Raw genomic sequence first — 113,038 nt, 5'->3', positions numbered from 1 at the left:
TGGAAAGCGCGATTCCCCCAATCTTCTCCACCACCTGATGCATGGTCTCGCGGATGGCGGCCAGCCGTTCGCGGGCCGAGGCCGTCATTTCCACGCTGTTGTCCACCGCTTCGGCCGTGCTACGCATGTTGCTGACCGCGCGGCTGGTCTCAGCGAGAATGCTGGAGATGGTACCGGAGATTTCCAGGGTCGCCTGGCCGGTGCGTTCGGCAAGCTTGCGTACCTCGTCGGCCACCACTGCGAAGCCACGTCCCTGCTCGCCGGCCCGGGCTGCCTCGATGGCGGCATTCAGTGCCAGCAGGTTGGTCTGGTCGGCGATGTCATGGATGACGTTAGTGATGGTAGTGATCTCCTGCGAGCGCTTCTCCAGCGACAGCAAGAGGTCGGCCAAGTCGTTGACCGCGCTGCGGGTGTCCTGCATACCGGTGCTGATGCCTTCCATCTCGCGGGCGCTCTCCTCAGAGGCCTGACCGGTGGCGCGCACCAGCGTGTCTGTTTCCCGGGCGGCATCGGCAATGTGCGACACGCTGACGGTCACCTGCTCAATGGCAGCGGCATTGGACGACGAGATGTCAGCGAGGCGATGCGAGTCTTCGGCCAACCTTTCCACCGAACCGCTCACTTCGATCACCCCAGCGGCCAGGCGCACCGCCTCCTCACGCAGCTCTCGGAACATGCCGTTGAGCCGGGCCACGAACTGGTTGAAGGCTTCTGCGGTCTGTGCCACTTCATCCTCTCCGGTCACATCGATGCGCCGCGTCAGGTCACCCTCCCCCTGGGAGATCTCACGCATGGCATCACGCACCTGGAACAGGCCGCGCAGCAGGCGCTGCAAGTAGCCCGCGGCGAAAGCCACGGCCAGCAGGGTGACCACCAGCAAGGAGCCCCCCATGGCAACCATCAGGCGCATCAGGGGCGCGTCAATGACATTGCGGTCCACCACCAGCCCCAACATCCAGTCGGTGCCCGCCACCGGCACCACGCGCAGCAGCTGGCTGCGGCCGTCGACATCCATCGGCTCCAGCTGACCCGCCTGCGCCAATGCGGCAATGCGCGTGGCATCCAGCCCGGCCACCTGGGCGCTGATATCGGACAGGGCCAGGCCGTCCTTGGGATGCGCGATGATCTTGCCTTCCCTGTCGATCAGGAAGGCATACCCCTCACCCGGCAAGGACACCGCCAGCACCGACTTCACCAGCTGCCCGATGACGATGTCGCCTCCCACTACCTTGTCCTGCCCGGAAACCGCATGCGCGATCGTGATCACCAACTCACCGATGTTGCTGCTGGCCGGTTTGTACGGCGCCGTGACAATGGTCTGTCCGGATGCCTTGGCCATCTTGAACCAGGTACGGGAAGCGGGATCGTACTCCGGACTGGGCTTCTGTTTGCCGGGGATGGAGTAGACCATGCCCTTGGTGGTGCCATCACCCACGAAGAGCTGTGTGTAACCGCCCGCTTCGGCCAACTGTTGCAGGTAATACGTCGGGTCCGGCTCGCCTGCATGCAGCAGGGCTGCTTCCATTACCTTCTTGCGAGAGTTCAGCCACTCGCCAATGAAGCGCTGCTGGCTTGCGGCGGCCTGGTCGATCTGGCTCGATACATCTTCGTAGAGTTTGTTCCGCAGTTGCCAGACGGCCACCGCAGCGATGGCTGCCGTGGCCAGCACCATGGCCAGCGCCATCAGCAGGACGATACGGGTACGGATCGATTTCACGATTGATACGCGTGTTTGGGAAAGCCCGGATGGTAATTACTTTGCAGCCAAATTTGAATATGCCAGCCGTATTTGCAAGCAAACTCGACAATCCATGACGCCCCTGCCATGAAAAACGCCACCCGAGGGTGGCGTTTTGCACAACGATCCAGTCCGGAATCAGATCATGCCCTTGGACTTCAGGAGCTCGAACATGGTCTTGCCGATCTCGGCCGGGCTGCGGGTGTAGGCAATGCCCGCCCGCTCGAACGCCTTGAACTTTTCTTCAGCCGTTCCCTTGCCGCCGGAGATGATGGCGCCGGCGTGGCCCATGCGCTTGCCCTTGGGAGCGGTCACGCCCGCGATGTAGCCTACGACAGGCTTGGTGACGTACGCCTTGGCAAACTCGGCCGCTTCCTCTTCAGCGGTACCGCCGATTTCACCGATCATCACGATGGCGTCGGTGTCCGGATCGTCCTGGAACAGTTTCAGGGCGTCGATGTGGCTGGTACCCGGGATCGGGTCGCCGCCGATACCGATGCAGGTGGATTGGCCCAGGCCCAGTGCGGTGGTTTGCGCCACGGCTTCGTAGGTCAGGGTGCCGGAGCGGGACACGATGCCGATGCGGCCCGGATTGTGGATGTGCCACGGCATGATGCCGATCTTGCACTCACCAGGGGTAATGATACCCGGGCAGTTCGGGCCGATCAGGCGGATACCGGCCTCGTCCACAGCCTTCTTCACGTACAGCATGTCGAGGGTGGGCACACCCTCGGTAATGCACACGATCAGCTTCACACCGCTGTCCACGGCTTCCAGGATCGAGTCTTTGGCAAAGGCTGCCGGTACGTAGATGACCGAGGCGTCTGCCTGGGTTTCACGCACGGCGTCCTTCATGGTGTTGAACACCGGCAGGCCCAGGTGGGTGCTGCCACCCTTGCCCGGGGTGACGCCGCCGACGACCTTGGTGCCCACCTTCAACGCCTGTTCGGCGTGGAAGGTACCGTTCTTGCCGGTGAAGCCCTGCACCAGCACTTTCGTGTCTTTGTTGACCAATACGCTCATTTTGTATTCCTTCGCTCAGTGCGGTGTTCAGGCAGCGGCCTTGACGGCAGCAACGATCTTCTCGGCTGCATCGTTCAGACCTTGTGCGGAAACCAGCTTCAGGCCGGACTCGTCCAGCAGCTTGGCGCCCAGTTCGGCGTTGTTGCCTTCCAGGCGCACCACGACCGGAACAGTCACATTGACTTCCTTCACTGCAGCGATGATGGCTTCGGCAATCATGTCGCAACGGACGATCCCGCCGAAAATGTTGATCAGCACGCCCTGCACCGAGGTGTCGGCCAGGATCAGCTTGAAGGCTTCGATCACGCGCTCCTTGGTGGCTCCGCCGCCCACGTCCAGGAAGTTGGCCGGCTGACCGCCCTTGAGCTTGATGATGTCCATGGTGGCCATGGCCAGACCGGCGCCGTTTACCATGCAACCGATGTTGCCTTCCAGGGCCACGTAGTTCAGGTCGAATTCGGAGGCCTTCACCTCGCGCTCGTTCTCCTGGCTCTTGTCGCGCTGAGCCAGCAGTTCGGGATGACGGTAGAGGGCGTTGGAGTCGAGGTTGATTTTCGCATCCACGCACGCCAGATCGCCGTTCTCGCGGATGGCCAGCGGGTTCACTTCGAACAGGGCGAAGTCGTTGGAAACGAAGGCTTCATATGCACCCAGCATCAGCTTGGTGAAGGCACCCACCTGGTTGCCGGTCAGACCCAGTGCGAAGGCGACATCACGTGCCTGATAGGGCTGCATACCCACCAGCGGGTTCACTTCGACCTTGATGATCTTCTCGGGGGTCTCTTCCGCAACCTTCTCGATCTCTACCCCACCCTCGGTGGACGCCATGAACACCACGCGCTGGGTGCCGCGGTCCACCACGGCGCCCAGATAGAGCTCACGCTGTACCGGATACATGTCCTCGCACACGAGCACGCTGTTGACCGGCTGGCCGTTGGCGTCGGTCTGGTAGGTCACGAGGTTGGTGCCGATCAGCGTCTTGGCTACCTCGGCGGCTTCCTCGCGACTCTTTACCACCTTCACGCCGCCGGCCTTGCCGCGGCCGCCCGCATGGACCTGGGCCTTGACGACGGCAAACTTGCCGCCCAGCTTGTCGTAGGCCGCTGCGGCTTCTTCCGGCGTGGTGGCCAGAATGCCCTGTTGCACCGGCAGGCCGTATTTGGCCAGCAGCTCTTTCGCTTGGTATTCGTGCAGGTTCATCTATGGTTTCCTTTTGTGGGACAACAGACTGCCAGTGACGACAATCCTTGAGGGTCGGCCGCTGCCCGGTTCGGCCAACGTTTTTTTATCTGGAAGGTACGGGCATGGCTGACACGCCCGGGCAGGTTGCCCGGCCCGGGCGGATTCTCAGCCGTGCAGCGCGCGCTTGTCGGCGGCCAGTGCAGCTTCGTGGGTGACTTCGCTCAGCGTCGGATGCGCATGCACGATGCGGGCGATATCCTCGCTGGACGCCTTGAACTCCATGGCCACCACCGCCTCACTAATCAGCTCGGAGACCATCGGGCCGATCATGTGCACCCCGAGGATGCGGTCAGTCTTGGCGCAAGCCAGGAGCTTGACCATGCCTTGTGCCTGACCCAGGCCCAAGGCGCGGCCATTGGCGGCAAAGCTGGAAGTCCCCTTCTTGTACTCTACCCCTTCGGCCTTAAGCTGCTCTTCGGTCTTGCCCACCCAGGCAATCTCCGGACTGGTATAGATCACCCAGGGGATAGTGGCAAAGTCGACATGCGGCTTTTGGCCGGCGAGGCGCTCGGCTACAGCCACGCCCTCTTCGGAGGCCTTGTGTGCCAGCATCGGGCCACGCACCACGTCGCCGATTGCCCAGACGTTGGGCAGGTTGGTTCGGCAGTGATCGTCGACAACGACGAAGCCACGCTCGTCCAGCGCCAGCCCCACCGCCTCGGCACCCAGCCCCTGCGTGTTGGGGATGCGGCCGATGGAAACGATCAGCTTGTCGAATTCTGTCGTGGTGGCCTCGCCGTTGAGCTCATAGCTGACGGAAACGCTGTCGGCACCGGTCTTGACCTCGCCGATCTTCACACCCAGCTTGATGTCGAGCCCGGTGTCCTTGGTCAGGGTCTTGAAGGCTTCCTTGGCGATCTGCTGGTCTGCTGCTGCGAGGAAGGTGGGCATGGCCTCGAGCACGGTCACTTCCGCGCCCAGACGCTTCCACACCGACCCCATCTCCAGACCGATCACCCCTGCGCCGATGATGCCCAGACGTTTGGGCACGGCGGTGAGCGCCAGGGCGCCAGCGTTGTCGAGCACCAGCTGGTTGTCAGTGGGCAGGCCGGGCAGCTGGCGCGGATTGGAGCCGGTGGCCACGATCACATGCGTGGCTTCCAGGGTATCCACCACGGCGCCATCGTTACTGACCTCGATCACCCACTTGTCACCCTGGCGGCCCTTGAGCGCGCCCAGACCATGAATGTTCGCCACCTTGTTCTTCTTGAACAGGAAAGCGATCCCGCCGGCGTTCTTGGCGATAATGCCGTTCTTGCGCTCCAGCATCTTGGCCACGTCCATCTGCGCCCCTTCGACGCTGATGCCGTGCTTGGCAAAGTCGTGCTGGACGGCGTGGAAGTTCTCGGACGACTGCAGCAGGGCCTTGGAGGGGATGCACCCCACGTTCAGGCAGGTACCCCCCAGCGAGGGCTGGCCTTCGGGATTCTTGAAGGCGTCAATGCATGCCGTGGCGAAACCCAGCTGGGCCGCACGGATGGCGGCCACATAACCGCCGGGGCCGCCACCGATCACTACCACATCGAATTGTTGGCTCATGGAAATTCCTCAGGCGTGGCCGCTCTTGAGCAGCAGCACGCCAAAACCGAACATGAACAGCGCCAGGATGATCTTGCCCACCCGCACGTACAGGCCTTCGGCCAACCCCCTCTCGCGCTTCTTCCAGCTCAGGAACAGCAGCGCAAAGGCAGCCAGAATGGCCGCGAGCCCGTAAAGCGTATTGGACATTTCACTTCCTGTCGTAAGCAATGGCGGGAACGGAATGACCGTTCCCGCAAGTAAGAATTAAAGGTCGAGGATCAGGCGGGCCGGATCTTCCAGCAGGTCCTTGATCGTCACCAACGTCAGTACGGCTTCGCGGCCATCGATGATGCGGTGGTCGTAGGACAGCGCCAGATACATCATCGGACGCACTACCACCTGACCGTTTTCGACCACGGCACGGTCCTTGGTGGCATGCATGCCCAGGATGGCCGACTGCGGCGGGTTGATGATCGGAGTGGACATCATCGAGCCGAAGGTACCGCCATTGGTGATGGAGAAGGTGCCCCCGGAGAGGTCCTCGAGCGCCAGCTTGCCATCACGCGCCTTCACAGCGAAGTCGGCGATCTGCTTCTCGATCTCGGCGATGGACATCTGGTCTGCATTGCGCAGGATGGGCACAACCAGGCCACGCGGGCTGCCCACGGCGATGCCGATGTCGTAGTAGCCGTGATAGATGATGTCGTTGCCGTCCACCGAGGCGTTCACGATCGGGAACTTCTTCAGGGCCGCGACCGCAGCCTTCACGAAGAAGGACATGAAGCCCAGCTTCACGCCATGTTCCTTCTCGAACTTTTCCTTGTACTTGGCACGCAGGTCCATCACCGGCTTCATGTTGACTTCGTTGAAGGTGGTGAGGATGGCGTTCTGCTGCTGGCTCATCAGCAGACGTTCCGCCACGCGCTGGCGCAGACGGCTCATCGGCACCCGCTGTTCCGGGCGGTCACCAGTGATGGCGCCCACGTTCACGGCAGCCGGGGTGCTGGCCAGTGCAGTACCGCCTTGCACGACGGGCGCAGCGGCGACCGGGCCAGCCTGCTTGGGAGCGCTGGCGGGCTTGCTGGTAGCGTTCTGCACGTCTTCCTTGAGCACGCGTCCGTCGCGGCCGGTGCCCGGCACTTCATTGAGGTTGACGCCTGTCTCGGCAGCCAGCTTGGCGGCAGCCGGCATGGCCATGACCTGCGGATTGCCGGCCTGGGCAGCCACTTCCGCGGCAGCCTGGGCCGGGGTGTCGGCCGGGGTGGCGCCTGCGGCATCAGCGGGGCTGGCCTCGGCATTACTACCCTTGGCACCGGCCTTGGCTTCGGTATCAATCTGGGCGATCAGCTGGCCGGAGGTCACGGTGGTGCCGTCCTGTTCGATGATCTTCACCAGTACGCCTGCCTGCGGGGCCGGCAGTTCCAGCACCACCTTGTCGGTTTCCAGATCGATCAGGTTCTCGTCGCGCTCGACGTATTCGCCTTCCTTCTTGTGCCACGCCATCAGCGTGGCTTCCGATACCGATTCCGGCAGCTGGGGGACTTTGACTTCAATCAACATGTTCGTCTCCGGTTGCGGGGCGCGGTTCCGCCGCCCCGTCGTTGGTCAGGGCACTGGGTTATTTGGATACCGACATGGCTTCTTCGAGGAAAGCCTTGAGCTGGGCCACGTGCTTGCTCATATAGCCGACAGCCGGCGAGGCGGACGACGGGCGGCCGGCGAACAGCAGGGTTTGCTTGGCGTTGAGCAGGCCTTCCAGGCGATGGCGGATCTGGTACCAGGCGCCCTGGTTGCGCGGCTCTTCCTGCACCCACATCACTTCCTTCGCGTTCGGGAAGCGCGCCAGCTCAGCAGCCACCTGCTCGGTCGGGAACGGATAGAGCTGCTCCACGCGCACGATGGCGATGTCTTCTTCCAGCGCGCGTTCCTTGCGTGCATTGAACAGGTCGTAGTACACCTGCCCTGCGCACAGTACCACACGCTTCACCCTCTTCGGATCGGTGCTGCCGCTGTCGCCGATCACCGGGCGGAAGCTGCCGGAGGTGAACATCTCGATCGGGCTCATCGCGTCCTTGTAGCGCAAGAGACGCTTGGAAAGGAAGATGACCAGCGGCTTGCGGTAGGGGCGCAGCACCTGGCGGCGCAGCACGTGGAACATTTGGGCTGCCTCGGACGGCATCACGATCTGCATGTTGTGTTCGGCGCACAGTTGCAGCCAGCGCTCCAGGCGGGCCGAGGAGTGTTCCGGACCCTGCCCATCATACCCGTGCGGCAGGATGCAGGTGAGACCGCACAGCCGACCCCACTTGGTCTCGCCGGAGGAGATGAACTGGTCGATGGCGACCTGGGCACCGTTGGCGAAGTCACCGAACTGGGCTTCCCAGATCACGAGCTGGTCGGGGGCCGAGCAGGCATAGCCGTATTCGTAGGCCAGCACCGCTTCCTCATTGAGGATCGAGTCGATCACGAGGAAGTCGCCCTGGTTTTCCGAGAGATTGCGCAGCGGCACATAGGCACCTTGGTCCCAGCGCTCGCGGTTCTGGTCGTGCACCACCGCATGACGATGCGAGAAGGTGCCGCGGCCCGAATCTTCACCAGAAATGCGCACGCCAAAACCATTGGTCACCAGCGAGGCATACGCCAGCGTTTCGGCCATCCCCCAGTCGGCGTTCTGCTCGCCGGCAGCCATGGCGCGACGGGCATTCATCACCTTTTCCACCGTCGGGTGCAGCTTGAAGCCTTCGGGCACAGAGGTGAACTTCTCAGTCAGGCGCTGGATGTCTGCCTGTGGCAGGCAGGTTTCGGTCGGGTGCGCCCAATGGGTGCCCATGTACTGCGACCAGTCCAGTGCGTGCTCACGCCGATAGTTGGTAAGCACGGTCTGCTCGACATGCTCGCCCTTGTCCAGCGCATCGCGGTAGGCACGAATCAGACTGTCCGCCTCTTCGGCCTTGAGAATGCCTTCGCCCACCAGACGCTCGGCATACATGGCGCGCACACCCGCATGCTTGGCGATTTTCTTGTACATCATCGGCTGGGTAAGGAAGGGATCGTCGCCTTCGTTGTGGCCGAGCTTGCGATAGCAGACGAGGTCGATGACCACATCCTTCTTGAACTGCATGCGGTATTCGAGCGCAGCCTGCATCACATAGCAGACTGCCTCCGGATCATCGCCGTTCACGTGGAAGATGGGCGCTTCCACCATCTTGGCCACATCGGTGCAGTACAGCGTGGAGCGCATGTCGCGCGTATCCGAGGTGGTGAAGCCCACTTGGTTGTTGATCACGATGTGGATGGTACCGCCGGTACCGTAACCCCGCGTCTGCGACAGGTTGAAGGTGCCTTGGTTGACGCCCAGACCGGCAAAGGCGGAGTCGCCATGTAACAGGACCGGGATCACCGTCTTGCGTTCGGCATCCTTGCGGCGCTGCTGACGGGCGCGCACGGAACCTTCGACCACGGGGTTGACGATCTCAAGGTGCGACGGGTTGAAGGCGAGCGACACGTGCATCGGGCCATGCGGCGTCGGAATGTCGCTGGAGAAGCCCATGTGGTACTTCACGTCGCCCGAGGCCAGCTCCATGGTGGGCTTGCCTTCGAACTCGGCGAAGAGGTCTCGCGGCTGCTTACCCAGCGTATTGACCAGCACGTTGAGGCGGCCACGGTGGGCCATGCCAATGATCAGTTCTTCCACGCCGTGCGAGGTGGCGTTCTGGATCAGGTGGTCGAGCGCGGCGATGGTGCTCTCCCCGCCCTCCAGGGAGAAGCGCTTCTGACCCACGTACTTGGTGTGCAGGTAGCGTTCGAGCGTTTCAGCTGCGGTGATCTGCTTGAGGATGCGCTTCTTTTTCTCGGCGTCGTAGCGCGGGGTAGAGAGATCGCCCTCGAAGCGCTGCTGGATCCAGTGCTTCTCGTCCGAACTGGTAATGTGCATGTACTCGAGGCCGATGTTGCCGCAGTACGTCTGCTTCAGGCGGGCCAGGATGTCGGAGAGCGGCAGCTTCTGCGGACCGACCAGCGAGCCAACATAGAACTGCACCGCCATGTCGGCGTCGGACAAACCGTGGGACGCCGGATCGAGCTCGGCCATCGTGGCCTGATCCATGCGCTTGAGTGGGTCCAGATTGGCTTGGCGCGAGCCGAGCACGCGGTAGGCGGAAACCAGCTTGAGCACGCCTACCTGCTTCTGCATGGATTCCCACTCGGCTACGGTGCTGACGCGCTGACCGGTCAGCGGCTTCTTGGCCAGCTGGACGAAGGACTCCTGGATGGGCTGGTGCGGTACGTCGCGCTCGGCCGCACCCGGTGCCTGGGCGAGCTTGTCGAAATAGTCGCGCCACTCGACCGGCACGGCATTGGGATCAGCGAGGTACTGCTCGTACAGCTCCTCGATGAACGGTGCATTCCCACCGAACAGGTAGGAATGGCTGTACATGGCTTGCATCATTGTTCGACCCTTTGTTGTCTGCTGGTGCAGCGTTACTAAAGCGTTGCGGCAATGAACCCGGCTTTCCATTGCCGCACCTCTCTGGCACGACTGTCTTACTGTCTTCTGTATCCCGCCTGGGCGGGCAAAAGGTTGGCCGAAGCACGCTTCGGCCAACCTTGTCCTACCCGATCAGCGCTTGTCGACCGGTACGTAATCGCGGCGACCTGCACCGGTGTACAGCTGGCGCGGACGGCCGATCTTCTGCTGCGGATCGGAGATCATCTCGTTCCAGTGACTGATCCAGCCCACGGTGCGTGCCAGTGCGAAAATCACGGTGAACATCGACACCGGGATGCCCAGCGCGGAGAGCACGATGCCCGAGTAGAAGTCCACGTTCGGGTACAGCTTGCGCTCCACGAAGTACGGGTCTTCCAGGGCGATTTTCTCTAGGCGCATGGCCAGCTTGAACTTCGGATCGTCCTGCAGGCCCAGCTCGCTGAGCACATCATGGCAGGTGCGGCGCATGATGCTGGCGCGCGGGTCCATGTTCTTGTACACGCGGTGGCCAAAGCCCATCAGGCGGTAACGCTTGTCCTTCACGCCTTGAATGAACTCCTCGATGTTGGACTCGTCACCGATCTCGTCCAGCATCTTCAGCACGGCCTCGTTGGCGCCACCGTGCGCCGGGCCCCACAGGCATGCGATGCCTGCGGCGATACACGCGAACGGGTTTGCACCCGAAGAGCCGGCCAGGCGAACCGTCGAAGTCGAAGCGTTCTGCTCGTGATCGGCATGCAGGATGAGGATGCGGTCCAGCGCCTGCACCAGAACCGGGTTCGGCTCATAGTTCTCGCACGGGGTGGCGAACATCATGTGCATGAAGTTGGCGGTGTACGAGAGGTCGTTGCGCGGATACATGAATGGCGCGCCGATCGAGTAGCGGTAGCACATGGCCGCGATCGTCGGGATCTTGGAGATCAGGCGATACATCGCCACCTTGCGGTGCTCGGGATTGGAGATGTCGAGGCTGTCCTGATAGAACGCCGACAGTGCGCCCACCACCCCTACCATCATCGCCATCGGGTGCGAGTCGCGGCGGAAGCCCTTGAAGAAGCTGGTCAGCTGCTCGTGCACCATGGTGTGGTGCATGATGGTGTGCTGGAACTGTTTCTTTTCTTCCGGCGTTGGCAGCTCACCGTACATCAGGATGTAGCAAGTCTCGAGGTAGTCCGACTCCTCGGCCAGCTGTTCGATCGGATAGCCGCGGTAGTAGAGCTGGCCCTGGTCACCGTCGATGAAGGTGATCTTGGATTCGCAGCTGGCGGTTGCCAGAAAGCCCGGGTCGAAGGTGAACATGCCGGTCTTGGAAAACGCACGGATGTCCACGACATCCGGACCCAGGGTGCCACCAAGCACCGGCAGGTCCAGGGTGTCCTTGCCCTCGTTGTAAGTGAGTGTCACTTTGCGGTTGGTTTCCACAGCAATACTCCCAGTCTGGTTTGTGGTCGTTGTAGTCGTTGTGTGTTGTTGTGTTGCAGACGTTTCCGTCAGATTGCCCGCAGGATGCCGACGATTTCCATCTGGGCGGCGTCGTCGAGGTCGGCCTTGCCGTTGACGATATCCAGAAAGTCGTTGTCGGGCAGATCCAGCAGTTCCCGATACGCAGCAAGCTGCGCCGGAGACAGCGCATCGAACCGCTGGGCCAGAAAGCGTTCCAGCACCAGGTCCAGTTCGAGCAGCCCCCGGCGCGAGCGCCAGCGGATCCGTTTCAATTCAACCGGATCGATCGGGGTCATACCGCACGCCGGACAAGGAGGTCCTTGATCTTGCCGATGGCGCGCGTCGGGTTCAGACCTTTCGGACACACGTCCACGCAGTTCATGATGGTGTGGCACCGGAACAAGCGGTACGGGTCCTCAAGGTTGTCCAGACGTTCATTGGTGGCTTCGTCGCGGGTATCGGCGATGAAGCGGTAGGCCGCAAGCAGGCCGGCCGGGCCAACGAACTTGTCCGGATTCCACCAGAACGACGGGCACGACGTCGAACAGCAGGCACACAGGATACACTCGTACAGACCGTCGAGCTCCTTGCGGTCTTCGGGCGACTGCAGGCGCTCGCGCTCGGGCGGCGGCGTATCGTTGACCACGTACGGCTTGATCGAGTGGTACTGCTTGAAGAACTGGGTCATGTCCACGATCAGGTCGCGGATCACCGGCAGGCCCGGCAAGGGGCGCAGCGTGATCGGCTCGGCCAGATCGGCAATGTTGGTGATGCAGGCCAGGCCGTTCTTGCCGTTGATGTTCATCGCATCGGAACCGCAGATGCCTTCGCGGCAGGAACGACGGAACGCCAGGGTGTCGTCCTGGGCCTTGAGCTTGACGATGACATCGAGCAGCTTCACGTCATTCGGGCCGACTTCGATCTCATAGTCCTGCATGTAGGGCTTGGCATCGGTCTCGGGGTTGTACCGGTAGACCGAGAAACGAACTTTTCGCATAGGTTTTGTCTCCGGGCCGCGATCAGAAGGTACGTTCTTTCGGCGGGATGTAGTCCACCGACAGCGGCTTGGTGTGCACCGGCTTGTACGTCAGCTGGCGGGTTTCCCCATAGTAGAGCGTGTGCTTCATCCAGTTGTCGTCGTCACGGTGCTGGTAATCGTCATGGGCGTGGGCACCGCGCGATTCCTTGCGTGCCTCGGCGGAGATCAGCGTGGCCACGGCCACCTCGATCAGGTTGTCCAGTTCCAGCGCCTCCACCCGTGCGGTGTTGAAGACCTTGGACTTGTCCTTGATCTGGGTACGCTTCACTCGTTCTGCAACCTGCTTGATCTCTTCCACACCCTGCTGGAGGTTGGCCGAATTGCGGAACACGCCGGCCCGCGACTGGACGGTGCGCTGCATCGCCGCACGCACTTCCGGCACTTCCTCGCCACCGGTCTGACCATCCAGACGCGCCACACGGGCCAGCGAACGGTCGGCGGCATCGGCCGGCAACTCTTTCCAGGTCGGCATCTCGTTCTTGATGAACTGGATCATGTGGTCGCCGGCCGACTTGCCGAACACCACCAGGTCCAGCAGCGAGTTGGTCCCCAGACGGTTGGCACCGTGCACCGAGGCACATGCGCACTCGCCTGCGGCATAGAAGCCATTCACGCGGCTTTCCGGTTCATCGCCCTTGGGTACCACCACCTCGCCACGGTAGTTGGTAGGAATACCACCCATCATGTAATGGCAGGTCGGGATGACCGGAATCGGATCCTTGATCGGGTCCACGCCGGCAAACTTCATGGCGATCTCGCGGATGCCCGGCAGGCGCTGCTTGATGATGTCCGGACCCAGGTGGTCCAGCTTGAGCAGCACGTAATCCTTGTTCGGACCACAGCCACGGCCTTCGAGCACTTCCAGCTCCATGGAACGGGACACGAAGTCGCGAGGAGCAAGGTCCTTCAGGTTGGGCGCATAACGCTCCATGAAGCGCTCGCCATTGGAGTTCAGCAGGATGCCACCCTCGCCGCGTACGCCTTCGGTGATGAGCACGCCCGCGCCCGCCACGCCTGTGGGATGGAACTGCCAGAACTCCATGTCTTCCAGCGGAATGCCAGCACGCACGCACATGCCCAGACCGTCACCGGTGTTGATGAAGGCGTTGGTGGAAGCGGCATAGATGCGGCCTGCACCACCCGTAGCAAACAGGACTGCCTTAGCATGCAGGATGAAGATTTCGCCGGTTTCCATTTCCAGCGCGGTCACGCCCACCACATCGCCTTCACTGTCGCGGATGAGGTCCAGCGCCATCCACTCGACGAAGAACTGGGTGTTGGCACGCACGTTGCGCTGGTACAGGGTGTGCAGCATGGCGTGACCAGTACGGTCGGCCGCGGCACAGGCGCGCTGCACGGGGGTTTTGCCATTGTTCTGGGTATGGCCACCGAAAGGGCGCTGGTAGATCTTGCCGTTTTCCAGCCGGTCGAACGGCATGCCGAAGTGTTCAAGCTCGATCACGGCCTCGGGCGCCTTGCGGCACATGAATTCGATCGCATCCTGGTCGCCCAGCCAGTCCGACCCCTTCACGGTGTCGTACATATGCCATTCCCAGCGGTCTTCCTGAACGTTACCCAGCGAGGCGGAGATGCCACCCTGTGCTGCCACGGTATGCGAGCGAGTAGGGAAAACCTTGGACAGGACAGCGGTGTTCAGACCCGCTTCGGAAAGTTGCAGGGCGGCACGCAGACCAGCGCCACCGCCGCCAACGATTACAGCATCAAAACGACGAACGGGTACGCTCATTACAGCCCCCAAACAACCTTGATTGAATAGAAGAAACAGCCGGTCAGCCAGAGGATGGTCAGCACATGCATCGTCAGGCGAATACCCGCCGGCTTGATGTAGTCCATCCACACGTCACGCATGCCCACCCAGGCATGCAGTACGACGCCAAGATAGGTGATGACCGTCAGGATGCGCACCCAGCCTTGACTGAACAGCGCCTTCCACGATTCGTAGCCCGACGGCAGGGCCAGTACAAACAGCACCAGCGCCACCGCGTATACCAGCATCAGCACGGCGGTGATGCGCTGCATGATCCAGTCGCGCACCCCATAATGGGCCCCGACAACAATGCGATTTACCATACCAGCACCCCCAGAACGGCAGTCAGGACCAGACTGACGACGAGGACGGCCTTGGCAGTGGCGCGCGCAGTCTGCAGTTCCAGACCTTTATGGATGTCAAGGAAAAGGAAACGGATACCGGCACAGAGGTGATGCAGGAGCGCCCACAACAGACCAATCAGCACCAGCTTCATCAGCGGATGGCCAACCATGGCACGGTAGCGTTCGAAGTCTTCCGCCGAGCTCAGCGAGCCTTGCAGCAGATAGATGAGGAGGGGAAGGGAAAGGAACAGCGCCACACCGCTGACCCGGTGCAAAATCGAAACGATGCCCGGTACGGGCAGTCTGATTTTGGCCAGATCCAGGTGCTTGGGTCGTTGCTTCTGCATATGGCTTCCTTGGAATGCGTTTGACCAAGTCGTTGTAACCCGGCTTCCCGCACTGGGAAGCCACCTGGGCCGCACCACGCCTTTTTGACAAGCGTGTATGGGCCCGCCTGCTGCCATCTCGCCCATGCTGCAGGCGCAATATGACTGGAAGATTTTAACAAAACCTGCCGCCCCTGGCTGCGCTGATTCCCGAAAGCGCCGTTTCAGGCTACGCGACCATGATCTGGAACATAAGCCATCGTGCGCGTCAGGCAGTAACGCTGGCGCCACTCCACCGGCTCACCCTGCAGCGAGGCGGTCAGACGGGTGATGGACAATACCGGCACCCCTTCTGCCACCCCCAGCAGCACGCCTTCCTCTCGCGGCAGCGGCACCGCGCGCAACTGCTCCTGCACGAGAACGGGGCGGACCGCGTAATGCCGGTGAAGTGCGTTGTAGACGCTCCCGCCGGACTGCCGCACCAGCTTGGCATCCAGGCCCTCGATGCGTTCGGCCGGCAAATAGGCGTCATCAACAGCCAGCGCTTCGGCCTGCAGCCGCCACAGCTGGCGCACCCGTACCAGTGCGGCCCCGCGCTTCAATCCCAGGGCTTCGGCCAACTCGTCAGGCGCGTTGACGCGTGAGCACCCGAGGAGTTCGGCCGCCGGCAGTTCCAGTCGGCTGCGAAACAGGCCGGCAGGGACCATGCCCGGCCCGGCCCAGTCACCCATCACATCGGCCACGAAGGTGCCCTTGCCCTGCTGACGGTACAGCATGCCTTCGGTCACCATCTCGGTGAGCGCCTTGCGCACCGTGCCTTGGCTTACACCCAGCTCCTCGGCCAGCTCCCACTCGCTGGGCAGCATCTCGTTGGGCTGCCATGCGCCCTCGCCAATTCGCTGCGAAAGCAGCGTCTTGATCTGAGTGTATAAAGGCTGTCGTCGCAGCTGGGAGCGGATCATGTTGACGTTTTATCACTAATCGCCCATGGGCGTAAACCCAAGTCTTATATAAGACACAAAACAATTTTTCCCTGAAGTCCATGATGCATCGCAACAGCCCGCACAAGGCTTTGGGGGCGTGCTACACTCTTCAGGTACCTTTCAAAAAGGAAACCCTGCGTTTCCGATGGTCCGTTTCTACCCAAGGAGAAGCCTGAACATGAAAGCCCCCGTACGCGTTGCTGTCACCGGAGCCGCCGGCCAGATCGGTTACAGCCTGCTGTTCCGCATTGCCAGTGGTGAAATGCTGGGCAAAGACCAGCCCGTGATCCTGCAGCTTCTGGATCTGCCGCAGGCCCAGGCTGCCGTCAAAGGTGTGATGATGGAACTGGAAGACTGCGCCTTCCCACTCCTGGCCGGCATGGTTGCAACCGACGATCCGAACGTGGCTTTCAAAGATGCCAACATCGCTCTGCTGGTAGGCGCCCGTCCGCGTAGCAAGGGCATGGAGCGCAAGGACCTGCTGGAAGCCAATGGCGCCATCTTTACCGTACAGGGCAAGGCGCTGAATGACCACGCCGCCCGCGACGTGAAAGTGCTGGTGGTGGGCAACCCGGCCAATACCAATGCCTACATCGCCATGAAGAGCGCTCCGGACCTGGATCCGAAAAACTTCACGGCCATGTTGCGTCTGGACCACAACCGCGCCCTCTCGCAAATCGCTGCCAAGACCGGCAAACCGGTATCGTCGATCGAGAAGCTGGCCGTATGGGGCAACCATTCGCCGACCATGTACGCCGACTACCGCTTCGCCACCATTGATGGCCAAAGTGTGAAGGCCATGATCAACGACGATGCCTGGAATCGCGACGTATTCCTGCCTACCGTGGGCAAGCGCGGCGCTGCGATCATTGAGGCGCGCGGGCTTTCCTCTGCGGCCTCGGCTGCCAACGCCGCCATCGACCACATCCGCGACTGGGTGCTGGGCACCAATGGCAAGTGGGTGACCATGGGTATTCCTTCTGATGGTTCCTATGGCATCCCGGAAGGCGTGATGTACGGCTTCCCGGTGGTATGCGAGAATGGCCAATATCAGATCGTACAAGGCCTGGAAATCGACGAGTTCAGCCGTGAGCGCATGAACCTGACGCTGGCCGAGCTTGAGGAAGAGCGCGCAGGCGTTGCCCACCTCCTGGGCTGAGTCCGCATCTTTTCAGAAAAGCGCACCGACGGGTGCGCTTTTTGTGTTTAATCAAGTTGCAGATCTATATTTGCATTTAATTATTCTCTACATTAGCGTGGAGCAGAAAAATGATCGAAGCAGAAGTACTGAACCAGATCGATAACAGCCTGAACGATCTGGCCGCCCGGGCCGCCGACCTTCGGAGGTATCTTTGACTACGAAGGCAAGCGGGACCGCTTGGAAGAAGTCGTTCGCCTGACCGAAGACCCAGACATCTGGAACGACCCGAAACGTGCCCAGGAACTGGGCCGTGAACGCAAGCAGCTGGAAGACGTGGTGGTAGTGCTGGACGAGATCCAGAGCGCCCTCGACGACAGCCGCGAGCTCTTCGCCATGGGACGCGAGGAGGAAGACGACGACACCGTCATGGCCGTCAGGGACGACCTGCAGGCCGTGGAAGAGCGGATTGCGCAGCTGGAATTCCGGCGCATGTTCAACGACCCGATGGACCCGAACAACTGCTTCGTGGACATCCAGGCCGGTGCAGGTGGCACCGAAGCACAGGACTGGGCCGGCATGCTACTGCGGATGTATGTGCGCTACGCCGAGCGCAAGGGCTTCAAGGTAGAGATCCTGGAGGAGTCCGAAGGCGATGTGGCGGGTGTGACCAGTGCCACCATCAAGATCACCGGTGAATACGCCTACGGGCTGCTGCGCACCGAGGTGGGCGTGCATCGCCTGGTGCGGGTGTCACCCTATGACTCCAACGCACGCCGCCACACCTCGTTTGCCTCGGTGTTCGTGTATCCCGAGGTGGACGACAGCTTCGAGATCGATATCAATCCGGCGGATGTACGTACCGACACCTACCGTGCCTCGGGTGCGGGTGGCCAGCACATCAACAAAACCGACTCGGCGGTGCGACTGACGCACATGCCCACGGGGATCGTGGTGCAATGTCAGAACGATCGCTCGCAGCACCGCAACCGCGACGAGGCATGGCAGATGTTGCGGGCCAAGCTCTATGAGCTGGAACTGAAGAAGCGCAACGAGGCCAAGCAGGCGCTGGAAGACACCAAAACCGACGTGGGCTGGGGCCACCAGATCCGCTCGTACGTGTTCGACCAGTCGCGGATTAAGGACCTGCGCACCAGCCACGAGGTGGGCAATATCAAGGCCGTCATGGACGGCGACCTGGACGGCTTCATCGAGGCCAGTCTCAAGCAGGGCGTCTGACCCGCCCGATAACCTGCCGGCACCAGCCGGTTGCATGGCCCGGGCTTGGCCCGGGCTCTTCCGCAGTCAATGGAGTCATCAGTCATCATGTCAGAACACGAACAAACATCACCGAGCCTGGACGAGAACCAGATCATGGCGGAGCGCCGCCAGAAGCTCGCAGCCATTCGCGAACAGCGTGTGGCCTTCCCCAACGACTTCAAGCGCAGCCACTTTGCCAAGCCGCTACAGGAGACGCACGGCGCCAAGGAGCGCGAAGCGCTGGAAGCCGAAAAGGTGGAAGTGGCCGTCGTCGGCCGGATGATGCTTAAACGTGTGATGGGCAAGGCCAGCTTTGCCACGCTGCAGGATGGCAGTGGCCGCATCCAGCTGTACATTTCCAACGATGGCGTAGGCAGCGAGACGCACGAGGAGTTCAAGCGTTGGGACATGGGCGACATCCTGGCTGCGCGGGGCACGCTGTTCAAGACCAAGACCGGCGAGCTGACGGTGCAGGCCACCGAGGTACGTCTGTTGGCCAAGAACCTGCGTCCGCTGCCGGAAAAATTCCATGGACTGACCGATCAGGAACAGAAATACCGCCAGCGCTACCTGGACCTGATCATGAACGAAAGTTCGCGCGAGGTGTTCTTCAAGCGGTCGCAGATCGTTCAGGGTGTACGCGAGTACATGGTGGCCGAGCAGTATCTGGAGGTGGAAACACCGATGATGCACCCGATCCCGGGGGGTGCGTCGGCCAAGCCCTTCGTGACGCACCATAACGCTCTCGACATGCCGCTCTACCTGCGCATCGCGCCGGAGCTGTATCTCAAGCGGCTGGTAGTGGGCGGCATGGAGCGAGTGTTCGAGATCAATCGCAATTTCCGAAACGAGGGGATGAGCACACGCCACAACCCCGAGTTCACGATGATGGAGTTCTACGAGGCCTACTCCGACTACCATCGCATGATGGAAATGACCGAAGGCATTATCCAGCATGTGGCACGCAAAGCCTGTGGCGGCCTGCACATCCAGTACCAAGGCAAGACGGTGGATCTGAGCCACTTTGAACGGCTGACGATCGTGGAAGCGATCAAGAAGTACAACCCGCAATACACCGACGCCCAGCTCAACGACCGCGCATGGCTCAAGGCGGAAATCGCCCGTCTGGGTGGCAAGCCCGTGCTGAGCGACGGCATTGGCGGCTTGCAGCTGTCGCTGTTTGAGGAATGTGCCGAATCCCAGTTGTGGAACCCAACGTTCATCGTCGACTATCCAGTGGAAGTGTCGCCGCTGGCCCGTGGATCCGACACCCGCCCGGGCATCACCGAGCGCTTCGAACTGTTCGTTGTAGGCCGCGAACTGGCCAACGGCTACTCCGAGTTGAATGATCCAGAAGATCAGGCCAGCCGCTTCATGGAGCAGGTGAAGCAGAAGGATGCCGGCGACGATGAGGCCATGCACTACGATGCTGATTACATCCGTGCGTTGGAATACGCCATGCCGCCGACCGGTGGCTGCGGCATCGGCATCGACCGCCTGGTCATGCTGCTGACCGACGCCCCTTCTATCCGCGATGTCATCCTGTTCCCGCAGATGAGGCCCGAATAAGGCTCCAAACCGTGAGCTGTAAACTGGAAAGCCGCGCGATCCTCGGGTTGCGCGGTTTTTTTATGTCCGCTGCAGGCTGGGCGGAATACCTAAACCCACATAATGGGGAAAGCTTTAAAAGCTGCAGGCCTCCTGCCTTGGCCCTGTGACGGGTCGCAGTCCTATACATGCAAAAAGGTTGGCCGAAACAATGTTTCGGCCAACCTTTTCATTGAAAGTAAAGCACCCGGCACTCAGCGCCGGCCCGCTCCCAGATCCGGCAGCAGATGACCCTCCTTGAGGAGGAGTACGAAGTCCTCCGCCGGCACTGGCTTGGACAGCAGGTAGCCCTGTACCTGGTCGCAGCCTTCCGCAGCCAGAAAACGCCACTGCTCAACCGTCTCGACACCTTCGGCCACCACCCGCATGTTGAGGTTCTTGGCCATATTGATGATGGCGCGCGCAATGGCCGAGTCGTCCGGATCGGCCGGAATGTCGCGCACGAAGGAGCGGTCGATCTTGAGCTTGTCCGCCTTGAAGCGCTTGAGGTACGACAGGCTAGAGTAACCGGTACCGAAGTCGTCGATGGACAGCTGCAGGCCCATCGTCTTGATGGCGTCCAGCGTCTGGATGGTAGCCTCCGCATCCTCCATCACCACGCTTTCCGTCACCTCAATATCGATCATGTGGCCCTGCAAGCCGTTGGCCGATAGGGCCCGTTCCAGCGTCAGCGCCAGATCCTCCTGACGGAACTGCAAGGCGGACAGGTTCATCGCCAGGCTGATCTCGGGCAAGCCAGCGGCGCGCCACTCCGCCAGCTGCCGGCAGGCCTCGCGGATCACCCAGCTGCCCAGCTTCACGATGAAGCCGCGCTCCTCGGCCACCTGAATGAACCTGCCAGGCCCAAGCAGGCCCAGGCTGGGGTGGTTCCAGCGGATCAGCGCTTCGGCGCCCACGATATGCCCGGTGGCGAACTCCACCTGCGGCTGGTAATGCAGTACGAACTCGCTGCGCTCCAAGGCAAACCGCAGCTGGCTTTCCACAGCCAGGATCTCGCGCGCCCGGGCGTTGAGGTCGGCAGTGTAGAACTTGTAGTTGTTCCGGCCAGACGACTTGGCGTGGTACATCGCTGCGTCGGCATTGCGCACCAGCGTCTCAAAGTCACGGCCATCTTGCGGATAGACACTGATCCCGATCGACGGCGTGATGGTGATGATGTGGTTATGCAGCTCGATCGACGAGGCGAAGGCATCGCGGATGCGCTCGGCCGCCAGAGCAGCCTCGCTCGGATCGGTGAGCGATGGGAGCAGAATGATAAACTCGTCCCCACCCTGCCTGGCCACGGTCTCGCCCGGACCCAGCACGCTACGGATGCGGTCGGAAGCCATCTGCAGCAGGGTATCGCCCGCGGAATGCCCCAGCGATTCGTTGATGGTCTTGAAACGATCCAGGTCCAGGAGCAGCAGTGCCAGCTGGTGCCCGTCCTTAGTGGCGTTCTGGATGGCCAGCTCCACCCGGTCCTGCATGTGCGAGCGGTTGGGAAGGCTGGTCAGCACGTCGAAGTGCGCCAGGAACTGAATGCGCTCGTCCGCCGCCTTGCGCTCGGAGAGGTCGCTGAAGATGGCCACATAGTGTGTCACCTCGCCGGCGGCGTTGCGCACCGCATTGATCGCCAGCCACTCCGGATATACCTCGCCGTTCTTGCGCCGGTTCCAGACCTCGCCCTGCCAGGAGCCATGATCGGCAATGTTCTTCCACATCTGATCGTAGAAGGTTTCGTCGTGGCGGCCGGAGGATAGGATGCTGGGCTTTTGGCCGAGCACTTCATGCTGGCTGTAACCGGTGATCTCGGTGAAGGCACGGTTTACGCTGCGGATGCAGCGATCGGCATCGGTGATCATGATGCCTTCGACCGTGTTCTCGAACACCTTGGCAGCCAGATGCACCCGCTCTTCCGCCGCGCGGCGCTCGGAGATGTCGCGTACCATGCGCCATACCGCATTGATGCGGCCGAAGGCATCACGCATCGCCACCGTCTTGACGCTCACGGGTACGGTATTGCCGAAGCGGTTGATGTAGCTGGCCTCGAATTCGTCGCAGTAGCCGAAGCGCAGCACCTTGTTGTCTAGGTTGAAGCGTTCGAGCGACTCGCTCTCCGGGGCTACCAGCGACCAGAAGTTCTGCAGCTTGAGCTGGTCCAGGCTATAGCACATCAGGTTGAGGAAGGCCGGGTTCGCATCAAGCACCTGCCCGTCGAGCGAGCTGATCACGATGCCGTCCAGGTTGGACCAGAACAGTTCGCGGTACTTGTTCTCGGAGCGCCGCAGTGCATCCTCGACCTCGCGGCGCCGGGTAATGTCCGCCTCCAGCGCTAGGGTCTTGGCGCGCAGTTCGTCGATCAGACGCTTAAGCTCCGAGCGGGTCCACTCCAGATGGTTGCCCAGACGACCGATCTCGTCGCGTCGTAGCCAGTGGAAGGCCTGGTCCAGTTTCAGTTCGGCCAGTTGAGTAGCCTGCCCGGTCAGGTCGTGCATCGGCTTGAGGAAGCGGAAGTGCAGGATGCTCATGATGAGCAGGATCGACAGCAGCAGCTGGGCGAAGAGGATGAGCAGGACGTTCTTGACACCGTTGTTGAGCGCAATGCCCAGATGCTCGGTGTCGAACTCGATGGTGACCTGACCGATCTCCTCGCCCCGGTAGACCACCGGCTTCTGCACGAAGGCCACACTGCCGATGCGGCGCTCGCTGCGCAGTGCCGACAGGAACACGGTGTTGGACTGCGTATCTGTCACGCGCACCGAAATCACGCGCGGGTCTTCCATCACCGACGCGACAAGCGGGCTACCTGCCTGGCGGCTGAGGTTCCACAGGGGCTCCTGCATGCCGAGGGCGACGATGTCGAGCAGACGCTTCTGGTCGGTTTCCAGCTGCGCGGTCAGTGCATCGCGCTGCATGTTGAAGCTGAGGTAGCTGATGATGACGGCCGGAATCAGCAGCCCCAGTACCACGGCGATGAGAAAGACCGTACGCAGCGAAAGCCTGGAGCCCGCCCGTTGAGTGCCTCCCAGTTCTTGAGAGAGTGCCATCCGTATACCGCTCACCTGGTGGCGGGCAATGCGCCCGCGAGATTGTCTTCAGTCTCTGCCCCTCGTGCGGCAACCGCGGCATTGCCAGGCGGCCTAACGCGCAAGGCGGGCATTGTTGTTGTTGGGTTTGGCAGGGGAAGGCACGCGCCTTCCCAACGCAACGATAGAACAGTTTGCCAAGCCAGTCAGCAAGTTTTTTCAAGGATGAGTCCGCTTTGGTGGCGGCGGTTTGCCTTGCCCTGCCGCGGCGCCTACAATCCGGGCGTTCCCGCAATCTTCAAGGTCTTGCTTTTACATGCTTCCCACGCACTGTGACACCCTGATTTCCGCACGCTGGATCATCACCGTCGAGCACGACGGCGAAGTGCTGGAAAATCATAGCGTAGCCATCGAAAAGGGCCACATCGTGGCCATCCTGCCCACGGCGGCTGCCGCCGGCATCGCTGCGGACGAACACATCGACCTGGGCCAGCAGGTGCTGATGCCGGGTCTGGTCAACCTGCATGGCCACTCCTCGATGACCCTGCTGCGCGGCTTGGCGGACGACAAGGCCCTGATGGACTGGCTGAACAACCACATCTGGCCGGCCGAAGGTCGCCACGTGCGGGACGACTTCGTGTTCGACGGCAGCCTCTTGGCGATGGCGGAAATGATCCGTTGCGGTACCACCACCATCAACGACATGTATTTCTTCCACGGCGCGGTGGCACGGGCAGGCCTGGCAGCAGGCATGCGCACCTTTGTCGGCTGCTCCATCCTGGAATTCCCCACCAATTACGCCAATAACGCTGACGACTACATCAGCAAGGCGCTGGCCGAGCGGCGCGAATACCTGGGCGAAGAGCTGGTGACCTTCACCCTGGCACCGCATGCCCCGTATACCGTCTCGGACGACACCTTCCGCAAGGTGGTTACCTTGGCCGAAGAAGAGGACATGCTGATCCATTGTCACATCCACGAGACTGCGGATGAGGTCGAGGGCGGCGTGCGCGAGCACCATCAGCGCCCGCTGGCCCGCCTAAAGGCCCTGGGCCTGCTCACGCCACGGCTGATCGCGGCGCACATGGTGCACCTGTCGGAGGAAGAGGTGGCATTGGCCGCGCGCCACGGACTCTCCATCGCGCACAATCCCTCCTCCAACATGAAGCTGGCCTCGGGCATCGCACCGGTGAAGGCCCTGCTGGACGCTGGTGCCAACGTCGGCCTTGGCACCGATGGCGCGGCCTCCAACAACAAGCTCGACATGTTGGCCGAAACCCGGCTGGCAGCCCTGCTGGCCAAGGTGGGCACCGGCGATCCCACGGCGGTCCCGGCCGCCACCGCCATTCGCATGGCCACGCTCAACGGCGCGCGCGCCCTGGGCTTGGGCGAGCGCACCGGCAGCGTTCGGGTAGGCAAGGAAGCCGACCTGATCGCCATTGATCTGGCACGCGTGGAGACCGCGCCCGCTTTCGACCCCGTCTCGCACGTGGTGTATGCCGCGGGTCGCGAACAGGTCAGCCATGTCTGGGTCAAGGGCCGCCCGCTCCTCAAGGCGCACCGACTGGTCACCCTGGACGAGCAGGACCTTCTGGGCCGCGCCGAAGACTGGCGCAACCGCATCTTGAGCCATTGAGGAGGACGCTCCATGAGCAACGTTGACGCAACCGAACTGGACAAATTCAGCCAGCTGGCCCACAAATGGTGGGATCGCAACAGCGAGTTCAAGCCCCTGCACGACATCAACCCACTGCGTCTGGCTTATGTAGAGGAGCATGCAGGCGGGCTCACCGGCAAAAAGGTGCTGGACGTGGGCTGCGGCGGCGGCATCCTTTCCGAAAGTATGGCGCTGCGGGGCGCTCAGGTCACCGGCATCGACCTGGCCAAGAAATCGCTGAAGGTCGCCCAGTTGCACAGCCTGGAAAGCGGGGTGCAGGTGGACTACCGCTGCATTGCCGTGGAAGCGTTGGCCGAAGAGGCACCGGCGGCCTACGATGTGGTGACCTGCATGGAAATGCTGGAGCATGTACCCAGCCCCGAGAGCGTGGTGCACAGCTGCATGACGCTGGTACGTCCAGGGGGAATCGTGTTTTTCTCCACCCTCAACCGCAACCTCAAGTCCTACCTCATGGCCGTGGTAGGGGCCGAGTACGTGCTGGGCCTGCTACCGCGCGGCACCCATGACTATGCGCGTTTTCTGCGCCCCTCGGAGCTGTCGCGCATGGCGCGCAACGCGGGCCTGTCCATTGTCGATGTGCGCGGCATGCACTACCAGCCGCTCACCCGCACCTATGCATTGGGCGAAGGCACCGACGTCAACTACCTCATGGCCACCCGCCGTCCGGGCTGAGCCGGACAAAAGAAAAGGGCCTTTGCCACATGGCAAAGGCCCAAACCCACGTCACTGGCCTTTCGGCCTGTACAACCCTCATGTCCCTGAAGCGGTACTTCAGCTTCGGGCTTGTTGTAGAAAAGATGCCGGTTTTGTCGTGTGCCCCTCGATCCTCGGTCAGCCCTTTCAAACAAGCGTTTTAATCTTACGGACCTGTCGGGCAGCGGGCAAGGGTTTTCCCTTAGCCCATCAAGCCATGCGGCATGCATACAACAATCATGGGGGCGACACCTTCCGTTGAAGGTGCGTCGCCCGGCAATCCTGTGCTCGCCTTTTCGGCCGCATTGTCAGACAATTGCGCCTTCACGGCACTCCGGCCGTTCCGGATAGAAAAACAAAAGCATTTTGCGGAGGCCTGCATGTCCTTCAAAGCCAACGACTCTCTCACCGAACAGATTGCCCAGTATCTGGGCCAGAAGATCATCCAGGGCGATATGCGTCCGGGTGAACGCATTCAGGAACTGCGCATCGCCTCCGAGCTGGAGGTCAGCCGCGGCTCGGTCCGCGAAGCGCTACTACTGCTGCAGCGGCGCCATCTGGTGGACATCTTTCCCCGCCGAGGCGCCGTGGTAGCGAGCATCGGTGCCACCGAAGTGGCCGACTTCTTCGAACTGTGGTTCATGCTGCTGGACAAGGTGGTAATCCACCTGGCCGCTCACTGGCAGAATGACGACCTCGCTCCCTTCTTTGCCCTGATGAGCGAACTGGAGACCTGCCATCACAACCATGACGTGCAGGGCTACTTCGAGCATGGGGTGGAGTTCCTCAAGGCAATCTATGCCTTTTCGGGCAACCGCTACCTCAAGGCCACGCTCAACGATCTTTTGCCCCTCACCCAGCGCTGCCTGCACGCCATCTTGCGAGCAGGCAAGGCCCAGCTGGACCGCACCCACCGTTTCCTGCAGGACATCCTCAAGACGATCATTGCCCGCGACCTGGTACTGCTGCACGAGATGGTGACGGATTTCGGCCAAGATTACAGCCGCCTGGCGCAAGCCTCGGCCGAAGCACTGCAAGGCAAGGCCACGGCTTAAGCGGCGGGCTCGGACGGGCTGCCAGCGCACGGCCCGCCCGAACCCTTGCCGGGTACGGCCATCAAAAGCAGGAAGAAAGGCACGAGACTGAAGCAGGATTAGGCTGAAGCAGGAATGCAAAAAGCCGGCATGAAGCCGGCTTTTCTGTGTCTGGCGTCCCCACGGGGAATCGAACCCCGGCCGCCGCCGTGAAAGGGCAGTGTTCTAACCGCTAAACTATAGGGACTCTGTGGCGCACCCGGAGCGATTCGAACGCCCGACCCTCTGGTTCGTAGCCAGATACTCTATCCAACTGAGCTACGGGTGCAGTGTGGCGTCCCCACGGGGAATCGAACCCCGGCCGCCGCCGTGAAAGGGCAGTGTTCTAACCGCTAAACTATAGGGACGTCATCTGGCGCACCCGGAGCGATTCGAACGCCCGACCCTCTGGTTCGTAGCCAGATACTCTATCCAACTGAGCTACGGGTGCGCTGCACTTGCAAAGCGCTGCTTCACAAGAGACGGCGATTGTATGGTCCCATCGCCCCTCTGTCAAGCCGCCTCGGCCATTTTACTGACAGACAGGGTAAAATGGCGCGCAAACACCTGCCTTCTGACCCCACCCTGCCACGGAGCTGGCCGATGCACCGCCTCTTTGCCCAGCTGGACTGCAACAACTTCTACGCCTCCTGCGAACGGGCGATGGACCCGTCGCTGGCCGGACGGCCAGTGGTCATCCTCTCCAATAACGATGGGTGCGTGATCGCGCGTTCCGCCGAGGCCAAGGCAGCGGGTATCCCGATGGGGGCGCCCTACTTCACCCTGCGTGAGCAGGCCGAACGTTGCGGTGCGGTAGTGCTTTCGTCCAACTATGCCCTGTACGGCGACCTTTCGGCCCGCGTGATGCGCTTTGTGGCCGGCTTTGCCCGGGGACAGGAGGTGTACTCGATCGATGAGTGCTTTTTGGACATCACCGGCGAGCCAGAGCCCCAGGCGTGGGCACGCGGGCTGAGGGAGACGGTGCTGCGGGCACTGGGCTTGCCGGTCTGCATCGGCATCGGTCCTTCGATGACGCTGTCCAAGGTGGCCAATGGCCTGGCCAAGGGGCAGCCGGCGTTCGGGGGCGTATTCGACTGGCAGTCTCTGGACGAGAGCGAGCGCCTGGCACAACTGGGCCAGATGCCTGTGGAAAGCCTATGGGGGGTGGGCCAGCGGCTGGGCGAAGCCTTTCGCCGTCAGGGCATCGGCTGGGCCAGCGAGCTGGTGGGGGCGGACCGCGAATGGCTGCGCCGCCATTTTGGCATCGTGGTAGCCCGGTTAGCCGACGAGCTGGCCGGCAGAGCCTGTCTGACGTTGGCCGAAACGGTGCCTCCCAGGAAGATGATCATGTCCACCCGCTCATTCGGCTACAAGGTGCAGACGCTCTCCGACCTTAAGGAGGCGGTAGCGCACCATGCGGCCTTGGCGGCAGAGAAGCTACGGCGCCAGGCCTCGCTCGCTACCTTTCTGAGGGTGTCGATCCGTACCAGCCGCTTCGCCCAAGGCCGGTTCGAGCAGGCCGCTGAAGTGGTCCCCTTGCTGCCCGCCACTGATGACACGCGCGTGCTGGTACGGGCGGCGCAGACCGCGGTGGAACGCCTGTGGCGGCCGGGGCTGAAGTACCACAAGGCGGGCGTGATGCTGATGGATCTGACGGACAGGGTCCATGCCCAGGCAGACCTGTTTGCCGGCAGCCCGCTTGACGAAAAACGCACCCGCGTGATGCAGGCGATGGATGCCATTAACCGCCAAATGGGACGCGGCACATTGAAAATTGCAGCGGAAGGCACCACTCAAGCCTGGAAGATGAAGCAGGAACGCCTCTCCCCCCGTTACACCACCCGCTGGGAAGATATCCCGGTGGCGAAAGCGAAATGACCCATGCTGTTTGAAAAACCCTTGGCAATTGTTGATCTGGAAACCACCGGTGGCCATGTGACCCGTGACCGCATCACCGAGGTGGGCGTGATCCTGATCGACGGTGACCGCGTTGAGCGCATCGAGACGCTCGTCAATCCGCAGCAGCCGATCCCGGCGTTCATTGAGCAGATGACCGGCATCCGCAACGAGATGGTAGCCGGCGCACCGCGCTTCGAGACCTTGGCCGAAGGCCTACTGGAAAAACTGCAGGGTCGGCTGTTCGTGGCGCACAACGCGCGGTTCGACTACGGGTTTCTGAAAAACGAGTTCAAGCGGGCTGGGCTGCGCTTCCAGGCTGAGGTGCTCTGTACGGTCAAGCTGTCGCGCCGCCTCTACCCGCAGCATTACAAGCACAACCTGGACAGTCTGATCGCACGTCACGGTCTGGTCCTTGCCGACCGCCACCGTGCCATGGCAGATGCCGAGGCGGTGTGGCAGTTCCTGCAGTCGGCGGCCGGTGAACTGGGCGAGACTACGGTGATCGAGGCGGCCCGCCATCTGCTGGCCCGGCCGTCGGTGCCACCCGGCCTGGATCAGGAAGTGGTGGACAGCCTGCCGGACGTGCCGGGGGTGTATTTCTTCTATGGCGAGAACGACCTGCCGCTTTACGTGGGCAAGAGCGTCAACCTGCGCAGCCGGGTGATGTCGCACTTTTCTGGCGACCATGCCCACAACAAGGAAATGCGCATCGCGCAGCAGGTGCGGCGCATCGACTGGCGCGAGACGCTGGGGGAGTTTGGCGCCATCCTGCTCGAAGCGCAGCTGATCAAGTCGATGCAGCCCATCCACAATGTACGCGGACGGATGAGCAAGGACCTGTGCTCCATCTGCCTGGACACCGACGAGGACGGCCTGATGCGGCCCCGCATCGTCTATGCCCGCGATGTGGACTTTGGTCGCACCGCCGATCTCTACGGTCTGTTTCGCAGCCAGCGTGAGGCCAAGAAGGCGCTGACGGACATGGCACAGGCGCACGAGCTGTGCCAGGCCACGTTGGGCATCGAAGGTAGCAGCGTGCGCAAGGGCACGCCGTGTTTCGGTTTTCAGGTGCGTAAGTGCAAGGGGGTATGCGCGGGCCGCGAGGCGCCGATGCAGCACAACATGCGGCTGATGACGGCACTGGCACGGCTAAGGGTGAAGAGCTGGCCGTTCCCGGGCCCGGTGGCGGTCGTGGAAACCGACGAGGTCAGTGGCGCAACGGTGGAGCACGTCTTCGACCGGTGGTGTTACCTGGGCTCGCGCGGGCACGACAGCGAGGCCTTCGACACCGATCCTTCCTTTGACTTGGAAACCTACCGACTGCTGGCCGCTTACCTCAAGAAGCCGATGGCCGGTACGTCGCTGCGCCTGCTGGAGGCCGACGAGCCTCTGTTCGCGCCGGCCTCGGCCTGAGGCAGGCGGGCAGGAAAGTTGGCCGAATAGCCGCCTCTTCGGCGAACCCCTTCTTCCGGTACGCTGACGCGTGTGCCTCAGCCGTGCATGGCCAGGAAACCGCGCAGGCGGCTTTCGATGATGCGCGGATTCTCTCCGTTGGCGATCGCCACCAGTCCCTCCACCACCAGCTCCTTCAGCGCCACTTCGCTCGCGATCAGGTGCTTGAGCTTGCTCGCCATCGGCAGGAACAGCAGGTTGGCCGAACCCACCCCATAGACCGTGGCCACGAAGGCGACGGCAATGCCCGCCCCCAGTTTGGTCGGGTCGGCCAGGTTCTCCATCACGTGGATCAGGCCAAGCACCGCCCCCAGGATGCCCATGGTGGGCGCATAGCCTCCGGCGGATTCCCAAATGCGTGCCGCCTGTTTGCGGGCGTGCTCGAACATGGAAATCTCCACCTCCATCACGCTGCGCAGCGTGGCCGGTTCGGTACCGTCCACCAGCATCTGCAAGGCCTTGCGTGTGAACGGGTCCTTCTGGGCGCCGATGTTGTTCTCCAGCGCCAGAAGACCGCTGCGGCGTGCGGTCTGGCTCCAGTTGATGATGTCGCGGATCACCTTCTCCTGATCCAGCTGCGGCGGCACGAACACCCATTTGGCCATCTTCACACCGGTGACGAACTGCCGTGGCGTGCTCTGCAGCATGACCGCACTGATGGTGCCGCCAATGACGATCATGAAGGCGGTCAGCTGGACCAGCGAGCCGATGTGCCCGCCTTCCAGCGCTTGGCCGGCGAGGATGGCGGTCAGGCCGCCGATGATCGCAATGATGCTGATTTTGTCCACAAAGGGATTCCCGTACAGATGGTGTTCTTGTTGTAGCCGGCAGTTCTGCTGCCGGCGGTATGCTTACAGCCAGTCGCGCAGGCGCGCGCGCAGCCGGCTCACCGCCTGACTGTGCAGCTGGCTGACGCGGGACTCCGACACCCCGAGCACGGCGCCGATTTCCTTGAGATTGAGTTCCTGTTCGTAATAGAGCGCCATCACCAGCTTGTCGCGCTCGGGCAGGTCGCCAATCGCTTCCACCAGGGCAGACCGGAAACCGCTGTCAGACAGCGTACCCAGCGGGTCCACAGCATTCTCGTCGATCACGTTGGCCAGGGCGTCCGACAGGGACTCGCCCTCGTCATCCGAGAAGTCGTTGAAATGCACCAGCGTCAAGCCCTTGCATTCGCTCAGGCGGGCCTGGTAGTCCTCCAGCGCGAGGCCCAGTGCTTCGGCGATCTCCGACTCTGCCGGTGCACGGCCCAGCGACTGCTCCAGGCGGGCAATAGTCTGCTCAATCTGCTTGGCGTCACGACGCACCTGGCGCGGCAGCCAGTCTTCGCGCCGCAGCTCGTCCAGCATGGCGCCACGGATGCGTTGGCTGGCGAAGGTCTCGAACTGGACACCCTGCCCCGGATCGTACTGCCGGGCCGCCTCGATCAGGCCAATGATGCCCACCTGGACCAGATCGTTCAGGTCCACCGAGGCCGGCAGCCGGGCGATGAGCATGCTGGCCAGACGCTTGACCAGAGGCGCGTGGGCAGTCACGTCGATCTCGTCGACGGGCCGGGCGGCCTGGTAGCTGGCCAGACGGGGGTTCGGTCGCGTCATGATGTCAGGTGTCCTTCCGTCTCGGCCCAGTCGCGCGAGGCGGCAATCAGCATGTCCATGAAGCCGGTCTCGACCGGTCCGGGGTGCTCCGGCGTGTGCCATTGCGGGAAGGTGGCTGCCAGCTGCCCCAAGGCCATGGCTGCCTCGCATTCGGGAAACGCCTCCATCAGGGGCCGGCGCAAAGCCTGGCTACGCCGGAGTGTGGTGTCCAGGGGCACGAAACCCACCCAGCGCAGGGCAACATTGAGGAATTCGCCGGTCACCATCGACAGGCGGGTGAATAACGCTTGGGCTTCCTCCAGACTGCGCACCCGGTTCACCAGCACGTTGAAGTAGCGCCGGCCCGCCTGCAGGGCCATGCGCTTGACGGCTGCATAGGCTGCCGTCAGCGATTCGGGCTCCGGCGTGAGCACCAGCACCAGGTTGTCCGCCACGCTGGCGGGCACCGGGTCGTACGGCAGGCTGGGTACATTGACCAGGACGAAGTCGGCATCTCTCTCCAGCGAAGCAAATTCGCTACCCAGCCGCAGCCACAGCTGGGCGGAAAACACCGCCCGGTCTTCGGGCCTGGCGTGCAGGTTGACCAGAGCCCCACCCTGCCGTGGCAGCGTCATCATCTCTGCCAAGCCGCCGGCACGCACCAGCTGACCTTCAAGCGTGCCGGTGGTGGTGGCATTGAGGCGGTGGGCCAATTGCTGCCCATGACAGCACTCCACCCACAGCACACGCTGGCCACTCAGGCAGAGCGCCAGGCCCAGCTCGGCCACGAGCGTGGTCACGCCCGAGCGTTCGGGCCCCAAGAAGGCGAAGCTCGGAGCACGGACCGGGCGGTCTGCAAGGCGGCGGAGGCTGGCTGCCTGATCCTGCATACCCTTACAGCCAGCCTGCCTGCGCGGCGTGCATGATCGGCATCTCGTCGCCCAACAGGCTAAACGGAGAGTTGGTCTGCGGAGCACGCAGGGCGCGGTCGATGAGGAAGCCGGCGCTGGCCTTGTGCAGGTCCTCGGGCACGCGCTGGCCATTGGTGACATAGAAAAGCCGCAGGCGGTTGCGGATGATGACGTCGATGCTCGGCCCCAGGGTGACCGACTCGTCAATCTTGGACAACAGGCAGCCCGCCAGGCCGGCCCCGCGGTAATGGCGCACGACGTCCTCCAGCGTATGGCCGTCGGCGTTGGCCGCCACGAGCAGCAGACGCTCCACCGGGCGGCCTGCCGCCGCAAACATCTCGGTCTGTGACGCTACGCGTGCATCGCGCTGCCCCATGCCCACGGTATCGATAAAAACGATGTGTCGGGTGGAAAGATCCGCCAGCGTCAGCTGCAGGTCGCCTTCGTTCTGCACCGAATACACCGGCACGCCGAGAATCTTGCCGTAGATGCGCAGCTGGTCCTGAGCACCGATCCGGTAGGTGTCGGTCGTGACCAGGGCCACATGCTGGGCACCGAACTTCAGCGTGGCCCGGGCCGCCAGCTTGGCCACAGTGGTGGTCTTGCCCACCCCGGTGGGTCCCACCAGTGCGAACACACCGCCCCGGTCGAGGAGTTCGGTATCGCCGTCCACGCACTTGAGGTTGTGCATCAGGGCCGAACGCGCCCACTTGAGCGCCACCTCGCCTTCGTACTGGCCCGGCATCTTCTCGATCAGCTGCCGGATCAGCGCGGCGCTCAGCCCCATTGCCAGCAGCTGCTTGAAGAGCTCGATGCGGTTGGGGGTACGGTGCTCCATGTCCGACCAGGCAAAGCTGGCCAGCTGGCTCTGCAGCAGGCTGCGCAGCAGCTTGATCTCGTCACCGATCTGCTTGAGTTCGTGCGCCATGACTTCAGGCTCGTCGTTGGCGGCTGGCGGGACCTGCGGCGCTGGCTCACGCACCGCGGCAGGGGGTGGTACCGGAGCGGGCTGGGAGGGCGAGGATACCGATGCTTCGGCCAACCTTGACGTCGGTGCCATACCCGCCGGACCAGACAGGGGCTGGGCAGCGGCAGTGGGTTGGGGAGAGGTGGCACGCAAGGGCGGAATGGAAGCCGGCGCGGCCTCCATCGGCTCCACCGGCAGCGCATAGGTACGCGCCAGTGCCCGGTTGACCGGTGCACCGCCCTGGACTGTCGTGGCGGAGGGCTGGACAGCCGGCGGCATGCCGGGGCGGCTGATGGCAGCCGGGTTGTTGCGCGGCGGATGACGGCTGGTGGAGGTGGACAGTGAGCTGGCGAGGTTGGCCACGTCGGCATCGGCCACGGCCATGATCTCCACGCCGCCCCCGACGGTGGGACGGTTGGACAGGATCAGGGCGTCGGTGCCCAGCTCCTCCCGCACCTGGCGTAGAGCGTCACGCGTGGTTTTGCCGTAGTACTTTTTGACCACCATGGATTATTGGCCCCTGCTGCCCCCGATGACCGCAATTATACGAATGGATTTATTGTCCGGGACCTCATTATGCGAGATCACGCGCAATTGCGGGAGGGCCCGTCTGAGGAAACGGGCCAGCAACGGGCGCAACCCTGGCGGAGTGAGGAGCACCGGATTATACCCCTGCATCTCGACCTGCTCGGCCTCGTGTGCCGCGCTGGTGAGCAGGTTCTCCGCCAAGCCGGGCTCCAGGCCACCACCGGTCTTGGACTGCACCGCCTGCAACAGGACATTCTCCAGCATCGGGTCCAGGGCCATGAGCGGCAACTCGTTTTCCCCCGGGAAGAGCTGCTGCACGATCACGCGCGAGAGGGCGGTACGCACCGCGCTGGTCAGGTCGTCGATGTCTTGGGTGGCTCCCACGTGGTCGGCCAGGGTCTCGATGATGGTACGGAAGTCGCGGATGTGGATGCCTTCGGCCAAGAGTTGCTGGAGCACCTTCTGCAGGGTGCCCACCGGAATGACCTTGGGCACCAGATCCTCGATCAGCTTGGGTGACTCTTTGGCTTGATGGTCGATCAGTGCCTGGACTTCCTCGCGCCCCAGAAGCTCGGCGGCGTGCGTCTGCAGCAGATTGGAGAGGTGGGTGGCCACCACCGTGCTGGCATCTACCACCGTGTATCCAAGCGTCTGCGCCTCCTCGCGGCGAGCAGCGTCGATCCATACCGCGGGCAAACCGAATGCCGGATCAGTCGTAGGCTGGCCTGGAAGCTCGCCGCTGACGTTGCCGGGATTGATCGCGAGGAACTGGCCGACAAACGCCTCGCCCTGTCCGACCTCGACGCCTTTGAGCAGGATCCGGTACTGGTTGGGGCGGATCTCCAGATTGTCTCGGATATGGACCGGCGGCACCAGAAACCCCAGGTCCTGAGCAATCTTCTTGCGAATGCCGCGGATGCGGCGCAGCAGCTCGCCATCCTGGGTACGGTCCACCAGCGGGATCAGACGGTAGCCCACCTCCAGACCGAGGAGATCAACCGGCTGCACGTCATTCCAGCTGACCTCGGTCATGGCCGTTTCGGCGGGCGGCGGCGCGGCAGCCTGCTCCGCCGCCACGGTGGTGGCACGCGTGCGCTCGCGCCGCTCCATGCTCCAGCCCAGGCCGGCCAAGGCGCCACCGATCAGCAGGAAGGCCAGATGTGGCATGTTGGGGATGAGCCCGATCAGACCCAACACGGCGGCGGTGATGTACAGCACAGAGGGTTTGGCGAACAGCTGGCCGAGGAACTGCTCCGAAAGGTCGCGCTCGGTGCCCACCCGTGCCACCACGATGCCGGCTGCGGTCGAGATGATCAGTGCCGGAATCTGTGCCACCAGCCCGTCGCCGATGGTCAGCAGGGTGTAGGTCTCGGCCGCCTGCCCAGCACCGAGGTCGTGCTGCACCACACCGACGATCAGGCCGCCGACGATGTTGATCAGGATGATCATGATGCCGGCCATGGCATCGCCACGCACGAACTTGGAGGCACCGTCCATGGCGCCGAAGAAGTTGGCCTCTTCGGTGATTACCGAGCGCCGGCGGCGTGCCTCATCCTCACCGATCAGGCCGGCGTTCAGGTCGGCATCGATCGCCATCTGCTTGCCGGGCATGGCATCCAGCGTGAAGCGTGCGGACACTTCGGCAATCCGCCCCGCGCCCTTGGTAATCACGACGAAGTTGATGATGGTCAGAATGATGAAGACCACGATACCGATGGCGATGTTGTCGCCGATCAGGAAGTGGGCAAACGACTCGATCACCGCACCGGCCGCATCCGGACCGGTATGGCCTTCGAGCAGAATCACCCGCGAACTGGCCACGTTCAGCGAAAGACGCAGCAGCGTGGTGATCAGCAGCACGGCGGGAAACGCCGAGAAATCCAGCGGCTGGCGCACATTGATGCCCACCAGCAGCACGATGATCGACACCGCGATGTTGAAGGTAAAGAAGATGTCCAGCACCACCGAAGGCAGCGGCAGCACCATCATCGTCAGGATCAGCAGGATGAGGATCGGGCCGGCCAGCCGGGTGTAGTTGAACCGTCTCAGTTGTTCGGTCAGGGTTGCCATGCGGGATTACTGTATCGCCTCCGGCGCCGCATCCTGCGGACGTTTGGATTCTGGGTCAAGGTCGGCCGGCACTTCGAGCTGGTCGGGAAACACCGGAGCCAGCCCACCGTCCTTCTCGTAAAGCCGCAGCTGCTGCACATAGGCGAGCACCTGGGCTGCCGCCTGGTAGAGCGGCACAGGGATGTCCTGCCCCAGTTCGGTATTGAAATAGAGCGCCCGCGTGAAGCTGGGCACCCGCATGACGGTCACGGCATTCTCGCGGCCGACGGTGATGATACGCTCGGCCAGCTTGAGCGAGCCCTTGGCCACCACCTGGGGTGCCCGCATGCCCTCGTTGTAACGCAGCGCCACCGCATAGTGCGTCGGGTTGGTGACGATCACGTTGGCCGAAGGCACTTCTTGCATCATCCGGCGCCGCGCCGCCTCGCGCTGCAGCTGACGGATGCGCCCCTTCACTTCAGGCGAGCCTTCCTGTTCTTTGTACTCCTGCCGCACTTCCTCCTTGGTCATGCGCAGCTGCTTGTGGTAGTTCCACAGCTGGAAGGGCACATCCACCGCCACCAAAAGCACCATGGCACCGGTGACAATGAAGAAGGTGTGCAGCAGCATGTCCACCATGCGGCCCATGCCGGTCTCAAGCGGCAGCGTTACCAGCCCCACCAGCTCGGCCCGCTCATTCCAGATCACCCAGGTGGCGATACCACCGATCAGCATGCTCTTCAGCACCGCCTTGAGCGCTTCGGTGGCGGCGTTCAGCGAGAACATCCGCTTCAGCCCGGAAGCCGGGTTGAGCTTGGAGAAATGCGGGCCGATGGCCTTGGTGCTGACATTCCACCCGCCCACCAAGAGCGGCGCGGCCAGCGCCACCAAGGCCAGCCCACCAAGAAAGGGCAGCAGGGCCAGCACCGTGTCGATGGCGGCTTCGCGCATGCGCAGCAGGGCCGGGCCGGGCTCCCGCACCGTGGCCTGGTCAAAGGTGAGCAGGCGACGCATCAGATCGCTCAGGCGCTCGGTCAGCCGCGGCCCCAGCACCATCATCAGGGTGACGCCAGTCATGGTGACGGCAAAGGTCGACAGCTCGCGCGAACGCGGGATGTTGCCTTCTTCGCGCGCCTGCTCGAGGCGCCTCGCTGACGCGGGTTCTGTGCGTTCGAGATCGGAATCGTCAGCCATGGAGTGCGGAGGTACCCGGCGCTAAATAATTGAAAACCCTACGGGCCCCGATGTTACCTTATGCGCGTTGCGCAACAAAGCCGCTCTTCAGCGGCTACACACCCGAACGGGGCGGACTTGCGCAACATCGCTTCGGACAGAGGCATCGGGCGCGGTACAATCCGGCCCTACCCTACTTCAAGACACGCCCATGAAACAGTATCTCGACCTGATGCGGCACGTGCTGGAGCACGGCACCGACAAGGCCGACCGCACCGGCACCGGCACGCGTTCGGTCTTTGGCCACCAGATGCGCTTCAACCTGGAGGAAGGCTTTCCGCTCGTCACCACCAAGAAGGTGCACCTCAAGTCCATCATCCATGAACTCCTGTGGTTCCTGGCCGGCGACACCAACATCCGCTACCTGAAGGAGAACGGGGTCTCCATCTGGGACGAATGGGCGGACGAGAACGGCGACCTCGGCCCGGTCTACGGCTACCAGTGGCGCAGCTGGCCGGCGCCCGACGGGCGACACATCGACCAGATCGCCAACGTGGTAAAGATGATCCGCACCAACCCCGACTCGCGCCGGCTGATCGTGTCGGCCTGGAACCCGGCCTTGGTGGACGAGATGGCGCTGCCTCCGTGCCACACCCTGTTCCAGTTCTATGTGGCTCAAGGCAGGCTGTCGTGCCAACTCTACCAGCGCAGCGCGGACATCTTCCTTGGCGTGCCGTTCAACATCGCCAGCTATGCACTGCTGACGATGATGGTGGCACAGGTGTGCGGGCTGAAGCCGGGCGATTTCGTGCACACCCTGGGCGATGCCCACCTGTACAGCAACCACATGGAACAGGCCCGGCTGCAGCTGACGCGCACGCCGCGACCGCTACCGGTGATGCGCATCAACCCGGCGGTCACCGACCTGTTCGCCTTCCGCTACGAGGACTTCACGCTGGAAGGTTACGATCCCCATCCGCCGATCCGGGCCGAGGTAGCGGTATGACGGCGGCGCTGGTTCTGGTCTGTGCCATGGGCCACGACCGTGCCATTGGCGTGGACAACCGCATGCCTTGGCATCTGCCGGAAGACCTGCGTCACTTCAAGGCCATCACGCTGGGCAAGCCGGTGATCATGGGGCGCAAGACCTTCGACTCCATCGGCCGTGCTCTGCCCGGCAGGCGTAATCTGGTGGTGACCCGACAGACGGACTGGTTGGCCGAAGGATGCGAAGTATTCCATTCACTGGAGGCAGCCATCGCCGCAACCGCAGAGGTGGAGGAGGCCTGCGTGATCGGTGGGGCAGACATTTACCGCCAGGCCCTGCCGCTGGCGCAGCGGCTGGTACTGACCGAGGTGGACCTGGCCGTGCCTGGGGCCGATGCCTTCTTTCCCGCCTTCGATCCGCTGCAGTGGCAGGAAACCAGTCGCGCGGGCCATGTGGCGGCCAGTGGCGTGCACTATGCATTCGTGGAGTATCGACGGCGCTGATGCTGTCCGGACATGAAAAACCCCGCCTTGGCGGGGTTTTTGCTGCCACTTACTGACGGGCCAGGCAAGTGGCGTAGCGCCCGTCCACCCGGCGGGCGAACCATTCAGTGGTGAGCCTGCGGGTGATCTTGGGGCTTTTCAGGTCGATCTGAGGGAGGGCCTCACGAGACACGGTCGTACCCGCACTCCGGTCGGCCAGTGCATACAGGCGCTGATAAAGCACGGTATTGCCGAAGCTGGAATGCTTCTCCAGCTTCAGGTCGCGCAGGATGGCCTCGTCCGTCATACCCAGCCGGCCGGCCAGCGTACGCAGGGCCTGATGCGTGCTGCTGCCCGGACGCGCCTCGCCCTCGACATAGGTCAGCAGGTCTCCATCCGCCACTAGCGCGCGGCCGCTCAGCCGGCTGACCGCATTCTGGAACGCAGCGTTGCGACTGGAAAAGCGGCCGGCGTTGTAATCGGCAAAGCGGTAGATCATGCGGCTGTAGGGCGCCGGATACTGCAAGAGGTTGGCAATGCCGAAGTACAGCCCACCCCGGCGGCTGAACACTTCCTGCCGCCAGCTGCCCCGCCGGGCATAGGGATAGGGCCAGACGCTGGCATGCCCCTCGGCGAACTCCACGCTTACCTGCATCGGCCCACCGGTGCGGATCGGGTTCTTCATGCTCATCGGCAGGCCGATGTTGCGGGCTTCCGCCGAAAGGTCCTCATACAGGGCATTCATCTCCTTTTCGGTGCGCAGGCTGTCGATGCGCTCGGTGTAGCTGCGCCCATCGGGCGAGCTCTTGTGCAGCGCCGCCCGTACCAGCGGCATCGGCAGATGCAGACTGTCAGCCTTGTCCTCGATCTTGCCCCAAACGATACGTGGGAGCCCGGGCACCACAGGGTCCGACTGCCAGGTGGACTCCTGCTCGATGACCGCCATGGCCGCGCAGAACTGTTCGGCGGTATAAGGCAGCTTAAGGGCGCGGAAAGCGCCGAAGATATCGGTGCGCCAGCCCTCACGGTCGCGGACGCGCGCCGGGAGCAAGCGATCCAAGAGACGCAGGCCCTCGCGTTCGTCGTAGGCGGCGACCGGTCTTGGCGCCGGTCGAACAGGCACAGCCACTGGTGGCAAGACCGGCACCGGGGCCACGTCAACGACGGGCGCAGAGACCGGCATCTCCGGCAGGGGCGTAGTCCCGTTCACCACCGGCGCGGGCACGGGCGCGGAGGCACAACCCGCCAAAAGGGCCACAGCAAGCAAAGAGAAGGCAAGAATGCGGTACATGGTCCATCCCCGTGGAAAACGACGGCGAGCTTAGGCGATGCCGCGCCCGAACACAACGCACCCATCTAAAGGCAGACGCAAAGAACCCCGCCGGCGGCGGGGTTCGCGTTTCGGCCAACCTTGTCGGAGGGCAGCTGCTTAGCGGCTGATCGGCTTGTAGCGGATGCGCTTGGGCTTGGCGCCTTCCTCGCCCAGACGCTTTTTCTTGTCGGCTTCGTATTCCTGGTAGTTGCCGTCGAAGAAGGTCCACTGCGACTCGCCTTCCGCCGCCAGGATATGGGTGGCGATACGGTCGAGGAACCAGCGGTCGTGGGAGATCACGAACACGGTACCGGCGTACTCCAGCAGGGCGTCTTCCAGCGCGCGCAGGGTTTCCACGTCAAGGTCGTTGGACGGTTCGTCCAGCAGCAACACGTTGCCGCCCTTAAGCAGCGTCTTGGCCAGGTGCAGGCGGCCACGCTCACCGCCGGAGAGCATGCCAACCTTCTTCTGCTGGTCGGCGCCCTTGAAGTTGAAGCGGCCAAGGTAAGCGCGGCTGGACATTTCGAACTTGCCCACGGTGAGGATGTCGGCCCCGCCGGCCACATCCTCGAACACGGTCTTGTCGCCGTCCAGCCCTTCACGGCTCTGCTCGACGAAGGCCATCTGCACAGTCTGGCCGATCTTCACGGTGCCGCTGTCCGGCTGCTCCTTGCCGGCGATCATCTTGAACAGCGTGGATTTACCGGCGCCGTTGGGGCCGATGATGCCGACAATGGCCCCCGGCGGAGCCTTGAAGCTGAGGTTGTCGATCAGCAGGCGGTCACCGAAGCCCTTGCTCACGTTCTCGAACTCGATCACTTCGTTGCCCAAGCGCTCGGCCACCGGAATGAAGATTTCCTGGGTTTCGTTGCGTTTCTGGTTTTCGAAGCTGGACAGCTCCTCGAAGCGGGCAATACGTGCCTTGGACTTGGCCTGGCGGCCCTTTGGGTTCTGGCGCACCCACTCCAGCTCCTGCTTCATGGCCTTCATGCGGGCCGCTTCGGACTTGGCTTCCTGCGCAAGACGCGCTTCCTTCTGCTCCAGCCAGCTGGAGTAGTTGCCCTTCCAGGGGATGCCTTCGCCGCGGTCCAGTTCCAGGATCCATTCGGCGGCGTTGTCGAGGAAGTAACGGTCGTGAGTGACGGCCACCACGGTACCGGGAAAACGGCAGAGAAACTGCTCCAGCCACTCCACCGATTCGGCATCCAGGTGGTTGGTGGGTTCGTCCAGCAGCAGCATGTCGGGCTTGGACAGCAGCAGCTTGCACAGCGCCACGCGACGCTTCTCGCCGCCGGACAGCGGGCCGATCTTGGCCTCCCACGGCGGCAGGCGCAGCGCGTCTGCGGCCAGCTCCAGCTGATGTTCAACGTTGTCACCGGCCCCGGCGGAGATGATGGCTTCCAGGCGGGCCTGCTCTTCGGCCAAGGCATCAAAGTCTGCATCCGGGTCGGCGTAGGCGGCGTACACTTCTTCCAGGCGCTTCTGCGCGCCCATCACTTCGCCCATGCCGCTTTCCACTTCCTCGCGCACGGTCTTTTCCGGGTCCAGCTGCGGTTCCTGCGGCAGGTAGCCGATGTTGAGGTTGGGTTGCCACTGCACCTCGCCGTCGTATTCCTTTTCCACGCCCGCCATGATCTTCAGCACGGTGGACTTACCGGCGCCGTTCAGGCCCAAAAGGCCAATCTTGGCGCCGGGGAAGAAGGACAGCGAGATGTCCTTGATGATCTGGCGCTTGGGGGGGACGATCTTGCTCACGCGGAGCATCGACATTACATACTGGGCCATGGGGTTACCGTTGTTGAGGTCTTTACCAACAAGGGCAGAAGTGTAGCAAAGGCGAAGGAAAACTTCAGGCCTGCCCCTGCAGCGGCAGGTGGTCATCAGCAGTGCCGCCGAGGCTGCTACACTACGGCCCTTTGTCGCCCCTCGTCTTTAGGACCGAACATGTCTGCGTTGTCCCGTCTTGTCCTGGCAGGCTGCTGCGCGCTCTTGCCGGGCCTGGCCCACGCTAGTGTCGAAGGCGCCAGCCTTCCGCTGCCGTGGGCCCTGCCGTTCGTCGGCATGCTGTTGTCGATCGCGCTGATGCCGCTGCTGGCGCCCAAACTCTGGCATCACCACTTCGGCAAGATCGCTGCCGGCTGGGCCCTGGCCTTTCTGGTACCCTTTGCCGCGCTGCACGGCCCCGAGGCGATGTTGGCCGAAGCCATGCATACGCTGATCCTCGACTACATCCCGTTCATCCTGCTTCTGGTGGCGCTGTTCACCGTGGCAGGCGGCATTTACCTTCGCGGCAACCTGCACGGCTCGCCCACGGTCAATACCGTCTTCCTAGCGCTGGGTACGGGGCTGGCCAGCCTGACGGGCACAACCGGGGCCTCCATGCTGCTGATCCGTCCGCTGCTGCGCGCCAATGACAACCGCCGCCACAAGACCCATGTAGTGGTGTTCTTCATTTTTCTGGTGGCCAACATTGGCGGCTCGCTGACGCCGCTTGGCGACCCGCCGCTCTTCCTCGGGTTTCTGAAGGGCGTGCACTTCAGCTGGACGGTACAGCACCTTCTGGCACCGATGCTGACGGCCAGCGCCGTGCTATTGGGACTGTTCTTCCTGCTGGATCACTATTACTACCGCAAGGAGCACCAGTTGCCGGCACTGCAGGACCCCACGCACGACTCGCGCATTTCGCTGGAAGGCAAGGTCAATTTCCTGCTTCTGGGAGCGATTCTCGGGGCGGTGCTGTTCTCGGGTACCTGGAAGCCGGGCATCGTCTGGCATCTGGGTGAAATCCCGATCGCACTGCAAAACGTGGTACGTGACGCCCTGCTGGTGGGCATTACATGGCTTTCACTGCGCTACACCCCCGGGCGCTGTCGCATGGCCAATCGCTTTTCCTGGGGACCGATGCAGGAGGTAGCCAAACTGTTTGCGGGCATCTTTCTGACAATGGTGCCGGTGCTGGCCATGCTCAAGGCGGGGGCCGCCGGCCCATTCGGGGGGTTGGTGGCCTTGGTGTCGGACAACGGTCAGCCGGTCAACGGCGCCTACTTCTGGCTGACGGGTGCCTTGTCCAGCTTCCTCGACAACGCCCCCACTTACCTGGTGTTTTTCAATCTGGCTGGTGGCGATGCGCACACGCTAATGACGACGCTGGCCCCCACTCTGACGGCGATCTCCGCCGGGGCCGTGTTCATGGGCGCCAACAGCTACATCGGTAACGCTCCCAACTTCATGGTCAAGGCAATTGCCGAGGAGCGGCGCGTGACGATGCCCGGCTTCTTCGGCTACATCGGTTGGTCGGCAGCCTGCCTGATCCCGGTGTTCCTGCTGCTGACGGTGGTGTATTTCTAAGCCACCCGGCCCTTCGGCTTCGGCCAACCTTCCTGAAACAAAGGCCGCCCCGGGGGCGGCCTTTGTGCTAGGAGTGGTGGCTCACACTGGCAGGGGCGGCTCGTCCATCAGCGCCACCTGCTCGCGCAGTTCCAAAATGCGCGCCTCCCAGTAACGCGGGGAGTCGAACCACGGAAACGCGGCCGGAAAGGCGGGGTCGTTCCAGCGGCTGGCAATCCAGGCACTGTAGTGGATCAGCCGTAGCGTGCGCAGAGCCTCCAGCAGCCACATCTCGCACGGGTCGAAGGCACGGAAGTCCTCGTAGCCGGCCAGCAGCATACCCATTTGCCGGGTCTGATCCGCGCGGTCGCCCGACAGCAGCATCCACAGATCCTGCACTGCCGGCCCCATCCGGCTGTCGTCCAGGTCCACGAAGTGTGGACCTGCGTCTGTGGTAAGGATGTTGCCCGGATGGCAGTCACCATGCAGACGGATCAGTGCCACCTCTCCGGCGCGCTCGTAGCAGCGGGCCACCCCGTCCAGTGCCTGTCGACTGACCCCGGCCCAGGTATCGCGCAGTTCCGGCGGCAAGGGCGCATGCTCCAGCAGCCACTGACGAGGGGTTTCGCCGAAGGAGTGGGGGTCGAGCACCGGCCGGTGACGGAAAGGCCGCGCGCCCCCTTGAAGATGCAGACGTCCCAGGAAGCGGCCAATGCGCTCCAGCACGTCCGGTCGATCCAGCTCGGGCGCCCGTCCGCCCTGTCGCGGAAACACCGCGAAGCGGTAACCACCGTGGTAATGGAGCGTGGCTTCCGGCAGCATCAGTGGTGCCACGACCGGGATCTCTGCAGCAGCCAGCTCGGTGGCAAAGGCGTGTTCTTCCAGGATGGCCTCATCGCTCCAGCGGCCCGGGCGGTAGAACTTCGCCACCACAGCGCCTCCTTCTTCCAGCCACACCTGATACACCCGGTTCTCGAAACTGTTGAGCGCCAGGAGCCGACCGTCGCCGCGCAGGCCCACGCTGTCGAGTGCATCCAGCACGCAGTCGGGGGTAAGGTGTTCGTAAGGCGTTGCTTCGATCATTGTCATCCGCTCCAAAAGACAAAGCCGCCCAAGGCGGCTTTGGTGGTCCAGTATGCGGGAATTCGGTTACACGTAGTAGCTGGTACCGGTCATCACCTTGGCCGAAAGCTTCATCATTGCCCGGACCGGCAGCGGCAACCGGGCCGCGCCGTGTGCCTCGGCCATGTCCGCATGCTTGAGCTCGTCGTCCCGCATCTGGGCAACGATGGCCCGGCTCTTCTCATCCTGCAGCGGCAGTTTCTGCAGGTGGCTGTCCAGATGCGCCCCCACCTGGTGTTCGGTCTCGCGCAGGAAGCCCAGGTTCCACTTGTCGCCCAGCACGCCCGCGGCCACGCCAATGGCCAGCGAACCGGTGTACCACAGCGGATTGAAGACGCTGGTACGACCGCCCAGCTCCCGGATGCGCTTCTCCGTCCAGGCCAGGTGCTCCACCTCCTCAAAGGCGGCATGACGCAGCGCCTCGCGCGCCGCAGGATTGCGCGCAGTCAAGGCCTGCCCTTGATAAAGCGCCTGCGCGCAGACCTCGCCACAATGGTTCACCCGCATCAGGCCCAGCGCGTGGCGGCGTTCGGCATCCGACAGCTCCGTCTCGGTCAGGCCGGCGTCCGGGTGGCTGCGTGCGCTGGTGGCCGAGGCGAACAGCGTCCGCAGGCCGCGGTCGAATTCCACAATCAGCGAATCGGGAAACATGGCACTCCTTACAGGTTGCGGTTTCTTCAGACGGCGATTATACCGTTTCACCCTTCCGGGCGGCTGCTATAATCGGCCAGTTTACCCACCCATGTTCAACGGCAAAAAGGATTGGAACAATGAACTTCGAGCGCATCGGCCCGGGCAAGGACATGCCGAACGATTTCAATGTCATCATCGAGATTTCCGCCAACAGCGCCCCCATCAAGTACGAGTTCGACAAGGAATACGGCGCGCTGTGCGTTGACCGCTTCATGGGCACCTCGATGTTCTACCCGGCCAACTACGGTTTCGTACCGCAGACGCTGGCCGGCGACGGCGACCCGGTGGATGTGCTGGTTGTGACCCCGTTCCCGCTGCCGCCGGGCGTGGTGATCCGTTGCCGTGCCCTCGGTCTCATCAAGATGGAAGACGACGGCGGTGTGGACGCCAAACTGGTGGCCGTGCCGGTGGAAAAGCTGTGCCCGATGTACAAGTCCATCCAGAAGCTGGAAGACCTGCCGGAACTGCTGCGCAACCAGATGGTGCACTTCTTCGAGCACTACAAGGATCTGGAAAAGGGCAAGTGGGTCAAGATCCAGGGCTGGGGCACACTGGAAGACGCCAAGACCGAACTGCTCGAAGGCATCGAGCGCTTCGGCAAGGAAGGCTGAGCCTCTCCTGCACCAAGCCGGCCTGCGGGCCGGCTTTTGTTTTGCCTGACTAAAGCATGCACGTCTGTGAAACAATGGCAGTCAGCGTGCCCGTCGGGCACCTTCTTTCCAGGACCGGCCCGTTGCAGCTCACCCTTGAAGGTTCCGCCCCCTATCTCCACCTGATCGGCCGCCGCCTGAGGCGGCTGGGCTGGGACGTCCGGCACACAGCGGGCACAGCCCCCTGTGCCGTACTCGACGGGCGGCGGCTGGCCCTGGGCCAAAGCGGCGTGCCTTTCGGCTGTCAGGCCGAAGCCGCCGTGGCGGCCCGCTGGCTGGAACCGGGCGAGGCGATGGGCTTTTTGCTGCTGGCCGAAGGCACACCGTCCAGCCTGGCGGCTTGGCAGCCGCTGCTGGATGCCCTGGCTCCGGCTAGGGGAATGTGGCTGTGCTGCGGCCCTGCCGGCAGCGTGCTGTTCGTAGGGCGCGTGCTGGAGCTTTTCTCCTATGCCTGTGGGCCGGCTGTCTTCCCGCAGGGTGCGACGCCGAACAGTCTGCAGGCGATGCTGGCTGATCCGTGGCGGCTGCTGCAGACCCAGCAGGGTCTGCTTCCACCTCTTGCGGCCTGCGCCCGCGCCTACCTTGCGCGCCATCCGCTACCGCCCTCTTCGGCCAACCCGGTCAGCCTCCCCCCTGCCCCCGGCCACGCCCACTTTGCCCAGGCACTCGCAGCCTTTCTGCTCACCCTGCTGGAACCGCTGACCGGTGCCCCAACGCACGAGGCTTCGGCCAACCCCGGCACACAGGGGTGCTGAGACTTAGGGTACCGCCCGCAGAAGGTGGCCTGCTTCATGCAGGGCATTGGCTGGAAAGCGCGTGGCGGGCCAGGCACCCTGCGGCCCCGTATTCAGAAAAGCTGGGGACGGCCAGAAGGCGGGCACCCTGCTGTTGATGCATACCCCGCCCCCTCCCCTCGGGCGGAGTCCATTCGCCCCGGGGCGCTTACGCCGTTCACTTGACCGCCGCATTGCCCCCATCCGCGAAAAGGGCAGCGCCGGTGACAAAACTTGCCATCGGGCTCACGAGGAACAGCGCGGCAGAGGCGATCTCCTCCGGACGGGCTATCCGCTTCATCGCGTGCAGACCGGCTGCCCATTCCTTCTGCCGTTCGTCCCCAGCCATCGCAGTGTCCACCCCGCCAGGCAGCAGCGCATTGGCGCGGATACCTTGGGCAGCGTAGTCGGCCGTGACGCCCTTTACCAGCCCCATCAGACCCGCCTTGGCCGCGCCATAGGCCGCCATGCCCGGCAGACCCACGCTGGTGCCGACAAAACTCGAGGTAAAGACGAGAGCCCCGCTGCCCCGCGCCAGCATGGCCGGAATCTGGCTGCGAGCCCCCAGATAGGCCGCCGTGAGGTTGACGGCCAGGGTCTGCTGCCACGCTTCGAGCGGGTAATCGGCCAGCGGCTGGATGGGGCCGACGGTCCCGGCATTGTTGACGGCGATGTCAAGACCGCCATACTCCCGTTCTGCAACCTCTATCAGCCGGATGTGGGTGTCGGCTTCGCTGACGTCGCCCGCCACCGCATGCGCCCGTCCGCCCGCCTGCCGGATGCGCTGGACAACCTGGTCGAGCCGCTCGGCGTTGCGCGCAGCCAGCACAACGGCTGCGCCCTGGGCAGCGAACAGTTCGGCGATCGCTTGGCCGATGCCGGAAGACGCGCCGGTGACGATAGCCACCTTTTCATTCAGAAGGGTCATGATCTGCACTTCCTTTTTCTGTGGATGTACGACACAGCTTAGGGGGCGATCAGGCGCACATCACTCCGTTTCTTGCGGTGGCATCCTCGCTCCGGACAAAGCAGAGATCACGGGGAAAAGGGGAAAATAGGCTTCTCAATTTGAGAGCAATATCCGGAGTTTTGGCGATATCGCCGGGTGCTATAAACACCTTATCCATCAACGCAGCCGTGCACGGAGCCGAGCCATGTCCACCGACCGATCAGACCCCTCTCCCACCGGTACGCACCACCGGCGGCATGTTCCGGAAAGCCGGCCTCAGGAAGCGTTGTTTGTTGACGATGAACAACGCTGGGAGGCTCTGACAACTCGGGATGGCCAGGCAGCCGGCGCCTTTGTGTACGCAGTGCGGTCGACCGGCATCTACTGCCGCCCGGGCTGCCCCGCCCGTCTGCCCAAACGCAGCAATGTGGCCTTCTATATCTCGGGCGAACAGGCGCGGGCGGCCGGTTTCCGTCCATGCAAGCGCTGCCAGCCCGATGGGCTCTCCTTGGCCAAAAGGGAAGCAGCCGCCATCAGTTGGGCATGCCGCCTGATCGAAACAGCCGAAACGCCCCCTCCGCTGGGGGTGCTGGCTGCGGCCGTCGGCTTCAGCCCCTATCATTTCCACCGGCGTTTCAAGGCAGTGACCGGACTGACACCCAAAGCCTATGCCCAAGCCCACCAGCGTCAGGCCATCCGTGAGGCGCTCGCCCATGCCGACAGAACGGTGGCCGAGGCCATCTATGGCGCGGGCTACGGGTCGAACAGCCGCTTCTATGAAGCATCCGACGCCCTCCTTGGGATGTCGCCTACCCTCTACCGCGATGGTGGGCGAGAGGTCGATATCACCTTTGCGATCGCGCAATGTACGCTCGGGGCGCTCTTGGTGGCGTGCAGCGCCAAGGGGGTGTGTGCCATTTCTCTAGGAGAGGATCCGGATGCACTGGCTCAGGCGCTGCAGGATCGCTTTCCCAAGGCCCGGCTCGTCGGCGACGACCCCGACTTCGATCGTTTGGTAGCACAGGTGGTGGGCATGGTCGAAGCGCCCGGACTGGGGTGCGATCTGCCTCTGGACATCCGGGGTACCGCCTTCCAGCAGCGAGTATGGCAGGCTCTGCGGGACATCCCGCCTGGCCAGACGGCAAGTTATGCCGACATTGCCAGACGCATCGGTGCCCCGACCGCCGTGCGCGCGGTGGCACAGGCGTGTGCGGCCAATACGCTGGCGGTGGCGATTCCCTGTCACCGCGTGGTCAGGACTGATGGCTCGCTTTCGGGCTACCGCTGGGGGGTGGAGCGCAAGCGCGCACTGCTGGACAAGGAAGCGGGCCATACGCTCTCCCCCTCTGCAAAGGCAACCTCATCGCCCGGTCCGGCAAAGCCAGAGGCATGACCGAGCATCCAGGCGCCGGGAGCGGGCCGGACAACTGTTCGCCGGGCCCGGCTGGTGGCGCTGCAGCGCCCACTCGTCCGGCACAGGGCGTAGAGTGGCCCCTTTCGGTGGTCGTCCTCTCCTGAATGAACGGCCGAGGAGCACAAACAAAAACCCGCCAGAGGCGGGTTTTTTGCAGGCAACGCAAGGAGGCGGTCAGCCCTGGCCTTCCACGGCCTGAGCGATCGGCTTCTTGCTGCGCGGCACAGCGGCGGTGGCAGCCTTGGCCGAATTGGTGGCGGCTTCGACACCGGCCTCGGCCAACTCAGCTCCCACCTTCTGGGCCGTACGCGACACGCTTTCCAGCGCAGCGTTGGTGGAATTGACAAAGGTCTTGAGTGCGGTGACGGCAGCGTCCGAGCCAACCGGGGCGCTCTTGCCCACACGGTCGAGCATGCCCAGCATCTGGCGATTGGTATCAGCCACCTGCTCTTCGATGAAGGCGGTCAGCTCGTTCTGGGTGGCCACGGCGGCATCATAGAAGTTGCGGGCATTGGCGAACGCGCGGTCAATGGCGGGCTGGGCATAGCCGGCCTGCAGTTCGGCCAAGGCTTTAGGTTCACGCACCTGAGTCAGCGAACGGAAGGTATCAGCCTGGTCGCTCAGGGCACGCCGGGCAATGTCCAGTTGCAGGTTCATCAGGCGTTCGGTGCCGGACAGAAGGATGGAGGACAGGCGGACAGCTTTGTCGACTTGCGCCTGCCCAAGTGCGGAAAACTCTTGGCTGGTGTTGAACATGACAGTTCCTCAATTAGGGGGGGTTTAAGACAACGCGGCTACAAAGGTTCACCATGACCTGCCTTTTGCTGCACTGCAGCAATACCCACTTTAGACATTAAACCTCTCAAGGTCAATGTCGCAGTGCAACATACCCATCCAGCAAGCCACTTATTTGATTGGGTTTTTACAACACTTGTCTTGCAGGCCGGTTACAGTCCACGACTTGGACGTCCGCTACCGGCAGCCACGACGCACCCCTTACGCCAGTCGTCGCGGGCGCGGCGGGTGCTCGCGATTGAAAGCCCCTCTTCAAGCCAGTACACTCGCCCCATAAAATAAAACTATTCCGGCTTTGAACATGACAATCAGCGCCCCGGCCCCGGCCTTCGACATCAAATCCGCCAGTCTCGACCTGCTCGCGCTGGTCCTGCGCAGCACCGATCCGGCGCAACTGGAGCCGGCCCTGCAAAGCCGTTTTTCCCACCTTTCGGCCAACGGCCAGAGCGAAGCCTTTGTGCTCGGCCTGGAGGCGCTGCCCTCCCTCGAAGGTGTGGACCTAGGCAGCCTTCTACCCCTCATGGGTCGCCACGGCATCAAGGTGGTGGCACTGCGTCACCCCGATCCGGCACAGGCAGCCTTGGCCAGCCGCTACGGACTGGGCTTCACCACCGGCGGCGGTCGGTCCTCAGGCCCTATCCAGGAAACCGCAGCAGCGACCCCGGTCGCCCCGGCGCAAGAGCCGGCTACTTCGCTGATCATCGATCGGCCGGTCCGGGCCGGGCAGCAGATCTACGCCAAGGGTGGGGACCTCGTCATCCTGGCGGTGGTCAGCGCCGGTGCCGAGGTGATCGCCGACGGTAACATCCATGTATACGGCCCGCTACGTGGTCGTGCACTGGCGGGCGCGCGCGGCAACACCTCCGCCCGCATCTTCACCCAGGCCATGGAAGCGGAGCTGGTGTCCGTGGCCGGCGTCTACCGCACCATCGAGCAGGCCCTGCCCGACAGCATCCGCCACAAGCCGACCCAGATCTATCTGGAGAACGAGCGCCTGGTGATGAAGGCACTGCACGAATAGAACGACGGGCAGGCCCGATGCGGGCTGCCCCGGCATCAAGCATTCAAACAAGGGAATAACCGTGGCAAAAATCATCGTTGTAACGTCCGGCAAGGGCGGTGTGGGCAAGACCACCACCAGTGCCAGCTTCGCTTCCGGCCTGGCGCTGCGTGGCCACAAGACGGTCGTGATCGACTTCGACGTGGGCCTGCGCAACCTGGACCTGATCATGGGCTGCGAGCGCCGGGTGGTGTACGACCTGATCAACGTGGTCAACAAGGAAGCCAGCCTGAACCAGGCCCTGATCAAGGACAAGCACTGCGACAACCTCTACATCCTTCCGGCCTCGCAAACGCGCGACAAGGACGCCCTGACGGAAGAGGGTGTCGAGGGGGTGCTCAAGGAGCTGGCCGACATGGGTTACGAGTACATCGTGTGCGACTCGCCAGCGGGCATTGAAAAGGGGGCGCTGATGGCCCTGCACTTTGCCGACGAGGCCATTGTGGTCACCAACCCCGAGGTGTCGTCGGTGCGCGACTCCGACCGCATCCTGGGCATCCTCGCCTCCAAGTCGCGCCGCGCCATGGAAAACCGCGAACCGGTGCGTGAACACCTTCTGATCACGCGCTACTCCCCCGCGCGGGTGGACAAGGGTGAGATGTTGTCGGTGGACGACGTGAAGGAGATACTGCGCATTCCACTGATCGGCGTGATTCCCGAATCGCAGGCGGTGCTGCAGGCCTCGAACGCCGGTTCGCCGGCGATTCATCTGAAGGGCTCGGACGTGGCCGAAGCCTACAGCGACGTCGTGGCACGCTTCCTGGGCGAAGAGCGCCCGATGCGCTTCGTCGAAGCGCCGAAGGTCGGCCTCCTCAAACGTCTGTTCGGAGGCTAAGCCATGTCCCTGATCGAAAAAATCTTTGGTAAACGCCAGAAGTCCGCAGCGATTGCACGCGAGCGCCTGCAGATCATCCTCGCACACGAGCGCAACGGTCGTGGTGGCGGCGCCCCGGACTATCTGCCGGCCCTGCAGCGCGAGCTGATGGAAGTGATCTCGAAATATGTCGCCGTAAACCAGGACGACATCAAGGTGCATCTGGAGCGCCAGGACAATTTCGAGGTGCTGGAAGTGAACATCGTCCTGCCTGAAAACCAGCGCTGACCCATGACCCTGACTGAACTGCGTTACATCGTTGCGGTGGCCCGGGAACGCCATTTCGGCCGGGCGGCGCAGCGCTGCTTCGTCAGCCAGCCGACGCTGTCGATCGCGATCAAGAAACTGGAAGACGAACTGGGCGTGACGCTGTTCGAACGCGGTGGCCCGGAAGTGGCGGTAACCGAGATCGGCGAGCGCATCATCGAACAGGCGCAGCGGGTGCTGGAGGAGGCCGACGCGATCAAGCGGCTGGCGGGTGAGCATCAGAACGAGCTGGTGGGGCCGCTGAAGCTGGGGGTGATCTTCACGGTGGGCCCGTACCTGCTGCCCAAGCTGATCCCGGCGCTGCGCATCCTGGCGCCCGAAATGCCGCTGATCCTGGAAGAGAACTATACCGCCCGTCTGGCTGAAATGCTCAAGCGTGGCGAAGTGGATGCGATCATCGTGGCCGACCCGTTCGACGAGCCCGGCACGGTTTCATGGCCGCTGTACGAGGAACCCTTCGTCGTGGCCACGCCCAAGGGACACCCGTGGGAAAAGCGCACGACGATCGCCGCCAGCGAGCTTTCGCAAGAGAGTGTGCTGCTGCTCACGCAGGGCAACTGCTTCCGCGACCAGGTGTTGCAGGCCTGCAGCGAGATGGCCAGCCGCCAGGCACAGGGCAACGCCATGGCCGCGTCGCTGCAGGGCAGTTCGCTCACCACCATCCGCCACATGGTGGCCAGTGGCATGGGGGTGACGGTGATGCCGGTGACGTCGGTGGGCGCGGCCGACGAGGCGCTGATTTCGGTGGTGCCCTTCAATGCGCCAGTGCCTTCCCGGCGCGTGATGCTGGTAACGCGCAAGCAGTTCTTCCGCAAAAAAGCGATCGAGACACTGCAGCAGGCGGTGTTCCGGTCACGGCTGGAGGGGGTGACGATGCTGGAGGAGGCGTCCGCTGCCGCCTGAGCCCTACGCCTCTTCCTAAGCTGGGGACCTCAAAAGCAATAAAAGGTTGGCCGAAGCCCGCATGCAGGCTTCGGCCAACCTTTTTGCCGTGTCGCTCAGGCGTTACGGATGATCTGGGCCAGGCGGGCAATGCCTTCCTCGATACGCTCGGCCGAGGCATGGCTGAAGTTCAGGCGCAGGTGGCCCAGCCCTTCTTCCGGCACCGGATAGAACGGCTCGCCCGGCATGAAGGCTACGTCATGTGCCAGGGCTCGCTGCATCAGTACCCGGGTGTCCTGGCGGGTGCGCAGCGTCAACCAGAAGAACAGCCCGCCCTTGGGCACTTCCCAATCGGCCAGGTCGGCAAAATGTCGCTCCAGCGCGGCCTGCATTGCATCTCGCCCCGCCCGGTACACCGCACGCAGGCGGTCCAGATGGGCAGGGAAGTCCGGACTTTGCAGAAGCTGCAGCACCTGCCACTGGCCGGGCCGGTTGGTATGCAGGTCGGTGGACTGCTTGATCTTTACCAGATAGGGATAAAGATCCGGCGAGGCGATCAGGAAGCCCACCCGCAAGCCCGGTGCCAGCGTCTTGGAAAAGGAGCCGCAATACACCCAAGGGGCCTTCTTCAGGTGGGACACCAGCGGAGCCGGCGCTTCGCCATCGTAGGACAGTGCCCGGTACGGATCGTCCTCGATCACCGGCGCGCCTGCATGGTCCAGCACCTCAGCCAACGCGCGGCGGTTGGCCTCGGTATAGCAGGCCCCGGAGGGGTTCTGGAAGCTGGGAATCAGGTAGCTGAAGCGGGGCTGGGCCCGAGCCAAGGCTTCGGCCAACGCGGCCGGCGACAGCGCACCATCCTCCTGTGGCACGGCGGTGATCCGTGCACCAAACAGGTTGAACGATTGCAGCGCCGCCAGATAGGTGGGGCCTTCGGTCAGCACCGGCGTGCCCGGGTCGATGAAGAGCTTGGAGATGAGGTCGATGGCTTGCTGCGAGCCGGACAGCACCAGCACCTGCTCGGCCTGGCAGTCGATGCCCAGACTGTCGCGCGCCTGGGCCGCCACCGCCTCGCGCAGGGCCGGCTCGCCTTCGGTGGTGCCGTACTGGGCCAGCCCCGGCGGCAGCGCGCTGAAGTCCAGTGCGGGCAGGCACTGCGGGGCCGGCAGACCGCCGGCGAAGGAAATGACTTCGGGACGCTGGGCCGCCGACAGGATTTCCCGGATGAGCGACCCGGTCAGGCGCTCGATGCGTTCTGAAAACATGGTAACCTCTCTCTGCCTGATGCTTATAATGTCAAACTGTTTGACCGAAACTAACCCGCCCTGCCAAGCAAGTCAACATGTCCGACCATAGTTCTGCCGCCGACTGGCGTGCTGCCATGGAAGCCTTCTTCCATGCCTACAAAACCTTCACGGCCAAACCCGACGAGATGCTTGCCCGGCGTGGCCTGGCGCGGGTCCACCATCGCATCCTGTTCTTCGTGGCCCACTACCCCGGGCTGAGCGTGAAGGACCTGCTGGCTTCGCTCGGCGTGACCAAACAGGCCATCAACATCCCCCTGCGCCAGCTGATCGAAATGGGACTGGTGGCCACCGAGGCCGCCGACCACGACAAGCGCGTCAAGCGGCTGACGCTGACTCCGGAGGGCAAGAAGCTGGAGGAAGCCCTGCACCGCGAGCAGGCCCGCCTGCTGACCCAGGCCTTCGGCGAAGCCGGCAGCAGCGCTACCGAGGGCTGGCTGGCCGTCAACAGCATCCTGATGCGCGCTGGGGGCTGACCCCAGCCTTCGGCCAACCCCTACTCTATCCTTTCGTAGCGCACTTCCAGAATTTCGATCTCCTCCTCGCCCTCGGGGCCGCGGAAGATCACGGTATCGCCTTCACGGGCGCGGATCAGTACTCGCGCGATCGGTGCGATCCAGCTGATGTGCCCGCGCGCCAGATCGATCTCGTCCACCCCCACGATGCGCACCATCTGCTCGCTGCCGTCTCCGCGCAGCATGACCACGGTGGCGCCGAAAAAGATCTGGTCGGTGCTCTCACGCGTTTCAGGGTCCACCACTTCTGCAATCTCCAGCCGCTTGGTCAGGAAGCGGATGCGGCGGTCGATCTCGCGCAGACGACGCTTGCCATAGAGGTAGTCCCCGTTTTCCGAGCGATCGCCATTGCTCGCGGCCCAGTTAACCACCTGCACCACCTCTGGCCGTTCACGGTGCACCAGGTGATACAGTTCTTCCTTGAGCCGTCTCCAACCCAGCGGTGTGATGTAATTCTTGGTCGAGGCCGGCAGTACCCGGTCTGCGGGCAGGTCATCCTCGGGGGCGTCGTCGCTCTCTTTGGTAAAGGCTTTGCTCATGGCTGTTCGTTACGGTGGAAAAGGCCCGGTCCAGAGGCCGTAAAAAAGCCTCCCGGGCCGTCAACCATACGGCGCAGGAGGCTGCGTTTCAAGCCTGGGAGGCCGCGGAACTCAGCGGCGCTTCTGGCGGCCGGTCATGGTCAGGTCGCACCACTTCATCACGGCGGCCACTTCGGCTTCGTTCAGCTCGTAGAACTGGCCCCGCTTCAGGCGCGGCGGCAGGCCCAGCTTGCCAAAGCGGACACGGATCAGGCGGCTCACCGTCAGCCCGAAGGCCTCGAACATCCGCCGCACCTCGCGGTTGCGTCCTTCCTTGATGACCACGTTGTACCAGTGATTGGCACTCTCTTCATTGTCCTGCTGATGCCAGATGCGCTCGAAGCGGGCCGGGCCGTCTTCCAGCTCCACGCCCTCGGTCATCGCCTTCATGATGTCGGTGCTCACCTCGCCCAGCACCCGCACCGCGTATTCGCGCTCCACCTCGAAGCTGGGATGCATCATGCGGTTGGCCAGCTCGCCGCTGGTGGTCAGCAGCAGCAGGCCGGAGGTATTGGCATCCAGTCGACCGATGGCCACCCAGCGGCTGCTCTTGGCCTGTGGCAGACGGTCGAAGATCGTCACCCGGCCCTGCGGGTCGTCACGGGTCACCAGCTCGCCTTCCTGCTTGTGGTACATGATCACGCGCGGCAGGCGGTCTGCCCATTTGAGCTTGATCTGATCGCCTTTCACCATCACACGGTCGCGCGGACCCACGCGGTCGCCCAAGGTAGCGACCTTGCCGTTGACCGTGACGAGGCCAGCCTCGATCCACTCTTCCATTTCACGGCGCGAGCCCACACCGGAAGCGGCCAGGGCCTTCTGCAGGCGGATCGGCTCCATTTCGTCCAGATCCACCCGTGTTTCACGCAGACGCTTGGATTTGTCCTGAATCTTCTGGCTGGGGCTGCGCAGGCGCAGTTTTTTCGCCTTCTGCACCAGCGGGGCCGGCACTTGGCGACGTTGGCCGAAGCCCTCGTCCGCGCCGGACGCTTCCCTGCGGCCTGCAGGGCGGTTGTCATCGCGCTCGCCGTAAGGCGTGCGCTTCTCGAAACGGCTGTCACTGCCCTGCTGTTCGAAGCGCTTGCCCGACTGCGGACGGCGGCCGCCCGGCTGACGACTGTCATCGCGCTCGCCGTAAGGCGTGCGCTTCTCGAAACGGCTGTCGCTGCCCTGCTGTTCGAAGCGCTTGCCCGACTGCGGGCGGCGGCCGCCCGGCTGACGACTGTCATCGCGCTCGCCGTAAGGCGTGCGCTTCTCGAAACGGCTATCGCTGCCCTCTGCCCGTAGGCCGGACGTGCGGGGGCCCTTGGGGTGCGGCGTTGCGCCGCCCTGACGGGGCTGGATGAAGCTTTTGGCCGGGCTCTTGCCCGAACCATTGTCGCGGCCCGTCCCCGGGTGGCGTGGCTGCGAAGTTTCGCGGCCCTTTACCCGCGACACCGGCTGACGTGCGTGGCGTTGTCCTTTAGACATTGTGTTTCCTAAACATGTTGAGCCGGCAGACAAGCCGGCTGGCCGGAATCACACTCCGGCCGAATTACGGCAGCAGGGCTGCCGTGTTTTCGCTGGCGGCATCCTCGTCATCGGCCGGTCCTTCAGCCGGCGCCTCCGCGCTAGGATCGGGCACAACCAGTGTGCCCAGGTCCGCCAGAGGTGGCAGGTCGCGCAAGGTGGCAAAGCCCAGATCGTCGAGGAACTTGCGGGTGGTGGCATACAGGCCGGGGCGGCCGGGCACGTCCTTGTGGCCGATCACCTCGATCCAGCCCCGTTCCGCCAGCGACTGCATGACGCTGCTCGATACCGACACCCCGCGGATCGACTCGATGTCGCCCCGGGTGACCGGTTGTTTATAGGCAATGATGGCCAGCGTTTCCATCACGGCCCGCGAGTAGCGCGGCGGTTTTTCCGGCGTCAGCCGTGCAAGATAGGGCGCAAACTCGGCCCGAGCGCGAAAGCGCCAGCCGGAGGCGAGTTTAACCAGCTCCACTCCGCGCCCGCGCCAGTCCTGCTGGATCTCCTCCACCAGTCCGTTGATCAGTGCCGTCTTCAACTCTTCGGGGAAGAGCTTCTTCAACTGGCCCACCGTCAGCGGTTCTTCGGCAGTAAGAAGCGCCGTTTCCAGTACGATCTTGATGTACTTGAGGTCGGTGATAGTGGACATTGAGCCGGCGGACGTCTGGGGAGGAAAACGCGGGAAGCCGCGGATTTTACACGCATTTCGCTCTACGCGCGAATGCGTTTTCAGCGGCCCGTCAGCAGGCTGCGCCGTTCGTAGAGCAGCACGTCCAGCCAGCGTCCGCTCAGCGGATGCCGCCCCATGCGCTCACGCACGCCCACTTTCCTGAAACCGTGTCGCTCATGCAAGCGGCAACTGGCGACATTGTCGGGGAAGATGCCGGCCAGCAGGGTCCAGAAGCCCTCGGCTTCGCTCGCCAAGACCAGCGCCTCCATCAGTCGGCTGCCCAGCCCTTGGCCCTGGGCGTCTGCGGCCAAGTAAATGCTCAGTTCGGCCACGCCACGGTACACCGAACGGGAGGAGTAGGGGGTTAAGGCCGTCCAGCCCAGCACCCGCGCGCCCTCCACGGCCACCAGACGGCCGGTCTTAAGCCGCCCTGAGGCAAAAGCGAGCCAGTCCGCCGGCGGTTCGGTTTCAAAGGTGGCCCCACCGTGCTGCATCGCGGTCTGGTAGATGGCACGCACCTGGGGCCAGTGTGAAGCCTGCATCGGAACAATCTGCATGCGGGCGCCTTCCTCACGCCAGCGCCAGGCGCACGTAGATGGGCTGGTAGGCGGCCTCCTGGCTAACCCGAACCATGCCCTCTTTCACCAGCTCCAGCACCGCGATGAAAGAGACCACCAGATGCGGAATGCCCTTCTCGGGCTGAAACAGCGCTTCGAACGGCACGTACTCACGCCCATCCAGATAGCGCAGGATCCAGCTCATCTGCTCGCGCACCGACAGTTCATCTTTCTCCACCTTGTGATGGCGTTTGTGCCGGGCCCGGGAGAGAATGGCAAGCCAGGCTTGGCGCAAGTCGGCCGGTGCCACCTCGGGCAACCGTGCCTCGGCGGGGCGCTCGAACAGCACCGCCAGCCAGGCGAAATCCCGGTCGGCCTGCGGCAGCTTGTCCAGCTCCAGCGCGGCCAGCTTCATCTGCTCGTATTCCAGCAGACGCCGCACCAGCTCAGCGCGCGGATCCTCCGGCTCGCCCGAGTCGTCCACCGGGGGCCGCGGCAGCAGCAGGCGCGACTTGATCTCGATGAGCAGCGCGGCCATCAGCAGATACTCGGCCGCCAGTTCCAGGCGCTCGGAGCGCATGGCTTCGATATAGCCCAGATACTGGGCGGTGATCTCCGCCATCGGAATATCGAGCACGTTAAGATTCTGGCGGCGGATGAGGTACAGCAACAGGTCGAGCGGCCCCTCGAAGCTCTGCAGGATGACCTTGAGCGCATCGGGGGGGATGAAGAGATCCTGCGGCACGTCCAGCACCGGTTGGCCGAAGACATGCGCGATCGGCACGCTTGGCGGCAGTTCGGGCGCAGTCAGCGCGAATTCGGCATCGGTCATCGGCAAGCACGGAGCGGCAGGAGGAAGAAAGATTGTACGCGGGCGACCGTGGCGACCGCCATACGGTCATGGACACGAAAAAGCGGGCCTGAGCCCGCTTGTATGGAAAAGGTGGCGCTTCCAATACGGCTTCAGGCACCCAGCCCCATCGCAGCACGCACGTCACGCATGGTTTCGCGCGCTACCTTTTCGGCCCGTGCATTGCCTTCGGCGAGGATTTCGGCCACCAGTTTCGGGTTGGAAACGTATCGTTCTGCGCGTTCGAACATCGGCTGCTGCTCGCGCACCACCGCATCGATCACCGGCTGCTTGCAGTCCAGACAGCCAATGCCGGCGCTGGTACAGCCGGCCTGCACCCATGCCTTGGTATCGCCATCACTGTAGACCTCGTGCAGCTGCCAGACGGGGCATTTCTCCGGAGTGCCCGGGTCGGTACGGCGCACCCGCGCCGGGTCGGTAGGCATGGCACGGATCTTCTTGGACACCGCCTCGGGCGCTTCGCGCATGGTGATGGTGTTGCCATAGGACTTGGACATCTTCTGTCCATCCAGCCCCGGCATCTTAGAAGCAGCGGTGAGCTTGGCCTCACATTCGGGCAGGATAGTTTTGCCCTTGTTTTCCAGCCATCCGGTCAGCCGCTCCCGGTCGGCCGCACCCAGATTCTGGCTGGCGGCCAGGATTGCCCGTGCCTTTTCCAGCGCCTCGGCATCCCCCCCCTGCAAGTAGGCGGTGCGCAGCGCTTCGAACTGCCTGCCGGCCTTGCCGATCTTCTTCACAGCGGCACGGGCCAGCTCCTCAAAGTTGGGCTCGCGACCGAACATGTGGTTGAAACGACGCGCCACTTCGCGGGTCAGCTCGATGTGCGGTACCTGATCTTCGCCCACCGGCACCAGGCCGGCCTTGTAGACCAGGATATCGGCAGCCTGCAGCAGTGGGTAGCCCAGGAAGCCGTAGGTGGTCAGATCCTTGTGGCTCAGCTTTTCCAGCTGATCCTTGTAGGTGGGCACACGCTCCAGCCACGACAACGGCGTCACCATGGACAGAGCCAGGTGCAACTCGGCGTGCTGAGGCACGCGGGACTGCACGAAGATGGTGGACTTTTCAGGATCCACACCCGAGGCCAGCCAGTCGATGACCATCTCGTTGATCGAGCGGCCGATCACCGACACATCGTCGAAGTTGGTGGTGAGCGCATGCCAATCGGCCACCATGAAAAAGCATTCATGGCTGTGCTGCAGCGCCACCCAGTTCTTGATCACGCCGTGGTAGTGGCCAAGGTGCAGGCTGCCGGTGGGGCGCATGCCGGAAAGAATGCGTTCTGCGTGCATGGTGAGGAAACTCTCTTGAATCTGGTTCGGTTACGGTCAGAAGAACAGGCCGACCAGATCATACATCAGGCTGAGGAAAGGCCGCAGGATCACCGAAAGACCACCCGTCACGAGCAGCGCCAGCAGTATCCACATGCCATACGGCTCCAGCCGGCCATACTGCCAGGCCAGGCGCGGCGGCAGAAAGCTCTCCACAATGCGTGAGCCGTCCAGCGGTGGCAGTGGCAGCAGGTTCAGCACCATGAGCACGATGTTGATCTGGATGCCCGCCTTGCTCATCAGCATCAGCGGTTCGGTGTAGGCGTTGTCCATGATCAGCGCCAGCCGCAGCAGAAGCACCCACATGAACATCATCGCCAGGTTGGCCAGCGGCCCGGCGGCCGCCACCCAGCGCATGCCCGAGCGCAGGTTGCGCAAGGCACCGTAGTTGACGGGCACGGGCTTGGCGTAGCCGAAAATGAAGCCGCCGAGCGTGACGGACAGCAAGGGCAGCAGCACTGTGCCGATCGGATCGATGTGCTTGAGCGGGTTGAGCGTCATGCGCCCCAGCATGTAGGCGGTGGCATCGCCAAAGCGCTTGGCTGCATAGGCATGGGCGGCCTCGTGCAGGGTGATGGCAAACAGTACCGGCAGCGCGTAGATGGTGATTTTCTGGATCAGGTCTTCCATGGGGTCCTTGCAGCGGTCACAGGCCAAACGGGGCAGGGTCGCCACGGCCTCGGCGTACCAGCTCTACGCCATCGGTCATGTCGATCACGGTGGTGGGCTCGGTTCCGCACCAGCCGCCGTCGATGATGAGGTCGACGCTGTGCTCCAGCCGGTCGCGGATCTCGTAGGGGTCGGTCAGCGGCTCCTGGTCGCCAGGCAGCATCAGTGTGCATGACAGGATGGGCTCGCCCAGCTCCTCCAGCAGGGCCAGCGCCACCTTGTGATCGGGTACGCGCAGGCCGATGGTGGAGCGCTTGGGATGCAGCAGACGGCGCGGCACTTCGCGCGTGGCCTGCAGAATGAAGGTGTAGCTCCCCGGCGTGGCGGCCTTCAGCATGCGGAACTGCGCATTGTCTACCCGGGCATAGTTGGCCAGTTCGGACAGGTCGTGACAGACCAGGGTGAGATGGTGCTTGAGGTCGATCTGGCGGATCGCCAGAAGCCGCTCCATGGCGGCCTTATCCCCGATCTGGCAGCCCAGCGCATAGCAGGAGTCGGTGGGATAGACGATCACCGCGCCTTCGCGCAGCAGCTTGACCGCTTCGCGGATCAGGCGCTGCTGCGGGTTGTCGGGGTGAACGGCAAAGAACTGCGACATGTTTGAAGGTCCTTAATCTTAGGCTGCTGCCAGGGGCTGCAGCCGTGTCCATACCGGCACGCACACGGGTGGCAGGTCGGTGGTGCTGCCAACGTCACGCCCGCCCTCGCCCGGGGCATGGAAGTCGCTGCCCGCACTGGCCAGCAAGCCATAACGGTCGGCAATCAGGGCAAATCGATGCATATCATCTAGACTATGGCTGCCGCTGACCACCTCGATAGCTTCGCCACCGGCGTCCTTGAAGTCGAAGATCAGCCGCTCGATCAGGGTGCGCCCCATGTCGTAGCGGCCGGGGTGGGCAATCACCGCGATGCCGCCGGCGGCCCGAATCCAGCCCACGGCTTCGGCCAACCCTGCCCACTGGTGCGGCACGTATCCGGGCTTGTTGCCGGTGAGGTACTTGCGGAAAACTGCCTTCACATCTCGCACGTGACCGGCCTGCACCAGGAAGCGCGCGAAATGGGTGCGCCCGATCATTTCCGGGTTGTCGCACAAGGCCATCGCTCCCTCAAAAGCCCCCCGGATGCCCACCGCCTCCAGCGAGGCGGACATTGCCCGTGCCCGCTCGATACGTCCGTCACGGATGGACTTCAGGCCGGCCATCAGCGCCGGATGGGCAGGGTCGATGCCCAGTCCGACGATGTGCAGGGTATGCCGCTGGTTCCAGGTGACCGAGATTTCCACTCCGGGAACGAAGCCCACCCCCAGACTGGCAGCAGTGGCCGCCGCCTCGGCAAGGCCCGCGGTGCAGTCGTGGTCGGTCAGTGCCACCAGGGTGGCGCCGCGTTCATGGGCGCGGGCGATCACCGCCCCGGGCGCGAGTCCTCCATCCGAAGCATTGGAGTGAAAGTGCAGGTCGATCGTTGCCATCAGTGCCCTTCCGTGGCACGCGCCGCCTCGCGCGCTTGCCACTGGGCCAGCCTTTCGCGATAGCGGGCCAGCTCAAGGTTGTAGGTGTCCCATACGCAGGGCTCGCATCCGCTGCCGCAGCACATGCCTTCCTCGGGCGGCAGCGGCGCTTCCGGTTCGGGGTCGAACACGTCGTCCGGCTCAGTCATGCCCGGCCACCACATCGATCTGGAAGCCATCACCGCTGACCACCTGCCCCGCGCGGATCTTGCAGGTCTTGCGCAGTTCGGTCTGGCCGTCCACCTGCACCCGCCCTTCTGCGATCGTGTGCTTGGCCTGACCGCCGGTCTCGCTGATGCCGCAGGTCTTGAGCAGGTCGCACAGAGCGATGTAGTCGGTGGTCAACGTATAGGTTTCATGCATTTTTTCACATCCAGTCTGGACAGCCCTGTGTGTGGGCTGTGGATAGGCACATCAAGCGCCTGTTTGTTCGAAACATTTTTCTTATGCCTGTTTTTTGTGCAGTGCGCCCCGGCTATCCACCACCACACTGTACAGCCCTGTGCAGGGCCTGTGGACAGAGCGCGCAAGGGGATGAAAACATGGACTATTTCCGAGGGCGCTCAAATTTTGGGCAACCCGGAGGGCCACAGCATGCGCAGGGCGGCGAGCACCGACGCGACCCGCGCCTCACGGCTACCCCCCACTTCCGTCCAGGGGAGGCCGGCGGCGCGCAGCCAGTCCCGGTGACGTTCGAGCAGGGCCCAGCGGGCGTGCGGATGGCTGCGCAGCGGGTCGGGCGACCAAGGGATGTCGGGCAGCACCAGTACCCTTAGGAGATAGGGGCGCCGTGCGTCCTCTGCAAGCCAGCGGGGACAGTGCCCGAAGCCCACCTCCGCCCAAAGGGCGGTAGTGAGACCGGCGGTATCGCACAGCACCAGGTCGGCGCGCAGGCGTGCCGACAGTTCGTGTTCCCGTTGCGTGCGGGCGATCGCCTCCACGTCGGACAGGGTGGGCCGGTAAGGACGTTCTGCATAGTAGGCGCGGGCATACTCCTCCACCAGCGCCACCTGCACCCCGGCTTGCGTCAGAGTGGACGCCAGGTCACGGGCCAACGTGCTCTTGCCGCTGGATTCGGGCCCCAGCAGCGCCAGCGCCAGCCCAAGCGGCGGCCTTGACAGGACATCGTTCACGACAGGCATGGCTTCATTATACGGTGACCGCCCTACCGGGCCGGACGCTTTTTCACAGCCGCTGGGGAGAGCCCTGTGTGCGGACTGTGGAAAACCCAACAGGACCCTTGCTGGAGGCGGCCCGGCGCCCACTGCACAAAAAAGCGGCAATCGCCGCAGTGTTTTTCACAACCCTTGGGGAGAGGCTTGTGCGCCAGCTGTGGATAGCCGGCGCAAGTTGCTGATCTGTCAGCCAAAGCTTCATCCTGCCCGTTTTTTAGGCAGCCGCACTCACCTCGCCCGCCCAGTCTTCTTCAAAAGCCTCGCGTCTTGCCTGAGGCGTCAGATGCTGCGAGGCCAGCAGCAACAGTTTGGCCACGGCGGCCTCGGGGGTCATGTCCCGCCCGCAGAGGGCCCCGGCAGCGGCCAGGGGCTGGCTGATGGCATAGGCGCCGAACTGCGCCGCGCCGCGGACCACTTGCGTGAGGTTGACCACCAGCGTGCCGCGCGCGGTGGCACGACGGACCCCTTCGAGCAGGGCCGCGTCCGCCGGAGCGTTGCCGTTGCCGTAGCTCATCAGCACGGCCCCGTCGAGCGGTGTCTGCCCGAGGGTGTGACCGATCAGCTGGCTACTTATCCCCGGGGTGAGGAAGAAGGCTGCCACCCGGTCGGAGGACAGCCGGGTTGGCCGAAGCCCCTTGCCCGGCTGACGCCAGCGTGATCGGTACCAGCGTGGCGTGATGCCAAACTCGGCCAAGGGCGGTGCGTTGGGGCTACTAAAGCCAGCAAAGCTTTCGGCATCAAGCTTGCGTGCCCGGCAGCCACGCAGCAGCTGCCGGTCGAACGCCACCACCACCTCGGCCAGATCGGGCTGGCTTGCGGCCAGCAGGGCATCGCTCAGGTTGGCCCAACCATCACTGCGTGCCTCCCCCAGCGGCAGCTGGGCGCCGGTAACCACCACAGGCTTGTCCAGTCCGGCCAAGGAGAAGGCCAGCACGCTTGCGGTATAGGCCAAGGTATCGGTACCGTGGATGACCACGAAGCCGTCATAGCGCGGCCACGCCTCGGCCAGATCATCGATCAGGCGGTTCCAGTGCGCCACGGTGATGGCCGAAGAGTCGATCAGATCGGGATACTCGACCACCTCCACCGTGCGTCCGGGTTCGGCCAGCCGCTCCATCAGCTGCGGCAACAGGCCGGGGGCAGGGGCCAGCCCGGCCGGGGTAGCCTCCATGCCGATGGTGCCGCCGGTATAAAGGGCTAGAATGCGGGCCATGAACTTTCCTCCGAATCGTGCGCAAGCAGGGTGTAAATGGTGGGCATGGTAAAGAAAAACTGCGCGCTTCGGTATGGCCGCCCCGGCGCACGGTTTTTGCAGGTAGTGCCTGCATCCGCGCCCCCAACATCCGCAACATACCGCACGTAGCCTTTCGGCCAACCTGCGACCGCTCAACGAGGCCCCATGCAAGAACCCGCTCCTTTCCCTCCTCTGACCCGCATGCAGGCGGAAACCGCCTCGCTCGTGTTCGCACTGTTCGCGCTGTTCGTGGTGCTGCACTTCGGCCTGGTGCCGGCGGTGCTGGCCGGGCTGATCACCTTCAACATCATCTATCTTCTGGCACGCATCCCCGCCGGCGGACTGCACAGCACCTGGGGCAAGCTACTGGTGGTGGGCGCCATCTCCCTCCTGGTGCTGGGGCTGATCGTCGGGCTCTGGCTGCTGGTGGGCGGCGTATTCCGCAGCGAGGCCGGGCTATCGGTGCTGTTCGAGAAGATGGCCCAGATCATCGAGCAGGCCAGCGACAGCCTGCCAACCTGGGTCACGGCCAGCCTGCCCAACAGCGCCGAGGACATCCGTGCCTGGTTCGTGCACTGGCTACGCACCCATTCGGTGGAGATGCAGCGGGCCGGCCGGGAAACCGGTGCGCTGATGATGCATCTGATGTGGGGCGTGATCCTGGGCATCATGGTGGCCTTCCGCGAGGTGATCGAGGAGAACAGCCGCCGACCGCTGGCGCAGGCCCTGCTCGACCGTGCCGCCCGCTTCAACGCTGCCTTCCGCAACGTGGTGTTTGCGCAGGTGAAGATTTCTGCCCTGAACACCCTCTTCACCGCCCTGTACCTCGCGCTGGTCCTGCCCGGCCTGGGGGTCCACCTGCCGTTTACCAAGACGATGATCGTGCTCACCTTTCTCCTGGGCCTGCTGCCGGTGCTGGGCAACCTGATGTCGAACGTGGTCATCATCACCGTCAGCTTCTCGCACTCGCTGCAGGCGGCCCTGGGCTCGTTTGCCTTCTTGGTGATCATCCACAAGTTCGAGTACGTGCTGAATGCGCGCATCATCGGTGCCCGCATCAATGCCCAAGCCTGGGAGCTGATGGTGGCAATGCTGGCCGCCGAGGCGGTATTCGGTCTGCCCGGCGTGGCAGCTGCCCCGATCGTGTACGCCTACCTCAAGGCCGAACTGGAAGCGCGCCAGCTGGTTTGAGCGCGCTTCCAGCCGACGCCGCCCTTGCCAAGGGCGGCGAAACCGGCTAAATTTGCGCCCTCGATGCATCGGTACGCGGGTGTAGTTCAATGGTAGAACGGCAGCTTCCCAAGCTGCATACGAGGGTTCGATTCCCTTCACCCGCTCCAGTCTTCCGCTTCTCCTTTCGTAAGCTTCCTCCTGCAGAATAACGGCGCTTTCAAGTCGGGCATGCCGGTTGTCAAAGACGGACACCGCTCCTAGAATAGGCACCGCTTAAAACGACCCCGAGGGCGTCGACCGGGGGCCAGCGATCCGGCAGAGATCGCCCGCAAGTGGTTTGGCCTCGCTGAACCCGCACACCCGCCCCTCCCATTCCGAGACTGCGCCAAAAGCGCTTCCTGCCGCGTGGGGCTCATCATTATGAAATGGAATTCAGGCCGACTGTGGCTGCGCATTGCGGTCTACAGCCTGGTCAGCGTCATCGGCCTTGGCATCATCGCCCAGGCTCTGATCATCTGGCAGTTCAACGAAGAAAGTGTACGCCGCACCCTGGCGGGCGCACTCGCCCAGTCGGGTCGACGCATCGAGGTGTCCGGCCGCATCAGCCCGCACCTGCTGCCGGCGCCGGGGCTGGACCTGGAGCAGGTAACGGTCACCGGCACCGACGGCCGTACGCCTTTCGCGCGCGCCGCCCGCGTGGAGGCCGATCTGGCCTGGTGGCCGCTGCTGTTCGGCACACGCGAGGTAAAGGCGGTATCGCTCACTGGCTTTGAAGTGGAGGTGGTGCGGCGCTTTGACGGCCGACTTTCGGTGGCAGACCTCTTCCAGCGCCGCAGCAACGACCGCTTCCAAGTGAAGCTGGACACCCTGCGACTGCGCGACGGCCAGATCCGCTACAACGACCTGCGCAGCAATACCGTGCGCACCCTGCAGAGCCTGAGCCTCGACGCCACCCACCTGCGCGACGAAGCCCAACTATCCGCCGGTGCGGTGATCGACGTGCGCGACCGTCCGGTGCGCCTGTCGGTCCAGACGCCGCTGACCATTCAGGATGACCAGATTACCCTCTCCGCTCTGGACGCCCTGGCACTGAGCGACATTCCAGGCGCCGGACAGAGCCGCATTGCAGCCAAGGGGCTTTACCGGTTGAACCTCGCCACCTTCAAGGCACGCGGGGAGAAGCTGTCCTTCGAGGTGAGCACCGAGAAACCCGCCAGCACCCTGACGCTGACGCTGCCGGAAATGAATGCCAGCATCGACCGGGTGGAGATTCCGCACGGCCAGCTCAACGGCACCCTTGACTACGCCCGCAGCCAGTACAAGCTGCATGCCCAACTGGACAGCCTGACCCTGACGGAGGCCGGCCTGACCACCAGTCAGCTTGGCGGACAGCTGGCCTGGAGCGCAGGCAAGCTGCAGGTCAACGTGGGCCTCTCGGGTGGGCTGGCACTGACCGGGCTGAACCGGATTCGTGTGCAGCCTCTGGTGCTCAATGCCCAGGTCAGCACGCCACTGCTGCCGCGCGGGCAGCTTTTGGGCCGACTGGAAGGCCTGCTTGAAGGCAGCCTGGACGAGGCGCGGTTGGACCTGAATGCCAGCGGACAACTCGATGGCGCACCGATCACGGTACAGCTGACTCAGTTCGGCTTTGCCCGGCCCAGCCACGAGGCCAACATCGCGCTCTCGCGGTTGGACCTGAACCGTTACCTGCCCGAAGCGCCCGCCAGCCGCGTGGCCATCTTCCAGGATAAGCGTCCCCTGCCGCTGGAATGGATGGACTTCCTGGACCTGAACGCCAAGCTGGCCATCGGCGAACTGGCGGTGGGGCGCTTCCGCATGAATGACGTGAATGCCGATCTCAAGGCCACGCCCTACCGTCTGGACGTTAACCAGCTGTCCGCCACGATCTATGAAGGGCGACTGGAAGGCACCGCGCGCCTGCTGCGCGAGGACACACCGCGCCTTGAGGTCAACCAGACCCTGACGGGGATGAACATCCAGCCGCTGCTGGTGGACCTGTTCAACTTTACCCGCCTGGAAGGCAAGGGCAACGGACGCATCAACCTGCAGGCCGAGGGCCCCCGCTTCATCGACCTGCGCGACAGTCTGACGGGCAACGTCGCCATGAGCCTGAACCGCGGGGCGCTGACAGGCATTGATCTTGTGAACGCGCTCAAGAACCTGCCTGGCGAAATGCGCGAGTGGAACAGCCCGGCGCAGGCCGGACAGAAAACCACCTTCTCCACCCTGGCCGCCGACTTCCGTCTGGAGAGTGGCGTGGCTCGCAACCAGGACCTGACCCTGGCGTCACAGCTCGTCAATGTTAGCGGCGGCGGCAAGGCCGATCTCCGGCAGGGCATCATCGACTACACCCTTGATGTGCGCGCCAACCCGCGCGAATTCACCAAGCTGCGCGGCATCAACGTGCCGCTGAAGATCACCGGCCCGATCGATGCGCCGGTGTATGCGCTCGACTTCAACAGCCTGGTCAAGGGCAAGAAGACCGAGAGCGAGAAGCAGGAAGTGCTGCGCCAGGAGCTGAAGCGCCAGATGACCACCATCCTGCCAACCCCCTGAGGTTGGCCGAAGGTTGGCCGAAGGTTGGCCGAAGGTTGGCCGAAGGTTGGCCGAAGCCATGACGCCGCCCCCAGCCTGGGGGCCGTCATGGCTTCGGGCCCGACGTCTAGCCCTGCAGGACGCGTGCTTCGGCCAAAGCCAGCTGCTCGGGGGTACCCAGCAACACCAGAACGTCCCCTTCTGCCAACTCCAGCGCCTCGTCCACATCGTGGCGGCGAATGTTCTGCCGCCGCAGCGCCTTGATCTCCACGCCCAGCCTGGTCAGCTCCAGCGCCCCCAGCGGCTGGCCGATCGCCGCTGCGCCCTGACACACCAGCACGCTCAGGAGACGGGGCACGCTGCTCTCGTCCAGGCTCTCGTCCCCACTACCGCGGAAGAAGCCACGGAAGAGATCGTAACGCTCCTCCCGCACGGCCCTGATGCGCCGCAGGATGCGGTTGAGCGGCACCCCCACCACCATCAGCGCTTGGGAAGCCAGCATCAGGCTACCCTCCATCAGTTCGGCCACCACTTCCTCGGCGCCGGCCTGACGCAGCGTCTCGATGTCGCTGTCGTCCACTGTCCGGACAATGACCGGCAGACCAGGCCGTGCCGCATGCACCACATCCAGAATACGTAGCGCCGCATGGGTATCGGCAAAGGTGATAACCACCGCCTTGGCCCGCATCAGCCCTGCCGCCACCAAGACCTCGCGCTTGCCGGCATCCCCGAACACTACCGGGTCCCCTGCCTCGCCGGCCTCGCCCACGCGTTCCGGGTCCATGTCCAGCGCGAAAAAGGGGATCGACTCGGCCTCGAGCAGGCGGGCCAGCGCCTGACCGCTGCGCCCGTAGCCACAGATCAGCACATGGTCCGACTTGGACATCGACTCCACCATCATCTGGTGCAGGTCCAGCGCCTGCATCATCCAGTCCTGCTTGATCAGGCGCCGGGTGATGGCTTCGCCATGGAGGATGAGAAAGGGCGCCACCAGCATCGACAGCAGAATAGCCGCGATCGCGGCCTGCTCGGTCCCGCGGTCCAATAACCCCAGGTTGCCCGACAGCGCCAGAAGCACGAAGCCGAACTCGCCGCCCTGCGCCAGGGCCAAGGCCCCGCGCATGGCTACATTGGGCTTGTGCCCCATCAGGCGTGCGATGCCGAACACCAGCGCCAGCTTCACCGGCACCAGCAGCGCCCCCATCAGCAGCACTTCGCCCAGCCGCTCGCCCAGTACCGACAGGTCCAGCCGCATGCCCACCGTGATGAAGAAGAAGCCCAGAAGGATGTCGCGGAAGGGCTTGATGTCCTCCTCTACCTGATAGCGATACTCGGTTTCCGAAATCAGCATGCCGGCCACGAAGGCACCCAGCGCCAGCGACAGGCCGGAGAGCTCGGTCAGATAGGCCACGCCCAGCGTCACCAGAAGTACATTGATCATGAAGAGTTCGCCCGAACGCTGGCGGGCCACCAGGTGGAACCACGGCCGCATCAGACGTTGGCCGAAGAAGAGCAGCAACGTCATCACCAGCACGATCTTGAGCAGCGCCAGCCCCAGATCGGCCCAGAGCGAGGAGGTGTCACCGGCAAACGCCGGCAGCAGGATCAGCAGCGGCACCACGGCCAGATCCTGAAAGAGCAGCACGCCGATGGCCAGCTGACCATGCGGCTGTGGCAGTTCCAGGCGTTCGGTCAGCAGCTTGCTCACGATCGCGGTGGACGACATCGCCAAGGCTCCGGCCACCGCCAGGCCCGTCAGCGGCTGCCCCGTCAGCCCGACGACCAACCCGGCCACCAGCAGCATCGTCACCACCACCTGCGCCAGCCCCACGCCAAACACCAGATGCCGCATCGCCCGCAGCTTGGGCAGCGAGAACTCCAGCCCGATGGAGAACATCAGGAACACGATGCCGATCTCACCCAGAAAGCGGGTATCGGCCCCGTCGGGAACCAGCTTCATCATGGCCGGTCCGGCGATGAAGCCCACCACCAGATAGCCGAGCATCGGTGGCACCTTCAGGCTGCGGCAGAGTGTGACCACCAGCACGGCAGCCAGAAGAACAAGGACGACAGGAGCAAGCGAATGCATCGGAGGTACGGTCTTTCTCGGGTTCGGGGCGACGCGCCGGGCCGCCAAGCAAAAGCTACACCAGCTTTTCCGGGCTGATTATAACCTTGATATACTTTTGCCCATGGACAACACCTCTTCCCGCCGTCTCGCGCTGGCGCGCGACGTGCTCAAGACCGAAGCCGACGCCATCATGGCACTGGCCGACCGCCTGGACGACGCCTTCGACCGGGCAGTTTCGCTGATGCTCGACTGCCCCGGGCGGGTAGTGATCACCGGCATGGGCAAGTCCGGCCACATCGGTCGCAAGATTGCCGCCACACTGGCCAGCACGGGTACCCCGGCCTTCTTCATGCACCCGGCCGAGGCCGCCCACGGCGACCTGGGTATGCTGACCGAACGCGACGTGGTGGTGGCCCTTTCCAATTCGGGCGAGAGCGACGAGATCATCGCCTTGCTGCCCGCCATCCGGCGCAAGGGCGTGCGCATCATCGCCGTCACCGGGCGCAGCCAGTCGACGCTGGCGCGCGAGGCGGACGTACACCTTGATGCGCGCGTCGAGCGTGAGGCCTGCCCGCTGGGCCTGGCCCCAACGGCCAGCACCACTGCCGCGCTGGCGCTCGGGGACGCGCTCGCTGTCACGCTGCTCAACGACCGCGACTTCCGCGAGGAGGACTTCGCCCTCTCCCACCCCGGCGGCAGCCTGGGGCGGCGCCTGCTGGTGCACGTGCGCGACCTGATGCACAGCGGCGATGCGCTACCGGTAGTTAGGACCGGCACGCTGCTCAAGGATGCGCTTCTGGAAATGTCGCGCAAGGGTTTGGGCATGACTGCGGTGGTGGACGGTTCGGCCAACCTTGCCGGCATTTTCACCGATGGCGACCTGCGCCGCACGCTGGACATCTCACTCGACCTCTCCGGCGTCAGCATCGACAGTGTGATGAACCGCCAGCCGCGCACGATCACCGAGAACAAACTGGCTGCCGAGGCGGTCAAGCAAATGGAAGCGCTAAAGATCAACGGTCTTCTGGTGCTAAACGATGCCGGCCGGCTGGTCGGCGCCCTCAATATGCACGACCTGCTGCGCGCAGGCGTGGTGTAAGGAACCCCATGCAGAGAGTGCACGCCCTTGCCCGCCCCGTCCGGCTGCTGATCATGGATGTGGACGGCGTACTCACCGACGGCCGCATCTTCTTCACCGCTGAGGGCGAGGAGCTCAAGGCCTTCAACACACTGGACGGGCACGGCCTGAAGATGCTGCAGTCCACCGGCGTGAAGCTGGCCATCATCACAGGCCGCAGCGCCCGCTGCGTCGAGCATCGGGCACGTAACCTTGGCATCGACTACTACTATCACGGCATCTCCGACAAGGTCGCGGCCTTCCAGACCCTGCTGGAGGAAACCGGCCTGTCGCCCGAGGCCTGTGCCTACATCGGCGACGATGTGGTCGACCTGCCGGTAATGCGCCGTTGCGGTCTCGCCGTTGCCGTACCCGATGCGCCCGCCTTCGTCCGCCAGCATGCGCACTACGTTACCGGCTGTGCCGGTGGTCAGGGCGCGGTGCGCGAGCTGACGGAGCTGATCATGCAGGCCCAGGGCAGCTATGAGGGCCTGATGGAGCGGTATCTGGCATGAGCGTCCGTCCGCAACGCCTGTTTCCGCTGGTGCTGGTGGTCCTGATGGGACTGACCACGTTCTGGCTCGACCAGATCTCCCGCTGGATCCCCAGCGGTTTTAGGCTGGACCCGGCCAAGCCCGAGTACGTCGCCGAGAAGTTCACCGCCACCCGTTTCAACGAGAACGGTATGCTGCGCGACCGCATCAGTGCCCAGCGCATGTGGCAGTACCCGGAAAAGCCCGACATGTACTTCCAGCGCCCGCACCTGCAGGTGTTCCAGGAAGGACGTATGCAGTACGACGTCACCGGCGAGACCGGCCGCTACCACTCCAAGAACCGCCAGGCCTGGTTCGACGATCGGGTGGTGTTCTACAAGCCGCAGGACGAGAAGCCCGAAACCCGCGTGCTGACCTCACGGCTGGAGGTAAACACCGCCACCCGCATCACCCGCACCGCTGCCCCGGTGGAAATTCATTATGGCAACTCGGTGGCTCACGCCACCGGACTCTATTACGACCAGCAGGCCGGCCTGCTGAAACTCCTCTCCCAAGTGAAGGTGGTCTATGAAAAATAAGCTCGCCGTCCTCGGCCTTCTTGTCGCGGCCGTCAGTGTGCCCGCCCTGGCCGAAAAGGCCGACCGGGACAAGCCGATCGAGATCAGCGCCGACAACGGCACCCTCGACCAGGCCAAGGGCGTCACCGTCTGGGAAGGCAACGTCATCGTCACCCAAGGCACCCTCAAGATTTCGGCCGACCGCGTGGTGGTGACGCGCGACCCCCAAGGCAACCAGACGCTGCAGGCCACCGGCAAGCGCGTCAACTTCCGTCAGAAAACCGACAACAAGGATGAGTGGATCGAAGGCCAGGGCAGTCGCCTCGACTACAACAGCGTCAGCCATCAGGCGGTGCTGACCGGTGCTGCACGCATCAAGCGGGGCGAAGATCTGGTCGCCGGCGAAGTGATCAACTACAACACCGAGACCGAGATGTACCAGGTCAACGGTGGTGCGCCAGGTACCGCAGGCAAGGGCCGGGTCACCGTGATCCTGCAGCCGAAGTCCAGTGACGGGCAGAAGAAGCCATGACGCAGAGCGTGCTCACGGTCGAACACCTGAAGAAGACCTTCGGCAAGCGCACGGTGGTCAAAGACGTCACCCTCTCGATCAAGAGCGGAGAGGTCGTCGGCCTCCTGGGGCCCAACGGTGCTGGCAAGACCACCAGCTTCTACATGATTGTGGGGCTGGTGGCCGCCGATGGCGGCACCATCCGCCTGGACGACCAGACGATCACCGCACTGCCTATCCACCGGAGGGCCCGTCTGGGGCTGGGCTACCTGCCACAGGAAGCCTCCATCTTCCGCAAAATGACGGTAGACGAGAATATCCGCGCGGTCCTGGAACTGGGCGGTCTCAAGGGCGAGGCGCTGGAGAAGGAGCTGGAGCTGCTGCTCGACGATCTGAACATCTGCCACTTGCGCGACACCAATGCCCTCGCCCTCTCCGGTGGCGAGCGCCGGCGGGTGGAGATCGCCCGGGTGCTGGCGACGCGCCCGCACTTCATCCTGCTGGACGAACCCTTCGCAGGCGTGGACCCGATCGCCGTGATCGACATCCAGAAAATCATTGCCTTCCTGCGCGAACGCGGCATCGGCGTACTCATCACCGACCACAACGTGCGCGAGACCCTGCGTATCTGCGACCGGGCCTACATCATCAACGAAGGCTCGGTCCTGGCCTCCGGCGACCCGGAGACCCTGGTGCAGAACGAGAAGGTGCGCCAGGTGTATCTTGGCGAGCACTTCCACCTGTAAGCGTCCATGAAGCAGTCCCTGCAACTGAAGGTCAGCCAGCAGCTGACGCTGACCCCGCAGCTGCAGCAGTCGATCCGGCTGCTGCAGCTGTCCACGCTCGACCTCTTTTCGGAAGTGGAGCGCTTCCTGCAGGACAACCCGTTGCTGGAACGGCAGGACGACGGGCCGACCGAGCAGGGCACGGACGTGGCGGCTTCGACCGAGGCCGAGGCGCCTGCTGGCGACACCAGCCGTGAAGACGGCGACAGCGGTGACTCGCTCGCCGGCGAGCTGGCGGATTGGGGCCACGGCAGCCGCAGGCGTGACGACGGTGACGACGAATACGACCCGCTGCTGTCGGTGGCGATGCCGGTAACGCTGCGCGACCATCTGCTGGCCCAACTGCGCGAGGTGGCGCTCTGCCCGCGCGATGCTGCCGTGGTGCAGCTCCTGGTGGAAGAACTGGATGATGCTGGTTACTTGCCGGTGAGCCTGGAAGAGCTTTCGGCCAACCTGCCCGCCGAGCTCGAGCTGGAAGCCGACGAACTCGCCGTGGGGCTGGCCCTGCTGCAGCAGTTCGACCCCGCCGGCGTAGGCGCCCGCACGCTCTCCGAAGCGCTGCGGCTGCAACTGCAGCGTCTGCCCGAGCACGTTCCTGGACGCGCCTTGGCCCTGCGGCTCGTCACCGAGGCGCTGGACCTGCTCGGCAACCGTGACTTCACCCGCATCAAGCGCCATTTCGGCGTGGATGACGACGCCCTCAAGACCGCGCAGAAGCTGGTGGCTTCCCTCAACCCCAGGCCGGCAGCCGGATACGGCGCCGACGACACCCATTACGTGATTCCGGATGTGGTGGTGCGCAAGCGCAAGGGCCGCTGGCAGGCCGACCTCAACAGCCAGGCCCTGCCGCGCCTGCGGGTCAACCAGATGTATGCCGCCATGCTGTCGCGCGAACGGCAGGCTACGGGGGGCGAGATGTCCGCCCGGCTGCAGGAGGCCCGCTGGCTGGTGAAGAACATCCAGCAGCGGTTTGACACTATCCTGAAAGTGGCCGAAGCTATCGTGGACCGCCAGCAGGCCTTCTTCGACAAGGGCGAAGTGGCCATGCGCCCCCTGATCCTGCGCGACATCGCGGACGAACTCGGCCTGCACGAATCCACCATCTCACGCGTCACCACGCAGAAGTACCTGCTCTGCCCGCGCGGCCTGTTCGAACTCAAGTACTTTTTCGGCAGCGCGGTAGAAACCGACAGTGGCGGTGAATGTTCTGCGACTTCGATCAAGGCGCAGATTCGCCAGCTGATCGAGAATGAGGATTCGAAGCGTCCGCTTTCGGATGGTGCGCTGGCCGACCTCCTTGGCAAACAGGGCATACAGGTTGCAAGGCGTACCGTGGCGAAGTATCGTGAAGCCATGCAGATTCCGCCGGTGAGTCTGCGAAAAGTTCTTTAAGCCCTCTCCACAAAGATTTTTACCGCCGGTGCCCCGCGCGCCGGCAACAACAAAGAAGGAGTTAAGGTATGAACCTCCAAGTTACCGGTCTCCACCTCGACGTGACCCCTGCCCTGCGCGAATACGTCGAAACCAAGCTCGAGCGCATCACCCGCCATGTGGATCATGTCATCGACGTGGCCGTGATCCTCTCGGTCGACAAGCTGGTACAGAAAGCCGAGGTCAACCTGCACCTCGCCGGCAAGGATATCCATGTCGAGGCCACCGAGAACGACATGTATGCCGCGATTGATGCCCTGTTCGACAAGCTCGACCGCCAAGTGCTGAAACACAAGGAAAAGACCTCGGACCACCGCGGAGCCCAGCCGGCCACCGTTGACCCGGCCACTGCTGGCGAAGAATGACCCTTCCTGACATCAGGAACACGACGGGAACCTGCGGGTTCCCGTTTTTGTTGGCCCTGCACCTTTTGGGACGGACGCCTCCGACGTAGAATGGGCGGGTTTTGAAACCGCGCATCCGACTATGAGCCTGATCGGCAAGATTCTGACCCGGGACCACGTCCTGCTCGACCTGGACGTGGCCAGCAAGAAACGTGTCTTCGAGCAGGTGGGCCTGCTCATCGAGAACACGCGGGGTATTGCCCGTAGCGAAGTGTTCGACTGCCTGTTTGCACGCGAGAAGCTGGGTTCCACCGGGCTGGGCCAGGGCATCGCCATCCCGCATGGCCGTGCGCGGGGCCTGAAGGAAGCCTGTGGCGCCTTCATCCGGCTGCGGCAGCCCATTCCTTTTGACGCGCCCGACGGCAAACCGGTGCAGCTTCTCTTCGTGCTTCTGGTGCCCGAGCAGGCCACCGACCTTCACCTGCAGGTGCTCTCTGAACTGGCCCAACTCTTTTCCAGCCGGGCGCTACGCGAGCAGCTGTTGGCCGTCGCCGGTGCTGAAGAAGCCTATGCCCTCCTGACCGGATGGTCTGCCCATGCCTAGCGTTACCGTACGCAAGCTCTACCAGGACAACTGCCAGAAGCTCGACCTGACATGGGTGGCCGGCAGCGAGGGTGCCGACACTCACATCCGCAACGACGACCAGCGCCCTACGCTGGCGCTGGTGGGCCACCTCAACTTCATCCACCCCAACCGCGTTCAGGTGCTGGGGTTGGCCGAAGTGGACTACCTGAACCGGCTGGAGCAGTCGGCCGCACGGACTGCGCTGGACCAGTTGTTCCACCGCTCGATGTCGGTGGTGATGGTGGCCAACAACCAACCGGTGCCCAAGCTGCTGCTGGACTACTGCCAGCGCCATCATGTGCCCCTGTTGAGCACGCCGCTGGAAAGCCCTTACCTGATGGATGTGCTGCGCATCTATCTGGCTCGCGCGCTGGCGGTGTCCACCGTGCTGCACGGTGTGTTCCTGGACGTGCTCGAAGTGGGCGTGCTCATCATGGGTGACTCCGCAATGGGCAAGAGTGAGCTGGCGCTGGAACTGATCTCGCGCGGCCACGGCCTGGTGGCGGACGACGCGGTAGAGCTCTACCGCATCGGGCCGGAAACCCTGGAAGGCCGGTGCCCGCCCCTGTTGCGCGACTTTCTGGAAGTGCGCGGTCTGGGCATCCTCAATATCCGTACCATCTTCGGCGAGACTGCTGTCCGTCCCAAGAAGGTGCTCAAGCTCATCATCCACCTTGTCAAGGCCAACGACCAAGCGATGCAGGCCCTGGACCGGCTGAACATCCAGTCCGAGACGCAGGACATCCTGGGCGTGACCGTGCGCAAAGTGGTACTACCGGTTGCGGCCGGCCGCAACCTTGCGGTACTGGTGGAAGCCGCCGTACGCAATTACATCCTGCAACTGCGCGGCATCGACAGCACACGTGAGTTCATCGAACGTCATACCAACTTCCTGCGGGAACAGGAAAATGCGCCTGATCCTGATTAGTGGCCTGTCCGGCTCAGGCAAATCGGTGGCCCTGCGCGCCTTGGAGGACGCCGGTTACTACTGCGTGGACAACCTACCGGCTACGCTATTGCACGAAACTGTCGGACTGTACGGCCAGTACGGTTATGACCGCATCGCTGTCAGCGTGGACGTGCGTTCCGGTCCCTCGCTCGGCGCACTGCCGGTAGAGATGAAGAAGCTCCGGGACGCGGGGTTTGACGTACGGCTGCTGTTTCTGGAAGCCAAGACCGCTACGCTGGTCAAGCGCTTCTCCGAGACGCGCCGGCGTCATCCGCTGTCCGGGCAGGGACTGACGGTCGAAGAATGCATCCGCGAAGAACAGGAACTGCTGGCCCCCATCCATGACCTCGGCACCCGCATCGACACCAGCGACCTCTCCGCCAGCATGTTGCGCACTTGGATCCGCGACCTGACCGATGCCGACATGAACAAGCTAACGCTGGTGTTCGAATCATTCGGCTTCAAGCACGGCGTACCGCTGGATGCGGATTTCATGTTCGATGCCCGCTGCCTGCCCAACCCCTACTACGAGCCCGAGCTGCGCCCGTTGACCGGCCGGGACGAACCGATCGCAGCGTATTTCCGCAAGGCGCCGATCGTGGAAGCGATGATCGACGATATCTATCAGCTGGTGGCCAAGTGGTTGCCTGCCTTCGGCCGCGACAACCGCGCTTACCTTACTGTGGCCATCGGCTGTACCGGCGGACAACACCGGTCGGTCTACATTGCCGAGACACTGGCCAACCGCTTCGGCCGCGACCAGGTGCTGTTGCGCCACCGGGAGCTGGCCCGCGCCGGATGAGCCGTCCGCTGCTGCGGCCGGGAGACGGCCTGATCATTCTCCTAGCCACCGGACTGACCCTATGGCTGAGCATCGCATTGTGGCAGGGCGGGTCGGCACGTACCGTCCGCATCCTCTCCGGCGGCCGGCTTTTCCTCGAAACCAGCCTGTTGCACGACCGCACCGTGACTGTGCCCGGACCGCTGGGCAGCACGCGCGTGGAGATCCGTGCTGGGCGGGTGCGGGTTGCATCGGACCCGGGCCCACGCCAGTACTGTGTACGGCAGGGCTGGCTGACCCGCGCGGGGGACACCGCGCTCTGCCTACCCAATGCCGTACGGGTGGAACTGGGTGGCAGTGCAGCCTATGACAGTCTCAGCTTCTGACCGCATAGGCCTGCAACCGGGTCTTGAGGACCATGCGCTGGCCCGCATGGCTGCAATAGCCCTGGTGCTGGCGATGGTGGAAACCGCACTGCCCTCTCCCCTGCCTGGTGTGAAACCGGGCTTGGGCAACATCATCACGCTGGTGGCGCTAGAACGGCTGGGCTGGAAGGGCGCCGCGTGGGTCAGCCTGCTGCGCGTGCTGGGTGCCGCGCTGCTTGTGGGCAGCCTGTTCACCCCTGGCTTCTTCCTGTCGCTTGCCGGGGCCGCTACCAGCCTGGCAGGGCTGGCATTGATGCGTCCGTTGCCGGCCACCTGGGTCGGCCCGGTGGGCCAGAGCGTGGTTGCGGCGTTCTTCCATCTGGCCGGGCAGCTGGTGGTGGCACGGCTGTGGCTGGTGCCCTCCGACGGGCTGTATTATTTCGTACCCCTGCTTGCCATCAGCGCGCTCCTGACCGGTATCGTCAATGGCTTGGTGGCAGTCAAACTCATGGACAGACTTCAATGGCTCCCCCCTCCACAGTCACCGTCGCCCTGACCGGGGCCTCCGGCCTGCCGTACGGCCTGCGCCTGATTGAATGCCTGCTTTCGGCCAACGTGCGCGTCTGGGTGCTGTACTCGCAGGCGGCCCAAGTGGTGGCCCGGCAGGAGATGGGGCTGTCGCTGCCCTCGCGGCCAGCGGAGGTGGAGGCTTGGCTATCAGAGCGGCATGACGTGCAGCCGGGGCAGCTGCGGGTTTTCGGGCGCGAGGAATGGTTTGCCCCGGTGGCCTCGGGCTCCAACCCGGCCGATGCGATGGTGGTCTGCCCCTGCTCGATGGGCACGCTCGCAGCAATCGCCTGCGGCATGAGTGACAACCTGATCGAACGGGCGGCAGATGTCACGCTCAAGGAGCAGCGCAAGCTGGTACTGGTGCCACGTGAGACACCGCTGTCCGCAATCCACCTCGAGAACATGCTGAAACTGGCACGGCTGGGTGTAGTGATCCTCCCCCCCGTTCCCGGCTTCTACACGCATCCCCAGACGGTGGGGGACATGGTGGACTTCGTCGTCGCCCGCATCCTTGACCAGATCGGAGTGGACCACGCGCTGCTGCCGCGCTGGGGAGAGGCTGCCACAGGCGGAGCCCGAGATGACGCATGAGCCCATCTATTCGCCGGCCGACCTGCGCCGGCTGGAACAACAGGCCGAGGCTGCGGGCTGCGGGCTGATGCAGCAGGCGGCGGAAGCCACGGTGGCATGGATTCGCAACCGCTTTTCACCCGGAGCGGCCATTCGGGTGGTGGCCGGGCCCGGCAACAACGGCGGCGATGCGCTGTGGGCGGCCGTACGCTTGGCCGAAGCCGGCTACCGGCCACAGGTGGTGTGCCCACGGCCTTCCGAAGCGCCCACCCCACAGGCCGCCCTGTCGCGGCTGTTGGCCATGGGCCTGCCGGTATGGCCGATGTGGCCGGATGCACTGCCGGCCCCGGCGCTGGTGGTGGACGGCCTATTCGGCATTGGCCTGGCCCGCCCGCTTGCCGAGCCTTGGAGCACGCTCGTGCGCGCCATCAATGCTGCTCCCGCCCCGGTGCTTGCACTGGATGTCCCCTCGGGGATCGATGCCTGGACAGGTCGACGCTCGGGCAGCAGTGTCGTGCGTGCGCATGCCACGCTGACCTTCCTGTGCGCGAAGCCCGGGCTGCACACCAGCGACGGGGCCGACCTTGCCGGAGAGGTCGACGTGGCCCGGCTGCAGGTACCGGCCTCATTGCTTCCCTCCGCCGAAGGCGCACTCATCGACACCCCGCAGGACGCTCTGCCCCTGCGCCCCCGTAACAGCCACAAGGGGCGCTTCGGCAGCGTACTGGTCATCGGGGCGGCCCCGGGCATGGCTGGCGCCGGATTGCTGGCAGGCACTACAGCGCTTGCATGCGGTGCCGGCAAGGTCTGGTTGCTGACCCTGGACCCAACCCTGACGGTCTCTCCCATCCAACCCGAGCTGATGATCCGTCCCTTGAACGACAGCCGTACCCTGCTGGACGAGGCCGCCGTCTGTGCCGCAGGCCCCGGATTGGGGACCTCGGTCGATGCGGCAAGCGTCGTGGCGGCGGCGGTGGATCGCCCGGGCCCCTTGGTGCTGGATGCGGATGCGCTCAACCTGCTTGCCGCCATCCCCTCCTTGGCCGAAGCCCTGGCACAGCGCGCTTTGCCCGCCGTGCTGACCCCGCATCCGGCCGAGGCGGCTCGCCTCTTGGGCTGCACGACAGCAGCCGTTCAGCACGATCGCGTGGCTGCCGCCCGCACGCTCGCAGCCCGCTACCATGCTTTGGTCGTCCTCAAGGGAGCGGGCAGCCTGATCATGCGCCCGGACGGGTTCTACCATGTCTGCCCCGTCGGCAGCCCCGCACTCGCCAGTGCCGGTCAGGGCGACGTGCTCACCGGTGTTATTGCAGCGCTGCTCGCCCAAGGGCTCAGCCCTTTCGATGCCGCCTCGCTGGCGGTGTGGCTGCATGCCATGGCGGGCCGCCGTCACGAGGATCTGCAAGGTCCGGTGGGTCTGCGCGCCGGCCTCATGGGCGACCGTGTGGCCGAGGAAATGAACCGCCTGTACCGTCAGCGTGCAGCCAGCCAGCCGGTGATGCCGCCCCCACTGCGCCAGTGGCGGGCCGACTGGCCAGAGTTTTGAGGCCGAGGCTACAATCGGTGCTCTATTTCGGAGCATCGCCTTGCAACAACAGAAAAAAGCCTACCTTTTCGGACTGTCTGCCGTGCTGGCCTGGTCGACTGTCGCCACCGCCTTCAAGATCAGCCTCGCCTATCTCACCCCCGCCCAGCTGGTCCTTTATGCCAGCGCAGCCTCGCTGATGTCCTTGCTTCTGATCCTGGCGGTGCAGGGCCGCCTGGGCGAACTGCCCGCCGCCTTCGCAGCACACTGGCGCCGGTCGCTGCTGCTGGGCGCGGTCAACCCGTTCATCTATTATCTGGTCCTGTTCCAAGCCTATTCGCTCCTGCCCGCTCAAGAGGCCCAAGCCATCAATTACACCTGGGCGCTGACGATGACACTGCTGGCCGTCCCCCTGCTCAAGCAGCCGCTGCGGGGGCAGGATGCGCTAGCCGCACTGGTGTGTTACTTGGGCGTGCTGATCATAGGTACCCGTGGTGCGCCCTTCTCGCTGAACTTCTCCAACCTTACCGGCGTACTCTTCGCCCTAGGATCTACCCTGCTCTGGGCCGGCTACTGGATCTTCAATGCCCGTGACACGAGGGAGCCAGTGATCGGACTGACGCTCAACTTCGCACTCGCCCTGCCGCTGGTACTGGTCTGGTGCGCACTTACCGGTGAGCTCAGGCCGGTGGATCTACGGGGACTGGCCGGAGCGGCCTATGTCGGGGCGCTGGAGATGGGCTTCACTTTTGTGCTCTGGCTAAGCGCAATGAAGCTCACCCAAAGCACCGCCCGCATCGCCAACCTGATTTTCCTTTCGCCTGTCCTGTCGCTGGTTTTCATCGCCACCTTCGTGGGCGAGCCGATCCTGAGGTCGACCCTTGTCGGGCTCGCCTTCATCCTGGGCGGACTCCTCCTGCAGAAGCTGCCCCAGAAGACAGCCGCCACCTGTTGATTTGCCGTGCGGGGCTGGCGGCCGGCGCGGCGTTTGCCTAGGATGTAAGAAGTTTCATTCCGCAAGCGCCGATGAACAGCCTATACCGCTCGCTTACTGTCCTGCTGCTCGTGCTGTGCAATCTGGTGCTGGTGCCCATGGCCTGGCTGACTTATGAGTGCACCCAGAACGAGAGCCAGGCGCTCTACACCGCCAATCGTGCTGCCTTGAAGGCCCGGTTGACGCGTACCCTGCCGCCGGTGGTCTGGCAGCTGGATGAACGGCTGATCGTGGAAAACCTTGATGCCGAACTCTCAACCCCAGGAGTGCTGGCGATCGAGCTCGTAGGTGATGCCGGACTGCGGCTCGGGCGGGTGCGCGACGGCGAAGCCATCCGTGACCTCGCTCCCAGCGAGCGGCCGGGTGCCGATGAGGTCCTGACCCTTCCCATCATCTACCAAGGCGGAGAGCCTCTCGCACAAGCCTGGGTCTACCTCAGCCATCAGGGGTTGGCCGAAGCCGATCAGGCCCGCCTGGGCTGGCTGGCTGTCGCCGTTATCCTGACCAATCTGCTCCTGCTCGGCGCGCTCGCCTGGCTGTGGCAGCGGGTGACGGAGCGACCGCTCATCCGCCTCAGACAGGTGCTGGATGCCTTGGCGCAGCCCGGCGCCCCCCTCCCCGACTGGCAGCCTCACCGCGAAGAGCTGCTCCCGCTGGCCGAGAGCTGCCGCAGAATCAGCGAGCGGCTCGCTGCCAGCGACAACCGCTGCCAGGCTGCGGAGGCCGCACTCGATACCGCGCGCCGACAGGCCGAGGACAGCCGGCGCAGCTGGCGTGCCGCGCGCCAGCTGGTGGTACGCAGCGAAAAGCCAGCAGCGATCGGGCGACTGGCGGCGGGTGTCGCCAGTGCCATCCATTCTGCGGCGGGGTCCTCACTCGACCTCAGTACCCAACTGCACGCCGCTACCCATGAGCTGTACGAAACGCTCCCGGATACCGGCGACAGCGGCCCACTGGCCCGTTATTGCCGCGATGCCGAAGGCTGCAGCCTTGCCCTGCTCGAACATACCCGGCAGATCTCCGCCCTGGTGGGCAGCCTGCGACAGATCGCCCTCGACCAGGAACACAATCCGCGCCGCGATTTCCAGCTCAAGGATTACCTGAACGACCTGCTGACGTGCCTGCGGGCAGGCTACAGTCCGCTGCCGGCGGAGCTGAAGCTGGACTGTCCGGCCGACCTTGTCCTCAACAGCTACCCCGGCACCTTTGCCCAAGTCATCATCCAGCTGGTCAGCAATGCCTTGGAACATGCCTTCACTCACCATGCACGCTACGGCGAGGTGGTGATCCGCGGGACACGACAGGATGGCGATGCGGTACGTCTGGTCATTCAAGACAACGGGGCCGGCCTGCCGGAACACGCCCGGCAGTGGTTCGAGACCAGCTGCCCCACGCCCGAGGAAGATACTCAGGGCGCCGTCGGGCCGGGACTGCTGATCGTGTGCATGCTGGTGCGGCAGGAATTGGGCGGGGATATCCACATGGAAAGCCAGCCGGGCCACGGCACTACCTACACGCTCACCTTGCCGACGCTGGCACCGCAGCGTCGCCGTGGGACCGAAGACGCATGAAAAACGGAGCCCGAAGGCTCCGTTGTCCGTGACGTCAGGCTGCTTTGCGGCAGCGAAGAGACGGCATCAAGCGCCCAAGGCCGCCAGCACCTCGTCCCGCACCTTGTCTACCGACTGCGTGCCGTCGATCTTGACGTATTTGGGTGCCGAGGCATCACCACTTTCGGCCATCTTGCGGTAGAAGCCTACCAGCACTTCGGTCTGCTCGTGGTATACGGCCAGACGCTTGAGCACGGTTTCTTCCTTGTCGTCGTCGCGCTGAATCAGCGGTTCGCCGGTCACGTCGTCCACACCTTCCGCCTTGGGCGGGTTGAAGCGGACGTGGTAGGTACGGCCCGAGGCAACGTGTACGCGGCGGCCCGACATGCGGTCAACGATCAGCATATCGGGCACGTCGATTTCCACCACGTAGTCAATGTTCACGCCGGCGTCACGCATGGCTTCGGCCTGCGGGATGGTGCGCGGGAAACCGTCGAACAGAAAGCCGTTGGCGCAGTCCGGCTCGGCAATGCGCTCCTTGACCAGGCCGATGATGATGTCATCACGCACCAGACCGCCCTCGTCCATGATCTTCTTGGCTTCCAGTCCGAGCGGTGTGCCCGCCTTGACTGCCGCCCGCAGCATGTCGCCGGTGGAAATCTGCGGAATGCCGAATTTTTCCCGGATGTAGTTGGCCTGCGTGCCCTTGCCTGCGCCGGGTGCACCCAGAAGAATCAGTCTCATGCGAAAACTCCCGTTGTAGTATCTGTTGTCTGTTGGTTACGTCCAGCCGGGACTCAGGGTGCGCCGGCAGCCACCAGCGCCCGCACCCGTTCCAGATCGGCAAGCGTGTCCACACCGGCCGGGGGCGCTTCATCGAGCACCACCACGTCGATGCCGTGGCCATGCCACAGCACCCGCAGCTGCTCCAGCGCTTCGAAGGTTTCCAGCGGGGCTGGCGTCAGTGTGGTGTAGGTGGCAAGAAAGCCTGCCTTGTAGGCATAAAGGCCAATGTGCCTCAGGGCCGGTAGGCCGGCAGGCAACGCGTCTGTCTGGTGTGCAAACGCATCCCGGGCAAAAGGGATGGGTGCCCGGCTGAAATATAGCGCCCGGCCCGCCGCATCCGTCACCACCTTGACCACGTTGGGGTTGAAGAAGTCGGTGGTGTCCTTGATTGGATGGGCCAGGGTAGAAACGGGGGCAGCGCTGGCAGCTGCATGAGAAGCCAGGCGGTCGATGGCAGCAGGATCGATCAGGGGCTCGTCGCCCTGCACATTGACGACCACGGTTCCGGCCTTAAGCCCGAGCAGTGCTGCCACTTCCGCCAGACGGTCGGTACCGCTGGCGTGGTCGATGCGGGTCATGAGCGCTTCCACCCCGTGTTCCGCACAGGCATCGGCAATAGAGACGTGGTCGGTGGCCACTACCACACGCGCGGCCCTGCTTCGGGCAGCCTGCCTGGCCACTCGCACCACCATCGGCAGCCCGCCGATGTCGGCCAGCGGCTTGTTGGGCAGACGGCTGGACGCCAAACGGGCAGGAATGACGACCACGAACCCTGTCATTTCACCTCTTCCTCGGGGGCCAGCTCACGGGCCTCGCTCTCCAGCATCAGCGGAATGCCATCCCGGATGGGATAGGCGAGGCGGTCGCCGGGGCACACCAACTCTTGCCGGGCTTTGTCCAGTTTGAGCGGGCCCTTGCACAGCGGGCAGACGAGAATGTCGAGGAATTTAGCGTCCATGGTCTCTTTTCAAGCGCTTCAGTATCCAGTCAGCCAGATCGGGTGAAAATTCCGCCCGCACAGGCAGCTGCCATAGTCTAGCACGATTGACGCACTGCAACTTGACCGCGTCCTTGGTGGTGACAATGACGGCACCGGCCTCGGCCGGGATGTCCGCCTCACTGTAGGGATGGTGGTCGGGAAACGCCAGCGTGCGCGACAGTTCCAGCCCCTGCTGGCGCAGCGTGTCGAAGAAGCGTTCGGGGTGGCCGATGCCGGCCAGAGCCACCACCCTCTGCCCTGCAAAGTCGGCGGGTGTAGCCTGTCGGCCAGGCTGGGCCAGGCTTTCCAGCGCACCGGCCATGAGGCGCATCCGGAACTGAGGCAGGGCCTGAGGCAGTGCCAGCGGGGCGCAGGTGGCCACGCCCGTACCCTCGTTGAGGACGACAGCGTCCACCGTACGCAAGCGGCTGACAGGTTCGCGCAAGGGGCCGGCGGGCAGCAGATGGCCGTTGCCGGCCCCGCGCGCCGCATCGAGTACGACGATTTCCAAGGTGCGGCCCAACCGATAGTGCTGCAACCCGTCGTCAGCAAGGATGAGTGCGGTGTCCGGGTATATTTCCAGCAGATGGCGTGCGGCCGCGACGCGGTCGCGCCCGACCACTACCGGGGCGCCGGTGGCAGCCAGCAGCAAGGGCTCGTCCCCAACCACGGCAGGATCGCTGTCCGTCGTCACCCGTGTTGGGGTAGCGTGGCTGCCCCCGTAGCCGCGGCTGACCAGCCCCACCGCCACGCCGCGTGCGCGAAGCTGGCGCAGCAGCCCCTCAACCACCGGCGTCTTGCCCACTCCACCGACGTTGATGTTGCCGATCACCACCACCGGCACTGGCAGCCTGACCGTCTTCAGCCAGCCGGTCCGGTAAAGCAAACGCCGCGTCAGACTGGCCAGAGCAAAAAGCCCTTCCAGCGGAGCCAGAAGGGCTGTCAGCCAAGGGCGCGGCCGATACCAGTGTTCGGTCAGCGCCTTCACGGAGTGTCGACCCGGGTGGCAAAGGTCAGCTGCGTGAGGCCGGCCTCGCGGGCAGCCTCCATCACCCTCACCACCGCTTCGTGTGTGGCGCGCGCATCGGCATGCACCACCACCACCGGGTCCTTGAGCTTGGCCGAAGCCGTACGCAGCGCAGCCACGAGGGCCGGGCCGGACACCACGGCCGAGGCGCCCTGCACGCGCACGCTGTTGTCGGCCGCCACAGCCACCGCGATCTCACGGCTCTCCGCAGGAGACTGCTCCGCTGAGGCGGCACCAGGCAGGTTGATCTGGAGTTCGGCAAACTGCGAGTAGGTGGTGGTCACCATCAGGAAGATGAGGATGACCAGAAGAAGATCGATCAACGGGATGAAGTTGATTTCCGGTTCTTCCCGCTGCCGCTGGCGTCGGAAGTTCATGCCCGGCCCGCCTCGTTGCTGCGTTCGCCGTGCACCACCTCCACCAGCCGGATGGCTTGGGCTTCCATGTCCACCAGCAGGGCATCCACCCGGGCACGGAAGTGGCGGTAGAACATCATGCTGGGAATGGCCACCACCAGACCGAAGGCGGTGTTGTAGAGCGCGACGGAAATGCCATGCGCCAGCTGGCGTGGGTCGGTCCCGGCAGGACCCTGCGACCCGAAAATGGCGATCATGCCCACCACTGTGCCCAGCAGTCCCAGCAGAGGCGCCATGGCGGCAATCGTCCCCAGCGTTGTCAGATATTTTTCCAGCTCGTGCGCCACCACCCGCCCCTCGTCCTCAAGCGACTCCTTCATGACCTCGCGGGATCGGCCCACCTGGCGCAAGCCGGCGGCAAACAGCCGGCCAAGTGGCGAATGGGCCGCCAGCCGCTGCAGCATGTCGCCGCTTGCGCCGCCGTTGCGGTATTCCTGCACCGTCTGCGCCAAAAGACCGGGCGGGGCCACGGCAGCGGTACGCAGGCTGTAGAGCCGCTCCAGAATGATGGCCAGCGCCACCACCGACGCGGTAATGATGGTCCAGATCGGCCAGCCGGCCGCTTCAATGATGGCCCACACGAGTCATTCTCCCGCCACGATGAAAACGCTAAACTTTAGCCGTTCGCCCCCCTGATCGGCAACTCTTGCCGGCCGGTGCAGGCACACCATATGCACTGTTACCAACCGGTTTCAACAAACCTCTCTAAACCGTGATTTTTTAAAGAAATTTTCCGGACATCCACAAAACCTGTGGATAACTTTGTGGATTAGCCGGTGATAATGCCTGCCGAAGGCCGCCAGTCAAGGCTTGCTGCTGGTTTGCCCGGAAAATGGGCTTTTATATTAACTCTTTGAAAAATAAAGGTTTTAGAAGAATGCTATTGAAATCTTGTGTGCCTTTGCACAGCCCAGCATCCGCGCTGGGGTCCAATTTTTCCTGCTGTGGATGACTTGACAACAATGCTTTTTGCTGACCCCGCTCATGATGTGCTCAGCGTCTCCGAACTCAACCGCCTGGCACGGCAGCTGCTCGAGGAAGGGGTTCCGCCCGCCTGGATCAGCGGCGAGATATCCAACCTCACCCTGGCCGCTTCAGGCCATGCCTACTTTTCGCTGAAGGATGCCTCGGCCCAGCTCCGATGCGTAATGTTTCGCAACCGGGTAGCCGCGCTGGGGCTGAAGTTGCGCGAAGGCTTGCAGGTGGAGTTGAAGGGGCAAGTGACGCTCTACGAGGCGCGCGGCGATTTCCAGATCAATGTGGAGACGCTGCGAACCGCGGGCCTGGGCCGGCTCTTCGAGGCCTTCGAGCGTCTGAAGGCGCGCCTGGCCGCCGAAGGGCTGTTCGCCACAGAGCGCAAGCGGCCCCTGCCGGCCCATCCGCGGGCCATCGGCATCGTCACCTCGCCCGCAGCCGCGGCGCTGCGCGATGTGGTGACCACACTGCGCCGCCGGATGCCATCGATTCCCGTCGTGCTCTACCCTGCCCCGGTCCAGGGCGATGGGGCAGCCGCAAGGTTGGCCGAAGCGGTGGCCGCCGCCAATCGCCGCAATGAGGTGGATGTGCTCATCGTCTGCCGTGGCGGGGGCAGCATTGAGGACCTGTGGGCTTTCAACGAGGAGGTGCTGGCGCGGGCGGTGGCAGCCAGCCGCCTGCCGGTTATCAGCGGCGTCGGCCATGAAACCGACTTCACCATCTGCGATTTCGTGGCCGACCAGCGGGCGCCCACCCCGACCGCAGCGGCGGAGCTGGTCTCGCCCAACCGGGAGCAGCTGCTGCTCAATACCGAAATGGGCCGCCGCAGGCTGGAGCGCGCGTGGGCACGCCTGTTCACCGACAAAACGCAGCAGCTTGATTATCTGGCCCGGCGTCTGGTGCATCCGCGCGAAAAGTTACAGCGACAGACGGAGCGCCTGCACAGCCTGGAAGCACGACTGAAGGAACGGCTGACGACCTTGCTGGAGGCCCGACGCTGGGCCGTGGAACGCGCCGCCCACCGACTGGAGCGACAGCGTCCGGACGTGGCCGTGCGCTACGCCGCTCTAGGGCACGCTGCCGATCGCATGGCGCGCGGCGTGCATCAGCTCATCCACCGGCATCAGGGCAAGATCGAGCGCCTCGACGCCACCCTGGCCGCACTGAACCCCGAAGCCGTGCTCAACCGCGGATACGCCATCGTGCAGAAGCGGGACGGCACACCGGTCAAGTCCCCGGCACAGTTGCGTCATGGTGAGGCGGTGACGCTCAGGTTGGCCGAAGGGGACGCGGGCGCACGGATCGATTTGGCCCCCGGGCAGCAGACAGAGCTGCCTTTCTGAGCCTGAAGTGGAGCGTCTCACCGGACCGATGCTTGACAGGGTCGGGGATTTTTTCGACGATGGCTTTCAAACAACCGTTTGATCGATATCAATGAAACCTTCCCCCCGCCTGATCTCGTTGCTCATCAACCTCTGGCCACCCTTCCTCGGCGCCGGCATCCGCGTACGCCATATCCGCCCGGACTGGCGGGAGATCGTGGTTTCAATGCGGCTTGGGCTGACCAACCGCAACTATGTGGGCGTGCATTTCGGCGGAAGCCTGTACGCGATGACCGACCCCTTCTTCATGCTGATGCTGATGCACACTCTGGGCAGCGACTACTACGTCTGGGATAAGGCTGGGCGGATCGAATACATCAAGCCCGGGCGGGGAGTGGTAAGCGCCCGCTTCACGCTGGAGGAGGCCGCGCTGGAATCTATCCGCGCGCACACTGCTGGCGGGGACAAGTATTTTCCGGAGCTGCAGGTGGATGTGGTGGATGCCAGCGGAGAAGTGGTGGCACGGGTGCACAAAACGCTGTACGTCAAGCGCAAGAAGCCGCGTTAACGCCAGGCATGGCGGCCAGGCAGCCGCCACCGGCCCGCCTGACGGGGCCGGGAAAAAGCGGTCAGGGGGCCGCGTGCATCAGGGCTGTCGGCAAAGCGCATCAGTCGCCGAAGCCACAGAAGACTTCACGCATCATCTTCAGCACTTCCAGCGTGCGGATGTCGCCCACCCGGTAAAAGACCCGGTTGGCATCCTTGCGCGTGCGCAGCACCCCTTTGTCTCGCATGATCGCCAGATGCTGCGAGATGTTGCTCTGGGACGTGCCGACCTGCTCCACAATGTCCTGCACGCTTACTTCCTGGTCTGCCAATACCGAGATGATCTTAAGGCGCAGGGGGTGGGACATCGCCTTCATCGCCCGGGATGTTTGCTCGACCTGATCGTCGTTGAAAAGCAAAGCCGTAGCTCCCGTTTCATTTTATTGGTTGGGTTTGCGTTACAATAATAGCGACAAAAACCTTCATTATCAAGAATTTCTAATATACCGGTTGCAACACACATGACCACGATCAAACCTGCGCTGCTGCTCATCCTGGACGGCTTTGGCCACCGCCTCGACGGGGACGACAACGCAATCGCCGCCGCCCGCACCCCCAACCTCGACCGCCTGCGCCAGCTGTATGCCTATGGCACCATCAACGCTTCGGAAGGGTTCGTCGGCCTGCCCAGCGGCCAGTTCGGCAACTCCGAGGTCGGCCACCTCAACATCGGTGCCGGCCGTGTGGTGCAGCAGGACATCAGCCGCATCGACTGCGACATCGAAGCCGGGCACTTCGGGGAGAACCCGGTGCTGCGCGAAGCCATCGACAGTGCCGCCACCACCGGTCACACCCTGCACGTCCTCGGGCTGCTTTCGGATGGGGGCGTACACAGCCACGAGAACCACATCCATGCCCTGATCCGCACGGCACAGGCGGCCGGCGTAAAGAGCATTCTGATTCATGCCTTCCTCGACGGACGCGACACCCCACCGCAAAGCGCCCGCCTCTACCTGGAACGCCTGGAAGCAGTGCTGGCCGCGTGCCCGAATGCCCGGCTGGCCACGATGTGCGGCCGCTACTGGGCCATGGACCGCGACAAGCGCTGGGAGCGTGTCGAACCGGCCTACCACTGCGTGGTGGACGGTGTCGGCCTCTTCCATGCCTCCAGCGGGCTGGCAGGGTTGGCCGAAGCGTACGCACGGGGCGAAAACGACGAATTCGTCAGCGCCACCACCATTGGCGCTCCGGTGCCCATGACCGACGGCGATGTGGTCATCTTCATGAACTTCCGCGCCGACCGTGCACGGCAGTTCACCAGCGCGCTGACCGATCCTGCATTCGATGGCTTTGCCGCCAGGCAGCCACGGCTGGGCCGCTTCGTCAGCCTAACCTCGTACGGCGAGGCCTACAGCCATCCGGTAGCCTATGCTCCGCAGAAAATCCACAACGGCCTGGGCGAATACCTCTCCAGCCTCGGCCTGCGGCAGCTGCGCATCGCCGAAACCGAGAAGTACCCGCATGTCACCTACTTCTTCAACGGTGGCGAGGAACAAGTCTATCCGGGCGAGGAACGCATTCTCGTGCCATCACCCAAGGTGACTACCTACGACCTGCAACCCGAGATGAGCGCGCCGGAGGTCACCCGCCGCATCCTGGAAGCGATCGCCTCCGGCAGCTACCAGGCCATCATCTGCAACTACGCCAACGGCGACATGGTGGGGCATACCGGCGTCTTCGATGCGGCAGTCAAGGCGGTGGAAACGCTGGACACCTGCGTGGGCCAGTGCGTGGAAGCCATGCTGGCCGCTGGGGGCGAAGTGCTGATCACCGCCGACCACGGCAACTGCGAACGGATGCACGACCACCAGAACGCCCAACCGCATACCCAGCACACACTGGAACAGGTGCCCTTCCTCTATGTAGGCCGGCAGGCTACCATTCGTGAGGGCGGATCGCTGCGCGATATCGCGCCCACACTCCTGGCCATGATGGGCCTGGACAAGCCGGCAGAAATGACCGGCCAATCGCTGATCGAATTCAAGTGAAAACCGCCTTCCTTCTTGTACTGGCAAGCGGCGTGGCGCTGGCGGCCCCCGCTGCGCCGCCGGCGCCGCTGAATCCGGCTCCGCAGCAGCAGACCCTGCAGAGCGTGCGCAAGGAAATCGACGCCCTGCAGAAGGACATCGCCCAGAAGCAGGCTGTCAAAGAGGAAGCTCAAAGCGCCATCCGGCAGTCACAGGAGGCACTGGCTGAAACCCGCAGTTCGCTCAACCAGCTCGAAGCCCGGCACCAGACCTCCGCGCAGCAATTGGCGGAGCTGCGTGCACTGATCGACAGCACCCGTCACAAGGTGGCGCTGGCTCAGGAAAAGGTTGGCCGAATGCTGGCGCGCCAGTACAAGACCGGTGAGCACGACGCCATGCGGCTGATGCTCAATGCGCGCGATCCGAACCAAGCCGGGCGCGACCTCACCTACTATCGCCACATCGCCCGCGCCCAGCAGCAACTGATCGACGACCTTGCCGCCCGGCGCGGCGAGCTGGAACAGCTATCGCAAGCCCTGGAGGCGGAAATCGCCCGGCTGAGCACCCTCTCCCAGCTCAAGAGCCGGGAGAAGCAGTCGCTGGAGGCCACTCAGGCAACCTATCAGCAGCACATCTCCCAGCTCACCAGCCAGATCAGTGCCAAACAGAACCGGCTGGTGACCCTGAAGGAAGACGAGAAGCGTCTGACGGCACTGATCGCACAGATCAATGCCGCCATCGAAGCGCGCCGCAAGGAAGAGGCTCGGCGCGTGGCAGAAGCCCGCAAGGCCCGGCAACAGGCCGCCCAGAAGGAAAACGAGCGGCGGCGCAAGCTGGCGGCCGATGCCCGCAAGGCGGGCAAGCCGGTGCCGAAGGAGGCCGAGAAACCCGTGGCCGTCGAGCCTGTCGAAGAGGTGGCCGACAGCAGCGCAGCCGGCAAGGCTTTCCGCAGCCTGCAGGGCCGGATGAAGCTGCCGGTGGCCGGCGAGATCGCCGGACGCTTCGGAGCGGCCCGCAACGAAGGTACTACCTGGAAGGGCCTCTTCATCCGCACTGCACCGGGTCAGCCGGTCCGGGCGGTGGCCGACGGTCAGGTGGTCTATGCCGACTGGCTGCGCGGCTTTGGCAACGCAGTCATCGTCGACCATGGCGGCAACTACATGACCGTTTACACCGGGCTGGGCAACGTGGCCCGATCCGCAGGTCAGACGGTGCATGCGGGCGACAGCCTCGGTAGCTCCGGCACACTGGACAGCGGCGAGAGCGGCCTGTACTTTGAAATCCGCCACATGGGCCGTCCGGTCAATCCTTTATCCTGGGCCCGCTGAGGCCCCACGGAGACTTCCAACGATCATGAGCAGTCCACGACTGAAGAAACTGGCGCTACTGATGGCCGGCGCCCTGGCCGGTGGTGCGTTGACCATCAGCTTCCAGGCGTTTGCCGACAAGGAAAAGGCCGTCCTGCCGCTCAACGAGCTGAGCACCTTTGCCGAAGTGTTCGGCCGCATCAAGCAGGAATACGTCGAGCCCGTCGACGACAAAAAGCTGATCAGCGAGGCGATCAAGGGCATGCTGTCCGGTCTCGACCCGCATTCGGACTACCTGGACCCCGAGGCCTACCGCGAGCTGAAGGAAGGCACCCAAGGCGAGTTTGGCGGCTTGGGCATCGAGATCGGTGCCGAGGATGGCCTGGTCAAGGTGGTGTCCCCGATCGAGGACACCCCGGCCCAGCGCGCCGGCATCAAGAGCGGTGACCTGATCGTCAAGATCGACGATACGCCGGTACGCGGGTTGTCGCTCAACGATGCCGTCAAGCGCATGCGCGGCAAGCCCGGCACCAAGGTTACCCTGACGCTGGCACGCAAGAACGAGCCAAAGCCGATCGTGGTTACCCTGACCCGCGCTGTCATCAAGACCAAGAGCGTGAAATACAAGCTGCTGGAGCCAGGCTACGGCTATATCCGGCTGGCGCAGTTCCAGGAACACACGGTGGAGAATCTCAACCAGGCGCTGCAGAACCTTGCGCGGGAGAACAAGACGCCGCCCAAGGGGCTGGTGCTGGATTTGCGCGACGACCCGGGCGGTCTGCTCAACGGTGCCGTAGGCGTGGCCTCGGCCTTTCTGCCGGGCAACGCACTGGTGGTGTACACCGAAGGGCGTGCCAGTGACGCCAAAATGCGCCTGACGGCCTCGCCGCAGAACTACAAGCGGCTGAACGGCAGCGACCCGCTTGCCGGCCTGCCGGCCTATGCCAAGACGGTACCGATGGTAGTGATCGTCAACGGTGGTTCCGCCTCGGCCTCCGAAATCGTGGCCGGTGCCCTGCAAGACCACAAGCGTGCGGTGATCGTGGGCACCCAGAGCTTTGGCAAGGGGTCGGTGCAGTCCATCCTTCCCTTGGGCAACTCGGGGGCGATCAAACTGACCACTGCCCGTTACTTCACGCCGAGTGGCCGCTCGATCCAAGCCAAGGGCATCACGCCGGATGTGGTGGTGGAGGACGCCACGATCACCAATGCCGAACAGGCGCTGCGCATCCGTGAGGCCGATCTGGAAAACCATCTGCGCAACAATGACAGTGGCGAGGTAACGGTGATCAAGGTGCCGGCCAAACCTGCCCCCGACAGCGGCACGCCTCTCAGGTCGCCGGAGGACAGCGCCCCGCGCGGCAAAGACAAGCAGGACCGGAACGACAAGGGCGAGGAGGCTTCGGCCAACCCGCGCGACCCCAACCCGCGTTCCGATTACCAGCTGGGCCAGGCACTCAATATCCTCAAGGTGCAGCAGATCCTGCTGAAAAAGGGCAACTGAGCCGCTCCACCTGCCGGGCCGCCCCACGGGGCGGCCTTTTCTTTGGCCGGCAGCGGTTGATCACCACGCGCCGGCTGCCGGCACTGCGCTTTCCTGTTACCCTTTCCTGTCAGCCGTTTTCCCATCCGCCGGAGCCTCAGTACCGATGTTGACGCAGGAATTCGTTTTTTCCTTCCGCGAAGCCGCACCCTACATCAATGCCTTCCGCGGCAAGACCTTCGTGATCGCACTGAGCGGCGAGGCGGTGGCCGGTGGCAACCTGGCCGGCTTGGCCCAGGACATCAACCTTCTGGTCAGCCTGGGCGTGCGCGTGGTGGTGGTACATGGCGGGCGGCCGCAAATCGCCGCACTGCTGGCGCGCAACGGGCTGATGCCGCGTTTTCACGACGGCCGCCGCATCACCGATGCGCCGACACTGGAGGCCGTCAAGCAGGCTCAGGGCATGGTGCGCTACGAGATCGAGGCCGCGCTGTCGATGGGCATGCCCAACTCACCGATGCACAACGCTCACCTGCGGGTTTCCAGCGGCAACGTGCTCACCGCCCGCCCACTCGGGGTGATCGACGGCGTGGACTATTTCTATTCCGGGCAGGTGCGGCGTATCGACACCGAGGCGATCAACCAGCGGCTGGACACCGGCGAACTGGTGCTGATCTCACCGATCGGCTATTCCCCCACCGGCGAGGTCTTCAACCTGATGATGGAGGAAGTGGCCACACAGACCGCCAGCGCCCTGCGGGCGGAGAAGCTGATCTTCCTGATCGAGAGCCGCGGGGTAACCGGACCGGAAGGCCAGTTCGTGAGCACGCTCAACGCCCACCAGGCAGAAGACCTGCTGGCGCGGAACACACAGCCGGTGGATGTCTGCGCCTATCTGGCCTGTGCGGTGCGCGCGGTACGCGAGGGCGTGCCACGTGCCCACCTCGTCAGCCACCGGGAAGACGGCGCCCTTCTGGTGGAGCTTTTCACCAGCGGCGGCAACGGCACAATGGTGTCGCGCGATCCGCTGGTGAAAGTGCGTAACGCCGGCATCGAGGACATCGGCAACATCATCGCGCTCATCCGTCCGCTTGAGGAACAAGGGGTACTGGTCAAGCGCAGCCGCGAGCATCTGGAGATGGAGATCGACTGCTATTCGGTGCTGGAGCACGATGGCAAGGTGTATGGCTGCGTGGCGATGCACACCTTCCCTGGCAGTGACATGGCGGAACTGGCCTGTCTGGTGGTGTCGCGGGACAAGCGCGATGCGGGCTTTGGCGAGACCTTGCTGCACCATGTAGAACAGAAAGCCCGGCTGCGCGGCATGCATGCCCTGTTCGTGCTGACGACCCAGACGGCACACTGGTTCGTCGAACGCGGCTTCAGCCCGGCCGACCCCAGCCAATTGCCCCCGCCCCGGCAGCGTCTCTACAATACGCAGCGCCGCTCCAAGGTGTTCATCAAACCCTTGTGAGGCAGGTGACGTGCCATAGCTGCACGTTCATCGCTGTGTCACAATACCGTAGTAAATTGTCATCTGAACCGTGTGAGGAAAACCGAATGTCGCGAATGGTCAACTGCGTGAAACTGGGCCGCGAGGCCGAAGGCCTGGATTTCCCGCCGCTGCCGGGCGAACTGGGCAAGCGCGTGTACGATTCGGTTTCGAAGGAAGCCTGGCAGGGGTGGCTACGCTACCAGACCATGCTCATCAACGAAAACCGGCTCAATCTGGCGGACGCCCGCGCACGCCAGTACCTGGCCCAACAGATGGAAGCGTACTTCTTCGGCCAAGGGGCCGACGCACCGGCCGGCTTTACGCCACCGGCCCAATCCTGATCGACCGGCCCTCCTTCAGGAGGGCTTTTTTTCATCCGAAACCCGTTGCCATGTCACAGCCGCAAGACCTCCTGCTCAACCGCGAACTCGGCGTCATCGAGTTCAACCGTCGTGTTCTGGCCCAGGCCGAAGATCCTCAGCTGCCCCTGCTGGAGCGCCTGAAGTTCCTGTGCATCGTCTCCTCCAACCTGGACGAATTCTTCGAGGTCCGGCTGGCGTGGCTAAAGGCCTGCGCGCGCCACACTCCCGAGCGCCTGCTGCCGGACGGCCGCACACCACGCCAGGCGCTGGACATGGTTTCCGGCGCGGCCCATGCACTGGTACGCGACCAGTATGCCGTAATGCGCGAGGTGCTGTTCCCGGCCTTCCGCGACGAGAACATCGTCTTCCTGCGGCGTGACGAGTGGAACGCCGAGCAGCGGCAATGGGTGCGCGACTACTTCTTCCGCGAAGTGATGCCGATCCTGACGCCGATCGGTCTGGACCCATCGCATCCCTTCCCCAAGGTCCTGAACAAAAGCCTTAACTTCGCGGTGGAGCTGGAAGGCCGCGATGCCTTCGGCCGACGTTCCGGCATCGCCATCGTACAGGCACCGCGCATCCTGCCACGGGTGATCAAGCTGCCGGCCGAGCTGTCGGAAGGCAAGCTGATGCTGGTGTTCCTGTCCTCGATCCTGCATGCCCATGTACACGAGCTGTTTTTAGGCATGGCGGTAAAGGGGTGCTACCAGTTCCGTGTCACCCGCGACAGCGAGCTGAACGTCGAGGACGAAGACCTCAAGAACCTGCGTACCGCGCTGCAGGGGGAATTGCGGCAGCGCCAGTTCGGCGATGCCGTGCGGCTGGAGATCGCCGACAACTGCCCGCAGCACATGGAGGAATTCCTGCTGACGCAGTTCAACCTGGAGCAGCGCGACATCTACCGTGTGGATGGTCCGGTGAACCTGGTGCGCCTGATGCAGGTGCCGGACCTGATCGACCGGCCGGAGCTGAAGTTCCCGCCCTTCACGCCCACCCTGCCGCCCTCGCTGCAGAAGAAGGCCAGCCTATTCGATGCCATCCGTCAGGGGGATGTGCTGCTGCATCATCCGTACCAGAGCTTCCAGCCGGTGATTGATCTACTCAATCTGGCCGCGCTGGATCCGCAGGTGGTGGCCATCAAGATGACGGTATACCGCACCGGGACCGACTCGGTGCTGATGGAGTCGCTGATCGCCGCCGCCCGTGCCGGCAAGCAGGTGACGGTGGTGGTGGAGCTGATGGCGCGTTTTGACGAAGAGGCCAATATCAGCTGGGCCAGCCGGCTGGAGGATGCCGGGGCACACGTGGTGTACGGCGTGTTTGGCTACAAGGTGCACGCCAAGATGCTGATGGTGGTGCGCCGCGAGGAACACGGCCTGCGCCGCTACGTCCATCTGGGCACCGGTAACTACCACCCGCGCACCGCACGCCTGTACACCGACTTCGGCCTGATGACCTGCAATGAAGAAATCGCCAGCGACGTGAACGATATCTTTGTGCAGCTCACGGGCCTGGGACGAGCCAGCCAGCTCAAGCATCTGTACCAGTCGCCCTTCACCCTGCACAGCATGATCATGGCTGCCATCGCCCGCGAAACCGAGCACGCGGAAGCGGGCCGGCCAGCACAGATCATCGCCAAGATGAACGCCCTTTTGGAGCCGCAGGTGATCCACGCGCTCTACAAAGCCAGCCAGGCCGGAGTGAAGATCCAGCTGATCGTGCGGGGCGTGTGCGCGCTGCGTCCGGGCGTGCCCGGGCTTTCGGACAACATCACCGTGCGCTCCATCGTCGGACGCTTCCTCGAGCACCCGCGCGTGTTCTATTTCTTTAACGACCGGCAGGAAGATGTGTTCATCGCCAGCGCCGACTGGATGGGCCGCAACTTCTTCCGCCGCATCGAAACCTGCGTTCCCGTACTGGACGCACGCATCAAGCGCAGGCTGATCAAGGAAAGCCTGAAGCTGTATCTGGAAGACAACTGCAACGCGTGGGAGATGCAGCCGGACGGCAGCTATCGCCGACGCCAGACGCGTGGCCGTCTGCGTTGCGCGCAGGCCCAGCTGCTGGCCGAATACGCTCACTGACGGTCCAGCCTGCCACACAGGGGCGGCACTGCGGAACTTGCCGCATGCCGCCCTTGCCATATCTTCTCAAGACAGCATCATGAGGAGACATCTATGGAGTGGCTGGGCTATCTTGCCGCCATCATGCTGGTCGTCGTGGGGATGGCTGGTACCTTTCTTCCCGCACTGCCTGGCCTGCCGCTGGTTCTGGCAGGCTTTTTCCTCGCGGCCTGGATGGACGGTTTCGTCCATGTGGGCGCGCCCATCCTGATTGCGCTGGCGGTGCTGACTGCACTGGGCCTGCTGATCGACTTCCTTGCCGGCGTGCTGGGGGCCCGTGCCACCGGGGCCAGCCGGCAAGCGCTGTGGGGGGCTGCCATCGGCGGCATCGTCGGGCTGATCCTGGGGCTGGCCGGCGTGATCCTGGGCCCGCTGGTCGGCGCGGCAACCGGTGAATATCTGGCACGCCGCGACCTGCTGCAGGCCGGCAAGGTTGGGATCGGCACCTTCATCGGCTTCATCATCGGCACGGTGGCCAAGGTCGGCATCGGTCTGGCCATGCTGACCACCTTCGCCTTCGGCTGGTGGTTCTGACCCCGCTTCGGCCAACCTTGCCACAAGGTTGGCCGAAGCCGCATTCCTCTTCCCCGGCCCGTCGGACGGCACAGTGCTTGCCTCACCGAGCAGATGACTGTCGTGCAACCCGAGGCCCTTTCCCATGTCCAACCGTTGTGCCGCGATGCTGTGGCTGGCCTGCATGGCCCTGCCCGCTGCCGCCGAGACCGCGCCCGCGCCACTACCGGGCGCCGAAAAGACACTCAAGACGCGCGTGCTGGAGAACAGCGCCCGCTGGATGCAGGGCGACAGCCCACTGCAGGACATCAACGTCTATTTGGTAGGGCTGCAGCGCCAACGCACTGACCCGACCCAGCAGAACGAGACCCATCAGTACTGCGAGCAGGTCAATCAAGATTTCGCGCAGTGCGTGCTTTACGACGGCAACGGGCGTGGCGCACGCCTCAGCGGCGTTCAGTACATCATTTCGGCCAAGCTCTACGAGGCGCTCGCGCCCGCGGAAAAGCCGCTGTGGTCTCCGCTGGGCTACGCCATCCTGTCGGGCCAGTTGGTGGCACCCGGGGTGCCGGCCGTGGCGGAAAAGGCATTGATGAAGGACAAGATCGCTGCCTACAGCAAGACCTGGCAGCTATGGAACACCGGCGGCCCCGGACGCAGCGGCAGTGCCCTGCCTGTGGGGGAGGCCCATCTTCTGGACAACTTCGTGCGCGACGGCGAGGCCAGTGCCGAGCTGGTGCGCCAGCGCGACCAGAGATTGGGCATCGACGCCAACAAAAAGCGGAGCGAGCGCCAGAGCCTCGCCCCGGCTGCACGCCCGGCCCCGCGCTGAGACGTTGCAAGCCCGATCGGTTCGGACACACTCGAGGAGCATCGAAACATGTTTTCCACCGTTGACCCGGTGTTGCTGGCGCGTGTGCAGTTTGGCCTCAACATCAGTTTTCACATTCTTTTCCCCGCGATCAACGTCGGGCTCGCCTGGGTACTGGTGTACTTCAAGCGCAAGCTGGCCAAGACAGGTGACGAAGCCTGGATGGATGCCTACCGGCTGTGGGTGAAGGTGTTTGCACTGTCGTTTGCCGTCGGGGTGGTCAGCGGCATCACGATGAGCTTCCAGTTTGGCACCAACTGGCCCGGCTTCATGGACCGGGCAGGCAACGTGGCGGGCCCGCTCCTGGGGTATGAAGTGCTGACGGCCTTCTTCCTCGAGGCCACCTTCCTCGGCATCATGCTGTTCGGCTCCAACCGCGTTAGTCCGCGGGTGCATACCCTGGCCACAGTGCTGGTGGCGGTGGGGACGTCCCTGTCCACCTTCTGGATTCTGGCCCTCAACTCCTGGATGCAGACGCCCACCGGCCACGAGATCATCGATGGCAAGATCCATGTGGTGAGCTGGTGGCAGGTGATCTTCAATCCCTCTTTCCCCTTCCGGCTCACCCACATGCTGCTGGCCTCCGGCCTGACCATCGCCTTTCTGCTGGCCGGCCTATCCGCCTACCGCTGGCTACGTGGCGACCGTGGCGGCGATGTTCGCGCTGCGCTGCGCACCGGTGTGTTCTTGGGAGCGATGCTGATCCCGGCACAGATCGTCGTGGGTGACCTGCACGGACTGAACACGCTGGAACACCAGCCGGCCAAGATCGCCGCGATGGAAGGTATCTGGAAGACCGGCACCAGCCTGCCCGCAGTGCTGTTCGGTTGGCCGAACGAGGTGGAGTCGCGCAATGACTGGGAGCTGGTCGCCCCCATCCCCGGTCTGGCTTCGTTTTACCTCACCCACGACTTCAAGGGCGAGATTCAAGGGCTGGAAGCGTTTCCGAATGCCCATCCGCCGGTGCTGCCGGTATTTCTTGCCTTCCGCATCATGGTGGGGGTGGCGATGCTGATGCTGCTGGTGTCGTGGGTGGGCGCGTGGCAACTGCGGCGGCGGGGAGAACCCCGGCCGTGGCTGGCACGCACGCTGGTGGGAATGACCTTCTCAGGCTGGGTGGCGGTGCTGGCAGGCTGGTACGTTACCGAAATCGGCCGGCAACCTTTTCTGGTATACGGCATCCTGCGCACGTCGGAGGCCGCCTCCAAGGTGCCGGCGCCGCTGATCGGCACCTCACTGACGCTGTACATCCTGCTTTATCTGTTCCTGATCACCTCGTACATCGCAGTGCTCTTCTACCTGGCACGTCAGGCCGCGCGCAAGGATGGCGAAGCCTTCAAGGCCGAGGCCGAAACGCCGCAGCCTGTGATCCCCAACCGCTGACACGGAGGCTTCCATGCAGATACACGACCTGTCCCAGCCGGCGGGCTGGCTGCCGCTGGTGTTCCTGGGCCTGCTGGCGCTGGCCATGCTGGTGTACGTCATTCTCGACGGCTACGATCTGGGCATCGGCATCTTGCTGCGCCGGGCCGGTGACGAGGAAAAGGACATGATGATCGCCTCGATCGGCCCCTTCTGGGATGCCAACGAAACCTGGCTGGTGCTGGGGGTGGGCATCCTGCTGACGGCCTTCCCCATTGCACACGGCATCATCCTCACCTCGCTCTACCTGCCAGTAACGCTGATGCTCATCGGCCTCATCCTGCGCGGTGTGGCCTTCGACTTCCGCGTCAAGGCGCGTGCCCACCACAAACCTTGGTGGAACCGCGCCTTCTACACCGGCTCGCTGCTCGCCTCGCTGTCACAGGGGCTGATGCTGGGGCGCTACATCACCGGCTTCGCTCCTGGCGTGGCCAGCTGGCTGTTCGCCGTGTTCGTGGCACTGGCCCTGGCAGCGGGCTACTCGCTGCTGGGGTCCTGCTGGCTGATCCTGAAGACCAGCGGCACGCTGCAGCTCAGGGCAGTACGCTGGGCACGCGGCAGCCTGTGGCTAACGGCGCTGGGCGTGGCCGCCGTCTCGGTGGTGACGCCGATGGTGAGCAGTCGCATCTTCGACAAGTGGTTCACGCTGGACAATCTGGTGTGGCTGTTCCCCATTCCGCTGCTGACCGCCGGCCTGTTCCTGTGGATCGAGCGCCTGTTACGTGCGTTTCCCGACCGGCAGGCGGCCGGCGACACACGTCACGACTGGCTGCCCTTCGTGATCAGCGCCGGCATTTTCCTTCTGGCGTTCATCGGTCTGGCCTACAGCTTGTTCCCCTTCCTGGTGGTGGACCGGGTGGACATCTGGCAGGCCGCCAGCGCCCCCAAGTCGCTGATGTTCCTGCTGGTAGGAGTGGTCATCGTGCTGCCGGCCATCCTCTTTTACACCGTCTATGCCTACCGTGTGTTCTGGGGCAAGGCCCACCCGCTCAGCTACTACTGAGCCTGCGGCGGGCGGTCCTGGCGCCGCCCGCCAAAACTCCCCCCACGCACGGGCGCACACTTGGGTAAGATATCCCCACCCATCCATTCCGCCGGCATCCGGTGCCGGCCCAGCCTCGGGGATTGCCATCCGTGAAAGCGTCCGGTCGTTCGATGTTCCCCCCCCAGCCCGGCGAGGCCCTGCCGGTCGGAGGCGATATCCTGCCCGACAGCAGCGGCTGCCTGAAAGCCCTGGCGGACACGCGCGAGAAGCTCTACCTGCTCAGCGAAGCCCTACCCCATTGCGTGTGGGTGCTGTGCAAGAACGGCGAACTGGAATACATCAACGGCCAGACCCGTCTTCTGACCGGCTGCACGCTAGAGGCGCTGAACGCCATGGGCTGGAGCAGCATCGTGCATCCGGACGACCTGCAGAGTCTGCGGGCCTGCATGCTGGATGCGTTCGCCCGCAATGCCTCCTACGAGATCGAGTGCCGGCTGCGCACGGCAGACGGCAGTTACCGCTGGGTCAGCAACCGGGCGGTGCCGGTGCTGGATGCACACGGGGAAGCCAGCAAGTGGGTGGGCACCTCCACCGACATCCATGACCGCAGGTTGGCCGAAGAGGCCCGCGCCCACACCGAAGCGCGGCTGCGGCTGGCACAGAAGGCAGGGTTCACGGGCAGCTTCGACTGGAACATCGCGTCAGGGGAAGTCGGGTGGTCCGACGAACTGTGCGCCGTATATGGCCTGCCCGCCGGCGGGTTTGGCGGAAAGCTGGAAGACTGGTGGCCCCTGCTGCACCCCAACGACTGTGCCCAGGCCGACGTGGCCATCCGCCAGGCCTTTGTCAATGGCGACTATTCCGCCGAATTCCGCATCTTTCGCGCCGACGACGGTGCCGAACGCTGGCTGCTCGCACGTGGCGAAGTGCATTACGACGCAGCGGGCCAACCGGTGAGGATGATCGGCATCAACGTCGACATCACCGAACGCAAGAAGGCCGAGCTCGCCTTGGACCAGAGCCGCGCCCGGCTCAAGCGCATGCTCGACGGCAGCAGCGATGGGTACTGGGAGTGGGATGTTCTGGCGGAGGAAGTGTTCATCTCGCCGCGCGGCTGCGAGATCATCGGCCTGCCCCCCGACACGCCGGTGCACCACATGCAGCGGGTGCGAGCCCTGATGCACCCCGAGGACCGCGAACGCATCCTGCAGACCATCGAGCCGGTGCTCAGCGGCCGCAGCGGTACTGACCACTACGTCATCGAATACCGCTACGTGCGGCCCGATGGAGAATCAGTATGGGTGCATGGCCACACCACCGTGACTGACCGGGGCCCAGACGGCCAAGCCACCATGGTGTGCGGCATCCTGTCGGATATCAGCCAGCGCAAGCAGGGCGACCAGGCCCTGGAGGAGAGCGAGGCGCGCTTTCGCGCTCTGGCGGATGCCATGCCGCACCTGGTGTGGACCGCCCAGCCGGATGGCACGGTGGATTACTACAATGCCCGTTATCGGGAGTTCGCCGGTATCGGTCAGGCCCGCGAAGGGGCCTGGGAGTGGGCGCCGGTCGTGCACGAGGAGGATCTGGAGGCTACGGTGGCCGCCTGGCAGCGGGCGGTGAGCACCGGCACGCCTTACCAGTGCGAGCACCGGGTGCGTCGCGCCGATGGCAGCTACCGCTGGTACCTCAGCCTGGGGGGGCCGGCCCGCGACGAGCAGGGGCGCATCGTAAAGTGGTACGGGTCGGCGACGGACTTGCAGGCCCAGAAGGCAGCCGAAGCTGCACTGCGCGCCAGCGAGAAGCGGTTACGCCTGGCCTTGGGGGTTTCGGGGCTAGGGGTATTCGAATGGAACCTGCGCACGCAAACCGGTTTGTGGGAAAACGCACGGATCGTGGAAATCTTCGGCCTGACGCCCGATGCGCCCTTCCTCACGCTCGACGCCTTCTTCAACCAGTATCTGCTCCCCGAAGACCGACCGGTGCTGGAGACGGCACTGGCCAATGCCCGGCACAGCCGGCAGCTACTGTATGCCACCGTGCGCATCCGTCGTGGCGACGGCATGCTGCGCTGGGTGGAACTGGCCGGACAGTTCCAACCGGACAGCGCAGGAGAGCCGGTGGTGCTGCTGGGAGTGCTGGGCGACATCACCGAACGCAAGGAGACCGAGGACACGCTGCGCGAGAACGACCGGCGCAAGGACGAGTTCCTTGCCACGCTGGCACATGAGCTACGCAACCCGCTCAGCCCCATCCGCAATGCCCTGCAAGTCCTGCGGATGAAGACGCCCGAAGACGAAACGGTGCGTTGGGGGCAGGACGTGATCGACCGCCAGGTCAATCATCTCACCCGCCTGATCGATGACCTGCTCGACGTCAGTCGCATCACCCGCAACCGCATTGAGCTGAGGAAGGAGCGGATCGCCCTGGCAGAGGTGGTGCGCAGCGCGGTGGAGAGCAGCCAGCCCCTGATCGACCGTGAAGGCCACCACCTTGAAATCCAGCTGCCCGCGGCGCCGCTGTATGTGGAAGGCGATTTCGTGCGGCTGACGCAGGTGGTGCTGAACCTTATCAACAATGCTGCCAAGTACACGCCGCCGCACGGCCAGATCCGTGTCAGCGCCGAACGCGAGGGCAGCCAGATCGTGCTGAGCGTGGCCGACAACGGCATTGGGCTAACCGCGGACGACCTCGCCCACATCTTCGACATGTTCTACCAAGCCGAGGCGGGCCGTAACCGGGCGCAGTCGGGCCTTGGGATCGGCCTGACGCTGGTGCGTCAGCTGGTGGAAAAGCACGGCGGGCAGATCTGTGCGCAGAGCCCTGGCCCTGGCCTGGGCAGCTGTTTCCGCATCACCCTCCCTGCCCTGCCTCCAGACCCATCCGAGAGCCCTTCGGCCAACGTTGTGCTCGGCAGTGGCACTGCCCGCCGCCGCATCCTGGTCGTGGATGACAACCATGACGCCGCCGAGAGCCTGACCATGCTGCTCGAACTGAGCGGGCATGAGGTGGAGATGGCCCATGATGGCGCTGCCGCGGTCGAGGCGGTGGAACGCTTCGGCCCCGAGGTGGTGTTCATGGATCTGGGCATGCCGGTGCTCAACGGCTACGAGGCCGCCGAACAGATACGCCGGCTGCCGCTCCCCCGCCAGCCGTGGCTGGTGGCGCTCACCGGCTGGGGACAGGAAGAACATCTGCGACGCGCGCGCGAGGCCGGCTTCAACGCCCATCTGACCAAACCGGTCGAATACGAGCAGCTCGCCCGACTCTTGGCCGAATGGCACCCCCCCCTCCCCGCCGGTACGCTGACCACAGGTCCGGGGCCAAGGCTCGAGGCCGCATCAGGGAAGGGAGTGCTCTTGGGTGGCCACTGCTAGTGGCTGTGGCCGGTCAGGCCTGTCGACGCCTGGACGGCACCCCAGTGTCGGGCAGGCGGCGCAGGGCGGCGGCCATGACCTGTGGCACCAAGCAAGGCGTAGCGGCCTGGAAGCCTAGGTACGGACGTTGACGCAGGCTGAGGAGAAAGGCGGAAGCAGGAATGCAAAAAGCCGGCATGAAGCCGGCTTTTCTGTGTCTGGCGTCCCCACGGGGAATCGAACCCCGGCCGCCGCCGTGAAAGGGCAGTGTTCTAACCGCTAAACTATAGGGACTCTGTGGCGCACCCGGAGCGATTCGAACGCCCGACCCTCTGGTTCGTAGCCAGATACTCTATCCAACTGAGCTACGGGTGCGTTTTCTGGCGGAGAAAGAGGGATTCGAACCCTCGATACAGGTTTAAGCCCGTATGCTTCCTTAGCAGGGAAGTGCCTTCGACCACTCGGCCATTTCTCCAGCACCAGAGAGCGCAATATTAGGGGGCGTTTTGCCCCCTGTCAAGCGTCCTCAGACGGTAGCGGCCTGATCAAGGCCAAAGGCCTTGTGCAGCACCCGCACCGCCAGCTCCAGGTACTTCTCATCGATCAGGACCGACACCTTGATTTCGGAGGTGGTGATCAGCTGGATGTTAATGCCCTCTTCTGCCAGGGTGCGGAACATGGTGGAGGCCACGCCGCAATGCGAACGCATGCCCACCCCCACAATGGATACCTTGGCCACCTTGTCGTCACCCTCGAGCTTGGCCGCACCGATGTGGGTCTGCACTTCGCGCAGGATGTCCAGCGTCTTCTGGTATTCGCCACGCGGTACGGTAAAAGAGAAGTCGGTGGTACCGTTCTCGCCCACGTTCTGGATGATCATGTCCACTTCGATGTTGGCGTCGGCAATCGGGCCCAGGATCTGGTAGGCAATGCCCGGACGGTCCGGGACACCCTTCACATTGATGCGTGCTTCATTGCGATCGAATGCGATCCCTGCGACAACGGCCTTTTCCATGCTTTCATCTTCCTCAAACGTGATCAGTGTGCCTTCGCCCTCGTCTTCGAAGCTGGAGAGCACGCGCAGGCGAACCTTGTACTTGCCTGCAAACTCCACCGAGCGGATCTGCAGGACCTTGGAGCCGAGGCTGGCCATCTCGATCATCTCCTCGAAGGTGATCGTTTTCAGGCGGCGCGCCTCGGGAACAACGCGCGGGTCGGTGGTGTATACCCCGTCCACGTCGGTGTAGATCTGGCATTCGTCAGCCTTGAGCGCGGCGGCCAGCGCCACGGCCGAGGTATCGGAGCCGCCACGGCCGAGCGTGGTGATGTTGCCCTGCTCGTCCACGCCCTGGAAGCCGGCCACGATGACCACCCGACCCTCGGCCAGGTCAGCACGCATGGCGCCGTCGTCGATCGACTGGATGCGGGCCTTGGTGTGGGCGGAATCGGTGGTCATCTTCACCTGCCAGCCACAGTAGCTGCGGGCATCCAGGCCGATGGCCTTCAGGGCCATGGCCAGTAGCCCGATGGTGACCTGCTCGCCGGTGGAGACCACCACGTCCAGTTCACGCGGGTCGGGGTATTCCTGAATGTCCTTGGCAAGCGCGATGAGGCGGTTGGTCTCGCCGCTCATTGCGGAGACGACCACAACCACATCATGTCCCTGTGCTTTCCATTTGGCGACACGGCGGGCTACGTTCTTGATGCGCTCGGTACTGCCAACCGAGGTGCCGCCGTACTTTTGTACGATAAGTGCCATGCTGGTTTTCTTGTTTAATTGAGGATGGGAAATTCGAACTTCGATTCTTGCCTTAACCTAGGCAGAATTGCAAGGCTGTTGTTCTACAAGCGCCAGAGCGGCTTTTGCGGCGCAGCAAATTCCCAAGGGGCCAGTCCCGGCCTAGTAAACAATGCGGTCGGGATGGGTATAGACGTTGGCCCGTCCAGGCCGTGCAAATCCCACCAGGGTCAGGCCGGCAGCGTCGGCTTCACGTACCGCCAGGGCGGTGGGGGCCGACACCGCCACCAGTATTTCGATACCGGCGCTGACGGCCTTGTGCACCATCTCGTAGCTGGCACGGCTGCTGATCACCGCCACGCCCGCAGGCAGGGCCGGCTGACGCACACGCCAGCCGATCAGCTTGTCCAGCGCCACGTGACGGCCCACGTCCTCGCGGATCTGCGCAAAGCTGCCGTCGGGTAGGAACCAGGCTGCAGCATGGGTACACCCCGTTTCCTGCGCCAGGGCCTGATGTTTCCCCAGCGCCAATAGCATCGGATCGAGCAGGCTGGCCGGGAGCGTCTGGCTGAACGGCAGGGGCGGCACCGCGCGAAAGACCGCCTCGATCTGCTCCACGCCGCACAGGCCGCAGCCGGTACGACCGGCCAACTGGCGTCGTTGTGCCTTCAATGCTGCGAAGCAGGCGGAGGCCAGCTCGATGCGAAGCTCGATGCCCTGTGCTGCACGACGCACGTCCACGTCATAGAGGTCGGCGCTCTGCCGGCCGATGCCTTCGGCCAAGGTGAAGCCATAGGCAAAGTCTTCCAGATCGGCCGGGGTGGCCATCATCACTGCATGGGCCAAATCGTTGTACACCAGCGCCACCGGCACCTCTTCGGCCAACCTGTCCTCTGCCGACTCGGCCCCGCCAGGGGTCAGCCTTATCAATGAGCCCCCTGTTGCGGGTGCATCTGTAACAGTTTCTGCACCGGTCACGCATATATTTTTCACGTCAGGTAAAACCCTATTTGTAGTAGCGGTAAGCGCTTGCAATAATACCGGGTCGATCTCATCGATAAACACCTCGGGCCGAGAAAAGCGCATGCTGCCGGCCCCATTCTGATTGCTCCACTGGAGAAGCACCATGCAGGTCAACCGACGGCAGTTTTTCAAACTGTGCGCCGGCGGTATGGCAGGTTCGACCATTGCGGCCTTGGGTTTCATGCCCGAGAAAGCCCTGGCTGATGTACGCAACTACAAGTTGCTGCGCGCCACGGAAACGCGGAACACCTGTCCCTACTGTTCGGTGGGCTGTGGCATCCTGATGTACAGCCTGGGGGATGGCGCCAAGAACGCGAAATCCGAAATTTTCCACATCGAAGGGGACCCGGACCATCCGGTTAACCGCGGCGCGCTCTGTCCGAAGGGCGCCGGGCTGGTGGACTTCATCCACAGCCCCAACCGGCTCAAGCATCCCGAAGTCCGCGAGGCGGGCAGCAACGAATGGAAGCGCATCAGCTGGGAAGAGGCGTTCGAACGCATCGCCCGACACATGAAGGCAGACCGGGATGCGAACTTCGTGGAGAAGAACGCCGATGGCGTGACCGTCAACCGCTGGCTGACGACTGGCTTCCTCGCCGCCTCGGCGTCGAGCAACGAAGCGGGCTGGCTGACGCACAAGTTCACTCGCAGCCTCGGGATGCTGGCGGTCGATAACCAGGCGCGTGTATGACACGGACCAACGGTGGCAAGTCTTGCCCCAACATTTGGTCGCGGTGCCATGACGAACCATTGGGTCGACATCAAGAATGCGAACTTGATCGTAGTGATGGGCGGGAACGCCGCCGAAGCACACCCGGTGGGCTTCCGCTGGGCCATTGAAGCCAAGACCCGCAACAAGGCGAAACTGATCGTCATCGACCCGCGCTTCACGCGCACGGCCTCGGTGGCAGACTTCTACGCCCCCATCCGCACCGGTACCGACATCACCCTGCTGTCGGGCGTGATCCGCTATCTGCTGGAAACAGGCAAGTACAACAAGGAATACACCCTTGCGTACACCAATGCTGCGCTGCTGGTGAATCCGGACTTCGCCTTCGAGGACGGCCTATTCAGCGGCTACAACGCGGAAAAGCGCAGCTACGACAAGTCCACCTGGAGCTACCAGCTCGACGAGCAGGGCTTTGCCAAGCGCGACGACACGCTGGCCGACCCACGCTGTGTGATCAACCTGCTGAAGGCGCATGTGGCGCGCTACACGCCGGAGATGGTGGAAACAATCTGCGGTACGCCCAAGGCGGCCTTCCAGAAGATCTGCGAATACATCGCCGAGACCGGCGCCGCGGACAAGACCACCTCGTTCCTGTATGCCTTGGGCTGGACGCAGCATTCGATCGGCGCCCAGAACATCCGCACCATGGCCATGATCCAGCTTCTGCTGGGCAACATGGGCATGGCCGGTGGCGGCGTAAACGCCCTGCGCGGTCACTCCAACATCCAGGGCCTGACCGACATCGGTCTGCTGTCCACCAGCCTGCCGGGCTATCTGACGATGCCGTCGGAGAAGGAGCCGACGCTCGAGGCGTACCTGAGCAAGTACACTGCCAAGCCGCTGGCAGACGGCCAGATGAACTACTGGCAGAACTATCCCAAGTTCTTCGTTTCGCTGATGAAGGCAATGTGGGGTGACAAGGCAACGGCCGACAACGGCTGGGGCTACGACCTGCTGCCCAAGTGGGACAAGGGTTACGACGTACTGCAGTACTTCGAGATGATGCACGCGGGCAAGGTCAACGGCTATTTCTGCCAAGGCTTCAACCCGGTAGCTTCGTTCCCCAACAAGAACAAGGTTGTGGCATCGCTCTCCAGGCTGAAGTACCTCGTGATCATGGACCCGCTGGCGACGGAGACATCCACCTTCTGGAAGAACCACGGCGAGCAGAACGACGTCAGCACAGCCGACATCAAGACCGAAGTCTTCCGTCTGCCGACCACGTGTTTTGCAGAGGAGGACGGCGCCATCGTCAACTCCGGCCGCTGGCTGCAGTGGCACTGGAAGGGCGCTGATGCGCCGGGCGAAGCGCTGACCGACCCGGAGATCCTGGCGGGGATTTTCCTCAAGCTCAAGGCAATGTACGCCAAGGAAGGGGGCAAGTTCCCCGATGCCATCCAGAGCCTGTCCTGGAGCTACCTCGATCCGCACGAGCCCAAGCCGGAAGAGCTGTCCAAGGAACTCAACGGCAGGGCGCTGGCCGATTTGCCGGATCCGAAGAACCCAGGCCAGTTCCTCGCCAAGAAGGGCGAGCAGCTGCCGGGCTTTGCCGCGCTACAGGATGACGGCAGCACCGCTTCGGGCTGCTGGATCTTTGCCGGCAGCTGGACACAGGCCGGCAACCAGATGGCACGTCGCGACAACAGCGATCCGTCCGGGCTGGGCAACACGCCCGGCTGGTCTTGGGCGTGGCCGGCCAACCGCCGCATCCTCTACAACCGTGCCTCTTGCCGTCCCGACGGCACGCCATGGGACAAGGCCCGTACCCTGATCAAGTGGAACGGTGAGAAGTGGGTGGGCATCGACGTGCCCGACTTCAAGGCGGACGAGCCGCCCGGGTCGCCGATGGGCCCCTTCATCATGCAGACCGAGGGGCTGGGGCGCCTGTTCGCGCTCGACAAGATGGCCGAAGGGCCCTTCCCGGAGCACTACGAACCGTTCGAGACGCCACTGGGCACCAACCCGCTGCATCCGAAGGTGATTTCCAACCCGGCAGCACGCCTCTTCAAGACGGACAAGGAGCAGTTGGGCGGGCACGAGGCCTTCCCGTACGCAGCCACCACCTACCGTCTGACCGAGCACTTCCACTACTGGACCAAGCATGCGCGGCTCAATGCCATCATGCAGCCGGAACAGTTCGTGGAGATCGGCGAGGAACTGGCGGCCGAGAAGGGCATCGTGCACGGTGACACGGTGAAGGTGTCCTCCAAGCGCGGCTACATCAAGGCCAAGGCCGTGGTGACCAAGCGTATCAAGGCGCTGAACGTCAACGGCAAGAAGGTCCACCACGTGGGTATTCCGATCCACTGGGGCTTCGAGGGCGTGGCGAAGAAGGGCTTCATCGCCAACACGCTGACCCCGTTCGTCGGAGATGCCAACACCCAGACGCCGGAGTTCAAGTCCTTCCTCGTCAACGTCGAGAAAGCATAAGGAGCGACCATGTCACTGCAATCGCAAGATATCCTGCGTCGCTCTGCCAGCCCCACCCAGCCGCCGATCGCGCGCGAGCACAAGGTGGAGGTAGCCAAGCTGATCGACGTGACCACCTGCATCGGCTGCAAGGCCTGTCAGGTGGCCTGTTCCGAATGGAACGACCTGCGGGATGAAGTGGGCGAGAACGTCGGCGTCTACGACAACCCGGCCGATCTGACGGCGCAAAGCTGGACGGTGATGCGCTACAGCGAGGTGGAGGAAAACGGCAAGCTGGAGTGGCTGATCCGCAAGGACGGCTGCATGCACTGTGCCGAACCGGGCTGCCTGAAGGCCTGTCCCTCGCCGGGCGCCATCATCCAGTACGCCAATGGGATTGTGGACTTCCAGTCCGAGCACTGCATCGGCTGTGGCTACTGCATCTCCGGCTGTCCGTTCAACGTACCGCGCATCAACGCCAAGGACAACAAGGCGTACAAGTGCACGCTGTGTTCGGACCGCGTCACAGTCGGCCAGGAGCCAGCCTGCGTGAAGACCTGCCCCACTGGAGCGATCCGCTTTGGTAGCAAGGACGACATGAAGGCCTACGCGGCAGACCGTGTGGAGGAGCTGAAGACCCGGGGGTACGCGCAGGCGGGCCTGTACGATCCGGAAGGGGTGGGCGGCACCCACGTGATGTATGTGCTGCACCATGCCGACCGGCCGCAGCTCTACCATGGACTGCCGGAAAAACCGGCGATCAGCCCGGTGGTACGGCTGTGGAAGGGCTTCCTCAAGCCGCTGGCCACGGTCGGCCTGGCCGCTTCGGTGCTGTTCGGCTTCTTCCACTACATCGGCGTGGGCCCCAACCGGGCCGATGAGACGGATCACGAGGAGGACAAGGCATGAGCCGCGAACGACTGATCCGGCGCTACGGCGCCGCCGAACGCATCAACCACTGGATCGTGGCGGTGTGCTTCGTGCTCCTGGCTCTGTCGGGCCTGGCGCTCTTCTACCCGGCGTTCTTCTGGCTGACCGGCGTGTTCGGCACGCCGCAGCTGGCGCGCATCGTGCATCCCTTTGTCGGGGTGGTGATGTTCCTGGGCTTCTTCCGCCAGTTTTTCCGCTACTGGCACCACAACTTCATCACTCGCGACGACATCCGCTGGATGACGTCGGTGAAGACGGTGCTGCTTGGGGGGGAAGTCGGCGATACGGGCAAGTACAACGGTGGCCAGAAAGGCATGTTCTGGCTGATGACCGGATGCATGCTGGTGCTGGTGATCTCGGGCATCGTCATCTGGCGGCCCTATTTCGCACCGGCCTTCCCGATCCCGGTGATCCGCGTGGCGCTGCTGCTGCATGCCTGGACGGCGCTGATCCTGATTGCCGGCATCATCGTGCATGTGTACGCCGCCCTGTGGGTAAAGGGCACGATGCGCGCGATGATCGAAGGCGTGGTGAGCGAGGCCTGGGCGCGCAAGCACCATCCGCGCTGGTACCGTGAAAAGATGCAGGAGGCCGGGCACACGGAAGGCGGCGCCCCGGCCCGCCAGGGGAAACCATGAGCATCCGCATCGTTCCGGTCGAAACGCTCGTCCAGCAACCCACTGGCCTGGAACCCCTGCTGCTGCCGCGCCCGACCGAGCTTTACCGGGCACGAGCCGCCCGGCTGCACAGCCTGGCCGCCCAGCATCCGATGGGCGACTACCTGCGCCTTGCTGCACGCATCGTCGAGGCACAACTGGG

105 protein-coding genes and 8 tRNA genes (2 of these 113 running past the window's edge) are annotated in these 113,038 nt (G+C 63.8%); 55 read left to right on the top strand and 58 right to left on the bottom strand.

Annotated elements, in window-relative coordinates; translation table 11 throughout:
* The 14 genes from EV669_RS01080 to EV669_RS01015 form a co-directional block, all read right to left on the bottom strand.
* Positions 1–1,717 carry the 5' portion of a methyl-accepting chemotaxis protein gene (locus EV669_RS01080; protein ID WP_132097658.1) on the bottom strand. 167 nt of this gene lie to the left of the window's left edge, so 1,717 of the gene's 1,884 nt are visible here — the first part of the coding sequence; the start codon lies at positions 1,715–1,717; the stop codon falls past the left edge of the window.
* A 159-nt stretch (positions 1,718–1,876) separates the two neighbouring features.
* Positions 1,877–2,761: a succinate--CoA ligase subunit alpha gene (sucD, locus tag EV669_RS01075; RefSeq protein WP_054286589.1), complete on the bottom strand. Its 885-nt coding sequence runs from the start codon at positions 2,759–2,761 to the stop codon at positions 1,877–1,879.
* A gap of 27 nt (positions 2,762–2,788) precedes the next feature.
* Positions 2,789–3,961 (bottom strand): ADP-forming succinate--CoA ligase subunit beta, encoded by a 1,173-nt coding sequence (gene sucC / locus EV669_RS01070; RefSeq protein WP_054286588.1) that lies wholly within the window; start codon positions 3,959–3,961, stop codon positions 2,789–2,791.
* Positions 3,962–4,108: 147 nt separating this feature from the next.
* Positions 4,109–5,542 carry a dihydrolipoyl dehydrogenase gene (lpdA, locus tag EV669_RS01065; RefSeq protein WP_132097657.1) on the bottom strand — a complete coding sequence of 478 codons (1,434 nt, stop codon included), beginning with the start codon at positions 5,540–5,542 and terminating at the stop codon, positions 4,109–4,111.
* A gap of 9 nt (positions 5,543–5,551) precedes the next feature.
* Positions 5,552–5,731: a hypothetical protein gene (locus EV669_RS01060; protein WP_132097656.1), complete on the bottom strand. Its 180-nt coding sequence runs from the start codon at positions 5,729–5,731 to the stop codon at positions 5,552–5,554.
* Positions 5,732–5,788: 57 nt separating this feature from the next.
* Positions 5,789–7,084, bottom strand: a complete 1,296-nt coding sequence (odhB, locus tag EV669_RS01055) for a 2-oxoglutarate dehydrogenase complex dihydrolipoyllysine-residue succinyltransferase (RefSeq protein ID WP_132097655.1) — start codon at positions 7,082–7,084, stop codon at positions 5,789–5,791.
* 58 nt (positions 7,085–7,142) lie between these two features.
* Positions 7,143–9,971: a 2-oxoglutarate dehydrogenase E1 component gene (locus EV669_RS01050; RefSeq protein ID WP_132097654.1), complete on the bottom strand. Its 2,829-nt coding sequence runs from the start codon at positions 9,969–9,971 to the stop codon at positions 7,143–7,145.
* Between the two features lie 171 nt (positions 9,972–10,142).
* Complete coding sequence (gene gltA / locus EV669_RS01045; RefSeq protein ID WP_054286583.1) at positions 10,143–11,432, bottom strand: citrate synthase; 1,290 nt, start codon at positions 11,430–11,432, stop codon at positions 10,143–10,145.
* Positions 11,433–11,500: 68 nt separating this feature from the next.
* A complete protein-coding gene (locus EV669_RS01040; protein ID WP_054286582.1) occupies positions 11,501–11,749 on the bottom strand; it encodes an FAD assembly factor SdhE in 249 nt (82 codons plus the stop codon).
* A complete protein-coding gene (locus tag EV669_RS01035; protein ID WP_054286581.1) occupies positions 11,746–12,450 on the bottom strand; it encodes a succinate dehydrogenase iron-sulfur subunit in 705 nt (234 codons plus the stop codon). Before EV669_RS01035 ends, EV669_RS01040 begins: the two co-directional genes overlap by 4 nt.
* Positions 12,451–12,472: 22 nt before the next feature.
* Entirely contained in the window at positions 12,473–14,239 is a 1,767-nt protein-coding gene (gene sdhA / locus EV669_RS01030; RefSeq protein ID WP_132097653.1) for a succinate dehydrogenase flavoprotein subunit, read from the bottom strand.
* Positions 14,239–14,583, bottom strand: coding sequence for a succinate dehydrogenase, hydrophobic membrane anchor protein (sdhD, locus tag EV669_RS01025; RefSeq protein ID WP_054286579.1), 345 nt, complete (start codon positions 14,581–14,583; stop codon positions 14,239–14,241). The genes sdhA and sdhD overlap by 1 nt, the downstream gene beginning before the upstream one ends.
* Complete coding sequence (gene sdhC, locus EV669_RS01020) at positions 14,577–14,951, bottom strand: succinate dehydrogenase, cytochrome b556 subunit (RefSeq protein ID WP_054286578.1); 375 nt, start codon at positions 14,949–14,951, stop codon at positions 14,577–14,579. Before sdhC ends, sdhD begins: the two co-directional genes overlap by 7 nt.
* Before the next feature lie 203 nt (positions 14,952–15,154).
* Positions 15,155–15,892: a GntR family transcriptional regulator gene (locus EV669_RS01015; protein ID WP_132097652.1), complete on the bottom strand. Its 738-nt coding sequence runs from the start codon at positions 15,890–15,892 to the stop codon at positions 15,155–15,157.
* A gap of 199 nt (positions 15,893–16,091) precedes the next feature.
* Here EV669_RS01015 and EV669_RS01010 point away from each other — a divergent pair, with 199 nt between their 5' ends.
* The 3 genes from EV669_RS01010 (at position 16,092) to lysS (ending at position 19,880) form a co-directional block, all read left to right on the top strand.
* Positions 16,092–17,072, top strand: a complete 981-nt coding sequence (locus tag EV669_RS01010; RefSeq protein WP_054286576.1) for a malate dehydrogenase — start codon at positions 16,092–16,094, stop codon at positions 17,070–17,072.
* A gap of 113 nt (positions 17,073–17,185) precedes the next feature.
* A protein-coding gene (gene prfB / locus EV669_RS01005) for a peptide chain release factor 2 (RefSeq protein WP_132097826.1) occupies positions 17,186–18,290 on the top strand; the annotation gives its coding sequence in 2 pieces (ribosomal slippage) (positions 17,186–17,266 and positions 17,268–18,290; 1,104 coding nt in all).
* Positions 18,291–18,377: 87 nt separating this feature from the next.
* The gene (lysS, locus tag EV669_RS01000; RefSeq protein ID WP_055434430.1) at positions 18,378–19,880 is read left to right on the top strand and encodes a lysine--tRNA ligase; all 1,503 of its coding nucleotides are present in this window, start codon (positions 18,378–18,380) and stop codon (positions 19,878–19,880) included.
* A 233-nt stretch (positions 19,881–20,113) separates the two neighbouring features.
* Here lysS and EV669_RS00995 read toward each other — a convergent pair whose 3' ends face one another.
* On the bottom strand, positions 20,114–22,945 hold the full coding sequence (locus EV669_RS00995; RefSeq protein ID WP_132097651.1) for a sensor domain-containing protein: 2,832 nt from the start codon (positions 22,943–22,945) through the stop codon (positions 20,114–20,116).
* A 295-nt stretch (positions 22,946–23,240) separates the two neighbouring features.
* On the opposite strand from EV669_RS00995, the gene EV669_RS00990 reads away from it, so the two are divergent.
* The 3 genes from EV669_RS00990 (at position 23,241) to EV669_RS00980 (ending at position 26,350) form a co-directional block, all read left to right on the top strand.
* Positions 23,241–24,560, top strand: a complete 1,320-nt coding sequence (locus EV669_RS00990; protein ID WP_055434428.1) for a TRZ/ATZ family hydrolase — start codon at positions 23,241–23,243, stop codon at positions 24,558–24,560.
* Positions 24,561–24,572: 12 nt separating this feature from the next.
* On the top strand, positions 24,573–25,274 hold the full coding sequence (gene ubiG, locus EV669_RS00985) for a bifunctional 2-polyprenyl-6-hydroxyphenol methylase/3-demethylubiquinol 3-O-methyltransferase UbiG (protein WP_054286572.1): 702 nt from the start codon (positions 24,573–24,575) through the stop codon (positions 25,272–25,274).
* A 401-nt stretch (positions 25,275–25,675) separates the two neighbouring features.
* Entirely contained in the window at positions 25,676–26,350 is a 675-nt protein-coding gene (locus EV669_RS00980) for a GntR family transcriptional regulator (protein ID WP_054286571.1), read from the top strand.
* A 151-nt stretch (positions 26,351–26,501) separates the two neighbouring features.
* On the opposite strand, the gene EV669_RS00975 is transcribed toward EV669_RS00980, so the two are convergent.
* The 4 genes from EV669_RS00975 to EV669_RS00960 all read right to left on the bottom strand — a co-directional run bounded on the left by EV669_RS00975 (position 26,502) and on the right by EV669_RS00960 (position 26,819).
* Positions 26,502–26,576: transfer RNA gene (locus EV669_RS00975), tRNA-Glu, on the bottom strand.
* A 4-nt stretch (positions 26,577–26,580) separates the two neighbouring features.
* Positions 26,581–26,657, bottom strand: a tRNA-Arg gene (locus tag EV669_RS00970).
* Between the two features lie 4 nt (positions 26,658–26,661).
* Positions 26,662–26,736, bottom strand: a tRNA-Glu gene (locus EV669_RS00965).
* A gap of 6 nt (positions 26,737–26,742) precedes the next feature.
* A tRNA-Arg gene (locus EV669_RS00960) sits at positions 26,743–26,819 on the bottom strand.
* Positions 26,820–26,971: 152 nt separating this feature from the next.
* Between EV669_RS00960 and EV669_RS00955 the strand changes: the two genes are divergently transcribed.
* Together EV669_RS00955 and EV669_RS00950 are read left to right on the top strand one after the other, a co-directional pair.
* Positions 26,972–28,246, top strand: coding sequence for a Y-family DNA polymerase (locus EV669_RS00955; protein ID WP_165922672.1), 1,275 nt, complete (start codon positions 26,972–26,974; stop codon positions 28,244–28,246).
* Positions 28,247–28,249: 3 nt separating this feature from the next.
* Positions 28,250–29,680, top strand: coding sequence for an exonuclease domain-containing protein (locus tag EV669_RS00950; RefSeq protein ID WP_132097649.1), 1,431 nt, complete (start codon positions 28,250–28,252; stop codon positions 29,678–29,680).
* A 77-nt stretch (positions 29,681–29,757) separates the two neighbouring features.
* On the opposite strand, the gene EV669_RS00945 is transcribed toward EV669_RS00950, so the two are convergent.
* The 6 genes from EV669_RS00945 to flhB all read right to left on the bottom strand — a co-directional run bounded on the left by EV669_RS00945 (position 29,758) and on the right by flhB (position 36,945).
* Positions 29,758–30,507: a flagellar motor protein gene (locus EV669_RS00945; RefSeq protein WP_054285520.1), complete on the bottom strand. Its 750-nt coding sequence runs from the start codon at positions 30,505–30,507 to the stop codon at positions 29,758–29,760.
* A 63-nt stretch (positions 30,508–30,570) separates the two neighbouring features.
* Positions 30,571–31,317 carry an RNA polymerase sigma factor FliA gene (locus EV669_RS00940; protein WP_055434425.1) on the bottom strand — a complete coding sequence of 249 codons (747 nt, stop codon included), beginning with the start codon at positions 31,315–31,317 and terminating at the stop codon, positions 30,571–30,573.
* Entirely contained in the window at positions 31,314–32,186 is an 873-nt protein-coding gene (locus tag EV669_RS00935) for a MinD/ParA family ATP-binding protein (protein ID WP_132097648.1), read from the bottom strand. Before EV669_RS00935 ends, EV669_RS00940 begins: the two co-directional genes overlap by 4 nt.
* A 4-nt stretch (positions 32,187–32,190) precedes the next feature.
* Positions 32,191–33,681, bottom strand: a complete 1,491-nt coding sequence (gene flhF / locus EV669_RS00930) for a flagellar biosynthesis protein FlhF (protein WP_132097647.1) — start codon at positions 33,679–33,681, stop codon at positions 32,191–32,193.
* A 3-nt stretch (positions 33,682–33,684) separates the two neighbouring features.
* On the bottom strand, positions 33,685–35,772 hold the full coding sequence (gene flhA / locus EV669_RS00925; protein ID WP_132097646.1) for a flagellar biosynthesis protein FlhA: 2,088 nt from the start codon (positions 35,770–35,772) through the stop codon (positions 33,685–33,687).
* Between the two features lie 6 nt (positions 35,773–35,778).
* Positions 35,779–36,945: a flagellar biosynthesis protein FlhB gene (flhB, locus tag EV669_RS00920; protein ID WP_055434422.1), complete on the bottom strand. Its 1,167-nt coding sequence runs from the start codon at positions 36,943–36,945 to the stop codon at positions 35,779–35,781.
* Between the two features lie 190 nt (positions 36,946–37,135).
* Between flhB and EV669_RS00915 the strand changes: the two genes are divergently transcribed.
* Both EV669_RS00915 and EV669_RS00910 read left to right on the top strand, forming a co-directional pair.
* Positions 37,136–37,930, top strand: a complete 795-nt coding sequence (locus EV669_RS00915; RefSeq protein WP_132097645.1) for a thymidylate synthase — start codon at positions 37,136–37,138, stop codon at positions 37,928–37,930.
* The gene (locus tag EV669_RS00910) at positions 37,927–38,415 is read left to right on the top strand and encodes a dihydrofolate reductase (protein WP_132097644.1); all 489 of its coding nucleotides are present in this window, start codon (positions 37,927–37,929) and stop codon (positions 38,413–38,415) included. The genes EV669_RS00915 and EV669_RS00910 overlap by 4 nt, the downstream gene beginning before the upstream one ends.
* Positions 38,416–38,464: 49 nt before the next feature.
* Here the strand turns inward: EV669_RS00910 and EV669_RS00905 are convergent, their stop codons facing one another.
* Entirely contained in the window at positions 38,465–39,685 is a 1,221-nt protein-coding gene (locus tag EV669_RS00905; protein WP_132097643.1) for a DUF1615 domain-containing protein, read from the bottom strand.
* Positions 39,686–39,823: 138 nt separating this feature from the next.
* Positions 39,824–41,491, bottom strand: coding sequence for an energy-dependent translational throttle protein EttA (gene ettA, locus EV669_RS00900; protein ID WP_055434418.1), 1,668 nt, complete (start codon positions 41,489–41,491; stop codon positions 39,824–39,826).
* A gap of 159 nt (positions 41,492–41,650) precedes the next feature.
* On the opposite strand from ettA, the gene EV669_RS00895 reads away from it, so the two are divergent.
* On the top strand, positions 41,651–43,054 hold the full coding sequence (locus tag EV669_RS00895) for a sodium:proton antiporter (protein WP_054285510.1): 1,404 nt from the start codon (positions 41,651–41,653) through the stop codon (positions 43,052–43,054).
* Between the two features lie 81 nt (positions 43,055–43,135).
* On the opposite strand, the gene EV669_RS00890 is transcribed toward EV669_RS00895, so the two are convergent.
* Entirely contained in the window at positions 43,136–44,116 is a 981-nt protein-coding gene (locus tag EV669_RS00890) for a serine/threonine protein kinase (protein ID WP_207913760.1), read from the bottom strand.
* A 66-nt stretch (positions 44,117–44,182) separates the two neighbouring features.
* Positions 44,183–44,806: a 2-polyprenyl-3-methyl-6-methoxy-1,4-benzoquinone monooxygenase gene (coq7, locus tag EV669_RS00885; RefSeq protein WP_054285508.1), complete on the bottom strand. Its 624-nt coding sequence runs from the start codon at positions 44,804–44,806 to the stop codon at positions 44,183–44,185.
* A gap of 119 nt (positions 44,807–44,925) precedes the next feature.
* Here coq7 and ppa point away from each other — a divergent pair, with 119 nt between their 5' ends.
* Together ppa and EV669_RS00875 are read left to right on the top strand one after the other, a co-directional pair.
* The gene (gene ppa, locus EV669_RS00880; RefSeq protein WP_054285507.1) at positions 44,926–45,459 is read left to right on the top strand and encodes an inorganic diphosphatase; all 534 of its coding nucleotides are present in this window, start codon (positions 44,926–44,928) and stop codon (positions 45,457–45,459) included.
* Between the two features lie 122 nt (positions 45,460–45,581).
* Positions 45,582–46,253, top strand: a complete 672-nt coding sequence (locus tag EV669_RS00875; RefSeq protein WP_055434415.1) for a hypothetical protein — start codon at positions 45,582–45,584, stop codon at positions 46,251–46,253.
* A gap of 196 nt (positions 46,254–46,449) precedes the next feature.
* On the opposite strand, the gene EV669_RS00870 is transcribed toward EV669_RS00875, so the two are convergent.
* Positions 46,450–47,199 (bottom strand): SDR family oxidoreductase, encoded by a 750-nt coding sequence (locus EV669_RS00870; protein ID WP_055434452.1) that lies wholly within the window; start codon positions 47,197–47,199, stop codon positions 46,450–46,452.
* Between the two features lie 226 nt (positions 47,200–47,425).
* Here EV669_RS00870 and ada point away from each other — a divergent pair, with 226 nt between their 5' ends.
* Complete coding sequence (gene ada / locus EV669_RS00865) at positions 47,426–48,613, top strand: bifunctional DNA-binding transcriptional regulator/O6-methylguanine-DNA methyltransferase Ada (RefSeq protein WP_132097641.1); 1,188 nt, start codon at positions 47,426–47,428, stop codon at positions 48,611–48,613.
* Positions 48,614–48,808: 195 nt separating this feature from the next.
* Here the strand turns inward: ada and EV669_RS00860 are convergent, their stop codons facing one another.
* Entirely contained in the window at positions 48,809–49,390 is a 582-nt protein-coding gene (locus EV669_RS00860; protein ID WP_054285504.1) for a phasin family protein, read from the bottom strand.
* A gap of 340 nt (positions 49,391–49,730) precedes the next feature.
* On the opposite strand from EV669_RS00860, the gene minC reads away from it, so the two are divergent.
* The 4 genes from minC to EV669_RS00840 all read left to right on the top strand — a co-directional run bounded on the left by minC (position 49,731) and on the right by EV669_RS00840 (position 52,533).
* Positions 49,731–50,450: a septum site-determining protein MinC gene (gene minC, locus EV669_RS00855; protein ID WP_132097640.1), complete on the top strand. Its 720-nt coding sequence runs from the start codon at positions 49,731–49,733 to the stop codon at positions 50,448–50,450.
* 61 nt (positions 50,451–50,511) lie between these two features.
* Positions 50,512–51,324 carry a septum site-determining protein MinD gene (gene minD, locus EV669_RS00850; RefSeq protein ID WP_054285503.1) on the top strand — a complete coding sequence of 271 codons (813 nt, stop codon included), beginning with the start codon at positions 50,512–50,514 and terminating at the stop codon, positions 51,322–51,324.
* A 3-nt stretch (positions 51,325–51,327) separates the two neighbouring features.
* Entirely contained in the window at positions 51,328–51,591 is a 264-nt protein-coding gene (minE, locus tag EV669_RS00845; protein WP_054285502.1) for a cell division topological specificity factor MinE, read from the top strand.
* A 3-nt stretch (positions 51,592–51,594) separates the two neighbouring features.
* Positions 51,595–52,533 (top strand): hydrogen peroxide-inducible genes activator, encoded by a 939-nt coding sequence (locus tag EV669_RS00840; RefSeq protein ID WP_132097639.1) that lies wholly within the window; start codon positions 51,595–51,597, stop codon positions 52,531–52,533.
* A gap of 95 nt (positions 52,534–52,628) precedes the next feature.
* On the opposite strand, the gene EV669_RS00835 is transcribed toward EV669_RS00840, so the two are convergent.
* Positions 52,629–53,777 (bottom strand): aminotransferase-like domain-containing protein, encoded by a 1,149-nt coding sequence (locus EV669_RS00835; RefSeq protein WP_132097638.1) that lies wholly within the window; start codon positions 53,775–53,777, stop codon positions 52,629–52,631.
* Between the two features lie 77 nt (positions 53,778–53,854).
* On the opposite strand from EV669_RS00835, the gene EV669_RS00830 reads away from it, so the two are divergent.
* Positions 53,855–54,292 (top strand): MarR family winged helix-turn-helix transcriptional regulator, encoded by a 438-nt coding sequence (locus tag EV669_RS00830; RefSeq protein WP_054285499.1) that lies wholly within the window; start codon positions 53,855–53,857, stop codon positions 54,290–54,292.
* A 20-nt stretch (positions 54,293–54,312) separates the two neighbouring features.
* Here EV669_RS00830 and greB read toward each other — a convergent pair whose 3' ends face one another.
* From greB to EV669_RS00765, 13 genes are all read right to left on the bottom strand, one after another.
* The gene (greB, locus tag EV669_RS00825; protein WP_132097637.1) at positions 54,313–54,870 is read right to left on the bottom strand and encodes a transcription elongation factor GreB; all 558 of its coding nucleotides are present in this window, start codon (positions 54,868–54,870) and stop codon (positions 54,313–54,315) included.
* A 111-nt stretch (positions 54,871–54,981) separates the two neighbouring features.
* Positions 54,982–56,253 carry a 23S rRNA pseudouridine(2605) synthase RluB gene (gene rluB / locus EV669_RS00820; protein WP_404810829.1) on the bottom strand — a complete coding sequence of 424 codons (1,272 nt, stop codon included), beginning with the start codon at positions 56,251–56,253 and terminating at the stop codon, positions 54,982–54,984.
* Positions 56,254–56,443: 190 nt separating this feature from the next.
* On the bottom strand, positions 56,444–57,067 hold the full coding sequence (gene scpB, locus EV669_RS00815) for an SMC-Scp complex subunit ScpB (protein ID WP_132097635.1): 624 nt from the start codon (positions 57,065–57,067) through the stop codon (positions 56,444–56,446).
* Between the two features lie 80 nt (positions 57,068–57,147).
* Positions 57,148–57,645, bottom strand: a complete 498-nt coding sequence (locus EV669_RS00810) for a GNAT family N-acetyltransferase (RefSeq protein ID WP_132097634.1) — start codon at positions 57,643–57,645, stop codon at positions 57,148–57,150.
* Between the two features lie 13 nt (positions 57,646–57,658).
* The gene (locus tag EV669_RS00805) at positions 57,659–58,477 is read right to left on the bottom strand and encodes a segregation and condensation protein A (RefSeq protein ID WP_132097633.1); all 819 of its coding nucleotides are present in this window, start codon (positions 58,475–58,477) and stop codon (positions 57,659–57,661) included.
* A 131-nt stretch (positions 58,478–58,608) separates the two neighbouring features.
* Entirely contained in the window at positions 58,609–59,805 is a 1,197-nt protein-coding gene (locus EV669_RS00800; protein ID WP_132097632.1) for a tryptophan--tRNA ligase, read from the bottom strand.
* Between the two features lie 36 nt (positions 59,806–59,841).
* Positions 59,842–60,474, bottom strand: coding sequence for a site-2 protease family protein (locus EV669_RS00795; protein WP_055434177.1), 633 nt, complete (start codon positions 60,472–60,474; stop codon positions 59,842–59,844).
* Between the two features lie 16 nt (positions 60,475–60,490).
* Positions 60,491–61,111 carry an L-threonylcarbamoyladenylate synthase gene (locus EV669_RS00790; protein WP_132097631.1) on the bottom strand — a complete coding sequence of 207 codons (621 nt, stop codon included), beginning with the start codon at positions 61,109–61,111 and terminating at the stop codon, positions 60,491–60,493.
* An 18-nt stretch (positions 61,112–61,129) separates the two neighbouring features.
* Positions 61,130–61,981, bottom strand: coding sequence for a 3',5'-nucleoside bisphosphate phosphatase (locus tag EV669_RS00785; protein ID WP_055434178.1), 852 nt, complete (start codon positions 61,979–61,981; stop codon positions 61,130–61,132).
* A complete protein-coding gene (locus EV669_RS00780) occupies positions 61,981–62,169 on the bottom strand; it encodes an oxidoreductase-like domain-containing protein (RefSeq protein WP_054285489.1) in 189 nt (62 codons plus the stop codon). The genes EV669_RS00785 and EV669_RS00780 overlap by 1 nt, the downstream gene beginning before the upstream one ends.
* Positions 62,162–62,383 carry an RNA-binding S4 domain-containing protein gene (locus EV669_RS00775; protein WP_054285488.1) on the bottom strand — a complete coding sequence of 74 codons (222 nt, stop codon included), beginning with the start codon at positions 62,381–62,383 and terminating at the stop codon, positions 62,162–62,164. Before EV669_RS00775 ends, EV669_RS00780 begins: the two co-directional genes overlap by 8 nt.
* A 200-nt stretch (positions 62,384–62,583) precedes the next feature.
* Positions 62,584–63,162, bottom strand: coding sequence for an AAA family ATPase (locus EV669_RS00770; protein WP_083460518.1), 579 nt, complete (start codon positions 63,160–63,162; stop codon positions 62,584–62,586).
* Between the two features lie 247 nt (positions 63,163–63,409).
* Positions 63,410–64,408 carry an asparaginase gene (locus EV669_RS00765; RefSeq protein ID WP_132097630.1) on the bottom strand — a complete coding sequence of 333 codons (999 nt, stop codon included), beginning with the start codon at positions 64,406–64,408 and terminating at the stop codon, positions 63,410–63,412.
* A 186-nt stretch (positions 64,409–64,594) separates the two neighbouring features.
* On the opposite strand from EV669_RS00765, the gene EV669_RS00760 reads away from it, so the two are divergent.
* The 3 genes from EV669_RS00760 (at position 64,595) to EV669_RS00750 (ending at position 68,179) form a co-directional block, all read left to right on the top strand.
* Positions 64,595–65,620, top strand: a complete 1,026-nt coding sequence (locus tag EV669_RS00760; RefSeq protein WP_200906445.1) for an AI-2E family transporter — start codon at positions 64,595–64,597, stop codon at positions 65,618–65,620.
* Between the two features lie 75 nt (positions 65,621–65,695).
* Positions 65,696–65,769 (top strand) — tRNA-Gly (locus EV669_RS00755).
* A gap of 253 nt (positions 65,770–66,022) precedes the next feature.
* Entirely contained in the window at positions 66,023–68,179 is a 2,157-nt protein-coding gene (locus EV669_RS00750) for an AsmA family protein (RefSeq protein WP_055434183.1), read from the top strand.
* Positions 68,180–68,285: 106 nt separating this feature from the next.
* Here the strand turns inward: EV669_RS00750 and EV669_RS00745 are convergent, their stop codons facing one another.
* Positions 68,286–70,247: a monovalent cation:proton antiporter family protein gene (locus EV669_RS00745; protein WP_054285483.1), complete on the bottom strand. Its 1,962-nt coding sequence runs from the start codon at positions 70,245–70,247 to the stop codon at positions 68,286–68,288.
* 103 nt (positions 70,248–70,350) lie between these two features.
* On the opposite strand from EV669_RS00745, the gene EV669_RS00740 reads away from it, so the two are divergent.
* From EV669_RS00740 to EV669_RS00665, 16 genes are all read left to right on the top strand, one after another.
* The gene (locus tag EV669_RS00740; RefSeq protein ID WP_054285482.1) at positions 70,351–71,328 is read left to right on the top strand and encodes a KpsF/GutQ family sugar-phosphate isomerase; all 978 of its coding nucleotides are present in this window, start codon (positions 70,351–70,353) and stop codon (positions 71,326–71,328) included.
* 8 nt (positions 71,329–71,336) lie between these two features.
* Positions 71,337–71,861 carry a 3-deoxy-manno-octulosonate-8-phosphatase KdsC gene (gene kdsC / locus EV669_RS00735; protein ID WP_132097629.1) on the top strand — a complete coding sequence of 175 codons (525 nt, stop codon included), beginning with the start codon at positions 71,337–71,339 and terminating at the stop codon, positions 71,859–71,861.
* Complete coding sequence (lptC, locus tag EV669_RS00730) at positions 71,858–72,418, top strand: LPS export ABC transporter periplasmic protein LptC (protein ID WP_054285480.1); 561 nt, start codon at positions 71,858–71,860, stop codon at positions 72,416–72,418. Before kdsC ends, lptC begins: the two co-directional genes overlap by 4 nt.
* Positions 72,408–72,929, top strand: coding sequence for a lipopolysaccharide transport periplasmic protein LptA (gene lptA / locus EV669_RS00725; protein ID WP_055434184.1), 522 nt, complete (start codon positions 72,408–72,410; stop codon positions 72,927–72,929). Before lptC ends, lptA begins: the two co-directional genes overlap by 11 nt.
* Positions 72,926–73,654 carry an LPS export ABC transporter ATP-binding protein gene (gene lptB, locus EV669_RS00720; RefSeq protein WP_054285478.1) on the top strand — a complete coding sequence of 243 codons (729 nt, stop codon included), beginning with the start codon at positions 72,926–72,928 and terminating at the stop codon, positions 73,652–73,654. Before lptA ends, lptB begins: the two co-directional genes overlap by 4 nt.
* A 6-nt stretch (positions 73,655–73,660) precedes the next feature.
* A complete protein-coding gene (locus tag EV669_RS00715) occupies positions 73,661–75,085 on the top strand; it encodes an RNA polymerase factor sigma-54 (RefSeq protein WP_054285477.1) in 1,425 nt (474 codons plus the stop codon).
* Between the two features lie 68 nt (positions 75,086–75,153).
* A complete protein-coding gene (gene hpf, locus EV669_RS00710; protein WP_054285476.1) occupies positions 75,154–75,489 on the top strand; it encodes a ribosome hibernation-promoting factor, HPF/YfiA family in 336 nt (111 codons plus the stop codon).
* 121 nt (positions 75,490–75,610) lie between these two features.
* Positions 75,611–76,072 (top strand): PTS IIA-like nitrogen regulatory protein PtsN, encoded by a 462-nt coding sequence (gene ptsN / locus EV669_RS00705; protein WP_054285475.1) that lies wholly within the window; start codon positions 75,611–75,613, stop codon positions 76,070–76,072.
* Entirely contained in the window at positions 76,065–77,021 is a 957-nt protein-coding gene (gene hprK / locus EV669_RS00700) for an HPr(Ser) kinase/phosphatase (RefSeq protein ID WP_054285474.1), read from the top strand. Before ptsN ends, hprK begins: the two co-directional genes overlap by 8 nt.
* The gene (gene rapZ, locus EV669_RS00695) at positions 77,002–77,844 is read left to right on the top strand and encodes an RNase adapter RapZ (protein ID WP_054285473.1); all 843 of its coding nucleotides are present in this window, start codon (positions 77,002–77,004) and stop codon (positions 77,842–77,844) included. The genes hprK and rapZ overlap by 20 nt, the downstream gene beginning before the upstream one ends.
* Entirely contained in the window at positions 77,841–78,209 is a 369-nt protein-coding gene (locus EV669_RS00690; protein ID WP_054285472.1) for a NusG domain II-containing protein, read from the top strand. The genes rapZ and EV669_RS00690 overlap by 4 nt, the downstream gene beginning before the upstream one ends.
* Before the next feature lie 46 nt (positions 78,210–78,255).
* Positions 78,256–78,744, top strand: a complete 489-nt coding sequence (locus EV669_RS00685) for a Gx transporter family protein (RefSeq protein ID WP_318271256.1) — start codon at positions 78,256–78,258, stop codon at positions 78,742–78,744.
* Positions 78,711–79,349, top strand: coding sequence for a flavin prenyltransferase UbiX (locus EV669_RS00680; protein WP_132097627.1), 639 nt, complete (start codon positions 78,711–78,713; stop codon positions 79,347–79,349). Before EV669_RS00685 ends, EV669_RS00680 begins: the two co-directional genes overlap by 34 nt.
* Entirely contained in the window at positions 79,339–80,874 is a 1,536-nt protein-coding gene (locus EV669_RS00675) for an NAD(P)H-hydrate dehydratase (RefSeq protein ID WP_132097626.1), read from the top strand. Before EV669_RS00680 ends, EV669_RS00675 begins: the two co-directional genes overlap by 11 nt.
* 40 nt (positions 80,875–80,914) lie before the next feature.
* A complete protein-coding gene (locus EV669_RS00670) occupies positions 80,915–81,808 on the top strand; it encodes a DMT family transporter (RefSeq protein WP_054285469.1) in 894 nt (297 codons plus the stop codon).
* 71 nt (positions 81,809–81,879) lie between these two features.
* Entirely contained in the window at positions 81,880–83,418 is a 1,539-nt protein-coding gene (locus EV669_RS00665) for a sensor histidine kinase (RefSeq protein WP_132097625.1), read from the top strand.
* A gap of 66 nt (positions 83,419–83,484) precedes the next feature.
* Here the strand turns inward: EV669_RS00665 and adk are convergent, their stop codons facing one another.
* The 6 genes from adk to EV669_RS00635 are packed head-to-tail and all read right to left on the bottom strand — an operon-like array spanning position 83,485 to position 87,186.
* Entirely contained in the window at positions 83,485–84,141 is a 657-nt protein-coding gene (adk, locus tag EV669_RS00660) for an adenylate kinase (protein ID WP_054285467.1), read from the bottom strand.
* A gap of 53 nt (positions 84,142–84,194) precedes the next feature.
* Positions 84,195–84,962, bottom strand: coding sequence for a 3-deoxy-manno-octulosonate cytidylyltransferase (gene kdsB, locus EV669_RS00655; RefSeq protein WP_055434190.1), 768 nt, complete (start codon positions 84,960–84,962; stop codon positions 84,195–84,197).
* Positions 84,959–85,141 carry a Trm112 family protein gene (locus EV669_RS00650; protein WP_054285465.1) on the bottom strand — a complete coding sequence of 61 codons (183 nt, stop codon included), beginning with the start codon at positions 85,139–85,141 and terminating at the stop codon, positions 84,959–84,961. The genes kdsB and EV669_RS00650 overlap by 4 nt, the downstream gene beginning before the upstream one ends.
* Positions 85,131–86,150, bottom strand: coding sequence for a tetraacyldisaccharide 4'-kinase (gene lpxK, locus EV669_RS00645; protein ID WP_132097624.1), 1,020 nt, complete (start codon positions 86,148–86,150; stop codon positions 85,131–85,133). The genes EV669_RS00650 and lpxK overlap by 11 nt, the downstream gene beginning before the upstream one ends.
* A complete protein-coding gene (locus EV669_RS00640; protein ID WP_054285463.1) occupies positions 86,147–86,566 on the bottom strand; it encodes an ExbD/TolR family protein in 420 nt (139 codons plus the stop codon). The genes lpxK and EV669_RS00640 overlap by 4 nt, the downstream gene beginning before the upstream one ends.
* On the bottom strand, positions 86,563–87,186 hold the full coding sequence (locus tag EV669_RS00635) for a MotA/TolQ/ExbB proton channel family protein (protein WP_054285462.1): 624 nt from the start codon (positions 87,184–87,186) through the stop codon (positions 86,563–86,565). The genes EV669_RS00640 and EV669_RS00635 overlap by 4 nt, the downstream gene beginning before the upstream one ends.
* Positions 87,187–87,567: 381 nt before the next feature.
* Here EV669_RS00635 and xseA point away from each other — a divergent pair, with 381 nt between their 5' ends.
* Together xseA and EV669_RS00625 are read left to right on the top strand one after the other, a co-directional pair.
* A complete protein-coding gene (gene xseA, locus EV669_RS00630) occupies positions 87,568–88,923 on the top strand; it encodes an exodeoxyribonuclease VII large subunit (protein ID WP_054285461.1) in 1,356 nt (451 codons plus the stop codon).
* Between the two features lie 91 nt (positions 88,924–89,014).
* Entirely contained in the window at positions 89,015–89,470 is a 456-nt protein-coding gene (locus EV669_RS00625) for a DUF4442 domain-containing protein (protein WP_054285460.1), read from the top strand.
* 100 nt (positions 89,471–89,570) lie between these two features.
* Here EV669_RS00625 and EV669_RS00620 read toward each other — a convergent pair whose 3' ends face one another.
* Positions 89,571–89,867, bottom strand: coding sequence for an ArsR/SmtB family transcription factor (locus EV669_RS00620; protein WP_054285459.1), 297 nt, complete (start codon positions 89,865–89,867; stop codon positions 89,571–89,573).
* A gap of 102 nt (positions 89,868–89,969) precedes the next feature.
* Between EV669_RS00620 and gpmI the strand changes: the two genes are divergently transcribed.
* The 11 genes from gpmI (at position 89,970) to EV669_RS00565 (ending at position 105,410) form a co-directional block, all read left to right on the top strand.
* Positions 89,970–91,496 carry a 2,3-bisphosphoglycerate-independent phosphoglycerate mutase gene (gene gpmI, locus EV669_RS00615; RefSeq protein ID WP_132097623.1) on the top strand — a complete coding sequence of 509 codons (1,527 nt, stop codon included), beginning with the start codon at positions 89,970–89,972 and terminating at the stop codon, positions 91,494–91,496.
* A complete protein-coding gene (locus EV669_RS00610) occupies positions 91,493–92,803 on the top strand; it encodes a peptidoglycan DD-metalloendopeptidase family protein (RefSeq protein WP_132097622.1) in 1,311 nt (436 codons plus the stop codon). Before gpmI ends, EV669_RS00610 begins: the two co-directional genes overlap by 4 nt.
* A 25-nt stretch (positions 92,804–92,828) precedes the next feature.
* Entirely contained in the window at positions 92,829–94,286 is a 1,458-nt protein-coding gene (locus EV669_RS00605; protein WP_235445462.1) for a S41 family peptidase, read from the top strand.
* A gap of 145 nt (positions 94,287–94,431) precedes the next feature.
* Positions 94,432–95,739 (top strand): amino-acid N-acetyltransferase, encoded by a 1,308-nt coding sequence (argA, locus tag EV669_RS00600; RefSeq protein ID WP_132097621.1) that lies wholly within the window; start codon positions 94,432–94,434, stop codon positions 95,737–95,739.
* An 86-nt stretch (positions 95,740–95,825) separates the two neighbouring features.
* Positions 95,826–96,101, top strand: a complete 276-nt coding sequence (locus tag EV669_RS00595) for an oxidative damage protection protein (protein WP_054285455.1) — start codon at positions 95,826–95,828, stop codon at positions 96,099–96,101.
* Positions 96,102–96,151: 50 nt separating this feature from the next.
* The gene (ppk1, locus tag EV669_RS00590) at positions 96,152–98,206 is read left to right on the top strand and encodes a polyphosphate kinase 1 (protein WP_054285454.1); all 2,055 of its coding nucleotides are present in this window, start codon (positions 96,152–96,154) and stop codon (positions 98,204–98,206) included.
* Positions 98,207–98,299: 93 nt separating this feature from the next.
* On the top strand, positions 98,300–98,779 hold the full coding sequence (locus EV669_RS00585; protein ID WP_132097620.1) for a DUF456 domain-containing protein: 480 nt from the start codon (positions 98,300–98,302) through the stop codon (positions 98,777–98,779).
* A gap of 124 nt (positions 98,780–98,903) precedes the next feature.
* Positions 98,904–99,590: a DUF1264 domain-containing protein gene (locus EV669_RS00580; RefSeq protein ID WP_082446431.1), complete on the top strand. Its 687-nt coding sequence runs from the start codon at positions 98,904–98,906 to the stop codon at positions 99,588–99,590.
* A 48-nt stretch (positions 99,591–99,638) separates the two neighbouring features.
* Complete coding sequence (locus tag EV669_RS00575; RefSeq protein ID WP_132097619.1) at positions 99,639–101,012, top strand: cytochrome ubiquinol oxidase subunit I; 1,374 nt, start codon at positions 99,639–99,641, stop codon at positions 101,010–101,012.
* Positions 101,013–101,025: 13 nt separating this feature from the next.
* Positions 101,026–102,054, top strand: coding sequence for a cytochrome d ubiquinol oxidase subunit II (locus EV669_RS00570; RefSeq protein ID WP_132097618.1), 1,029 nt, complete (start codon positions 101,026–101,028; stop codon positions 102,052–102,054).
* A gap of 152 nt (positions 102,055–102,206) precedes the next feature.
* The gene (locus tag EV669_RS00565) at positions 102,207–105,410 is read left to right on the top strand and encodes a hybrid sensor histidine kinase/response regulator (RefSeq protein WP_132097617.1); all 3,204 of its coding nucleotides are present in this window, start codon (positions 102,207–102,209) and stop codon (positions 105,408–105,410) included.
* A 198-nt stretch (positions 105,411–105,608) separates the two neighbouring features.
* On the opposite strand, the gene EV669_RS00560 is transcribed toward EV669_RS00565, so the two are convergent.
* From EV669_RS00560 to fdhD, 5 genes are all read right to left on the bottom strand, one after another.
* Positions 105,609–105,683, bottom strand: a tRNA-Glu gene (locus tag EV669_RS00560).
* Positions 105,684–105,687: 4 nt separating this feature from the next.
* A tRNA-Arg gene (locus tag EV669_RS00555) sits at positions 105,688–105,764 on the bottom strand.
* Between the two features lie 6 nt (positions 105,765–105,770).
* Positions 105,771–105,864, bottom strand: a tRNA-Ser gene (locus EV669_RS00550).
* A gap of 51 nt (positions 105,865–105,915) precedes the next feature.
* Positions 105,916–107,148 (bottom strand): aspartate kinase, encoded by a 1,233-nt coding sequence (locus tag EV669_RS00545; protein WP_054285448.1) that lies wholly within the window; start codon positions 107,146–107,148, stop codon positions 105,916–105,918.
* 141 nt (positions 107,149–107,289) lie between these two features.
* Complete coding sequence (gene fdhD / locus EV669_RS00540; protein ID WP_318271255.1) at positions 107,290–108,057, bottom strand: formate dehydrogenase accessory sulfurtransferase FdhD; 768 nt, start codon at positions 108,055–108,057, stop codon at positions 107,290–107,292.
* A 196-nt stretch (positions 108,058–108,253) separates the two neighbouring features.
* Between fdhD and fdnG the strand changes: the two genes are divergently transcribed.
* The 4 genes in view from fdnG to fdhE are tightly spaced (at most 9 nt apart) and all read left to right on the top strand, a layout consistent with a single transcriptional unit that may run on beyond the window.
* On the top strand, positions 108,254–111,310 hold the full coding sequence (fdnG, locus tag EV669_RS00535) for a formate dehydrogenase-N subunit alpha (RefSeq protein WP_132097615.1): 3,057 nt from the start codon (positions 108,254–108,256) through the stop codon (positions 111,308–111,310).
* 9 nt (positions 111,311–111,319) lie between these two features.
* Positions 111,320–112,198 carry a formate dehydrogenase subunit beta gene (gene fdxH / locus EV669_RS00530; protein ID WP_055434198.1) on the top strand — a complete coding sequence of 293 codons (879 nt, stop codon included), beginning with the start codon at positions 111,320–111,322 and terminating at the stop codon, positions 112,196–112,198.
* Positions 112,195–112,857 carry a formate dehydrogenase subunit gamma gene (locus EV669_RS00525; protein WP_054285443.1) on the top strand — a complete coding sequence of 221 codons (663 nt, stop codon included), beginning with the start codon at positions 112,195–112,197 and terminating at the stop codon, positions 112,855–112,857. Before fdxH ends, EV669_RS00525 begins: the two co-directional genes overlap by 4 nt.
* Positions 112,854–113,038 carry the 5' portion of a formate dehydrogenase accessory protein FdhE gene (gene fdhE, locus EV669_RS00520; RefSeq protein WP_132097614.1) on the top strand. The gene runs 727 nt beyond the window's last position, so 185 of the gene's 912 nt are visible here — the first part of the coding sequence; its start codon is at positions 112,854–112,856; its stop codon lies beyond the right edge, outside the window. The genes EV669_RS00525 and fdhE overlap by 4 nt, the downstream gene beginning before the upstream one ends.

Origin of the sequence: Gulbenkiania mobilis (genome assembly GCA_004346645.1) — a bacterium.
Lineage (GTDB): Bacteria > Pseudomonadota > Gammaproteobacteria > Burkholderiales > Chromobacteriaceae > Gulbenkiania > Gulbenkiania mobilis.
The sequence above is the reverse complement of the archived record's forward strand: the minus strand, read 5'-3'. Positions and strand labels throughout refer to the sequence as shown.

Excerpts from the sequence above, each read along its gene's own strand:
- EV669_RS00745 (WP_054285483.1), bottom strand. The coding sequence starts at position 70,247 with ATGCATTCGCTTGCTCCTGTCGTCCTTGTTCTTCTGGCTGCCGTGCTG.
- EV669_RS01010 (WP_054286576.1), top strand. The coding sequence starts at position 16,092 with ATGAAAGCCCCCGTACGCGTTGCTGTCACCGGAGCCGCCGGCCAGATC.
- EV669_RS00640 (WP_054285463.1), bottom strand. The coding sequence starts at position 86,566 with ATGAACTTCCGACGCCAGCGGCAGCGGGAAGAACCGGAAATCAACTTC.
- minC (WP_132097640.1), top strand. The coding sequence starts at position 49,731 with ATGACAATCAGCGCCCCGGCCCCGGCCTTCGACATCAAATCCGCCAGT.
- lptA (WP_055434184.1), top strand. The coding sequence starts at position 72,408 with ATGAAAAATAAGCTCGCCGTCCTCGGCCTTCTTGTCGCGGCCGTCAGT.
- ppk1 (WP_054285454.1), top strand. The coding sequence starts at position 96,152 with ATGTCACAGCCGCAAGACCTCCTGCTCAACCGCGAACTCGGCGTCATC.
- EV669_RS00910 (WP_132097644.1), top strand. The coding sequence starts at position 37,927 with ATGACGGCGGCGCTGGTTCTGGTCTGTGCCATGGGCCACGACCGTGCC.
- EV669_RS01035 (WP_054286581.1), bottom strand. The coding sequence starts at position 12,450 with ATGCGAAAAGTTCGTTTCTCGGTCTACCGGTACAACCCCGAGACCGAT.
- EV669_RS00935 (WP_132097648.1), bottom strand. The coding sequence starts at position 32,186 with ATGCAGGATCAGGCAGCCAGCCTCCGCCGCCTTGCAGACCGCCCGGTC.
- EV669_RS00690 (WP_054285472.1), top strand. The coding sequence starts at position 77,841 with ATGAGCCGTCCGCTGCTGCGGCCGGGAGACGGCCTGATCATTCTCCTA.
- EV669_RS00780 (WP_054285489.1), bottom strand. The coding sequence starts at position 62,169 with ATGACTGAGCCGGACGACGTGTTCGACCCCGAACCGGAAGCGCCGCTG.
- EV669_RS00595 (WP_054285455.1), top strand. The coding sequence starts at position 95,826 with ATGTCGCGAATGGTCAACTGCGTGAAACTGGGCCGCGAGGCCGAAGGC.
- EV669_RS00940 (WP_055434425.1), bottom strand. The coding sequence starts at position 31,317 with ATGACGCGACCGAACCCCCGTCTGGCCAGCTACCAGGCCGCCCGGCCC.
- EV669_RS00830 (WP_054285499.1), top strand. The coding sequence starts at position 53,855 with ATGTCCGACCATAGTTCTGCCGCCGACTGGCGTGCTGCCATGGAAGCC.
- EV669_RS00890 (WP_207913760.1), bottom strand. The coding sequence starts at position 44,116 with ATGATCGAAGCAACGCCTTACGAACACCTTACCCCCGACTGCGTGCTG.
- EV669_RS00565 (WP_132097617.1), top strand. The coding sequence starts at position 102,207 with ATGTTCCCCCCCCAGCCCGGCGAGGCCCTGCCGGTCGGAGGCGATATC.
- EV669_RS00760 (WP_200906445.1), top strand. The coding sequence starts at position 64,595 with ATGCAAGAACCCGCTCCTTTCCCTCCTCTGACCCGCATGCAGGCGGAA.
- EV669_RS00990 (WP_055434428.1), top strand. The coding sequence starts at position 23,241 with ATGCTTCCCACGCACTGTGACACCCTGATTTCCGCACGCTGGATCATC.
- EV669_RS00750 (WP_055434183.1), top strand. The coding sequence starts at position 66,023 with ATGAAATGGAATTCAGGCCGACTGTGGCTGCGCATTGCGGTCTACAGC.
- lptB (WP_054285478.1), top strand. The coding sequence starts at position 72,926 with ATGACGCAGAGCGTGCTCACGGTCGAACACCTGAAGAAGACCTTCGGC.
- EV669_RS00545 (WP_054285448.1), bottom strand. The coding sequence starts at position 107,148 with ATGGCACTTATCGTACAAAAGTACGGCGGCACCTCGGTTGGCAGTACC.
- minE (WP_054285502.1), top strand. The coding sequence starts at position 51,328 with ATGTCCCTGATCGAAAAAATCTTTGGTAAACGCCAGAAGTCCGCAGCG.
- sdhC (WP_054286578.1), bottom strand. The coding sequence starts at position 14,951 with ATGCAGAAGCAACGACCCAAGCACCTGGATCTGGCCAAAATCAGACTG.
- EV669_RS00765 (WP_132097630.1), bottom strand. The coding sequence starts at position 64,408 with ATGGCCCGCATTCTAGCCCTTTATACCGGCGGCACCATCGGCATGGAG.
- EV669_RS00805 (WP_132097633.1), bottom strand. The coding sequence starts at position 58,477 with ATGACCGATGCCGAATTCGCGCTGACTGCGCCCGAACTGCCGCCAAGC.
- fdxH (WP_055434198.1), top strand. The coding sequence starts at position 111,320 with ATGTCACTGCAATCGCAAGATATCCTGCGTCGCTCTGCCAGCCCCACC.
- EV669_RS00955 (WP_165922672.1), top strand. The coding sequence starts at position 26,972 with ATGCACCGCCTCTTTGCCCAGCTGGACTGCAACAACTTCTACGCCTCC.
- EV669_RS00980 (WP_054286571.1), top strand. The coding sequence starts at position 25,676 with ATGTCCTTCAAAGCCAACGACTCTCTCACCGAACAGATTGCCCAGTAT.
- ppa (WP_054285507.1), top strand. The coding sequence starts at position 44,926 with ATGAACTTCGAGCGCATCGGCCCGGGCAAGGACATGCCGAACGATTTC.
- hpf (WP_054285476.1), top strand. The coding sequence starts at position 75,154 with ATGAACCTCCAAGTTACCGGTCTCCACCTCGACGTGACCCCTGCCCTG.
- EV669_RS00605 (WP_235445462.1), top strand. The coding sequence starts at position 92,829 with ATGAGCAGTCCACGACTGAAGAAACTGGCGCTACTGATGGCCGGCGCC.
- EV669_RS00570 (WP_132097618.1), top strand. The coding sequence starts at position 101,026 with ATGCAGATACACGACCTGTCCCAGCCGGCGGGCTGGCTGCCGCTGGTG.
- sucD (WP_054286589.1), bottom strand. The coding sequence starts at position 2,761 with ATGAGCGTATTGGTCAACAAAGACACGAAAGTGCTGGTGCAGGGCTTC.
- flhA (WP_132097646.1), bottom strand. The coding sequence starts at position 35,772 with ATGGCAACCCTGACCGAACAACTGAGACGGTTCAACTACACCCGGCTG.
- EV669_RS00685 (WP_318271256.1), top strand. The coding sequence starts at position 78,256 with ATGGCTGCAATAGCCCTGGTGCTGGCGATGGTGGAAACCGCACTGCCC.
- EV669_RS00915 (WP_132097645.1), top strand. The coding sequence starts at position 37,136 with ATGAAACAGTATCTCGACCTGATGCGGCACGTGCTGGAGCACGGCACC.
- coq7 (WP_054285508.1), bottom strand. The coding sequence starts at position 44,806 with ATGTTTCCCGATTCGCTGATTGTGGAATTCGACCGCGGCCTGCGGACG.
- EV669_RS00715 (WP_054285477.1), top strand. The coding sequence starts at position 73,661 with ATGAAGCAGTCCCTGCAACTGAAGGTCAGCCAGCAGCTGACGCTGACC.
- adk (WP_054285467.1), bottom strand. The coding sequence starts at position 84,141 with ATGAGACTGATTCTTCTGGGTGCACCCGGCGCAGGCAAGGGCACGCAG.
- EV669_RS00835 (WP_132097638.1), bottom strand. The coding sequence starts at position 53,777 with ATGTTTTCAGAACGCATCGAGCGCCTGACCGGGTCGCTCATCCGGGAA.
- odhB (WP_132097655.1), bottom strand. The coding sequence starts at position 7,084 with ATGTTGATTGAAGTCAAAGTCCCCCAGCTGCCGGAATCGGTATCGGAA.
- ptsN (WP_054285475.1), top strand. The coding sequence starts at position 75,611 with ATGAGCCTGATCGGCAAGATTCTGACCCGGGACCACGTCCTGCTCGAC.
- lysS (WP_055434430.1), top strand. The coding sequence starts at position 18,378 with ATGTCAGAACACGAACAAACATCACCGAGCCTGGACGAGAACCAGATC.
- xseA (WP_054285461.1), top strand. The coding sequence starts at position 87,568 with ATGCTTTTTGCTGACCCCGCTCATGATGTGCTCAGCGTCTCCGAACTC.
- scpB (WP_132097635.1), bottom strand. The coding sequence starts at position 57,067 with ATGTCCACTATCACCGACCTCAAGTACATCAAGATCGTACTGGAAACG.
- sucC (WP_054286588.1), bottom strand. The coding sequence starts at position 3,961 with ATGAACCTGCACGAATACCAAGCGAAAGAGCTGCTGGCCAAATACGGC.
- argA (WP_132097621.1), top strand. The coding sequence starts at position 94,432 with ATGTTGACGCAGGAATTCGTTTTTTCCTTCCGCGAAGCCGCACCCTAC.
- EV669_RS00895 (WP_054285510.1), top strand. The coding sequence starts at position 41,651 with ATGTCTGCGTTGTCCCGTCTTGTCCTGGCAGGCTGCTGCGCGCTCTTG.
- greB (WP_132097637.1), bottom strand. The coding sequence starts at position 54,870 with ATGAGCAAAGCCTTTACCAAAGAGAGCGACGACGCCCCCGAGGATGAC.
- EV669_RS00675 (WP_132097626.1), top strand. The coding sequence starts at position 79,339 with ATGACGCATGAGCCCATCTATTCGCCGGCCGACCTGCGCCGGCTGGAA.
- EV669_RS00950 (WP_132097649.1), top strand. The coding sequence starts at position 28,250 with ATGCTGTTTGAAAAACCCTTGGCAATTGTTGATCTGGAAACCACCGGT.
- EV669_RS00860 (WP_054285504.1), bottom strand. The coding sequence starts at position 49,390 with ATGTTCAACACCAGCCAAGAGTTTTCCGCACTTGGGCAGGCGCAAGTC.
- EV669_RS01040 (WP_054286582.1), bottom strand. The coding sequence starts at position 11,749 with ATGACCCCGATCGATCCGGTTGAATTGAAACGGATCCGCTGGCGCTCG.
- EV669_RS00995 (WP_132097651.1), bottom strand. The coding sequence starts at position 22,945 with ATGGCACTCTCTCAAGAACTGGGAGGCACTCAACGGGCGGGCTCCAGG.
- ubiG (WP_054286572.1), top strand. The coding sequence starts at position 24,573 with ATGAGCAACGTTGACGCAACCGAACTGGACAAATTCAGCCAGCTGGCC.
- EV669_RS01050 (WP_132097654.1), bottom strand. The coding sequence starts at position 9,971 with ATGATGCAAGCCATGTACAGCCATTCCTACCTGTTCGGTGGGAATGCA.
- kdsB (WP_055434190.1), bottom strand. The coding sequence starts at position 84,962 with ATGACAGGGTTCGTGGTCGTCATTCCTGCCCGTTTGGCGTCCAGCCGT.
- EV669_RS00575 (WP_132097619.1), top strand. The coding sequence starts at position 99,639 with ATGTTTTCCACCGTTGACCCGGTGTTGCTGGCGCGTGTGCAGTTTGGC.
- hprK (WP_054285474.1), top strand. The coding sequence starts at position 76,065 with ATGCCTAGCGTTACCGTACGCAAGCTCTACCAGGACAACTGCCAGAAG.
- EV669_RS00905 (WP_132097643.1), bottom strand. The coding sequence starts at position 39,685 with ATGTACCGCATTCTTGCCTTCTCTTTGCTTGCTGTGGCCCTTTTGGCG.
- EV669_RS00665 (WP_132097625.1), top strand. The coding sequence starts at position 81,880 with ATGAACAGCCTATACCGCTCGCTTACTGTCCTGCTGCTCGTGCTGTGC.
- EV669_RS00585 (WP_132097620.1), top strand. The coding sequence starts at position 98,300 with ATGGAGTGGCTGGGCTATCTTGCCGCCATCATGCTGGTCGTCGTGGGG.
- rapZ (WP_054285473.1), top strand. The coding sequence starts at position 77,002 with ATGCGCCTGATCCTGATTAGTGGCCTGTCCGGCTCAGGCAAATCGGTG.
- ettA (WP_055434418.1), bottom strand. The coding sequence starts at position 41,491 with ATGGCCCAGTATGTAATGTCGATGCTCCGCGTGAGCAAGATCGTCCCC.
- lptC (WP_054285480.1), top strand. The coding sequence starts at position 71,858 with ATGAGCGTCCGTCCGCAACGCCTGTTTCCGCTGGTGCTGGTGGTCCTG.
- lpdA (WP_132097657.1), bottom strand. The coding sequence starts at position 5,542 with ATGAGCCAACAATTCGATGTGGTAGTGATCGGTGGCGGCCCCGGCGGT.
- EV669_RS00800 (WP_132097632.1), bottom strand. The coding sequence starts at position 59,805 with ATGCACGCAGAACGCATTCTTTCCGGCATGCGCCCCACCGGCAGCCTG.
- EV669_RS00795 (WP_055434177.1), bottom strand. The coding sequence starts at position 60,474 with ATGGAAGACCTGATCCAGAAAATCACCATCTACGCGCTGCCGGTACTG.
- kdsC (WP_132097629.1), top strand. The coding sequence starts at position 71,337 with ATGCAGAGAGTGCACGCCCTTGCCCGCCCCGTCCGGCTGCTGATCATG.
- EV669_RS00770 (WP_083460518.1), bottom strand. The coding sequence starts at position 63,162 with ATGCCTGTCGTGAACGATGTCCTGTCAAGGCCGCCGCTTGGGCTGGCG.
- sdhA (WP_132097653.1), bottom strand. The coding sequence starts at position 14,239 with ATGAGCGTACCCGTTCGTCGTTTTGATGCTGTAATCGTTGGCGGCGGT.
- EV669_RS00870 (WP_055434452.1), bottom strand. The coding sequence starts at position 47,199 with ATGACCCTTCTGAATGAAAAGGTGGCTATCGTCACCGGCGCGTCTTCC.
- EV669_RS00785 (WP_055434178.1), bottom strand. The coding sequence starts at position 61,981 with ATGGCAACGATCGACCTGCACTTTCACTCCAATGCTTCGGATGGAGGA.
- EV669_RS00775 (WP_054285488.1), bottom strand. The coding sequence starts at position 62,383 with ATGCATGAAACCTATACGTTGACCACCGACTACATCGCTCTGTGCGAC.
- gpmI (WP_132097623.1), top strand. The coding sequence starts at position 89,970 with ATGACCACGATCAAACCTGCGCTGCTGCTCATCCTGGACGGCTTTGGC.
- EV669_RS00525 (WP_054285443.1), top strand. The coding sequence starts at position 112,195 with ATGAGCCGCGAACGACTGATCCGGCGCTACGGCGCCGCCGAACGCATC.
- EV669_RS01015 (WP_132097652.1), bottom strand. The coding sequence starts at position 15,892 with ATGATCCGCTCCCAGCTGCGACGACAGCCTTTATACACTCAGATCAAG.
- EV669_RS00740 (WP_054285482.1), top strand. The coding sequence starts at position 70,351 with ATGGACAACACCTCTTCCCGCCGTCTCGCGCTGGCGCGCGACGTGCTC.
- flhF (WP_132097647.1), bottom strand. The coding sequence starts at position 33,681 with ATGGTGGTCAAAAAGTACTACGGCAAAACCACGCGTGACGCTCTACGC.
- EV669_RS00650 (WP_054285465.1), bottom strand. The coding sequence starts at position 85,141 with ATGGACGCTAAATTCCTCGACATTCTCGTCTGCCCGCTGTGCAAGGGC.
- EV669_RS01060 (WP_132097656.1), bottom strand. The coding sequence starts at position 5,731 with ATGTCCAATACGCTTTACGGGCTCGCGGCCATTCTGGCTGCCTTTGCG.
- EV669_RS00840 (WP_132097639.1), top strand. The coding sequence starts at position 51,595 with ATGACCCTGACTGAACTGCGTTACATCGTTGCGGTGGCCCGGGAACGC.
- EV669_RS00810 (WP_132097634.1), bottom strand. The coding sequence starts at position 57,645 with ATGCAGATTGTTCCGATGCAGGCTTCACACTGGCCCCAGGTGCGTGCC.
- ada (WP_132097641.1), top strand. The coding sequence starts at position 47,426 with ATGTCCACCGACCGATCAGACCCCTCTCCCACCGGTACGCACCACCGG.
- EV669_RS00580 (WP_082446431.1), top strand. The coding sequence starts at position 98,904 with ATGTCCAACCGTTGTGCCGCGATGCTGTGGCTGGCCTGCATGGCCCTG.
- EV669_RS00625 (WP_054285460.1), top strand. The coding sequence starts at position 89,015 with ATGAAACCTTCCCCCCGCCTGATCTCGTTGCTCATCAACCTCTGGCCA.
- EV669_RS00680 (WP_132097627.1), top strand. The coding sequence starts at position 78,711 with ATGGCTCCCCCCTCCACAGTCACCGTCGCCCTGACCGGGGCCTCCGGC.
- EV669_RS00790 (WP_132097631.1), bottom strand. The coding sequence starts at position 61,111 with ATGTCGCAGTTCTTTGCCGTTCACCCCGACAACCCGCAGCAGCGCCTG.
- sdhD (WP_054286579.1), bottom strand. The coding sequence starts at position 14,583 with ATGGTAAATCGCATTGTTGTCGGGGCCCATTATGGGGTGCGCGACTGG.
- flhB (WP_055434422.1), bottom strand. The coding sequence starts at position 36,945 with ATGGCTGACGATTCCGATCTCGAACGCACAGAACCCGCGTCAGCGAGG.